Genomic DNA, 113,274 nt, shown 5'->3' on the forward strand with positions numbered 1-113,274 from the left:
GCCGCTCACTCGGCGTCCACCTCCTCCTCGCCTCACAACGCATCGACGACGGCCGCATGCACAAACTCGAAAGCCACCTGTCCTACCGCATCGGGCTACGCACCTTCTCCGCCATGGAAAGCCGGTCGGTGATCGGCGTACCCGACGCGTACCAGCTGCCCAACGCCCCCGGCAACGGCTACATGCGCTCCGACGTCGCCACCCTCATGCGGTTCAAGGCCGCGTACGTCTCCGGGCGCTACCGGCGGCGCACCGCCGAGCAGCGGCAGGAGGAGGTCCGCCGCCAGGTCGTGCCGTTCAGCGCCTCGCACGTGGCGGTGCCGGACATCGCGCTCGCGACCGAACCCGAGCCCGCCGTCACGGCGGCGATCACCGGAGGCGAGGACCAGGTCGAGACCCTGCTGCAGGTGGCGGTCGGGCGGCTGCGCGACGCCGGTCCGCCGGCGCACCAGGTGTGGCTCCCGCCGCTCGCCGACCCGCCCACACTGGACCAGGTGCTCCCGCCGCTCGTACCCGACCCCGTCCTCGGCCTGACGCCGGCGACCTGGCCGGGGCGCGGTCGCCTGATCGTGCCGGTCGCGGTGGTCGACAAGCCGTATCTGCAGGTACGCGACCTGATGATGGCCGACCTGTCCGGCGTCGGCGGCCACGTCGGCATCGCCGGCGGTACCCAGTCCGGCAAGAGCACGCTGCTGCGCACCCTCATCTCCGTGCTCACGCTCACGCACACGCCGGCCGAGGTGCAGTTCTACTGCGTCGACCTCGGCGGCGGCACCCTGGCGACGCTCGGCGAGCTGCCGCACGTCGGCGGGATCGCGGGCCGGATGGACGTCGAGCGGATCAGCCGGACGATCGCCGAGGTGCAGGCCGTGCTGAGCCGGCGCGAACGCCTCTTCGCCGAAGAGGGGATCGAGAACATGGCCGCGTACCGCGAGCTGCGGCGCGCGGGCCGGTTCCCCGACGACCCGCACGGCGACGTCTTCCTCGTCGTCGACGGCTGGGCCTCACTGCGCGCCGACTTCGAGGAGCACGACGCGCCGATCCGGCAGCTCGCCGCCCGCGGGCTGACGTACGGCGTGCACCTGATGCTCAGCTCGGGCCGCTGGTCCGACATCCCGAGCGCGCTGCGCGACCAGCTCGGCACGCGTCTGGAGCTCCGGCTCGGCGACTCGATCGACTCGGTGATCGACATGCGTGCGGCGGCGCGCGTGCCGCGTGCCCCGGGCAGCGGGCTCACGATGGACAAGATGAACTTCCTGGCCGCCATCCCGCGCATCGACGGCCGCTCCCGTACCGATGACCTGGCGACCGCGACGCGCACGATGGCCGAGAGCGTGGCCGACTGCTGGGACGGGCCGGTCGCCCCGCCCGTACGCATGCTGCCCGCGGTGCTCCCGGCCGAACGCCTGCCCGACCCGGGCGGGCGGATGCGCGTGGCGCTCGGCTGGGGCGAGGCCGACCTCGCGCCGGTCTGGCACGACTTCGACACCCAGCCCCACCTGACCGTGCTCGGCGACACCCAGAGCGGCAAGACCGGCGTGCTGCGCCTGATCGCCCAGGCGGTGCCGCGCGCGTACCAGCCGGGCGAGGCCGAGGTCGTCCTCATCGACTCGCGGCGCGCGCTGCTGGAGGTCGTGCCGGAGGAGTACCGCCTCGGGTTCGCGTTCTCCTCCACGGCGGCGACCGAGATCGTCAACGGCCTGGCGACCCGGCTGCGCGACCGGATGCCCGGCGCGGACGTGACGCCGGCGCAGCTCGCCCGGCGCGACTGGTGGTCCGGCCCGGACGTGTACATCTTCGTGGACGACTACGACCTGCTGACCGGCGCGATGGGCGGCCCGCTGAACGCCCTCATCGACCTGCTGCCGCAGGCCGCCGACATCGGGCTGCACGTGATCCTGGCCCGGAGCGCGGCCGGCTCGGGCCGCCTCTCGATGGACGCGGTCGTACGGCGGCTGCAGGAGTCCAACACGCCCGACCTGGCGCTGTCCTGCCCGCCGAACGAGATGCCGTTGCTCAACGGCATGCGCCCCCGGCAGTTCCCGCCCGGCCGCGGCCTCGTGGTCACCCGCCGAGGCGCTACCCAGCTCCAGGTCGGCTGGCTCCCCCCGGCCGACCCCGAGACCGGAGCCGGCCGATGAACCCCACGACGACCACCGGAGACCTGCGTGCGGACGGCGCGCCGCCCACGGCGGCCGTCACCGGCACCCGCCGGAGCCCGGCGGGCGCACCGCTCTCCGCACCTGGGAGCCATCGATGAGCGCCGTGCGACGGCTCGCGGCGATGCTCGCGGGGACCGCGCTGGCGGGTGCGCCGTTGCTCGGCGGGACACCGGCCTCGGCGGCGGGCGAGCAGAAGTGCGCCGCGCCGGCCAGGACCGTCGTACGGGACGCGCCCTGGGCGCAGCGGGCGCTCGGGCCGGACCGGGCCTGGGTGCTCACGCGGGGCGGTGGGCTCGTCGTCGGCGTGGTCGACACCGGCGTGAGCGCGGCGTCCCCCGCGTTGGCCGGGGCGGTGCTGCCCGGACGCGACGTCGCCACGAACCGCGCCGCGAACACCGACTGCCGCGGGCACGGCACGTTCGTCGCCGGGCTCCTGGCGGCGCGGCCGATGGACGGCCGCGGCCTGGTCGGGATCGCGCCCGCGGCTCGCGTGCTGCCGATCCGCGTCTCCCCCGATGAGAAGCAGGTCGACGCCGGCCGGCTCGCGGCCGGTATCCGGGCCGCCGTGGACGGCGGGGCGCGGGTCGTCGCGGTGGCCGTCGGCGTGGCGACCGCGCCGCCGGCCCTGCGGGCGGCGGTCACCCACGCCCACGACCGTGACGTGGTCGTCGTCGCCTCGACCGACGCGCCCGACGCGATCTCCTCCGACAGCGGCGGATCGGTCTTCCCTGCCGACCTGCCCGGTGTGATCGCGGTCGCCTCGATCCAGTCCGACGGGAGGCCGGCGTCGAGCGGCGCCGGCGCGTCGCCGGCGATCGCCGCGCCGGGCGCCGGTCTGGTGAGCGTCGCCCCGCAGGGGAACGGGAATGTCACCGCGTCCGGTGGCGGTGTGGCGGTCGCGTTCGTCGCCGGGGCGGCCGCGCTCGTACGCGACTACCGGCCCACGCTCAAGGCCGACGAGGTACTGCACCGCCTGGAGGCGACCGCCGACCATCCGACCGGGCGCCTCCCCGACCCGCAGCTCGGCTACGGCATGGTCGACCCGGTCGCGGCCGTGACGACCGCGCTGCCGGAGGAGTCCGGCGAGGCCGCGCCGAAGCCGCAGGCCAGGCCGGTGAAGATCGTCATTCCGGCGCCGAAGGACCGCAGCGGCGAGCACCTCGCGCTCGTCGCCTCGGCCGCGGTGGCCGGGGCCGCGGCCCTGGGCGGTCTGGTCGTCGCGACGGTCCGGCGCGGCCGGCAACGTGGCTGGCGGCCAGGGGGTGCCGAAGGCGGCTGAGCGGTCTTGGAGATACGGACCAGCTCTAACCGGAGTTAGAACCCGGCATCGAAGTACCGGTTTCGCCACAGGAGCCGGGCCACCCGCGAGCGGCGGGATCGGCCCGGCTCTTCGTTCTCGGCCGGAGGCGACGGCCGGCCGCCTCGCCCGTACGGTCGCGGTTTCCGCACGTCACGGCGGAGAAGAAGCGAATGCGTGCCCGTACTGAACCGGCCGGCCCACCGCAGCCGTACCAGCCGCTGGCGGGCCGGAGTCCGGCGATACGGGGGGCGCTTCGTGCTACCAATCTGTTACGACCGATAAAAGTTTGTCGCACAACATCGCTTGACTCACTAGTGCTCGCCCGTACTCTGTGTTGGAGTTCGGTATGAGATATTGGTAAAACCACATCGAACGGAGCGTCTCGTGACTGTCTCCTCTCCGTCCGGCTCCCCTATCGGCCGTGACGACGAACTGGACCGGCTCCGCCATCTGCTGCATGACGCGATGGACGGCGCGGGCCGTTCGGTGTGGATCGAGGGTGAGCCGGGCATCGGCAAGTCGGCGCTGCTGGAGTCGTTCCTGAACGAGGCCGCGGCCCTCGGCTGCCGGATCCGGGTCGCCACCGCGGAGGAGTTCGGCCGCCGGCTGCCCTTGCACGCGATGCTGGACTGTCTCGGCGCCGAGCCGGGATCCGGCGATCCGGAGCTGGGCGAGATCGCCGCCCTGCTGTCGTGCGACGGCGCCACCGGACGCCCGCCCGACCCGGTCGCGGTGGCGGCGGAGCGACTGCTCAGCCTGGTGGACCGGCTCAGCACCGACGAACCCCTGATCGTCGCCGTGGACGACCTGCAGTGGGCCGATGAGGCCAGCATCCTGCTGCTGCACCGGCTGAACCGGCTCGCCCAGCGCAGGCCGCTCCTGGTCATCGGCGCGTGCCGCCCCGTACCCCGGCGCTCGGACCTCGTCACGCTGAAGCGCGGCCTGGCCCACGCCGGCGCCGAGGTCATCACCCTCGCGCCGTTGCCGCCGTCCGCCGTGACCCGCCTGACCACCCAGCTCACCGCCGAACTCACCGGCGCCCACCTGCTCGGCGTACGGCTGCGCCGCGCCGCCGAGCTCGCCGGCGGCAACCCCGCGTACCTGCGGGAGATGGTCGACACCCTGATCCGCGAGGACCGCGTACGGCGGCAGGAGGACACCGCGGAGCTCACCGGCGAGGCCGGTACGGGACTCCCCCGCGCGCTGACCGACGCGATCTCCGACCGGCTCGGCTTCCTGTCCGCCGACACGACCGACCTGCTGCGGTCGGCGACCCTTCTGGGCTCGGCGTTCTCCGTCACCGACCTCGGCGCGATCGTCGGCCGGTCCGCGCTGGAGCTGACCGCGGCCCTCGAAGAGGCCACCGCAGCGGGCGTGCTCACCGAGTCGGAGGTGCTCCTGGCGTTCCGGCACACGCTGATCCGCCAGGCCCTGTACGAGCGGTCGCCCGCCGGGCTGAGGCTCGCGTTGCATCTGCAGGCCGCACGCGCACTCGCCGACGCGGGGCTGGCCGTCGAGCGGGTGGCCGAGCAGCTGCTCGCCGCGCTGCGCGGCCCCGACGCCGTACCCGTCGTGGACGGCTGGACCGTCGACTGGCTGCTCAGGGCGGGCCGGCGGCTGGTGACCCGCGCGCCGGAGGACGCCGCGGAGCTCCTGCGGCTGGCCGTCGCGTACCTGCCCTCGGACGATCCCCGCCGGGAGTCTCTCGAGGTCATCCTGGCCCCCGCACTCGTCCTGCTCGGCCAGCGCGGCGAGGCGATCCGGCTCGTCGAGAAGGTGCTGGCCGCCACCGTCGACCCGGCGCGGGCGGCCGAGATGAGCTGGACCGCCGGCTGGGCGATGACCGACGACCACCGCCACGAGGCGGCGCTGGCCGTGCTCGGCCGCGCGCTGCAGGTACCCGGCCTGGACGACGTCTGGTCCGCGCGCCTGCACGCGATGCTGGCACGTGCCGCCATCGCCGACGGCGACCTCACCCAGGCCGAGGCCGCCACCCGGCTCGCGCTGGCCGAGGCCGACCGGTCCGGCGACCGGCAGGCCGCCGCCGGAGCGCTGAACGCCGCCGGCATCCTCGCCACCCACCACGGCGACCTGGACGCCGCGGCCGTACGGTTCGGCCACGCGCTGGCCATCGCCGAGCAGTGCGACGATCCGGAGACCCACGAGCTGCGGCTACGGCTGCGGCAAAGCCGCGCGTACGTCCTGCTCGCCCAGGAGCGCCACGCCGACGCCGACCTCGCGGCACGCGAGCTCCTCGCCGAGGCCGAGCGCAGCGCGTCGCCGCCGCGGCTCGCCTGCGCCCGGATCCTCATCGCCGAGGTGCACTACCACGCCGGCCGGTGGACCGAGGCGGTCGCGCAGCTCGACGCCGCGGCCGCGTCGGACGACCTGATCCCCGCCGCCGACCGGCAGTGGCTGCACGGCCTGGCCGCGGTGATCGCGGTCCACCGCGACGACCAGGCGACCGCCGAGGCACACCTGAGCGCGGTACCGGCCGTGGCGACGGTCTACGCCGGCGCGCAGTACGTACCGCTGGCCCGCGCGCTGCTGGCCGAGCGGCGCGACCTGACCGACGAGGCGCTGTCCATCCTCACCGGCCTGCTCGACCGCACGGGCGTACGCCCCGCGTACCACCGGCACATCTGGCTGCCCACACTGCTGAGGCTGGCCCTGGGCGACGGGAACGCCGAGCTGGCGCGCGCGGTCGCCACGGCCGGCTCGGCGGTTTCGACGGACCGGCCGACCTCCAGCCTGGCCGCGGTGGCCCGGCACTGCGCGGGCCTTCTCGAGTCCGACCACGTCACGCTCACCCTGGCCGCCGACGCGTACCGCGCGGCGGGCCGCCCGCTGCACCTGGCGCAGACCCTTGAGGACACCGCGGTCGTGCTCGCCGAACGCGGCGACGCGCGCGCGGCGCGCGCCGCGCACGCCGAGGCGGCGGAGCTGTACACCGGCCTGGGCGCCACCTGGGACCTCCTGCGCGCCGACACCCGGCTCCGCCGGCACGGCGTACAGCGGAGACGCGGCCCACGCCGCCGCGCGGTCACGGGCTGGGACGCCCTGACGCCGGCCGAACTCACGGTCGCCCGCCTGGTCGCCGAGGGACGGCCGAACCCCGACATCGCCGCCAACCTGTTCGTCTCCCGGCGTACGGTCGAGGTGCACGTGTCCCACATCCTGGCCAAGCTGGGCGTACGGTCCCGCGTGGAGATCGCCCGCGAGGCGGCACGGAGATTCGCCGCCGCGATGGAGGAACACGCCCTCTCGGTACCCTCCGCCCGCGCCGGCTGAGTCACGGTCAGACGCGAAGAACGCGAGGGCCCCCGGGACCGGAGGACGGCGCGGGACGCGACCGGCCTGAGAGCGCGACGAGCCCAGGGCGTCGGAACGCGAGGTCCGCGGGGTCCGCGCCGGCCGGGCGTATCGTCCCCGGGGTGCGGATCAGCTGCGACGCCGCACGAAGGTTCGCCACCGAGGTGGCGGGGAACACCCCGCCCAACTGCCCCACCTGGGCCGACTTCGACGGGGCGCGTCAGGCGCGAAGGACGCGGGGGCCCGCCAGGCCGATCGCGGCGGCGGCGCCGTCGTCCAGGCCGGCATCGGTGACCAGCAGATCGACGTCGGCCAGCGACCCGAAACGGGCCAGGGAGTCGTTGCCGACCTTCGTGTGGTCGGCCAGCAGGATGGAGCGCCGGGCCGCGCCCATCATCGCGGCCTTCACCGAGGCCTCGCCGGGGTCGGGCGTGGTCAACCCGCGTTCCAGGGACAGCCCTCCGGCGCCCATGAAGGCCGCGTCGACGTACATCTGCGACAGCGGCTGCAGCAGCCAGTCGTCGACCGTGGCGAACGTGCTGCGGCGGATGCGGCCGCCCAGCAGGATCACGGTGAGATTCGCGCGGGGGGCCAGGAGCACGGCGAGCGGCAGGGAGTTCACGATGACGGTGAGCTCGCGGTCCGCGGGAAGGATCTCGGCGAGCCGTCCCGTGGTCGAGCCGGCGTCGACGATGATCGCGCCCTCGTTCGGGACCTCCGCCAGAGCGGTCTTGGCGATGCGCTCTTTCTCTGTGGTCATGAGGGAGTCGCGCGCCGAGAGCGCCGGGTCGACCGGAGGCCGGCCCACGGCGACGGCCCCGCCGTACACACGCCGTACGGTGCCCGCACGCTCGAGGACTGTCAGATCGCGCCGGATCGTCTCGCTGGTGACCGCGAACTCGTCGGCGAGGTTCATCACGTCGACGCGCCCGTCCGCACGAGCGCGTCTGAGGATCTCCTGCTGGCGCTCCTCCGCTTGCATGGTGTGGTTTCACCACCATTCACTGTTGAAACCATCATCCACGCCGAAGGGGGAAGCGGTCAAATCTCTGCCCGTCCTCCGGAGCGCGGGTAAGCGCTATCCACCCAGGTCAGACCGGTAGGTGGCCACCTGCAGCCACCGGCGCGCCGCACTCACCCATCCGCGCCGGCCGCCCCTTCCACGGTTGCACCCGGCGCAGAGGGAGCCGTGCGCGGCGTGGCCGGAGCCGGGCGTCCGGCCGGTGGACGCGTGCTCGCGCGCACCCCCACGACGTCCCCCGACACGACCGACCCGCCTCCGGCAACCGGCGCCGGCCGTACACGCGGCCTACCGGGCATCCGCGCCACCTGGCGTTCCCGGGCGCCCGTGCCCGTCAGCACGAGTTCGACGTCCGCCCCCTCCCCCGGTACGGCCGAGCCGGCGCGGACCGGGAAGTAGACGACGCTCTGGCCGCCGGGGTCCAGCGGGGGCACGACGACCGCGCGGCCGTACGTCTCCTGTCCGGTCGTCCGCAGCGCCGACGGCTCCCAGTCCTCCTCGACCACGACGCCGCCCCGCGCCAGCGCGTCACGGCTCGCGTCGGTGACGTCGAGGACCGTTTCGTAGCCGAAGGCGCGGTAGCCGGAGTTGCGTACGGGGACGGCCAGGTACCGCGCCCCGTCGTCGCGCAGGTTCTCGCCGACCAGGCACGGCGCGGCGGTCACCTCGAAGGTCGCTCCGACGAAGTCGAGCAGCAGCACCAGGTCGTTCGGGTGTGAGTCGCCCGGCCAGTAGTGGTCCTTGGACGCCACGATCCGCGACGCGCGGCCGTCGCGGTCCTTCACCGGGTCCGCGTGGACGTACTCGCTCGTCTGCCAGCCCCGCCCCCAGTCGTGCTCGACACCGAGGCTCCAGCGCTCGCCGCTCATCGTCTCCGAGGCTCCCACGACGCCGGGCACGATGCCCTGCGCCGCCCCCGTGACGACGACGCGCTGGGCCCAGTCGGAGTCCTTGCGGATGACCGTGACACGCCAGCTTCCCTGCAGGACGACGCTCCTGCTCATACCTATCTCACCCGCCTGGGAAAGGGCACACGTACGTACGGTCCGGCGGCCGCGCCATGTGGCACGCCCTGAATACGTGAGCTCACCGATGTAACAGATTCGCCGTCGGCGCATCGTGGAATGTGCTGCCGCTTCCCGGCTCCACACCGAAATCGGCGAGCGCGGCACCACTCGGCGTTGAAATGAACTAGGAGAGGCCCGGATATATGAGCTCCCTCGTGCTGGAACGTGAATTGCCCCGGGCCTCGTCGACCGCGCCCGGACGTGCCGCCCACGCGGTGTCGCGCCGTGGCGGCCGGGTCCGCGCCGGAAAGCCCGCCCGCCCGCTCCGTACGGCTCCGGCTCCCGCGCAGGACCCGCGCGCCCTGCTCAAGACGCTGTACGCCGACCACGCGCCCGCTCTGCGGGCCTACGTCACCCGGCTGCTGTCCGACCCCCACCACGCCGAGGACGTCGTCCAGGAGACCATGCTGCGCGCCTGGCGCAACGCGGAAATGCTGGTGCCCGAGCGAGGCTCGGTGAACGGCTGGCTGATGCGCGTCGCGCACAACATCGCGGTGGACAAGATCCGCGCCCGCAAGGCCCGGCCGGACGAGGTCGAGGAGAGCGCCGCCTTGCCGCGGTCTCTCGACGACCACGCCTCCGACGTGGTGGACTCGGTGTACGTCGCCCGCGCGCTGGCCCGCCTCAGCCCGGCACACCGCGAGGTGCTGCGCGTGGTCTATTTCGCCGACCGCACCGCCGTACAGGCCGCGGAAGAGCTCGGCCTGCCGGTCGGCACGGTCAAATCGCGCACTTATCACGCGCTCCGCCGGATGAAGGTCTGCCTCGAAGAGGAAATGGCCGGCTCCGAGGATCAGTGATTCGTGCCGGTCGCCCATAGCGCATTACCGTCGGCGCGATAGACGACCACGTTTCCGTCGTCCTGTACGGCGAGGAAGTTCCCTTCGTACCCGTGGGTCCCCGAGGCCCATTCCACGCCGCCGTCGGCGTTGTGGACCACGAGGTCGCCGTCGATCCGGAAGGTCGCGTGCACCCCGCGCCCGGCCGTCCCCGACGTCCAGCGGACGCGCGCGTCCTCGTCGTAGACGACCAGGTCCCCGTCGGCGCGGAACACCAGCCAGGCGCGCCGCGAACGTACGTGGTCGCCGGGGCGCAGCAGCAGGTGGCTCCAGTACGTGGAGGCGACGACGTCCGCGGCCATCGCCTCGGTGACGCGGGCTCGTCCGGCGGCGCTCGCCTCCCGGCCGACGCCGTCCGGTACGGGCGGTGTCACGATCTCCGCGTGCACGTCGCCGATCTCGGTCCAGTAGCGCCCGGACGCGCTGGTCACCTTGAGGCGTTCGCGCGGCGCCTCGAGCGCGGGCCAGATCTGCAGCAGGTAGTCGTCCATGACTCCGTCCTCGTCCGCGTCGCCCACCAGGTCCATGTGCCGCGCGTGGTAGCGCAGCCGGTACGAGCCCGGCCCCGCGAGCAGGTCGACGTCCCGGGCCCGCGGGTTGGCCGTGCCCCACTCGACCAGTGACATCACGCCGGTGGGCGAGGCGAAGCCCGCCTCCTCGACGTCCTCGTACCAGTCGAGCCGGGCGCCGGGGTCGTGGGCGGAGACCACGACGGTGCATCCGACGTGGCCGTACTGCGTGCCGGTGACCAGCACGACCTCGCACGGCCGTACCGTGACCAGGCCCGCCAGGCCGCCGAGCGACACGGTCGGCCGGTACGCGCGGTCCTGGAGGTAGAACCGCGCGTAGGCCACGTCGACGGTGCCGTGGAACACCACGCCGCCGAGCGCTCCGTAGGTGCCGATGCCGGGGCCTCCCTCCGGTTCGCCTCCCGGGACGGGCCAGGCCTCCTCAAGTACCAACGCGGGCCTCCGGCTCGGCGGGTGCGATCACGTCCTCGCGCAGCAGCAGGCACAGGTCCTGGACCGTGGGCGACTCCGTACGCCGCAGGCGCCTGGCGTGCCGCGTGACCGCCTCGTCGAGCACCTGGCGCGCGTAGCGGCCGTTGCCGAAGGACGCCCCCCGCGACACACCGGCGAAGTGCGCCCGCAGCGCCGCCACCGTCGCGCTGCCCAGCTCGTACCCGGCCGTCGCCGCGTGCTGGCTGACGATCGTGACCAGCTCGTCCGTCGAGTAGTCGGCGAACCGGACCCGGTGGGAGAACCGCGACGACAGCCCGGGGTTGGCGCCGAGGAACCTCTCCATCTCTCCCTCGTAGCCGGCCGCGATCACCACGACCTCGTCGCGATGGTCCTCCATGAGCTTGACCAGCGTGTCGATCGCCTCGCGCCCGAAGTCGGCGCCGGCGCCGGGCTGCGACGCGAGCGTGTAGGCCTCGTCGATGAACAGCACCCCGCCGCGCGCCCGGTCGAAGGCCGCCTTCGTACGCTGCGCGGTGTGGCCGACGTACTCCCCCACGAGGTCGCTGCGGCCCACCTCGATGACCTGGCCCCGCTGGAGCACGCCCATGGCCGCCAGGATCGAGCCGTACAGCCTGGCCACGGTCGTCTTGCCCGTACCCGGCGGCCCGGCGAAGATCAGATGCCGCGACAGCGGCGGCGCCGGCAGGCCGGCCGCGATCCGCTGCCGGGAGGACGCGAGCAGGTCGACCATGTTGCCGACCTCGCGCTTCACGTCGGCGAGGCCGACCATCTGCTGCAGCTCGGACAGCAGCGAGTCCACCCGGTCGGTGTCCGAGGCGCCGGCGTCGGCGCCGACTCCTCCGCTCGGCGGCGGCGCGAGGTCGGAGGGCAGCAGCCGGATCATCTCCACCGGCGTGATGTCGTCCACCTCGGCGAGGCGGTACGCCTGCCGGCCCACCATCTCCTCGAACACCTTGCGCGCGCTGCGGCCGTTGCCGAACGCGTCGTCGCGCGGCATGTTCTCGAAGCAGGTGACGAGTGCCGCGCGGGTCTCGAACTCCAGCTTGTAGTCGTGCGCCCGGCACTGCCCCTCGACGATCGTGACCAGGTCGGCGGGCGTGTAGTCGGCGAACTCGATGGTACGGGAGAAGCGCGAGGCCAGGCCGGGGTTGCTGGCCAGGAACTTGCGCATCTCGTGCGTGTAGCCGGCCACGATCACCACGATCTCGTCGCGGTGGTCCTCCATCAGCTTGACCAGTGTGTCGATCGCCTCGCGGCCGAAGTCGGGGCCGCCGGTGGCGCTCGCGGACAGGGTGTAGGCCTCGTCGATGAACAGGACGCCGCCCAGCGCCTCCTCGAACCGTTCGGCGGTCTTCATCGCGGTGCCGCCGACGACGCTCGCGACCAGGTCGGGCCGGCCCACCTCGACGAGCTGCCCGGTGGCGATGACGCCCAGCTCGGCCAGGATCCGCCCGTACAGCCGGGCCACGGTCGTCTTGCCCGTACCCGGAGAGCCGGTGAAGACGAGGTGCCGCGACAGCGGCGGCGCCGGCAGGCCGACCGACGCACGGCGCGCGGCCATCTGGTGGAGCCGTACGAGGGTCTCCACCTCGCGTTTGACCTCGGCGAGGCCGACGAGGGCGTCCAGCTCTTCGAGGAGTTCGCCCAGCGGGCCTCGTACGGCACGCGAGGGCTTCTTCTTCCTCGGCGCCGGCATCGGCTCCTCGCGCGGGACGCGGGGCGTCATCGGCCCGGCGGGCACGGTCTGCTCGGGCGCCTCCGTCTCGTCCCCGCGCAGGTCGGCGCCGTCCCACTCGGCGGTGTCCCCGCGTACGTCCGCGTAGGTGTCCTCCGCGCCGTTGTCCCGGCTGGTGACCCGGGTGACCTCCAGCCGGTCGGTGGGCGTCGTGATGCGCAGGCCCGCGCCGGTGTTGTCGTGGACGAGGCAGTCCCGCAGCAGGACCGGCTCGGTGGAGTGCACGAGGATGCCGTCGCCGCCGGAGGCGCTGACGTCGCACGCCGACGCCTCACCGGACGAGCCCGCGCTCCACTCGATCCCGGCGCGGCGTGAGGCGCGGATCCGGGTGCGCGCCAGCCGCGCCGTGGCGCGGCTCGCGACCAGGACTCCCTCGGCCTGGGGGTCGGAGATATCGCCCTCTTCCAGGTCGACCTCGCCGCCGGCGACGTGGACCGCGGCGGCGCCGCTGCGGACGAACGCGCAGCCGCGCACCTCCGGCCGGCCGCTGTGGGAGACGCGCAGGCCCGCGCCGGCCGACTCGGTCACGGTCGCGTCCTCGAACAGCCCGCGGCCCTGCTCGGTCACGAGGATCCCGTCACCGCCGGGCGAGGAGACGATCGCGCGGCGGAACCTCGGGTGCGCGCCGGACCGTACCTCCAGGCCGTTCCCTGCCGGGCGGTCGACGCGCAGCTCGTCGAAGGTGGGCGTGGCCGACTCGCTCACCGAGACGCCGGTGCCGCCGCCGCCCTCGACGCGCAGCCCCTCGAAGGAGCTGGTCGACGCGCCGGAGACCAGCACGCCGGTGTCGCCCGAGCCCGCCACGACGCAGTCGTTGAACGTCCCGGTGGAGGAGTCGAGGACGTGCACGCCGTACCCGCCCGACTCGCGTACCTCGACGCGCTGCAGGTCCGGCGCCGCGCCCTCCACCAGCGCGACGCCCTGGGCGCCGGCGCCGGACACCGCGCAGTCCTCCAGCAGCGGCGTCGAGCCGGACGCGATGAGCACGCCGACGCCTTCGCAGTCCTCGATGACGGTCGCGGTCAGGTGAGGCGCGCTGTCGCCCTCGATGGCGACGGCGGGGTTCCCGGCCCGTACGATCCGGCAGTCGCGTACGGTCCCGCGCGCCCGTTCGGCGGCGAGCAGGCCGCTGCCCTCGATGTCGGTGATCGTGCAGTCGGTGAGCTGGGGGTTCGCGCTGGTACGGATGACGACCGCGGAGGCCTTGACGTTGCGCAGCGTGCACTCGGTCAGGCTGCCCTCGGCGCCCTCCACGAAGATCACGCCGGCGCCGGCCGGGTTGGTGAACTCACAGCCGCGCGCGTTGACCTCGGCGGCGCCGTGGGCGTACAGCGCGGCGGCCGAGTCGGCCTCCACCGTGCACTCGTCCATCCGGAGCCGGCCGGTGGGCACGTCGATGGCGGAGGTCTGCTCACCGCTGTGCCGTACGACGACGCCGGAGAGCGTGGCCGACTCGCCCGCGATCCGGATCGTGGGGGCGTCGCGCGACTCGATGCGCACCCCGCCCGGCGCGCCCGCCGCCGAGAGCGTGATCTCCCGGTGCAGCACGACCGCCTCGATGTACGTGCCGGGCTGGATGGAGATCACGTCGCCGTGGCCGGCGGCGGCGACGGCGTCGCTGATCGTACGGTAGGAGTCCGCGGCGGTCGCCGACACGTTCAGGATCGACCGCGTCGGGGTCAGCCTGCCTGCCATACCGGCTCTCCTCCGGTCGGAGCGAACAAGGTCGTGAGCACTCGGTGCCGGGTGAGCCGGTTGAGCGGGCCCGGCGGTCCCTTCTGGGCCAGCGCGTGCGCGACCAGCTCCGGATCCGGCGCGAGGTGGTGGCGCTTCAGGTAGTACGCGACGGCGTCGGGCCAGACCCACCGGCCGTCGGAGCGGAACCCCGCCGGGACCGCGCCCAGCCGCCCCTGGTCCAGCACGTCGTCCAGGGCGCCGGGCGTGTTCAGGATCGGCTCACCGCCGCTCAGGTACGCGAGGACCCGCTCGCCGTCCGGCCCGCCGAGCCGCGGATGGTCGTCGTGGAAGTACGGCCCGCCGGCGGCGTCCGCGCCGTCGAAGACCCGCACCAGGTGTACAGGCGTGTCCTCGGCCGCCCAGACGAGGGTCGCGCCGCCGAGCGCGGCGTCGTGGTAGGCCGGAAGCGGCGTTCCCTCTTCGAAGACCTCGACCCGCGGGGTGTCCTCGCTCGCCTCGGTGAGCGCGTACTGCATCTCCGCGGTCGGCTCGGCCAGGTCCGCGCCGGTCCGCGCCTCGGCGAGGTACACGCGCCGCGCCGGGCCCTCGTGCGCGTGCCGGAACACCCGCCAGATCCCGATCAGCCCGCCGACGCGCTCACCCGCCTCCACGACGACCGCGTCCATCGCGTCCTTCTGGCTCTCCCAGCCATCGCCGTTCGGCATGGTGACCCCGTACTCGTCGCCGAAGCGGTACGGCAGGGGCAGCGGCGACCCGATCCGGGGCGCGTGGTCGGCCCGCGCGGTGCCGGCCTCCTGGTCGGTCAGCGCGAGCCGTCCGGTCTCGATCTCGGCCGCCAGCAGCGACGTGAGCTCGTCCAGCTCTCCGTCGGCCAGGCAGAGCCGCATCTCGGCCAGCCCTTCGTCCGGGATCCGGCCCGCCAGGCCCAGCAGCAACGCGTACAGGTCCTGCGTCTCGGTTCTCGGTACACCCTCCGCCTCCGCTGTGGTCACGGCATGCTCCTCGCGGGGTCGCCCGGCAGGGGCGAGAAACGGTCGTCGGGTTCGTCGAACTCACCGGACGGCGCGGCCCGGTTGGCGACCGCCTCCTCGAGGCGGGCCGTGATGCGGGCGGTCCAGTCGTCGTGGCCCGGCCCGGCCTTGGCCGCCGGAACCTCGGTGAGCAGAACCCTGCGCGCCCCCGGCGCCCCGGGCGCGAACGGCGGGCCGACGGAAAGGACGCGGAAGACCGTGCCGGGCAGGAAGACCACCTCCGGCGTGGTCCGCTTCTCGACGAACCCGTTGAGGCGGCGAGCGGTGGCCGACCAGATGATGATCTCGACCTTCCCGGGTACGGGGGCGTCGATGTCGTCGAGCGCGATCAGCGGGGCCGCCTCGATGAGGTCCTGCCCGGGCCGGTAGGCGTCCGCGGCGGCGGGGTCCACGGGCCCGCCGCGGACGACGACGCCTTGGAAGGAGGGCAGCCGCCGGAGCCCGGCGGCGGCACAGACGGCGAGCGCGGCGTCGTGTTCGCCTCCCCCGGACCTGATGGTCTCGACCAGCTCGGTCTCGCTCCGCCCGACGAACACCCGTACGGCGGCGAGCTCGGTCATCAACGCCTCATCCGTCTGCGCGCCCCGCAGCCCGGGGTGCTCGGCCAGGAGCCGGGCCACGGAACGCGCGGCGGCGTCGTACCGCCAGCCGAGCGAGGCCCGGAAGGCCTGCCGCTCTTCGGGCGTACTCATCCGATCGGCGAGCCAGAGCCGGTCGTAGTCCTGCGGGAGCGCGGGCGGAACCGGCGGGAGCACGGGCTCGTGCGCGGGGGGCCGGTCTCCGTCGTTCTGCGGCGGCGCCCACGAGCCCGCGACCGGTGACCCGGGCCGCATCCTGTGGTGATGCGGGCCGGCGGATGTCTCGTCGGACCTCGGCGTCGCGGCCCGGAGCCCGGCGTCCTGCGGCGGCCCCCAGGCGCTCGCGCCGGGCGCCTGGGGGTCGACCGGCCGCACCCACGAACCCGCGGGTGGAGACTGCGGCGGCATCGCGCGCTGACGCGGGCCAGGCGCCTCACCGGACCTGCGCACCGCGCCCGGCTGGCCGCCAGTCTGCGGCGGCGCCCAAGTGTTCGCGCCGGGCGCCTGGGGGTCGACCGGCTGCACCCACGAACCCGCGGGTGGAGACTGCGGCGGCATCGCGGGCTGGCGCGGGCCAGGTGCCTCGCCGGACCTGCGCACCGCGCCCTGCCCGCCGTCCTGCGGCGGAGCCCACGCGGAGCGGCCCGGGTTCTCGGGTGTCTCGGCGGGCGTCGACGGGCTCGGGGACCGTAGAGGCTCGGCGCGCATTCTCCCTGGCGGCGAGCCTGCGTCGGCCCGCGACGTGCCGGGGCGTGGAGCCGCAGGCTCGCGCGTGCCTTCGGCCGACGGCGACGGCCAGGAAGCCGGGTCCGCGCCGCCCGGCGACGCGTCGGACCGCCGGGTCCCGGCCTCCGGCGGAGGCCACGAACCGCCGGCGTTCCCCGCCTCGCCGGGTGGTACGACTCCGTCGCCCGGTGCGCCCTCGTTCTCCGGCGCCCGCGCCTCGCCGGGAGGCGGTGCGGCGGCTCCGTCGCGCGGCGCGTTCTCCGGTGCCGCACCGGCCTGCCGGAACTCCGCGCTCTGCGGCGACGGCCACGAACCGACGCTGCTCTCCGATACCTCCGTCTCGCCGGACGACGGCGGTACGGCTCCGTCGCGCGGCGCGCCTCCGGCCAGCGGCGACGGCCACGAACCGACCACGTTCTCCGGTATCCGCGCCTCGCCGGAAGGCGGTGCTGCCCCTTCGTCTCGCGACGCGTTCTCCGGCGAAGGCGACGGCCACGAACCGGGGTCCGCGCTGTCGGGCCGCCGGTCTGTGGCGTGCGGTTGGTCCTGGGATGAGGTTCCCGCTACTGGCGGGGGCGCCCACGAGGGGTGTTCCGCGCTCTCCGCCGCCCATCCGTCGGCGGCCGGGGCGGGCTCCAGCGTCGGAGGGCTCCAGGAGCCGGTGGTCTCCGACGCCGCACCGCGCGACGATCCGGACGGCCGGGTCTCCGGGATCGGTGGTGCCCAGCGCGTGTCGTCTCGGGGTGTCGTGCCGTCCGGGGCCGGGTTCTGTGCGGACTCCGCCGGTTCGGCCGGGCTCTGGGCTCTTCTCTCGGGCTGGGTGTCATGGTCGCGTGGGTCCCAGACCACCTGGTCGGGCGTGGCCCGTACCTCGTCCGGGACCTCGGATGCCGCCTCCTGCCGTGGCTCCTGCGGCGCGCGGTGGGCCGGCTCGCCCGGCGTCGCGGCGAACTCACCGGAGGTCCCGGCCGGCGGCGTCGCCGCATGAGGCGTGCCCGGCTCCGGCGGCCGGGACCGCATCGGTACCGCTCGCGCCGTCGGCCGTGTCTGCGGGAACACCGTGGACACCGTGGTCTGGAAGGCGCTCGGGGCCGTCGGCGCGTCCGTCACCGGACGTGCGGAGCCGGGCGGACCGTCCCCCTCGGCGGCGAACGCCGCCGGTACGTCACCGCGCGCCGGCGATGCCTCCGGCCCGGCCGTCTCTCCGGTCTCGGCGGCCTCGTCGGTACGCGCGTCCGCGGGAGCGGCCTCTGCCGGCCTCCGGGCCGCGGACGTCGCCGGTCCGGACTCGGTCACCGCCCTTCCCGCGACCGTCCCAGGCGTCGTCTCAGACGCGGGCCCGGCCTCAGGTGCGAACAGAGGCCCGGACTCGGTCACCGCCCTTCCCGCGACCGCCCCGGGCGTCGTCCCGGATACGGGCCCGGCCTCAGGCATGAGCGGCGGGCCGGACTCGGTCATCATCCCCGCCGCGGCGGCCCTCGGCGCCGCCTCGGGCCCGGGTCCGGTTTCGGGCGCGCCCCCTGCCGCCGCGTTCCCCCACGCCGTCTCAGAGGCGAGCGGCCCGGCCGTGAACGCCTCCGGCCCGGCCTCCGCCGCCGTCCCCGCCAACGTGGTCCCCGGCATCGCCGTGGGTCCCGTCCCGGGTACGAGCACCGCCGGCCCGGCGCCGGTGGCCGTCCCCGCCGCTCCGGGCATCCCCTCGGACATGAATTCCAGGGCCGCTGCCGCCGGTGCGGCCTCGGGGGCGAAGGCTCCCGGGATCGTGATCGGTGTGATGGACCACCGGCCGGCCGGGCGCAGGACTCCCCCGGCGTCGACCAGGACCACCGCGCCCTGGCCCGGCGGCTGTTCCGCCGGTGCGGCGAAGGCGCTGCCGTCCAAGGGCGCGATCGGCTGGGTCGGTGTGTCGATCGACGCCTCGAAGACGACCGGGTCGAAGTCGTCCGCCGCGTCGCCCGTGTCCGGGGCCGTGAACCGGCTCTCCGGCACCCGGCCCGCGACCGGCCCGCCGACATCAGGTCCACCGACATCAGATCCACCGAAATCGGGCCCACCGGCATCCGGCTCACCCACGACCGGCCCACCTGCGACCGGCCGGTCCATGACCGCCCCGCCGGACACCGGCCCCCGAGAGACCGGCCCGCGAGAAAGCGTGCCCTGCGCGGCCTCCGCCAGCGCCGGCTCGCGTACGCCCGTGTGCGACCTCGCCGTCGACGTCGCCCGGGCCGGCGCGTAGACGCTCTCAGGCGTCCGCGTCAGGCTCTCCGGCGCGCCCGTCGTGTTGAAGATGGCGAACCGGCACGTCCCGTCCGTCGCGTAGTGCGGCAGTGCGTGGTACGCGCGGATCGTGATGTCGAGGCGGTCGGCGAGGCCCTGGGCCAGCGCGGCGCACGTCGACGGAGACTGCCCGTACGGCACGAGGACGGCGTTCTCCCGTACCACCGGCGGCAGTGACTCGTAGAAGGCCACCAGCTCGCCGACGCCCGGCACCCGCTCGCCCGGCGCGCCCACCAGCACGAGAGGCCGCCCCGGCTCGACGGGGACGCCGAACCCGAGGTCGACCAGCGGCAGCGGAGCCGTGCCCGCCCCGCGTACCCACAGGCCCGCCGGGATCGCGGTCACCGTCACCGGTACCGTGGCGGCCCGGCGCTCGCGCGAACGAAACCGGGAGAACGGCCTCGGCTTGGCCGAGCGGAACTCACGCGGCAGCGCGGCCTGCCAGACCGGCGCCGGATACCGGGGGCCGGTCCATTCCGGAATCCCGCCGCGGCGGAAGCCGAGCCAGCCGGCCCCGGGCCCGGCGGAGAAGAGTTCGCCGCCGCGCAGCGCGATGAGTTCGCCGTCCGGTGCGACCACGCCGACGCCGAGCCGGTCGGCCAGCCTGGCGGCCAGCGGCGGCGCGCCGGACGGGTCGGGGCGCCCGGCGCGCGCGGCGACGAGCCGCATTCCCCAGCCCGGGGGCGCGTCGGCGTACAGCCGGCTCTTGAGCTGCTCCAGCAGCCGGTCGTCAAGGGCGTTCAACGCGCCCGCCGCGGAGGCGTCCACCACGACGGTGGTCCGCGAGGGCTCGGACGGGAGCGCCGCCGCGAAACCGATCGCCTTGGTATCGGCGTCCGACGCGCGGACCACGAGCGCCCTTTCGGCCCGTTCGATCACGATCGCGCCGGCATTTCCACCGATCGGCACCCGTGCCTCCTTCCGCCCGTGACGTCCTCACTGAATTCACGTCTGTGGGGCCGCCGGGAGTTCACCCCAATGATCGCCGGTCGAGCCCACGGCGAGCACGCGCTACGCTCCGAAGAGTCGGCGCCGCACGCGGTCACCGGCCCCTCCGGGAACCCCCGACGAGACCCTCGGCGAAACCCCGGACGGGCGGCCGGGGACCGCCGACCCCCCGGCGCGGCGAGAAGGAGGGTTTCGTGAGTCGAGATCGGCGCCGCGACCCGTTCGGAGACGGCGCGGCGGACGTGGGACCGGCGACATCGGTCATGCCGGTCAGGTCAGCACCCGAGCCGACGAGCGGCCGGTGGTCACGTGTCCTGTTCCTGGGCGAGGACGCGACGAGACGCGCCTTCGCGCACGCCGTGCTCGCCCGGCTCGCCGCGGCCCACCCCTCCGGCCGGCTCGTGATCGTGCTCCGCGTCGCGCCCCAGCGGCGAGCGGAGTGGGCCTGGACACGCTGGCTCCCCCACACAGGCCGCACGGACGAGACGTTCCAGAGCCGCCCCGCCTTCACGGCCGGCGTACGCCCCGATCCGGACGAGCCGCTCGCCGTCGTGGTGCTCGACGGCGCGGACCTGCCGCCGGGCGACCGCCTCGCCGCCGCCGGCTTCCGCAACACCGTCGTGCTCGACCTCGACGGCAGACGCCGCCGGCCGGGCCGTACGACGCTGCGCCTGGACGCCTCTCCCGACGGCGTACGCGCGCTGTGGGTCGACCAGGACCGTACGGAACGCTCCACGCCGGTCGCCGACCCGCGGGCCGCCGCCGCCCTGATCGCCCCGGAGACGGCCGAGGTGAGCGACGCCGGGCGACGGCTCGCCGCGGCGCTCGACGCCGCCGGGGCCGAGCATCCCGGCGGGTGGTCGCCGCCGCTGACCGCCGCGCCGACGATCGACCATCTTCTGCCGCCGCTCGTGCCCTCCCACGACCGTGGCCTGACCACCGCCGCGCCGCCCGAGGGCGGGTCGTTGATGGTCCCGCTCGGCATCGTCGACCGGCCCTTCGCGCGCCTTCCCGACGTCCTGCGGGTCGACCTGTCCGGGCACCTGCTCGTCTCCGGCGCCGCCGGCAGCGGCCGGAGCACCCTGCTGACGACCCTGGTCATCGCGCTCGCCCTCACCCACAGCCCGCGCGAGGCCCAGGTCTACTGCCTCGACCCCGACGGCTCGCTGGGGGCGCTGTCCGGCCTGCCGCACGTCGGCGCCGTGGCGGGCGACCCCGACACGGCCGGCGCGACGATCGCCAAGGTCACCGCGCTGCTCGACCACCGCGAACACCTCTTCGCCGAGCACGGTGTCGACGGGATGGACGCCTACCGCTCCCGCCGCGAGGAGTTCCCCGACGAGCGGTACGGCGACGTGTTCCTGCTGGTGGAGGGCGCGGTGCCGGACGCGTACGAGACCGACCTCGGCCGCCTCGCCGCCGGCGGCCCCGCCCACGGCATCCGCCTGGTCGTCACCGCCGGGCCCGGCCCCGAGCCGCCCGCGTTCCTGCGTTCCGGTACGGGCCTGGAGCTGCGCCTCGACGACCCCGCGGCGGCACCCGGACGCGGCATGATCGGGGAGTCGGCCTTCCTGACCGCGCTGCCGCGCGTCGACGGCGTCGAGAGCACCGACCGCCTGCCGATCGCCGTCGCCGCGCTGGTGGCCGAGATCGCCGAACACTGGGGTGAGCGTCCCGGGGCGCCCGGCGTACGCGCGCTCCCGTCGGTCGTGGCCGCCGGATCGCTCCCGGAGCCCGACGGCCGCCTGCGCGCGGTGATCGGGGTCAACGAGGGCGAGCTCGCGCCGGTCCAGCACGACTTCGCCACCGCGCCGCACCTGATCGTCATCGGTGACGCAGGCAGCGGCAGGACGAACCTCCTTCGCCTCGTCGCGGAGTCGATCACGCTGTCCCACAGCCCGCTCGAGGCCCGCATCCTCCTGGTCGACTACCGGGGCGGGCTGCTGCACGCGATGCCGGAGGAGTTCGTGCTGGGCCACGCCTTCTCGGCCGGAGTGCTCGGCGAGCTGGTCGAGGGCACCGCCCTCGCGATCGGCGAGCGGGTGGCGCCGGCGTCCGGCGGGCGGGCGGCGCGCGACTGGCAGGGGCCGCGGCTGTTCATCCTCATCGACGACTACGAACAAGTACGCGACCGGGGCCGCGGCCTGCTCGAACCCCTGGTGGAATACCTCCCGCTGGGGCATGAGCTGGGCGCGCACCTGATCGTCGCGTGTTCCTCGGCCGGCGCCGGGGCCGCGATGGACGACCCGCTGCTGCGCGGCATGCACGACGCGGGCGCGGGCACCCTGCTGCTGTCCTGCCCGCCCGAGGAGGGCGACGTGCTCGACGGCCTCGAACCCCGCGACCTGCCGCCGGGCCGCGCCCGCTACCGCGTGCGCGGCGAGACGATCCTGGTCCAGACCGGCCTGGCCGAGTGATCAGGCGCGGTTCTCCGGCTGCCGCAGGTGCGCGTCGACCAGCCCGGTCAGGGCCCGTACGGCGGCGGTCGGCTTGCGCTTGCGCGTCGTCGCCAGGTGCAGGGACCACTCCAGGGGCTCGTCCTTGACCTTCACGGTCCGTACGGCCTCGTCCCCGCGTACGGCGAACGGCGGCACGATCGCCACGCCGACGCCGTGCCGTACGAAGTCGGCGGCGTTCTCCACCCCGCCGACCTCGACGGCGATGCGGCGCTCGATCCGCGCGGCGGCGAACACCTGGTCGGTCACGGCGCGACTCGCGTAGCCGGGCGGGAAGTCGACGAAGTCCTCCTCGGCCAGGTCCGAGACGGCGACCGTACGCCGGCGGGCGAGCGGATGCCCGGCCGGCACCGCGAGGACCTGGGGCACGCGGAGCAGCTCACGGGTGCACAGGTCGCGGTTGACCGTGTCGGCGACGCCGAGGAAGCCGACGTCCACCTCGCCGTTCAGCAGAGCGGCCACGATCCCGGCGGAGCCCGTGGTCTCCACGCGCAGCCGCAGCTCGACGCCTGGATACCGGCGGCGGAAGTCGCCCGCCAGCGCCGGCAGGTCGACGAGGTCCAGCCCGGCGAGCGAGCCGACCCGCACCGAACCGCGGACGCCGCGGCCCAGTTCGTCCACCGCGTCACGGGCGCCCTGCGCGGCGTCCAGGACCGCCAGTGCCTCGGGCAGGAGTGCCGCACCGGCCTCGGTGAGCACGACTCTCTGCGCGTTCCGCTCGAAAAGCGTGACGCGCAAGTCGCGCTCGAGCGACGCGATCGCCGCCGATACGGCACTCTGCACAACATGCAGCCGTTTGGCGGCGAGAGTGAAGCTCTTCTCGTTCGCCACTGCCACGAAGTAGTTAAGCTGCCTCAACTCCACCTGAAAAGTGTGCCAGTACACCCCCGGGGGTGAGCAATGGCCCCCATCCTGAGAGAAATCGAGCGGGTGACAATATGCCGTTTCTCAAGGTAGTGAGGTTCTCCCCCCGCCCAGGCGGCGTACGGCGGACGTGCCGAGCCCGTTCGCGGTGCCCGCACCCGGCCGTTCAGGCCCCGTCTCAAGGTCGGAACCGGCATAGCGGCCCGTACGGGAGTACCAGGCGAGGTCTCCGCACATCCAGCGTTCGAGGCTCCGTACGAATGTGAGCACCTGGTCGCACGCCGTGACGTCGAGCCGAAGTTCTTCGAACAGGACCGGCAGATCCTCTTGGACGATGCGCTGGAACTCACGAAGGCTCGCGGTCATGATGTCGTTGGCGATTTCAACAGCGTGCTGCAGGCCGCAGTTGAGGAAATCCTGAATGACCAGGACGCCATTGTTGACATCGCCCTCGAATTCGATCTCCTTGCGATAGGAGAAGACATCGTTGCGAAAATCAACATTGTCGGCGAAAGCGATGACGAGTTGCCGCAGGGGTTCGGCCGCGAGCAACTCCGCCGAAATTCCGGTCCCCGACATGAGGAACCCCAGGCTCGTCGCCAGCTCGGTGCCGGCCGTCCGGCGGCGCATCTCGGTGTAGTCGACCGGGTCCGGGATGCGGTTCTGGACGGTGTTGCCCAGCTCCCAGAGGTTTCCCTCGGCGAACGCCAGCACGTGCCCGGGAAACCGCGTGCGCACGGTGGCGGGGAGGTTCGGCGCGGTCCTGGCCCACAGATCGGCCAGGCCGCGTTCGACGCAGTCGCGCGGCGGCGGTGTGGGCCCGCAGTCGGCCGGCATGAACTCCGGCAGGCCGGCGACGAACGCGCGGGCACCGGGGAGGTCCCGGTGGGCCTTGAAGGCGGCGAGGGCATAGTCGTCGAGCGCGAACATCCAGACGTCCCAGAGCGTGACCAGCCGCAGCTTGTCCGGCCCGGCGAGCGGATGGGTGAGGGCGGCGAACACCGCGAGCGCGAGGGAGTCGAACCGCGCGTCGGTCCAGACCCCGTCGCCGCGCGCCGCGACCGGGCCGATCATCCCCATCTCGTACGCCCAGGCCTTGGCGCCTCTGCGTGCGGCCTCCAGGTGCGGGTTGGTCGTCGCCCGCCACGGCATGAAGAACAGCGGCAGCCGGAAGGGGTGGCCGGGGGTGCACGGCGCACCGGGGGTGCCGGGCGGGCGCGGCGAGGCCGGCCGGGTGGCCGGGGCGCCCAGGCCAGGCGGCTCGTCCGGATAGCGGCTCGACCGCCGGTGCCACTCGTCCGCGCCGGCCTGCCAGTCGCGCAGGGCGCGGACGTGCGCGGCGATGACGGCCTGCTCGTCGGCGGAGACGGCGTGGTCGGTGTAGAGCATCGGCAGCTCGGTCAGCGCGGTGTCCTCGAACTGGTGCATCCGCGAGGTGATGAGGTCGTTGGTCGTGTCGGCGGCCTCCGACGGCGTCAGGCCGAGGAACTCCTCCAGCACGAGCACACCGTTGCTGACCTCGCCCTCCTCGGCCTCGCTCCGGTAGCTGAAGAGGTCATCGCGCAGGTGCACGCTGTCGGCGAAGGTGTCCTCCAGCACCCGCAGCGGCCGTTCGGTGGCGAGGTCCGCGGGCACCTCGGCGGCCAGCGCGTGCTCGACCAGGCGCGCGGCCCACGGTGCCCCGCCGTAACGGCGCCGCATCCGGACGTACTCCACCGGGTTCGGCACCCGTCCGGCCTCCAGGTTGCGCAGCTCCCACATGGCCCCGGCGAACAGGTCGTGGGTGCCGGCGGCGAAGCGCTCGCGCCAGGCGGGTGACATCGCGGGCAGCGTACGCGGCCAGAGGTCGGCGAGCCCCCGCTCGACCGGGCTCACCGGCTCCGGGGCGTCGTCGGCCAGGAACGCCGCCAGGCGGTCGAGGTGCGTCCGCGCGCCGTCGAGGTCGCCCGGCCGTTTGAAGGCGTGCCGGAAATGGTCGGCGAAATAGAAGACCCAGGCGTACCAGCCGGAGAGCAGGCCGAGCTCGACGGCGCCGCAGTCGGGATGGGTCGAGGCGGACAACAGCCCGTAGTCGTGCGCGTCCAGGTCGGCCTCGGTCCAGAGCGCGGGCTCGTCGAGCATGCCCATGCGCCGCGCCCACGACCGTACGCGGGTCCGGGCGGCGTCGACGTGGGGATTGAGGCGTGCGGGGTGCGGCAGGGAGAACCTCGGGAGCTCGAAGGGCCGATCAGCCATCGGGCGTACCGCGTCGTGACCTTGTGTGCTCGTCCACTGACTCAGTGTGCGTTCGGTTCGGCGGGCGGTCAACCGACTCTCCGGAGCCGTACTCCCAATTCCCGGAAACCCCGGCAATCACTTCATAAACCGAAGTCTCTGCTTAGACCTGCGTTAACGCCATGTTCTCGCGCCGTCTGACATCGGACCGCACAACGGGTCGAGGACGGATTGACGGTCGCACCAGATCAGCGGGATTCAGTGCGACGTCATGGGCGATGTCCGACGAATACGAAGAAACCTCATGATTAACCATTGATATTTCATAGGGCGTTGTATTTAGTAACGCTCCGTTTTGTCCGGCTGCTCCGTTCGCGCCCAGAAGCCCCCCACTGGCCGGAGCGACGGGCAGAAGGAGAAGCTCGTGAGACGAGTCTTCGCCGTGTTCTCCGCCGCCATCGCCCTCGCCGGCGGCCTCACGCTGGTCTCCCAGACGGCCGGCGCCACCCCGCCCAACATCCCCTCCGCGAGCACGGCCGCCACTCGGCTCGCCACCCTCACCGTCGCCACCGAGAGCCACCAGTCCACCTACGACCGCGATCTGTTCCCCCACTGGATCACGATCAGCGGATCCTGCAACACCCGCGAGGAGGTGCTCAAGCGCGATGGCACGGGCGTGGCCACCGACTCCAGTTGCGCCGCGACCTCCGGCACCTGGCGCAGCCCGTACGACGGCGCGACCTGGACCGCCGCGAGCGACGTCGACATCGACCACATGGTGCCGCTCGCCGAGGCCTGGCGCTCGGGCGCGTGGGCCTGGACCACCGCGCAGCGGCAGACGTACGCGAACGATCTCGGTGGCCCCGAGCTGTGGGCGGTGACCGACAACGTCAACCAGTCCAAGGGCGACCAGGACCCGACGACCTGGAAGCCGTCGCTGACCTCGTTCTGGTGCACCTACGCCCGCGCCTGGATCCAGGTCAAGTACTACTACGCCCTCACGCTCCAGAGCGCCGAGAAGACCCAGCTGACCTCGATGCTCGCGACCTGCTGACGCGCGGATGGCGCCCAGCGGCGGACCGCTGGGCGCCATCGGCGATGACCGTGGGGTCAGGGGGTGTTGTTGGCGAGCGCGAGGAGCCGGGCCGCCGAACCGTTGAACACGTCCTGGTCGCCGGGGAAGGTGCCCCCGTCGGCCCACTGCCAGAAGGTGTAGAAGCTCCAGCCCGCGGGGAGCGTGCCGACGCTGCTGGAGTAGCGCGCGATGTCCAGCGGGTCATTGCCGGCGTACGCGCTGGTGTTGCCCGTGCAGGTGGTCCACCAGTCGGTGGTGGTGTAGATCGTGGCCCAGCGAGTGGTCTTGGCGTGGTACTCGTTCAGGAAGGCCGTGATCCACGTGCGCATCGCCGACTGGCTGATGCCGTAGCAGGTGGAGCCGTTCGGGTTGTACTCGATGTCGAGCATGCCGGGCAGGGTCTGGTTGTCCTTCGACCACGCGCCACCGTGGGCGGCGAAGTAGTCGGCCTGCGCGGCGCCGCTGGAGCTCGCCGGCTGCGCGAAGTGGTACGCGCCGCGCACCAGGCCCGCGTAGTAGGCGTTGGTGTAGTTGGCGCTGAAGTTCGGGTCACGGTAGGTCGTGCCCTCGGTCGCCTTGATGTAGGCGAACTTCGCGCCCTGGTTCTTGACGGTGGTCCAGTTGATCGTGCCCTGCCAGTGACTCACGTCGAGTCCGGGCAGCCCACCGGGGGCGAGCTTGGGCGTGATGGTCATCCGCTGGCCCTCATGGGCGGCGATGGTCGAGCCCATGTAGTCGCGCTCGGGGTGGGCCATCGGGTTGGGCGTGGCGGCGTGGGCGGGGACGGTGAGGCCGACGGTCGCGGCGCCGGCGACCGCGGCGAGCGTCGTGGTGGTCCTCAGCCAGCCGGCAAGCCGGCGGGGGGATGCGGCCATGGGGTTCTCCTTCAAGGGGGCGGGGTCCATGAGGACTGGCAGCACCTAGATTTCGACAGATTCTCACCTTGCTGGCAACGGTCCGGAAGGAATTTTTCTTACCGCGCCTTGACTGGGGCGGCATTTCGCCACGTAAACGGCATATGTCGCACACCGCGACCGGATGCGGCCAACGGTGACCCTGGACGCCTCTCCTGTCACGTGGGATGGCTCCGGGACACTCCACCTCAATCCGCCCACGTCTCTCTAAATACTTAAGTACCTGCTTGACTGTTGTGCGGCTCGTCGTTGATACTTAGGCACGTGCTTAACCATGAGCTGGACCGGATCTTCCAGGCGCTGGCGGACCCGACCCGTCGGGACATCGTCGAGCGGCTGACACGGGGACCCGCCTCGGTCAGCGCGCTCGCCGAGCCCCTGGCCATGTCGCTGCCGGCCGTCATGCAGCACCTGCAGGTGCTCGAGTCCTGCGGCCTGGTCCGCTCGGAGAAGGTCGGCCGGGTTCGTACGTGCCAGGTCGAACCGGCCGGCCTGCGGGCCGCCGAAGGCTGGCTCGGCCGGCAGCGCACCGCCTGGGAGGCCCGGCTGGACCGCCTCGGCGGCCACCTGAACGACGACGAACAGGAGGGCAGATCATGACCGACCGCTCCGTGACCCACGCCACCTTCGACCTCGAACGCCGCTACCCCGTCCCGGTCGAGCGCGTCTTCGCCGCGTGGGCGGACCCGGCCGCCAAGGCCCGCTGGTTCGCGGCCCCCGGAGGCGGCCACGAGCTCGACTTCCGCGTGGGCGGCCGTGAGGTCAACCGCGGCAGGCACGGCGACGGGCCGCCGCTGACGTTCGAGGCCCGCTACCACGAGATCCTCCCGGGCGAGCGGATCGTCTACTCCTCCACGCTGCACGCCCGCGACACGCTGACCACGGCGTCGCTGACGACCGTCACGTTCGCCCCGGACGGCGAAGGAGCGATCCTCGTCCTGACCGAGCAGGGCACCTACCTCGACGGCCACGAGGACCCGGCCTGGCGCGAGCAGGGCACGGCCGGCTGGCTCGACGCCCTGGGCACCCACCTCCGGGAAGGGCCGTCGTGAGGACCCGCCGCGGAGGGGTGCTCGTGCTGCTCGGCACCGCGTTCCTCATGACGATCCTGGACGGGACGAGCCTGCTCACCGCCCTTCCCTCGATCGGGCGCGACCTCCACCTCGGCGGCCCCGTCCTCCAGTGGACCGTGACCGCGTACGCGCTGGCGTTCAGCGGTCCGCTGCTCCTGTGCGGGCGGGCCACCGACCTGCTCGGCCGCCGGCGGATGTTCCTGACCGGGATGGTCCTGCGGGTGGTCGCCTCGCTGCTCTGCGGGCTCACGCCCTCCGCCGGGATCCTCGTCGCCGGGCGGGCGCTGCAGGGCCTGTCGGCGGCGATCATCGCCCCGGCCGCCCTGTCGATGGTGACGAACGCCTTCCCCGAGGGCCCCGAACGGAACCGGGCGCTGGGGATCTGGGGTGGCATCGGCGGGGTCGGCGCCACCGCCGGCCTGCTGCTCGGCGGCCTGATCACCGAGACGTTCGGCTGGCCCTGGGTGTTCTGGATCAACGTGCCGGTCGGCCTCGCCGTCCTCGCCCTCGCGCCGGCCGTGCTGGTGGAGAGCCGCGGGCCGGCGCGCGGCCGTCCGTTCGACCTGGCCGGCGCCGCGACGGTGACGCCGGCCATGACACTGCTGGTCCTGGCGATCATCGGGCTGCCGGCGGCGAGCCCGGCCCGAACGGCCGGCCTGCTCGCCGGCGCCGCGGGGTTCGCCGCGCTGTTCGCCCTCGTCGAGCGGCGTTCGGCCGCACCGCTGTTGCCGCTCGGCGCGCTGCGCTCACGGTCGCTCACCGGCGGGAACGTCGTCATGCTGCTCGCCGGCATGACCGTCGACGGCATGCTCGTCACCCTGACCGCGTACGGCCAGCGGGTCCTCGGCTGGTCACCGATCCGGTTCGGGCTCATGGCGGCGGTCATGACCGTGACGTCGGTGGCCGGCGCGCTGGTGAGCCAGCGGCGCGTCACGCGTACCGGCGTCCGGCGCGTGGCCGTCACGGGTACGGCCCTGCTCGCCTGCGCGTCGGCCCTGCTCGTACCGGCCGGCTCGCCGTTGCCGATCGCCGCCGCCCTGCTGGTCTTCGGCGCGGGCATGGGCGCCGCCGCGGTGGGCGCGCAGATCGCCGCGCTCTCCGGCGTCGCCGTGGAGCACTCGGGACTCGCCGCCGGGCTGGCCGACACGTCCTTCGCCGTCGGTACGGCGCTCGGTGTGGCCGTCTGCGGGAGCGTCGCGGTGGCCGGCGGACCGCGGGCCGCCTTCGTCGCGGCGGGCGTCTTCGCCTGCGCCGGAACGGCCGCCGCCCTGACCCTGCTCCCCCTACGGGCTCAGCCGGGCAGCGGGAACTCGGTCACCGTCCGCCACGATCCCGAGGACGCCGCCACGAGACGTGCGTGATCGACCCTCGCGGGAATGGGGAGTTCGGGCTGGATCGCGACGGCCGCACGTTTCAGGCTTTCGAGATTCGCGACCGCCACACTGCCGATCGTGAGGTGCGGGATCGAGTCCGAATGTTCGCCGCGATAAGGCGGGCAATCCGGAAATCTCCGCCAGACCGAACGCGTCAGTTCACGGAAATGGCGGTCCGGTTCCGGACTCAGCCAGACGACGTCGTCACCGAACCACTTGACCTGGGTGAACGCACAGTCGAAGGCGGGCACCTCCGCCAGGGCGGCACCGGCCTCGGCGAGGGTCTCGGCGTCGATCCGATCCGGCGCGACAAAAGGGTAAAGAACCGTCACATGCGCCGACATACCCCGAGCAGCGGATTGGTCTAATTTCTTCCTGAAACGCCCCACCGTACGCTCCGCGGCGCCCACCGGAATGATGATGGCGGTCTCCGTCGCTCCGGCCAGCCGGTCGATATCAGCCCGCATATTCCGAACAACTCCCCTCAAACAACTCCCATGTTCAATCGTTACACATGGTGAGATTCACTAACGGGTAGTCAACGGTTCGTCTGCCTCCGCTCACACCTCCCGAGGAGTCGTCATGGCATTCCCTCGTCGTGGTCGTGTACTCGCCGCGATCCCTCTTCTGCTCTCCGGACCGGCCCTCGCCCTCCCCGCCGCCGCCTCGCCCGGCGCCCAGCGGCTGTTCACCGCCAACCTCGTCAACCGGCACAGCAACCTGTGCCTGTCGGTCGACGGCGCCGCGTACGACAACGGCGCCCGCATGCTGCAGTGGGACTGCGGCCCGCGGGACAACCAGCAGTGGAACTTCGCCCCGACCACCGAGGGCTATTACCAGGTCCGCTCCGACGACAGCGGCAAGTGCCTGTCGGTGTCGAACGCCGCCACCCACAACGGAGCCCCGGTCCTGCAGTGGGACTGCGGCACGCGCGACAACCAGAAGTGGAGGCTCGTCCAGCGCGACGACGGATTCTTCGCCATCGTCGCCCGCAACAGCCAGAAGTGCCTGTCGATCCTCGACCGGTCGACCGACAACGGCGCGCCCGCCCTCCAGTGGGAGTGCGGTTCCCACCACGAGCAGCACTGGCGGCTGGCGTGAGCCGAATAATGGGGTCGTGACCGATCCTCTCCCCGGCGCGATCCGGCTGCCCGACGGATGCCGGGTGCGCGGCCGTGGCCTGCGCCGTCCGGCCCCCGGTGGACCGCCGCCCGGCTTCGGCCTCTACCTGGGTTCGGACCGGCTGCGCAGCCGCCACGAAGCCGCGCTCACGTGGCCCCACGCCTGGATCGACTGGCCCGACTTCCTCCTGCCGAAGGACCGGGACGAGGCCGTACGCCGGATCAACGCGCTGCACGACCGGGCGCGGGACGGTGACGCGGTCGAGGTCGCGTGCGGCGGTGGAATCGGCCGTACGGGCACGGTGATCGCCTGCCTCGCCGTCCTGTCCGGGGTGAACCCCGGCGAGGCGGTCTCCTGGACCCGGGCGAACTACCATCACCGCGCCGTCGAGACGCCCTGGCAGCGCCGCTGGGTCGCCCGCTTCCCCGTCAGGTGAGCTCCGGGCGGGTCAGCACTCCGGGTCGCTGAGGGCCTCGGCACAGGTCGTGCCGGTCGAGGCCAGCTGGAGCAGGGTGTAGAGCGTCTCGCGCTGCTCCTTGTCGAGCGCACTGAGCACGTGGTCCTCGACCGCCGCGAGGGCGAACTCGGCCTTCGCGAGGATGCGCACCCCGGCGTCGGTGAGCTCGACGATGTGCCGGCGGCGGTCTTCGGGTGAGCGCCGCCGCTCGATGAACTCGTTGGCCTCGAGCTCGTTGAGCAGGCCGACGATGTTGGTCCCGTCCATCTCCAGCGTGGCCGAGAGGGCTTGTTGCGAGCAGCCGCCGCGGTCGCGCAGCACCGTGAGCATGAGCAGGTGGCGCGGGCGCAGGCCGAGCGGCGTCAGCACCGACTCCCCGCGCTGCCGCATCCGGCGCGCCAGGTGGTCGAGCAGCGCACCCGAGCGGTGCAGCGGCTGGTTGATCACGGGGAGGGAGACCACGTCCCCAAGTCTATCCGAGGAGGCCTCCTATCCATGTGATACAAATGGTTTGTCTTACGCAAACGATCCATGAGAGGCCATCGATATGTCGCATCTCCTGCACATCGACTCGAGCATCCAGGGCGAGCGCTCCATCAGCCGGCGGCTCACCGCCCGCGCCGCCGCGGCGTGGCGCGCCGTACATCCCGAGGGCACCGTCACGTACCGCGACCTGGGCCGCGATCCGCTGCCGCACTTCGACGAGGCCACCGGGCTGGCCCGGATGGTGCCGGCCGACCAGCGCACGCCCGCCCAGTCCGCCTCGTGGGAGCTCAGCCGCGAGGTGATCGAGGAGATCAAGCGGGCCGACACGGTCCTGCTCGGCCTGCCGGTCTACAACTACGGCGCGCCCAGCAGCGTGAAGACCTGGGTCGACCACCTCATCGCGCCGGGCCTGTCGATCGACGCCGAGACCAACGCCGGCCTGCTCGGCGGCCGGGAGTTCCTGGTCCTGGCGAGCCGTGGCGGCGGCTACGGCGAGGGCGCGCCGCGCCAGGGCTGGGACCACGCGGAGGCCTGGCTCCCGCACGGCGTCTCGCTCACCGGCCTGGAGCCGCGCTTCATCACCGCCGAACTCACTCTCGCCCGTACGAACCCGGCCATGGCCGGCCTGATCCCGCTGGCCGACGAGAGCCTCGCCGCCGCCGAGGAGGCCATCGACCGTCTCTGGGCGCCCGTGAAGGTGTGAGACGCCGCGCGGCCCCGGCCCGCCACTTCGGCGACGCGGCGGGCGTGGCGTCCGTACCGACGCGCTCGCCGCGTGGTCGATCGTGCACGGGTTCGCCGGCCTGTGGCGGTCAGCGGCCGCCCCTTCACCCCCCGCTGACCGGGCGCCTTGCCGCGGGTTCCACGGTGTGACGTAATGGGCCCTCGCGCCACGGAAGGAACACCTGATGACGCCTGACGATGCCCGCGAAGCGGCGAGCGCCGCCCGCCCCGCCGCCGAACTGCTCGAACGCCTGGCCGACCGGCTCGGCGGCCGCGCGTCGGTGTCGGCCGTCTTCGGCGACCCGGTCGAACGCGGGGACGTCACGATCATCCCCGTCGCCACGGTCGGCTTCGGGTTCGGCGCCGGTGTGGGCGTCGGCCGCAAGAACAAGGAAGAGGACCAGGGCCAGGGCGGCGGCGGAGGCGGCAGCACCTGGGCCGTGCCACGGGGCTACATCCAGATCAAGGACGGCCAGGCCGTCTACCGGCCGATCCGCGACCAGCGGATGGACCTCCTGCTGGCCGCCCTCGTGACCGGCTCCGTCGCCGTGCGAGTCGCGCGAGCCCTGGTCAGGTCGCGCGGCCGCTGAGTCCCACGACGCGCCGTCGCGGCTCGTCACGTACCCCGTCCCTTCCGGCACGACTGCGACGCCTCCCCGCAGGTCCCGGCCATGGCGGTCGCCCGCCGCGCGCCGGCCGGCCGACGGGTCGTAGCCTGTCCGCATCCTCGGCGCTGCCGAACGGCATGGCCCGACCGATGAGCGAAGGAGCCGGATGAGACTGTCGATCAAGGCGAGGACCGCGCCCGGCCGGGTGACCACCGGTGCGTACATCCTGCATTCCGGGCTCGGCAAGTGGGGCGGCGGCGACGAGCAGGCGGCCGGGGTCCACAAGACGGCCGCCGCGGCGTTCCCGTTCCTCAACGCGGTCCCGCCGCGTACGTTCCTGCGACTGCTCGCCGGCGCGGAGATCGCGACCGGTACCGCGCTGCTGGCGCCCTTCGTGCCCGAGGCGATCGCCGGCGCCGCGCTCACCGGATTCTCCGGCAGCCTGATGGCGATGTACGCGCGGACGCCGGCCATGCGCAAGCCCGGCTCGATCTGGCCCAGCCCGGCCGGCCTCGGGGTCAGCAAGGACGTCTGGATGCTGGGCATCGGGCTGGGCCTGCTGGCCGACGCCGCGACCGACCGCCGGAAGGACTGATCCAGCGCGGGGCCCGCGCGTCAGCCGGGCCCTCGCGTCTCCATCCCGCCCAGTAGGAGGGCGAGCCCGCCGCGGAACTCCCGGTCGGCGTCGACCCCCGCCGCGTACCGCGCGGTCTCGGCCATGAACGGGAACTCCGGCAACCCGGCGATGACCGTCGTGCCCCGGCCCGAGAGCGGCCCGAGGTGTTCGAGCTGGATCGCGCCGATGACGTACGCGAGCAGGCCGCGCAGCGCGATGACCCGCCGCTCGCCCTCGATGCCCGCCCCGGTGAGGACGCCGAGCACGGTCTCGGACCAGCGCAGCACGCCGGGCGACCCCTGCCGGTGCGTGAGCGTCAGCGGCACGATCTCCGGATGCGCGCCCACGGTGTCGCGCAGCCGCAGGACCAGGACCTCCACCCGCTCGCGCCACGGCAGCTCCGGGGCCGGCGGCGTGGTGTCGACGGCGCCGAGGACGCGTTCGACGACGAGCCGCTCGAGTTCCTCGCGGTCGGCGACGTACCGGTAGAGCGCCATCGTGCTCACGCCGAGCTCGCCGGCGACGGCACGCATCGTCAGCCCGGTGAGCGCGTCCCGGTCGATGACGGCGAGCGCGGCCGAGGCGATCTGAGCGTGGGTGAGCGAGCGTGGACGTGGCATGGCCGTTGACAGCGTACGCAATACGCCTACGATCGTAGGCGTACGCCGTACACCTAAACGTGGAGGCCTGCATGAGCGCGGACCAGGTGCGTCCCGGCACCGTCATCCCGGCACGAGAACTCTCCACGGTCCCCGGCGGGACGGTGCCCGTTCCCGATCCCGGGCGGCTGACCCACCTGCAGCTGAGGAGGTTCGCGGGCTGCCCGGTCTGCAACCTGCACCTGCGGTCGGTGGTACGGCGGCACGAGGAGATCGAGGCGGCCGGCGTCCGCGAGGTCGTGGTCTTCCACTCCCCCGCCGAGGAACTGGCCGAGTACACCGACGGCCTTCCGTTCGCCGTGGTCGCCGATCCGGGCAAGCGGCTGTACGCCGAGTTCGGCGTGGAGTCGTCGGCCCGCGCGCTGCTCGACCCGCGCGCCTGGATCCCGATCGTCCGTGGCTCGTGGCGGGTCGTACGCGGGCGGGTACGCGGCCCGGCGCTCCATCAGGAGCGCGGCCGGCTGGGCCTCCCCGCCGACCTGCTCATCGCCGGGGACGGCCGGGTCGTCGCCGCCAAGTACGGCACGCACGCCTACGACCAGTGGTCGGTCGACGAGCTGCTGGCCCAGGCCGACGCGATGGCGCTCCGATGATCGACCGGGCCGCGGACGCCGAGCGGTACGAGGTGGTGTGCGGCGGTTTCGACGCGCCGCTGTTCGCCGCCGCCGCGATCGGCGAGCGGGATCGCGTGCTGGACATCGGCTGCGGGTACGGCGGCACGACGCGGTCGGCGGCCCGCCGGGCGCACCAGGGTCACGCGGTCGGCAACGACCTCGCGGCGCCCGTCCTGGAGCAGGCGCGGTCGCTGGCGGCCGACGAGGCGATCGGGAACGTGACGTTCGAGACCGGCGACGCGCAGACGTACCCGTTCGAAGCGGGCGGCTTCGACGTGGTCATCAGCCGGTTCGGGATGATGTTCTTCGCCGACCCCGTGGCCGCGTTCGCCAACGTCGGCACGGCCCTGCGGCCGGGCGGGCGGCTGGTCTTCGCCACGGTCGGCCCGCCGGAGGGCAACGACCTTCCTCGTCTGCTCGCGACGGCGATGGGCGGCGAGCCCGCCGCGGCCGTGCACTCGCTCGCGGACCCGGCCCACGTCGAGGACGTGGTCACCGGGGCGGGTTTCCGCGACCTCGCGCTCGCCCCGGCCGAGACGACCATCGCGCTCGGCGCGGACGCCGCCGAGGCCGCGGCGTTCATCCTCGCCTGGGGCGCCCTCTCGCCGGGCGACCTGGGTGCGGCCCTCACCGAGGCGGCACGACCGTACGAGACCTCCGAGGGCGTGCACCTGCGCAGCACCGCGTGGCTGGTGAGCGCCGTACGTCCCTAAGGCCTGTCTCGCCTCAAGGGCGCAGTCCGTCCAGCATGATCTCCACGGCCCGGCGCACGGCCTCGCGGTTCGACTGCTGGGGCGGCGGTCGCGCTCCTCGGCGACGCCGCCCTGGCCGGCGAGCTGGCCGCCGGCGGCGACGCCCTCCGGCGGTACGAGACGGGACACCGTCGGCTCGTCGACCCCCCGGCGGCGCAACGTCAGGTCCGCCGCCGCCCTGATCGTTCCGGCGAGCCGCCGCGGGATCGCCGTCCGTAACCTGGCGACTCGGCTGGCACCTCTGGTCGCGGCGGTCCGTCGCTGAGACCCTTTCCGGCCGCCGTGTTCCCAACGCCGGCGGACATGCGATGTCATGTGCGTACCTTCCTCATGATCCGGACGGAGAACGCATGGCACTGGCCAAGGAGACGATGACCGACGAGCAGCGAAAGTCGGTCGCCCTCGAATACCTGAAGGCGTTCGACAACGGCGGAGTCACCTCGACCGGAGACGGCATCCTCGACCTTTTCGCCGACGACGCCCAGGTGTACTTCCCCAAGTGGGGCCTTGCCACGGGAAAGGACGACATCGGCCGTCTCTTCACCGACGTCGGCACCACGATCAAGCAGATCGAGCACCATTACTCGCACTTCAACTGGGTCTTCTCGGGCGGCGACGTCGTCGTGTGCGAGGGCACCAGCCACGGAGAGCACCGCGACGGCCCGTGGCGCGCCGGCGTACCGGAGTGGGCCGCGGGCCGCTGGTGCGACGTGTTCGAGATCCGCGACTGGAAGATCCAGCGCGTCTTCATCTATCTCGACCCCGACTACGCGAGCAAGGACACGGAACGCTATCCGTGGCTGGCGCCTGAGTCCTAGCCCTCTCTGCTGAGGGCGGTGCCGGACAGGGTGTACGGGGTGGCGTCGCGGCCGTCCAGCGCCCACAGCTCGACCTGGCCGGCGGCGTTGACGTCGCCGGAGACGAGCGTGGGCACGGCGGTCGCGGCCCACGGGACGTCGATCTCGGTCCAGGTGCCGGGGGTGCCGATCGGCGTCGCGGCGCTCTGCGCCGGGTTGACGGACTCCCAGACCTGGCCGGTGGTCCTCTTCAGCGCGAAGAGCACGGCCTGCCCGCCGGGCTGGGCGGTGACGAGCGCGAAGTCCTTCCAGTCCCCGTCACCGTCGGGAGACTCGCCGGGCCCCGCGAGGGTCTGGGTGTAGCCGTAGCCGCCGACACCGCATCCCCCGCACGTGGTGTAGAGGTCGAGCTGGTAGTCGTTGTCCTCGTCCCCGGTGATGCCGATCAGGTCGGCGATGCCCGTACCGGCGAGGCTCGCGTCCCCGGCGGCGACCAGCTGCGCGGGGACGTCCCCGTCGCCGTTGAGCGAGTAGTCGGTGAACTGGTCCTCGGGCACGTTCTTCTGACCATCGATCTCGAGCGGAAGCGCGTCGCCGTTACCGGACGACAGGCTGCCCCGCCCGGGGACGCTTCCATCGGGGTAGTAGGCGAGGACGTCCTGGACGTGGTCTCCGGTGAAGTCGCCGTGGAGCACCTGAGCCCCGGTCCAATCCTCCGGTCCGCCGTTCTGCCCCGTACCGACAGTGCCGATGTTCGCGGGAGTGCCCAGTCCTCCCGCTCCGTCACCGCGGGCGAGCCAGAGGCCGGGATCGGCGTCCGTACCGGCGAACAGCAGGTCCGCGTGGCCGTCACCGTCGATGTCCCCGTCGGCGTACGGAGTGGCGGGTTCGCCGACGATGAACTCCGCCGAGGCCGGCTCGCCGGAGTTCCCGGCGGCCGAGTAGCCGTACACGGTCAGGGTGTTGAAATCCAGATGGTGCAGTGGGATCTGGACGGTCTGCACGCCGCCGGTCGCGGGCACGCTCTGCGGCGCACCGGAGTTGACCTGGTAGGTGTACCGGGCGGGGAACGTCCCGGCGCACGCGGCCGGGGGCGACTCCAGCGCTCCCGCGCACGGGGCGAGGGTGAGCGTCGCGCGCCCCCCGAGCGGCCCGGCCTCGGCCGCGATCGCGACACCCGGCGGGGACACCTCGTTCGGGGTCGCCGAGGCTGTTCCGGTGAGGCCGAGGACGCAGGCGGTGGCGATCGCCACCGGTGTGATCGTTCGGCGGCGTCTGGTTTTTCCGGTCGGTGTGACCACGAAGGCGCTTCCCTTTCCTGACGGCGAGACGCGAGGATGCGCGTGGGTTGGTGGTGATCGGGGACCGCCATCCAGGACACGGCGCAGGCGAATCACACGGTCTCCCGTGACCGGCGTCAAGATGACGCGGATCGTCCCCTTTAGGGCTCGATGTCGATATCGCTGGTCACCGGAGAGATCATGAGCGTGGGCAAAGTTTCCTTTACTCGCGGAGCGCCGCCGCAGCGGCCGTGACGCGACAAAACGGGGTATCTCCCCTCGGAGCTGCGCTAAGTTCTCCAGCAGTCAAGATCGGCTGGCGGGCGCGGGGCTCCTTCGCACACGAGCGCGATCGCTGTGCAAGGAGTGTGGTCGTGCGGATCCGCGTTGTCCTTCTCGTCGCCGCTGGAGCCTGTGGTGTGCTGACCGCCTGCTCGTCGGCGGATCCCGGCGTCCCCGCCGACCACGGCTCGCAGCCGCTGACGCAGCCCGAGGACGCGACCGTACGGTCCGCGGCCACGACCGCGGGGCTCGTTCCCGGCATCGATATCAGCGCCTACCAGCCGCACGTCAACTGGACCACCGTCAAGACGAGCGGCGCCAAGTTCGCCTACATCAAGGCGACCGAGGGCAAGACGTACACGAGCTCCACCTTCGCCTCGCAGTACGCGGGCGCGCTCAACGCGGGGCTGGCGCACGGCGCCTACCACTTCGCCACGCCCAACACCTCCAGCGGTGTCAGCCAGGCCGACTACTTCGTCGCGCACGGCGGGGGCGGCAAGGCCGACGGCCACACGCTGCCGGGCGTGCTCGACATCGAGAAGAACCCCTACGGCAAGGACCAGTGCTACGGCCTGACCCACGCCAAGATGAACGCCTGGATCACCGACTTCCTGCACGAGTACCGCGCCCGTACGGGCCGGCACGCGGTCATCAACACCTTCCGCGACTGGTGGATCAGTTGCACCGGCAACGCGGGCGCCAAGGCCGGAAGCGTCTTCGGCGCGACGTACCCGCTGTGGGTCAACGACCACAAGGCCTCCGCCGGAAGCGTCCCGGTCCCGGCGGCGTGGAAGTCCTACACGGTCTGGCAGTGGACCGACAAGGGCACGTACGGCGACGAGGACTACGTCAAGTCCTCCACCGTCTACAAGAGCCTTCTCGCCAAGTAGCCGGCGCTCAGGGGCGCCGCACGTTCCCGGTGATGAGGGCGGCCACGCCGAGGAGCACGGCGACCGCCGTCAGCCCGCGCAGCACGGTGAACCGCTGGCCGAGGAAGCCGATGAGCGGCGGCCCGCCGAGGAAGGCGCAGTAGCCCACCGAGGCGATCACGCTGACGCGCGACGCGGCTCTCGCCGGGTCGTCGGCCCCCGCGCTCATCCCGACCGGGAAGCCGAGCGAGATGCCGCCGCCCCACAGCACGGCCCCGGCGAACGCGACCGGCGCGGACGGGCCGAACACGAAGAGGATCAGGCCGACGAGGGCCAGGATCGACAGGACCCGGATCACGGCGACGCGCCCGTACCGGTCGAGCAGGGCGGGCCCGAACCACCGGCCGGTCGTCATCGCGGCGAGGAAGACCGCGAATCCCAGCGTGCCGATCGTGGCGGGGGCGCCGTACCCGTCGATGAGGGCCACGCTGATCCAGTCGTTGCCCGTTCCCTCCGCGAAGGCGAACGCGAGGACGAACACGCCGATCAGCAGCGTACGGGGCTCGAACCAGGCGCCGCCCGCCCCGGTGTCGCCGTCCGTGGACCCGTCGGGGACGAACCACCGGACCGCGACGGGCACCGCCACCGCCACGATGGCGGCCACCGCGAGCAGGTGCGCGGTGACGGGTACGCGCAGCGCGACCATCGCCGCGCCGATCAGCGCGCCGGCGACCGTGCCCACGCTGAAACCGGCGTGAAACCGGGACATGATCGAACGGCCGAGGTGCTGCTCGACGTGCGCGCCCTGGACGTTCATCGCCACGTCCCACGCTCCGTTGCCCAGACCGGCGAGGAACAGTCCGACGACGACCGGCACGACGCCGTAGAGGTAACCGAGGGCCGCGACGGCCATCCCGGCCGCGAGGACCACCGACATCACGGTCACGGTCCGTTGCGATCCGAGGCGGTTCAGCAACGGGCCCGACATCGGCAGCGCGATCACCGAGCCGGCCGCGATGCCGAGCAGTACGAGCCCGAGCTCCGAGGGCTGGAGATGCAGCCGGTCGCGTACCTGAGGGATGCGTGACGCCCAGCTCGCGAACGCGAACCCCGAACCGATGAAGGCGACGTACGTGGCACGGCCGGCGGCCCTGACCTGGACGGATGAGGGGACGGGGTCGGAAAGGATCACGGAACGACCTCGGGGAAGGGGGGTGAGCGTCCAGGCTATCCCGGGCGCCGGGCGCGTCCCGCGGCCGAGACGGCACGCCCGTCGTACGGCCACGACCCACGGTGAGATGCTTGACGGAGCGTGACGGAAACACCGCCACCCATGTGCGGAAGGTCACCTTGTCATGGGCATCGCCTCTCTCCTGCCCGGCCGGCTCGGCTTCGGTACCGCGCCGCTCGGCAACATGTTCCGCGCCGTCCCCGACGAGGAGGCAGCCGCCACCGTCGAGGCCGCCTGGGACGCGGGCGTCCGCTACTTCGACACCGCGCCTCTCTACGGCGCGGGCCTGGCGGAGATCCGGCTCGGCCGGGCGCTGGCCGCGCATCCGCGGGACGAGTTCGTCCTGAGCACCAAGGTCGGCCGGGTCATCCTCGACGAGACCGAGGACCCCGCGGCCCGCGATCTCGGCGAGAAGGGCGGGCTGTTCGAGCACGGGCGGCCGAACAAGATCGTCAATGACTACTCCAAGACCGCCACTCTCCGCTCGCTGGACGACAGCCTCAAGCGGCTCGGCATGGACCGCGTCGACATCGTGTGGGTGCACGACCCGGCCCAGGACTTCTGGCGCGACGAGTGGCTGGCCGCGTACGAGTCGGCCCGCACCGGTGCCTTCCGCGTCCTGCAGGAGCTCCGTCAGGAGGGCGTCATCAAGGCCTGGGGCGTGGGCGTCAACCGGATCGAGCCGCTGGAGCTGACGCTGGACCTGGAGGAGCCGCAGCCGGACGCCTTCCTGCCGGCCGGCCGCTACACCCTCCTCGATCACGAACACGCCCTGCGGCGCCTCTTCCCGGCGGCGGCCGAACAGGGCGTCGACATCGTGATCGGCGGACCGTACAACTCCGGCGTCCTCGTCGGCGGGGACCACTATGAATACCAGCAGGCGCCCGCCTCCATCCGCGCGAAGGCGGGGCGCATCACGGCCGTCTGCGAGCGGTACGGCGTCGGCGTGAAGGCGGCCGCCCTGCAGTTCTCCCTCGCCCACCCCGTCAGCCGCGCGGCCGTCCCCGGCGCCACGCGGCCCCGCCACGCGATCGAGGACTCCGCCGCGCTCGGCGAGGACGTCCCGCCGGCGTTCTGGGCGGCCCTGCGCGAGGAGAAGCTGATCGCCGAGGGCGCGCCCGTACCCCCGGGCTAGCTCAGGAAAGAGGCGACGGCCGCCACGAAACGGGCGGGGTCGTCGAGCCACGGATAGTGGCCCGCTCCCGGCTGGAGGACGAACCCGGCGGCAGGGAACAGCCCGGCGTACTCCTTCACGACGTCCGGAGTCGAGTTCAGGTCGACCTCTCCGGCCAGTACCAGCACCGGCGACCCGAACGCGGCCAGCGCCGCGCGCGTCGCCCCGGGCTCGAAGCCGCCTCCGTACGCGGCCGCGGCCTCGTCGTTCCGCCGGCCGGCCTGGGCCTTCTGATGGGCCTGGGCCGCCGCGTCCCAGCGGCCGTGGAAGAAGGGCTCGATGGCGTTCCAGCGATCTTCGGTGGCGTCGCCGGCCACGATCTCCTCCAGCGCCGCGAACGCCTGGGCGAACCAGGGCTCGTCCCGCCGGAGCAGCGCGACCGCGCGCCGGCCCTCCCCCGTCGCGTCGAGGCCGACCGCCCGGGTGCTCGGCGTGACCAGCGCGAGCCTGCCGACGCGTGCGGGATGCCGCTGCGCGTACAGCGCCGCGAGGTTCGCGCCGGCGCAGTGCGCGAGCAGGTCCAGCCGGTCGAGGCCGAGGTGCTCGCGCAGCGCCTCGACGTCGCCGACCTGCCGGTCGCACCGGTAGGAGGCGGCGTCCGCGGGCACGGCCGACTCTCCGGTGCCTCGCAGGTCCAGCATGATCAGCTTCCGCCGCGCCGACAGGCCGCCGAGCGAGCCGAGGTACGCGGTGTCCTGCGACGGGCCGCCCGGCAGGCAGATCACCGGGGCGCCCTCCCCGATGACGTGGTACGCGAGGCGGGTTCCGTCGTAGGTGGGGAAGGCGGGCATGGCGCGGATGATGTCAGGGGTCTTCCGGCCGGGCAACCGGTTATCCGGCGGGCCGTTTTAATGGGTGGCCCGGCCGCCGCCGCCGCGATTACCTTGCGCTCGTGGCAGACATCCATGGCACGTGTGAGGCACGTTTCGACGGGATACGCGAGGCGCTGGCCGCCTCCCTGGACGCCGACGACGTGGGCGCCTCGGCGGCGGTGTACGTGGACGGCGAGCCGATGGCCGACGTGTGGGGCGGGCACGTCGACGTGGCGCGTACGGTCCCGTGGGAGCGCGACACCATCACCAATGTCTTCTCCACCACCAAGACGATGACGGCGCTGTCCGCGCTCATCCTGGCCGACCGCGGCCACCTCGACCTGAACGCGCCCGTGGCCCGCTACTGGCCCGAGTTCGCCGCCAACGGCAAGGAGGGGGTGCTGGTCCGGCACCTGCTCGGCCACACCGCCGGCCTGCCCTCGTTCGAGGGCCCGACCGCCGTCGAGGACCTCTACGACTGGCCGGCCGTGACGGCGCGGCTGGCCGCGCAGACCCCCGAATGGGAGCCGGGCACCGCGGCCGGCTACCACTCGGCCACCCAGGGGTTCCTCGTCGGCGAGGTCGTCCGCCGCGTCACCGGGCGGAGCCTCGGGACCTTCTTCGCCGAGGAGGTGGCCGGGCCGCTGGGCGCCGACTTCCACATCGGGCTGCCCGCCGAGCACGACCACCGCGTCGCTCCGGGCATCCCGGCGCCGCAGGGCGACCGGCCGGACGGCTTCCTCCTGGGCGTGTCCGACTCCAACACCGAGGCCTGGCGGCGTGCGGAGATCCCGGCCCTCAACGGGTTCGGCAACGCGCGCTCGGTCGGCCTCGTGCAGTCGGTGCTGGCGTGCGGGGGCGAGGTCGGCGGCGTACGGCTGCTGTCGGAGGCGGGCTGCGAGCGCGCCCTCGAGGAGCAGTTCCACGGCACGGACCGGATCCTGGGCATGCCCGTGCGCTGGGGCATGGGCTACCGCCTGGAGGGCCGCACGTGCTCGTGGGGCGGCTGGGGCGGGTCGGTGCTGCTGGCCGACCTCGACCACCGGATGACGGTCGCGTACGTCATGAACCAGGTGCTGTGGGACGGCGACGGGTACGCCCGCGGCCTGTCCATCGTGATGGCGGCCTACGAGGCGATCGCTAAATAGAACGCGTTCTCATGCGCCCATGGCGCCGCGCAGCTCCGCGGTGACGGCATCCGCCGCCGCGACCAGCGCGGTGCCGCGGCGGGCGATGTCGGCGCCGGTGATGGAGCCGCCGACGTACAGCGTCAGCACGAGCTCCTGGCGGCCGTCGGCGTCGTACGTGGGCGCCGCGATGAGGTTGACCGGGTGCCTCTTGCGAGGGCCGAGCTCCGCGCCGAGATAGACGCGCTCGCCCAGGCTGGAGACCATCTCGCCCACCAGCGCGCGCACCTCCTGGGGCAGCTCGTACGCGGCGACGCCGGCCATCAGCGCGTGCAGCCGCATGCCGGCCGGCGTGAGGCTCTCCACGAGGTACCCCGACGCGCGGCACTGCTCGACGACGACGCGCAGCCGTCCGCGGTCCATCCGCACCGGCAGCGTCGGCTCCTTGGCCAGCCACCGCTCGAACTCCTCGTCCGGCCCCCACAGCACGTACATCAGCCCGGACGGCGGGGCGAAGGGGTACCGCTCGCCGACACGCACCCTCCCGGCCGGGCCGGCCGCGTCGAGCACCATGATCTCCTCGCCGACCACCCCCGACGCGACGCACGTCGTGGCGTACCGCTCGGCCAGCGGCGCCAGGTGCCGCCGCGCGACGTCGCCGGCGGCGAAACCCTGCTGCGCGACCCGGCCCGCCGCGATGAGGGCGGGTCCGAGGCCGTACGTCAGCGTCCGCGGGTCGCGTACGAGGTAGCCGGCCGCGGTCAGCCCGGCGACGATGCCGAGGCAGGTGGGCTTGCTGATGCCGAGCTCGCGGGCCAGGGCCGACAGGCCGATGCGGCGGCCGCGCGCCGCGACGAAGTGGTCGAGGACGGCGACCACGCGCTCGGTCGGGGGCGAGCGCCGCGCTGTCGCCATTGACCACTCCTTAGAACACGTTCTACTCTCGCCCGGGAAGCAACCTACCGCTTCGGTACATATTTGTACCGCGGACCGAGGGAGTCCTGTGGCCACCGAGTCATTCGCCCAGGCGATCGCCGAGGCCGAGCAGATCATCCGTTCCGCGCCGCACGTGCGGACCGAGCAGGACCTCGCCGAGGGCCTGGACTACCTCGCCGGCAGCATCAAGGCGTCGCTGCACATGGCCTGGGCCTACGACCGTGACTTCCCGTTCTTCGCCGCGGGGACGGGCCCGTACACCAAGCTCGGTCTCGACAACCCCGACACGCTGTACTTCAGCGCCAACATCCGCGACGACGCCGAGTACGTCGTCACCGGGCGCCGCGGCACCACCGCCGACCTGAGCTTCCAGGTGATGAACGGCGACTACACGCCGGCGCGGTCGCCCGACAGCCTCGCGGCGTTCGACGACCGCGACATCGAGATCGCGCCGGACGGCTCGTACGAGCTGCGCTTCGGCCCCGCCCGGCCCGATGCGGGCCCTGATCACTTCACGCTCGGCGAGGGCTCGGCGCTGCTGCTGGCACGCGAGGTCTACAGTGACTGGGAGACCGAGCGGCGCGGTGAGATCCGCATCCACCGCGCCGACACGCTCGGGTCCGCGCCCCCGCCACCGACGCCGGAGAAGATGGCCAGGCGCTACGACGTGGCCGGGCGGATGCTGCTCTCACGGCTGCGCACGTTCCTCGCCTTTCCCGAGTGGCACTACCTCAAGCTGCCGGTCAACACGATGACCGAGCCGAGGCCCACCCCCGGCGGCCTGGCGACGCAGTACTCCTCGGTCGGCCACTACGACCTCGACGACGACCAGGTCATGGTGGTCACGGTGCCGGCGGCGGCGCGGGCGGACGCCCCGTACCAGGGCTTCCAGCTCGGCAGCCTCTGGTACATCTCGCTGGACTACATCAACCACCAGACCAGCCTCACCGCCGACCAGGCGAACGTGGACCCCGACGGGAAGATCCGCCTCGTCATCAGCGAGCGCGACCCGGGGCTGGCCAACTGGATCGAGCGCACCGGGCACCGCCGCGGCTACCTGCAGATCCGCTGGCAGCGCCTCGCCCGCGCGCTCAAGCCGGACGACGGCCCGCAGGTCGAGGTGATGGCCTTCGACGAGCTGCCGGGGCTTCCCCACTACGAGACCCAGCGGGTGAGCCCGGAGGACTGGGCCGCCCGGATCGCCGCGCGCCAGGTCGCCGTCGCGCAAAGGATGCTCGGCTGATGTTGCTGGAAGACAAGGTCATCGTCGTCTCCGGGCTCGGGCCGGGCCTGGGCCGGGGCCTGGCGCTGCGGTGCGCCGCGGCCGGCGCCGACGTCGTCCTCGCGGCGCGGAACGCGGAGCGGCTCGCCGAGGTGGCCGGGGAGGTCGAGAAACTCGGCCGCCGCGCGGTGCCGGTGGTGACCGACATCGCCGACGAGGCGGCCTGCGAACGACTGCTCGACCGGGCGCTGGAGTCCTTCGGCCGGATCGACGGCCTGGTCAACAACGCCTTCGCGATGCCGCCGATGAGCGACCTGGTCAAGGTCGACATCGACGCCGTACGTACCGCCTTTGAGACCAACGTGTACGCGGCGCTGCGGCTGACCCGGCTCTTCACGCCGTCGCTCGCCGAGCACGGCGGCTCGGTCGTCATGGTCAACTCGGCCGTGCTGCGGCACTCTCGGCGCACCTTCGGCGCGTACAAGATGACCAAGAGCGCCCTGCTCTCCATCGCGCAGAGCCTGGCCACCGAGCTCGGCCCGCGGGGCGTACGGGTCAACACCATCGCGCCCGGCTACATCTGGGCGGACAACCTGAAGTGGTACTTCGACCACCTCGCGAAGAAGCGCGGCGTCACGACGCGGGAGATCTACGACGAGGCCGCGGCGAGCACCGACCTGCGCAAGCTCCCCGAACCCGATGAGGTCGCCGACGCCGTGGTGTTCATGCTCTCCCCCCTCGCGCGAGCGGTGACCGGGCAGTGTCTCGACGTCAACGGCGGCGAGTGGCACCACTGATGGCCACGGGACGCGAGACCGTCGGGACGGTCGAGGACCTGCACGCCTCGGCCACCAAGATCACCGGTCTGACCGACTTCGGCGACGACCCCTACCTCGACGGCCTCGAGGTCCTGCTCGACTCCTACGCCCGGGAGGCGGCGCTCACCCCGCTCGGCAACAAGGCCTCGCGCGCGCTCCTGCGCGGCGCGCTGGTCGCGCGGCTGCTGTCGGAGGCGGCGTGGCGTCGGTATCCCGAGCACGCCGGCGTACGCGTCGAGCGCCCGATCTTCGTCACCGGCCTGCCCCGTACCGGGACGACCGCGCTGCACCGCCTCCTCACGGCCGACCCGGGCCACCAAGGCCTGGAGGTCTGGCTGGCCGAGATGCCGCAGCCGCGCCCGCCCCGCGAGACGTGGCCGGAGAACCCGGCGTTCCAGGCGATCCAGTCCGGCTACGAGCGGCACCACGTCGACCATCCGGAGTTCATGGGCGTGCACTACATGTCGGCCGGCATGGTCGAGGAGTGCTGGCAGCTGCTGCGGCAGTCGATGCGGTCGATCTCCTTCGAGTGCCTCGCCCACCTGCCGACGTACTCCGCCTGGCTGGAGTCGCAGGACTGGACGCCGGCCTACCGCCGTCACCGGCGCAATCTCCAGCTCATCGGGCTTCCCGACGCCGGGCGCCGCTGGGTACTGAAGAACCCGAGCCACCTGTTCGCCCTGGACGCGCTGATGGAGGTCTACCCCGACGCGCTGGTCATCCAGACCCACCGCTCCCCGCGTACCGCGATGGCCTCGATGTGCAGCCTCGCCGCCCACGCGACGGGAGGCTGGTCGGAGGTGTTCACCGGCGCGGTGATCGGCCGGGACCAGAGCGACCTGTGGCGGCGCGGCCTCTCGCGGTTCCGCGCCGAGCGCACCAGGCACGACCCGGCGCAGTTCTTCGACGTGGGCTACGACGACTTCGTGCACGACCCCCTCGGCACGGTCGAGGCCGCGTACGCGCACTTCGGGCTGGTGTTCGACGACGCGGCGCGTACGGCCATGGCGCGGCTGCACGAGGAGAGCCGCGAGGGCGCGGGCCGGCCGGCGCACCGGTACACGCTGTCCGACTTCGGGCTGAGCGCCGAGGAGATCGACGAGCTGTTCCCCGCCTGATCGCCTACAGCAGCGCCTCGGCCAGATGCCGCCACTGCGGCATCGCCGACGTGCCGGGCTCGATACCGATGACCTGGACGGCGACGTGGTCGGCGCCGGCGTCGAGGTGGTGGTGCAACTTGCCGGCGATCGTGTCGAGGTCGCCCCACGCCACGAGGTCGTCGACGATCCGGTCGCTGCCACGGCCGCCGTCGATGTCCGCCTCGGTGTAGCCGAGGCGGAGGAACTTGGCGACGTTGAACTTCGAGGTGAGGTACGTGTGCAGGTGCTCGCGGGCGATCCGCCGCGCCGTGGCCGGGTCGCCCTCGAAGAGCACCGCCTGCTCGACGCCGAGGAACGGGCGCTCGCCCAGCGTCTCCCGCGCCTGCTCCGTGTGGCCGACGGTCACGTGGTAGGTGTGCGCGCCCGCGGACCGGTCACGGGCGAGTTCGAGCATCTTCGGCCCGTACCCCGCCAGCAGCCGGCGCATCGGCGCCTGCGGTTCCGGGTTGGCGCTCGTGACCGCGTCCATCGCGTCGAGGTAGTCCGTCATCGCCTGGAGCGGCTTGCTCCCGGGCCGGCCGCCCCCGACGCCGAGGCCGAGCACGTGGCGGTCCGGGTACGCGTCGGCGAGGAGCAGCGCGGCGCCCTGCGTCCACCGCGCCTCGCGCGACCAGATCCGCGCGATGCCGTTGACGATCTTCAGCCGCTGCGCGCCGGCCAGCAGGAACCCGGCGTGCGTCATCGCCTCGCGCCCGTCACGCTCGGGGATCCAGAACGCCTGCCAGCCGAGCCCTTCGAGCTCCTGGACGGAGTCGCGCATCAGCGCCGCCGGCTGGTCCTCGAAGTCGAACGTCCAGATCCCGAAGCGTCCCAGGTCCATTCCATCGATCGCGCCCACTGCGTCCTCCTAGGGTTGAAAGATATCGAAGTATCGCAGAAAGTCGATATGAGGCAAACCAAGAAGCGGCCTCGGGGCCGGGTGAGCTAGAGCGAGCGTCCGAGCAGGCCGACGATCTCGGCGATGCGTTCCTCGTCGCGCCGGTAGTGCGTCCACTTCCCGACGCGGGTGGAGCGGACCAGCCCGGCGCGCTGGAGGGACGCCATGTAGGCGGAGACCGTCGACTGCGCGAGCCCGAGCTTCTCCTGGATGTGACTGACGCACACGCCGACCTCGCGGGGGTCGGCGATCGCCCTCTCCACCGGGAAGTGCAGCTCGGGATCCCGCAGCCACTGCAGCACCTGCAGCCGTACGGGGTTCGCGAGCGCCTTGAACACGTCGAGCAGCTGCTCGGCGAGGTCCGGCGGGTCTTCGGTACGTGTGGTCATGACGTCGACACGAGTATAGATCCACCCCGACGATTCGGAAAACGTCGATAAGACCAGGTCGTCCCCTACGAGAGCCCCTACGAGAACCACACTTTGCATGATCATGCATCATCGTGCATACTTGTGCTCATGTCTAAGGTGCTCACGTCTCTGCCTGCCGGCGAACGCGTCGGGATCGCCTTCTCCGGCGGCCTCGACACCTCTGTAGCGGTCGCGTGGATGCGCGAGAAGGGCGCGGTGCCGTGCACCTACACCGCTGACATCGGGCAGTACGACGAGCCCGACATCGCCTCGGTGCCCGGCCGCGCCACCGCGTACGGCGCGGAGGTCGCCCGGCTGGTCGACTGCCGGGCGGCGCTCGTGGAGGAAGGGCTCGCGGCCCTGGCCTGCGGGGCGTTCCACATCCGCTCCGGCGGCCGTGCCTACTTCAACACGACGCCCCTCGGGCGGGCCGTCACCGGCACCCTGCTCGTACGGGCGATGCTCGAGGACGACGTGCAGATCTGGGGCGACGGCTCCACCTTCAAGGGCAACGACATCGAGCGGTTCTACCGCTACGGCCTGCTCGCCAACCCCTCCCTGCGGGTCTACAAGCCCTGGCTGGACGCCGACTTCGTCAGCGAGCTGGGCGGCCGTACGGAGATGTCCGAATGGCTGCTCGCCCGCACCCTGCCCTACCGCGACAGCACCGAGAAGGCCTACTCCACCGACGCGAACATCTGGGGCGCGACCCACGAGGCCAAGGCCCTCGAACACCTCGACGCGGGCATCGAGCTCGTCGAGCCGATCATGGGCGTACGGTTCTGGGACCCCGCCGTCGAGGTCGACGCCGAGGACGTCACCGTCGGCTTCGAGCAGGGCCGGCCGGTGACGATCAACGGCAAGGAGTTCGCCTCCGCCGTCGACCTGGTGCTGGAGGCCAACGCCATCGGCGGCCGGCACGGCCTGGGCATGTCCGACCAGATCGAGAACCGCGTCATCGAGGCCAAGAGCCGGGGCATCTACGAGGCGCCGGGCATGGCGCTGCTGCACGCGTCGTACGAGCGGCTGGTCAACGCGATCCACAACGAGGACACCATCGCCGCCTACCACAACGAGGGGCGGCGGCTGGGCCGGCTGCTGTACGAGGGCCGCTGGCTCGACCCGCAGGCGCTGATGCTGCGCGAGTCGCTCCAGCGCTGGGTCGGCACGGCGGTCACGGGCGAGGTGACGCTGCGGCTGCGGCGCGGCGAGGACCACTCCGTCCTCGACACCTCCGGGCCCGCGTTCAGTTACCACCCGGACAAGCTGTCCATGGAGCGGACCGAGGATTCCGCGTTCGGGCCGGTCGACCGGATCGGCCAGCTGACCATGCGCAACCTCGACATCGCCGACTCGCGCGCCAAGCTGGAGCAGTACGCCGGGCTCGGCATGGTCGGCAGCGCGCACCCGACGCTGATCGGCGCCGCGCAGGCGGCCTCGACCGGGCTGATCGGCGCGATGCCCCAGGGCGGTGCCGAGGCGATCGCCTCACGCGGGACCGTCACCGGCGACGACGAGCTGCTCGACCACGCAGCGATGGAGTCCGGCACCGACTGATCACTCCGACCGTACGCCGGGCGGCGCGAGGAGCCGTACGAGCCGGATCGCCGCGAGCGCCGCGAGGGGCAGCCCGACGAAGGGCAGCCGCGTCACCAGCGCGAGCGGCGTCCCGCCGAGGTGGCCGAGGGTGCCCAGCGCGTCGCCGGACGCGGCGTCGCTCACCAGTACCGTCGCGGCGGCGACCAGACCGGCGGCGGACCCGGCGAGCACGACCCGCGCGTGCCGGCTGACGAACGCCGTGGTCACCGCGGCGACGGCGACGGCCAGCAAGGTCATCTCGATCGCCCAGTGGAGCAGCCGCGGGCGCATGACGATCTCTCCCGGCGGTGCGCTGCCGGGAGAGACCTTCCAGGAGTACTCGAACCCGGGCGCGTGCGTACGGGAGCCGGAGGAGGTACGCACCCGGGGCGGCCGGACCGTCAGGGTGTATCCGGGGTAGCCGGCGGCCTTCAGCACCGGCCCGGCGCCGCCGGAGACCGCGAAGACGGGCCGCGGACCTCGCTCGTACGCGTGGGGTACCTCCGTACGGGCGAACGCGAAGCCCGTGCCCGGCTCGACGCTCGTCGGGTCCAGAGCCTGCCCGCGGAAGAGCGCGGCCGTCACCTGTTCGCCGAGATCCCGCAGCTCACGGTCCGAATGCACGCCGCCGCCGACCCAGAAGTCGACCCGGCCGCTGCCGTCCGAACGCAGGAGGAGGACGATGTGCGCGCCCGGGACCGGACGCGGTCCGCCGGCGGCGCACCCGACGGCGAGCAGGAACAGCACGGCCACCAGCGCGCCCCAGCGTTTCCGTCCCATGCCGCTCCCCCTGGTTCGGGTGTCCATAGCATGACCTGCCGGGATAGCGGTGAGATCTCGTTTTGGGCACCGGTCCGCCCGCCCGGGCGTCAGCTCGCGGTCCGGGAGATCCGGTGGACGACCAGGCCGGTGGGGACGGCGGTCGCGAGCAGGCCGTTCCGCAGCGGGGCGCAGCCGGCGACCTCGTGGTGGATCGGGATGGCGTGTTCGGGGCGGCCGGTCGCGGGATCCCAGAGGCGGACCGTACGGTCCTCCGCGCCGTGGGTGACCAGGAGAGGTCGGCCGTCCAGCGTCATCACGCCGGCCCACGCGAAGCCCGTGCCGGCGTCGCCGCGCAGAACGCACTGCTCCTCGGCGGTCATCAGGCTCCGGATCCGCAGGGTCTCCCGGACCTTGGCCGCCACCACGGGCCGGCCGTCGAGCATGAAGGCGAAGTCCGCGCCGGGCCCCGGGACGTCCTGCCAGGCGCGTCCGGCCGGATGCCAGACGCGCAGGCCGCCCTCTCGGCCGCCGGCGACCAGCGCGGGACGACCGCCGAGGGTCACGCCGCCGAGCCAGGTCAGGTCGCACTCCTCCTCGTACGCCAGCGCGCCGGTCGCCGGATCCCAGATCCGGACCACGTCGTCGTGGGCCGCCGCGAGCAGCGTCCGGTCCGCCCCGCGGAACGAACAGACCATCGCCGGGCCCTCGTCCCACCGCCGCTCCAGCCGCCTGAGCTGCCGCCCCGCCGCCGGGTCCCAGATCCGGATCCGCCCGTCCTCATAGGAGGCGAACGCCCCCGCGAGCAGTTCCCGGCCGTCCAGTGTGAAGGCGTGCACGTCCTCGGCGCGGTACATCCGTCCCCGGATCCGGCGGACGCGCGCTCCCGTCTCCGCGTCCCAGACGCGCAACGACTCGTCGGCGACGCTGACGACCTGGCCGTGGCAGGCCCAGACCCCGTGCACCTCTCCGGTGTGGCCCGCGGGACGAGGAGGCGTGCCGGGCCCCAGCGGATCCCACAGCCGTACGGTCCGCCGGTGGCCGTCGGCGCTCGCCAGCAGCGTCCGGCCGCCGAGCGTGAACGAACGCAGAGCCGTCATCGCCACCCGGCTCTTGTGCACGCGGTTCACCAGGTCGCCGGTGGTGGTGTCCCAGACGTACAGGGACTCGACGTACTTCGCCGGTACGGCGAGCAGCTCCCGGCCGTCGGCGCGGAAGAAGCACGCCTGCTCCACCCAGCTCTCGGGCGGGACGAAGACCTGGAGGCACGAACCGGTGTCCTGGTCCCAGATCCGGACCGTCTTCTGCCCGACGCTGACCAGCCGCTCCCGTCCACCCAGCTCGACGGCGCGTACGCGCTGGATCCGGTCGAGGGTGGCGGCGACGAGCGGCGTGTGCTCGACGGCCGCCACGACCTGGCCCGTGAGCGGATCCCACAGCCGGATCCGGCCGCCCTCCATCTCCGTGTCATGGCCCGCGCCGGCGAGGAGCCTTCGGCCGCCGGCGCCGATCGCGCAGAGGTCCACGGTCGTGCGGTCCCGGGGCCCGGCCACGCCGCGCGACTCCCCCGTGGCCAGGTCCCAGAGGCCGATCCCCTCTTCCGTGGCCGATGCCAGCACCGTGCCGCAGGCGACGACCCGCCCGGACGCGCCGGCGATGACGTGACGGGCCGCGCGCGTACCCGGATCCCACAGCCGTACGGAGTCCCCCACGGTGCTCGCGACCAGGGTCTCCCCGCCGGCCGGGACCGGGATCGCGCCGTCGTGGCCGGTCAGCCGCCCTCGCTCCGCGCCGGTGACGGGATCCCAGGTCCGTACGGTCCGGTCCCGTCCGGCGCTGACCAGCACGCCGCCGACGTCGAGCACGGTCTCGACCGCGCCCTCGTGCCCGCGCAGGACGCGGAGCTCCCGCCCGGCGGCGGGGTCCCAGATCCGCAGCGTCCCGTCCGCACCCGCGCTGACCGGCAGCGTCCGGCCCGCGACCCCGGCCATGCAGAGATCCGCCACCCGGCCCGTGTGCCCTTCGAGGACGGCCCGTTCCACACCCGGCGCGATCGACTCCCAAACCGCCTCAGAACGCATCGGCCGATCGTAGGCCCCGGCCGGGGCGCGGCCTTGTCAGGGCGCCGGGTCGATGAACAGGTCGCTGCTGAGGTAGGTGCCGCCCAGCTCGGCGGTGAGCGTGACCACCTGGAACTCATCCACCGGGTCGATCGTGACGGGGAAGGTCACCGACGAACTCCCCGCGGGCACGGTCACCTCCTCGGGCACGTGGAGAATCGGATTGTCGCCGCTCAGCCGGACGGTGAGCGGCTCGCTCGTCACGGTGCCCAGGTCGATCGTCCCCTCCACCGACTGACCGCCGTACAGCTGCCAGGGCGTTTCGATCTCCTTCAGCCCCGGCAGGACGCGCACGGTGAAGGAGCGGGTGCCCACGCCCTCGATGTGGGCGTCGACCGTGGCATGCCCGTCGATGTCGTACGGAACACTGAACTGGAAGTCCTTCGTCCCGCTCGTCCCCTCGACCAGGTTCGTCCTGCTCGGCAGGCCGATCCGCGGGTCGTCCGCTCCGAAGGTGACGTCGACTCCTCCGTGAGGGACGGGATTGGGCAGGTCGAGCGCCATGTCGTACAGGAAGCCGCCGCCGTGGACGGTCTGCGGCCCGGTCAGACTCCAGGCACCGGCGTCGTACGTCCACGCCTTCAGCGCGACCGTGGCGGTCTTGACCTGATCCGGCAGCTCGGCCGTGATCGTGACATCGGCGTCCTGCGGAACGCGGACGGTCGTGGCGTACGACCCGGCGACGCCAGAGGCCCCACTCGGGATCTTGATGGTGGCCGGAAGCCGTACGGCGGGGTCGTCGCTCTCCATCGTGACCACCGTCCCGCCGTCGGGGGCCGTACCGTTCAGCCCGATCTGCACGAAGACGCTGTCGCCGCTCGTCACCGGGGAGTTCACCACGAGATACTTCAGCCCGGGCTGCAGTTCGAGGGAACGGCCGACCTGCCGGTCCCCGAGGCTCGCCGTGAGCGCGACGCTGAAGTCGCCGGAGAGGAAGTCGGGCTGGTGGGTCTGGATGGGGACGTCCGCCTCGCTCCGCCCGGCCGGAACGACGACCTGCTGCGGCACGCTCACCCAACCGGCGTCGGCGGACGCCAGCTCCACCTCGGTGTCCTGGGAGGCCGGGCATCCGAGCCGGACCGTGCCGTGCACCGCCGCGCCGGAGTGCACCTTTCCAGGGGGAAGGTCCAGGCTCTCCAGCGAGCAGGCCGTGGACGTGTCGGCGTTCGCCGGCACCGCGAGGCCGAAGACGGCGACCAGGTACACCGCGACGGCGATCCGGACGAGCGTCATCCACGTGACTGTGCGGTTCACTCCGCTCCTCACTCATTCGTACGCGCCGATGCGTTGAGCGGCCGGAGAGCGGCCGAACCTCGCGAACGGGGCGGCCGGCACCCATCGGACCGGAGTCGCGCAGTAGGTCTACGACGAAGATCGTAGCTACGTGATCCCGACCATTGCCATACAAATTGGACGCGGCTGTCCGACCTGGATCTAAAACTCCCGCCGGGAGGTCAGGAGTGGGCGGAGGGCCGTCGCCTCGGCCTGTAGGCGTTCCTCGGGGACGGGGGGACCGTCGTGGGATCCGAGGGGGAACGGGCGCCCGGGGAAGGGGTCGTCGCGGTATCTCGGGACCAGGTGCGTGTGCAGATGGGGAAGGCTGTTGCCCAGCGTCTCGTAATTCATCTTCAGCGGTTCGTAGTGCGCTAAGAGCGCGCGTGCCACCGTCAGCACGTCATTCCCGTACGCGCGGGCCTCGGCCGCGTCGAGTTCCGTCGGCTCGGTGACGTGGCGGCCGCGCCAGATGACGATGGTGTACCCCCGCTGGACGCCGGCCCGCTGGAGGTACGCGTCGGTGCACTCGGACGCGTAGATCCTCAACCCGTGTTCGTCTGACTCGGGCCGCCCGGACCGGCACATGCCGCAGCCGATCCCCCGGGTGAGCCGATCCCAGTCGGCCGGCCACTCGCCGGTCGTACGCCTCCTGCCGAACATGCCGCCGACGATACGCGGTAGGGGTGCCCCGCCGCCCCGGGAAGCGGCGAGGCACCCCGCAGACGTCGGCCGAACGGCAGCGCGGCCGGGGGCTCCGGCCTGGTGTCGGCCCACTTCGCCGCGCGGCCGGCCCGTGCTTCCCGCCCAGGAGCCGCGTCACGGCCAGGGGTACGGGCGGGGCCTCATCTGCGAGCGCCACGGGCGCGGTCGCTCGCAGCCGAACGCCGGGTGGCACGTCCATTTGGGGCGGCGGCCGACGGTCGCGCGGCTGCTCGGAGTGTGCCGTGGTCTCGGCCGGGTCGTCGACCGGCTCGGGCGCTTCGGCTTCGCCGGGGAGGAAGTGCGGGTCGGGTCGGCGGTGGCCGGCTTCAGCGACGGGGCGTCGTCCGACGGCGTGGGCGTGGGCGTAGCCGTACGGCTCGGCCGCACGCTCTGGTGGACGACCACGCTGGACTGGCTCGCCCGATGGGAGTGCGGCCACGCCAGGGCCGTCACGGTCGCCGCCGCGACGCAGGCGACCAGGGCCGCGGCCGGGAGGAACCGGCGGACCGGCCTTCTCTGCCTGACGTGCGTGCCGTGGACGACGGGCGGCTGCTCTCCCGTGCCCGCGCTCGCGGACTCCAGGCCGACCGCTGCCAGGCCGGGGCCGTCCGGCCGTACGCCGGGCTCGACCGCGCGCAGCGGCGCCGTGGGCGGCTCGTCCGAGGAGATCACCGGGAACTGGTGGGTGGCGTCGTCGGCCTGGGCGGAGAACGCGTTCGGCGGGAGCGGCGTCCCATCCGGGGCGAACACCGGGGCGAACACCGGTGCGGACACCGCGGCGCCGCCGGCCGCGCCGAGGGCCGCCGCGCACGAGGACAGTACCCACTCCCGCTGCCGCGGGGACGGCTCGTAACCGAGCGTAACCATCCGGTGCAGTGCCGCCCCGCTCAGCGCGGAGAGCATGGCCGATCCGCCATCCGCGGCGGCCCGGTCCAGGCGCCTCCTCGCCTCCCGTACGAGGGTCTCGGCGGCGTCCCGCGTCACGCCGAGGACCTGGGCGGTCCCCTCCAGGTCGAGAGTGGTCGACAGCGCCAGGACCTCGCGGTTGCCGGGCCCCAGGAGGGCCAGCGCGTGCCGCAGGGGATCGGCCGTCTTGGGCGTCACGACGCCGCGTACGAAGGCGCCGCGCCGTATGCACTCGGCACGGGCGAGGGAGTGCAGCCACACCGGCAGTCCCGCGTCGCCGGCCGGGGCGGCGCCCGGGCGCTGGGCGACCGTGATGAAGACGTCGCGCAGCGCGTCGCCCGCCTCGTCGCCGACCATGACGTGGCAGAAGGCGTAGAGCGTCTCGGCGTACTCGTCGTAGAGCGCGCCGAGCGCCTCCGGAGCATTCGCCCGCAGGGCATCGGTCAGGGACACCGGCACCTCCCGTTAGACATCGTAAAAAATCTACGTATGGCGTCAGAAAATGGATACTATCTTGCAGAATCGCCTCGCGACAGCTCTGAGCAGGCAAAATGCCATTCGGTCAGTGGAGCGCGCACCGGCGAACGGCCTGCCATAGAACCTTTTCGCCGCCCGTTCCGTCCAGGGCGCGAGGAGGTACACATGATCCGAACAACCCGGGACCGTGAGTTCTCGGACTTCGTCGGGGTGAGCCGGGTGAATCTGCTCCGCACCGCCTGCATGCTGACGGCGGGCGACAGGTTCCTCGCCGAGGACATCGTCCAGACGGCGCTCGCGCGGGTGTACGTCGCGTGGCCGCGAATACGGGAGCGGGCCAGCGCCGAGGCGTACGCCCGCAAGGCCGTCGTCACGGCGTTCCTGGACGAGACCCGTCGGCCGTGGTGGCAGCGGGAGAAGGCGACCGGCGAGCTACCCGAGCCCGCGATGTCCGGCGACGCGTTCGGCGAGGTCGACGGGCAGCTCGACGGCGGGGCGGTACGCCTGGCCCTCGCGGAGCTGCCGCCGCGGATGCGCGCGGTGATCGTCCTACGCCACGAGCTCGACCTGAGCATCGAGGAGACCGCCTCGGCGCTGGGCTGCGCGAAGGGGACGGTGAAGAGCATGAACTCCAAGGCCCTGGAGAAGCTGCGGGCCGCCCTGGTCGCGGCGCCGTCCTGATCCGCTCCAACTCCACCGACCCAGACAAGGAATCTCGATGAACGACGTACGTTCGCTTCTCGCGGAGGCCGTCCCCCAGGACCTCCGTACCACCGACCACTGGCCGGACGCCGACTCCGACGTCGCTCGCGGCCGGGCCCTCCTGGTGCGGCGCCGCCGCCGCTTCGTCCTCGCCGGGGGAACCGCCGCCGGCGCCCTGGCGCTGGCGGGCGTCCTCGTTCCGACGGGACACGCGCCGGGCCGCGCTCCGGCCGCGTCCAGCGTCGCGCTGGTCGCGTACGAGGGGACGCAGCCGAAGGGCTACACCCTGAAGACCATCCCGAAGGGCTGGGAGGTCGCCACCGCCGACAACACCGCCCTCGTACTGCACCGGATCGGCACCCCGAAGAGCGGCGACTTCCAGGACAAGATCCTCGTGGAGGGCGACCTCAACGCGTTCCCGCGCTCCGGTGACCAGGCGGTCGCGGTCAACGGGCACAAGGGCTGGTTCTTCGGCCACAGGGACGCCGACCACTCGGTCACCCTGATCTTCCAGACCGATGAGCGCCGGCAGGTCGACGTCACGCCCGGGAAGGCGAACCCGCGCCACCCCAGGCTCGCCAGCACCTCGCTGAACATCATGGTGCAGCTGCCGCACTCGCTGAACTGGGACGTCACGACCACGGTGAGGTTCGCCTCGGGCATCACGATGGCGCCGGGCGCGGGCGGCGCCGTCGGCTGATGGCCCGGCCCATTCGGAGGGTGAAGGTAGATTTGACACCATGACCGCATCCCACCCCGCCGAGGAGCTGCGCGGCGCCGGCCTGCGCGTGACGGCCGCCCGGGTCGCGCTTCTCGACGCCGTGCGCGACGGTGACCACCTCGGCGTCGAGGCGATCACGTCCCGGGTGCGCGACCGTGTGGGCCGGATCTCCCACCAGGCCGTCTACGAGGCTCTGCACGCGCTCACCGCGGCGGGGCTCGTACGGCGGATCGAGCCGGCCGGCAGCCCGGCCCGGTTCGAGGGGCGGGTCGGCGACAACCACCATCATCTGGTGTGCCGGAGCTGCGGGGCGATCGCGGACGTCGACCGCGTGGTGGGGCGCGACGTCTGCCTGGGACCGCTGGACGACGCCGGCTACGTGGTCGACGAGGCCGACGTGACGTTCTGGGGACTCTGCCCGCGGTGCCGTCCGAAGACCGGCTGACACCGCGGGGCACAGCCGGGCCGGCCCCTGCGGGCCGGCCCGGACATCATTCTCAGACCAGGTCGTACCGGTCGAGGTTCATGACCTTGTCCCACGCCGCGACGAAGTCGCTCACGAACTTGTCCTTCGCGTCGTCGCTCGCGTAGACCTCCGCGACCGCGCGGAGCTCGGAGTTCGAGCCGAAGACGAGGTCGGCGCGGCTACCGGTCCACCTGACCTCGCCCGTGGTGCGGTCGCGGCCCTCGAAGCTCTCGGCGTCCTCGGACGTCGCCTTCCACTCGGTGTCCATGTCGAGCAGGTTGGCGAAGAAGTCGTTGGTCAGCGACCCGGGCGCCGAGGTCAGCACGCCCTGCGAGGATCCGCCGGTGTTGGCGCCCAGAACGCGCAGGCCGCCCACGAGGACGGTCAGCTCGGGCGCGCTCAGGGTCAGGAGGTTCGCGCGGTCGATCAGGAGGTACTCCGACGGCAGCCGGTTGCCCTTCCCGCGGTAGTTGCGGAACCCGTCGACGACCGGCTCGAGCGGAGCGAAGGACTCCGCGTCGGTCTGCTCCTGCGACGCGTCCGTACGGCCCGGGGTGAACGGCACCTCGATGTCGTGGCCGGCGGCCTTGGCGGCCTGCTCGACCGCGGCGGCCCCGCCGAGGACGATCAGGTCGGCGAGCGAGACCTTCTTCCCGCCGGTCTGGGAGCCGTTGAAGTCGGACTGGACGTTCTCCAGTGTGCGCAGCACCTGGGCCAGCGTGTCGGGGTCGTTGACCTCCCACCCGCTCTGCGGCTCGAGGCGGATGCGCGCGCCGTTCGCCCCGCCGCGCTTGTCACTGCCGCGGAACGTCGAGGCCGACGCCCACGCGGTGGAGACCAGCTGGGAGACCGACAGCCCCGAGTCGAGGATCTTGGCCTTGAGCGCGGCGACGTCCTCGGCCGAGACCAGCTCGTGGTCGACGGCGGGGACCGGGTCCTGCCAGATCAGCGTCTCCTGCGGCACCAGCGGGCCGAGGTAGCGCTGGATCGGGCCCATGTCGCGGTGCGTCAGCTTGAACCAGGCGCGGGCGAACGCGTCGGCGAACTCCGCGGGGTTCTCGTGGAAGCGCCGCGAGATCTGCTCGTAGATCGGGTCGAAGCGCAGCGAGAGGTCGGTCGTCAGCATCGTCGGCGGACGCGACAGCGAGCCGTCCTCGGGGTCGGGGATGGTGCCGGCCCCGGCGCCGTCCTTCGCCTGCCACTGGTTGGCTCCGGCGGGGCTCTTGGTCAGCTCCCACTCGTAGCCGAAGAGGTTGTCGAAGAAGCTGTTGCTCCACTGCGTCGGGGTGGCGGTCCAGGTGACCTCGAGGCCGCTGGTGATCGCGTCCCGGCCCTTGCCGCTGCCGAAGGTGTTCTTCCAGCCGAGGCCCTGCTCCTCGATCCCGGCGCCCTCGGGCTCGGCGCCGACGTACTCATCCGGGTCGGCCGCGCCGTGGGTCTTGCCGAACGTGTGGCCGCCGGCGATCAGCGCGACGGTCTCCTCGTCGTTCATCGCCATGCGCCCGAACGTCTCGCGGATGTCGCGGGCCGCGGCGAGCGGGTCCGGGTTGGCGTTGGGGCCCTCGGGGTTGACGTAGATGAGACCCATCTGGACGGCGGCCAGGGGGTTCTCCAGCTCGCGGTCACCGGTGTAACGCTCGTCGCCGAGCCAGGTGCGCTCGGGGCCCCAGTAGACGTCCTCGTCGGGCTCCCAGACGTCCGCGCGGCCGCCGGCGAAGCCGAAGGTCGTGAAGCCCATCGTCTCCAGGGCGCGGTTGCCCGTGAAGATCATCAGGTCGGCCCAGGAGATCTTGCGGCCGTACTTCTTCTTCACCGGCCAGAGGAGGCGGCGCGCCTTGTCGAGGTTCCCGTTGTCGGGCCAGCTGTTGAGCGGCGCGAAGCGCTGCATGCCGGCGCCGGCTCCACCGCGGCCGTCGTCGATCCGGTACGTCCCGGCGCTGTGCCAGGCCATCCGGATCATGAACGGGCCGTAGTGGCCGAAGTCGGCGGGCCACCAGTCCTTGGACGTCGTCAGCACCTCGTCGACGTCGCGCGCGAGGGCGTCGAGGTCGACGGTGTTGAACTCCGCGGCGTAGTCGAAGTCCTCGCCCATGGGGTTGGCCACGGCGGGGTGCTTCCGCAGAATCGTCAGGTTGAGCTGGTTCGGCCACCAGTCGCGGTTGCTGCCACCCTCGGTCGGGTGGTTGAAGCGTCCGGCCGAGACCGGGCACCCTCCCGCTTCTTCCTCATTCATGTCTCCAACGACGGCGTCAGGACTGTCGGCCACGGGACTTCCTTCCAAGATCAGAGGGTGTTACTCACGAACGGCTTGCGGTGGAGCAGCCGGGGCACAGGCCCCAGTAGATGACCTCGGCCTCGTCGATCGCGAAGCCGTGGTCGTGGGAGGCGGTCAGGCAGGGCGCCTCACCGACCGCGCAGTCGGCGTCTTCGACGACACCGCACGACCGGCACACGACGTGGTGATGGTTGTCCCCGACGCGCGACTCGTAGCGGGCCACGGACCCGGACGGCTGGATGCGACGCACCAGACCCGCCCCGGTGAGCGTGTGCAGCGAGTCGTACACGGCCTGATGGGACACATCGGCCAGATCCTGGCGTACGGCACGGATGATCGAGTCCGTGTCGGCGTGCGGATTCGCGTACACCGCGCGCAGCACCGCCACCCGAGGGCGGGTCACGCGCAAGGCGGCCCCGCGCAGCAGCTGCTGGAACTCCGAGGTCGTGGCCACGTCCCACAGGGTGGACCATTCTCTTGAATGAGTCAAGAAAAGCCGGGCGCGTTTCAGGCGGTGTTCGCCCACCGTTAACGATCTTGCTCGGGCGCCCGGATCGTCGCACCCAGAGAGAGGTAGCGTGAGCCTCCTATGACCGCAACCCTTGTCGCGAAGGAGCTCGCCGCCGGGCACGGCGACCGCGCTCTGTTCTCCGGCCTCGACCTGGTCGTCTCCACGGGAGACGTCATCGGGCTGGTCGGGGTCAACGGAGCGGGAAAATCCACCCTGCTGCGCACTCTCGGGGGCCTGCTCGCCCCCGAGAGCGGTTCGGTGACGCTCAGCCCGTCCTCGGCGGCCGTCGGCTACCTGCCACAGGAGCCGGAGCGGCGCGAGGGCGAGATGGTGATCGACTTCCTCGCCCGGCGTACGGGGGTGGCACGGGCGCAGCGCGACCTGGACGCCGCGACCGAGGGCCTGGTCGGCGGCCGCGAGGGGGCCGACGACGACTACTCCTCCGCGCTGGAGCGATGGCTCGCCCTGGGCGGCGCCGATCTGGAGGACCGGGCCGGGGAGGTGGCCGCCGAGCTCGGGCTGGCGACCGGTCTCGACCAGCCGATGACCGCGCTGTCCGGCGGGCAGGCGGCCCGCGTGGGCATGGCGTCGCTGCTGCTCAGCCGCTATGACGTCTTCCTGCTCGACGAGCCCACCAACGACCTCGACCTGGACGGGCTGGAGCGGCTGGAGCGGTTCGTGGGCGGGCTGCGGGCCGGCACCGTGGTGGTCAGCCACGACCGGGAGTTCCTGGACCGTACGGTCACGCGGGTGGTGGAGCTCGACCTGGCCCAGCAGCAGGTGAACGTCTACGGCGGCGGTTACGCCGCGTACCTCGCCGAGCGCGAGGTCGCCCGCAGGCACGCCCGCGCCGACTACGAGGAGTACGCGGGGAGGGTCGCCGCGCTGGAGGACCGCGGCCGGACCCAGCGGGACTGGGCCGCCAAGGGCGTCCGGAACGCCAGGAAGAAGGCCCGGGGCGCCAACGGCGGAGACAACGACAAGGTCGGCCGCAACTTCCGCGCCGACGCGAGCGAGAAGCAGGCCTCCAAGGTCCGCCAGACCGAACGCGCGATCGAACGCCTCGACGTGATCGACGAGCCCCGCAAGGAGTGGGAGCTCCGGATGGAGATCGCCGTCGCGCCGCGTGCCGGCGCCGTGGTGGCGACCCTGCGCGCCGCGGTGCTGCGGCGCGGGGACTTCACGCTGGGCCCGGTCGATCTGGAGATCGGCTGGGCCGAACGCGTCGCGATCACCGGGGCGAACGGGGCGGGCAAGTCGACGCTCCTGGCGGCGCTGCTGGGCCGCGCCGCCCTGACCGAGGGTTACGCGGCCCTCGGCCCGGGAGTGGTGATCGGCGAGGTCGACCAGGCGCGGGCCCTCTTCCTCGGCGAGAGCGCCCTGCTGGACGCCTTCGGCGCGGAGGTCCCCTCGCTGCCACCGGCCGAGGTCCGTACGCTGCTGGCCAAGTTCGGCCTGCGCGCGGACCACGTGACCCGCCCCGCGGCGACCCTGTCCCCGGGCGAACGCACCCGGGCGGCCCTGGCGCTGCTGCAGGCGAGAGGCGTGAACCTCCTCGTACTGGACGAGCCGACCAACCACCTCGACCTGCCGGCGATCGAGCAACTGGAGTCCGCGCTCGACTCTTATCCCGGCACCCTGCTGCTGGTGACCCACGACCGCCGCATGATCGACGCGGTCCACACCACCCGCCGCCTGAACGTCACGGACGGCCGGGTCACCGAGACGGCCTGACGCCGATGGATCTTCACGCCGTGTACCTCCAGGGGGAGGCCGCCTACTTCGCGGGCCTGCCGCGCAAGGCCGAGCCGCTCTTGCTGACGGCGGCCGAGGCGGGTCACCTGGACGCCGCCACCCGCCTCGGCCGGCTGTACGACGCCGCCGGCCGTACGGAGGAGGCGATCCGCTGGTACCGCTCGGCCGCCGATCGCGGCGACACGGGCGCGATGATCAATCTCGCGGTCGACATCGAGGACGATGACCGCGAGGCGGCGCTGGCCTGGATCCGGCGTGCCGTGGCCCTCGGCGCCGGGCGCACGGCCCGGTACGACCTCGGCATCTTCTGCGAGGAGGACGGCCTGCTGGACGAGGCGGAGGACTGTTACCGGAGAGCCGCCGACGTGGACTACCCCGCGGCCCGTAACCGCCTCGCCTGCCTGCTCATGGAGACCGGACGCCTGGAGGAGGCGGAAGCGTGGTTCCGCCGGGCGCTGGACGAGCGGGACGAGTCATGCGACGTCCCGGACGACGACGACTACGACGCCGGCACCGGACTCATGTACAACCTCGCGACCCTGCTGGAGGAGACCGCCCGCCCGCGCGAGGCCCTGTCCTTCTACCGCCAGGCCGCGAGACGAGGAGACACCGAGGCCGCACGGGAAGCCGCCCGGATCAAGAGAGCGCACCCCGGCTCACAGCCGTAAGGCCCCGTTCCCGCCTAGCTCAGCCAGATCACGATGCCCGTACGGCCGGTCAGCACGGCCGCGGTCCCCGCCCGGACGGCGCGCGCGGCACGTTCGGGGGTGAACGTCGCGGGATCGTACTTCGAGGACATGCCGAGGCCCTCGCCGCGGAACGACGCGCCCGTCCAGTCGGCGGCGGTGACGTTCGCCGTGGGCTCGGCCAGCTCCGCGCCGACCACGAGGAACTGCTGGCCGAGGTGGCTCGGGGTGACCATGGCCAGCGGGTCGATGAGGTCGTCCCCCACGCTGATGATGAGGTGGGGTGCCAGGCCGATCGCCCTGCCGATGCTCGGGACGTACTGGTCCGGCCGCGTGGCCGTGATGGTCCTGAGGCTGACGTGCTCCTCGCCGGCCCACTTCCTGACGGCGCTCACCAGCGTCCTGGTCTGGAGTCTGCTCCCCGCCGTCAGCAGCACCACACGATAGCCCTTCGACGGGCCGACCCGGTCCCAGGAGCCGGGTCGCGGCGTGACCGTCGCCTCCGGCGCGGGCGGTGCGGCCGGGTCGACGAACCCCGGGCCGAGGGTGCCCTCCGCACCGGCCCTGGGGCGCGGCTCCGACCAGTCGCCGCCGCCGCATCCGCCGGCCAGCACGGCCGCCGCGGCCAGCGTGCCGGCGAGCAGGAGCCGAGAGCGCATGAAGATCGTCCTCCGGGGGGTGACAGGGGGTGGTGGCGCCTACTTCCTATCCCATGACGTGCGGTCTTCGGCGCTCCGGCCGTCTCTGTCGGGCTCGGTTCGCCGCTCGTTCGCGTGCGGGACTCCGTTCATTCATCTGCGACCAGGAGATTCGGTCCCTCGACCGAAGAGGAGTCACATGTCCCACGCCGCCCGGCGTCGTGCCTGTGCCGTCGTCGCCGCCGTGGCCGTCGCCGTGCTGCTCAGTGCCGTGCCCGCTCTCGCCCACGGGTTCAGCTCGACCGTGTACCTCCACCTCACCTCGCCCGAGACCGGGCACGTACGCACCGAGCTCGGCCTGGAGTACGACCTGCTCGTCGTCTCGGCCGCCGACCACGAGAAGGACGACCCGCTCTTCCAGGCGGGCGACAGGGCGTTCAAGACCGGAGGAAGGGCGGAGCAGGCCGCCGCGCTCGAGGCCCACGCCGGCTCGGTCGTCGCGTACGTGACCCGGCGTCTCGGCGTCACGGCGAACGGCACGGCGTGCACCCCGGTACGGGACGGCGGCTTCACGATCGAACAGCACGAGAACGTCCCGTACGCGCTGCTGGTCCTCGACTACCGGTGCCCGGGCTCCGCCGGCGCGCACGAGGTGCGCAGCGGACTGTTCCCCGACTCCGAGGGTTACGTGCGCGGCGCCAAGACGATCGTCACCTACGACCTCGACCTGAAGTCCGGGAGCGCCGCCCTCGACGCCCGCCACTCGTCGTTCTCCACGCACCAGTCCACGCTCGAACGGTTCTGGGAGTTCTTCCGGCTCGGCGCCGAGCACCTGCTCACCGGGCTCGACCACATCCTGTTCCTGCTGGCGCTCATCGCGGGGTCGCGCCGCCTGCGCGAGATCGTGCTGGCCGCGACGACCTTCACGCTGGCCCACTCGGTGACCTTCGTCCTCGCCGCCCTCGGCCTCGTGAAGGTGCCCGCGTCGTTCGTCGAGCCGGTCATCGCCCTGTCGATCGCGGTCGTCGCGGGCTGGCATCTGTGGCGACTCTGGCGACGCCGTTCGCACGCCACGGATCTCGACACGGCCGGCCACGGCCACCTCAGCCTGGACGCCGCGGGCTGGACCCGGCTCGGCGTGGTCTTCTGCTTCGGCCTCGTGCACGGGCTCGGCTTCGCCTCGGCGCTGGGGATCAACCAGGCCTGGTCATGGACGCTTCTGTGGTCGCTGCTCGTCTTCAACGTGGGCCTCGAGGTCGTCCAGCTGACCCTCATCCTGCTGGTCTTCCCGCTGCTGGCCCTGCTGCGCCACCGCCGGCCCGCCGCCGGACTGTGGACGACCGGGGCGATCGCGACGGGCGTGACGGTGATGGGCCTGGTCTGGTTCGTGCAGCGCGTCTCCTAGGCGCCACCTCGCGGTTTCGATCACGGGCAACGGTTCGCACTCCTCCCGTTCACCCTCCCGACATCACGTTGCGAAAGCTTGACCAAGCTTTTAACCCCCCAAACGGGACGGAAATCCATGAAGTTCGAAAACTGGGCAGGAGTCCCCCGGCGCCGGGTGGCCATGGGCACCGCCGCGGCGGCCATCAGCGCCACCGCGGTGCTCGGCGGCGGTCTCACGACCGCGGCCGACGCCGGCGAGGGGTCCACTCCCACCGCGATCATCCTCGGCGTGGGCGCCTCTGAGTCGCAGCGCGTCGTGTCCTGGTACTCCTCGGCCCACGACCACCAGGTGGTCGAGGTCGCACCGACCTCCAAGCTCGACCGGGGCAGGTTCCCCAAGCACACCGTCACCTTCTCGGCCACGGTCGCCGCCAACGGCGTCAACGGCGGCTACAACGGCCACGCCACGATCGACAGCCTGAAGAAGAACACCGCGTACTCCTACCGCGTCGGTTCCGAGGGAAACTGGTCGCCGACGTACGCCTTCAAGACCCAGGACTTCAAGGGCGACTTCGACTTCCTGTTCTTCGGCGACCCGCAGATCGGCTCGTCCGGCGACGTGGCCAAGGACGGTGCCGGGTGGGCGGACACCCTCAAGGTCTCGCTCGCCGCCAATCCGAAGGCCGAGCTGCTGGTCTCCGGCGGCGACCAGGTCGAGAGCGCCAACACCGAGACACAGTGGGAGGCGTTCCTCGGCTCGGACAAGCTGCGGCAGTACCCCTGGGCCGCCACCATCGGCAACCACGACGTCGGCGGCAAGGCGTACGAGCAGCACTTCTGGACGCCGAACACCGACCGTTCCGCGCCGTTCTACCAGGGCGACGCCGCGACCCAGTCGGGTGGCGACTACTGGTACATCTACAAGGGCGTCCTGTTCATCGACCTGAACAGCAACGCCTACGCCAACGGCTCCGACGCCGCGCACCTGAGCTACGTCACCGACGTCATCAAGCGGCACGGCGCCAAGGCGAAGTACACGGCGCTCGTCTACCACCACTCGATCTACTCCCCGGCCGACCACGCCAACGACGCCGACAACCAGCAGCGCCGCCAGGACTTCCCGGCCGCCTTCTCCCGCCTCGGCGTCGACCTGGTCCTGCAGGGTCACGACCACAGCTACTCCCGCAGCTACGTGATCAAGAACGGCAAGAAGGCGAACCCCGCCGAGCAGCCGGGTGCCACCCAGGTGGCCCAGGGTCCGGGCGGCGTCGTCTACGTGACGGCGAACTCCTCGTCCGGCTCGAAGTACTACGACCTCACCGCTCCGGACACGACCAAGGACCCGAACTACGGTCCCGACCCGCTGAACCCCAGCCACCACTGGGCCAACTCGGTCGAGAACCAGGAGCACGTCCGCACGTACGTGAAGATCCAGGTGCGTGAGGACAAGCTCATCGTCCAGGACATCCGCAGCGGCACCTGCGCCGCTCCCAACGCCGCGGTGGAGCTGGGCAAGGTGCCGTGGTGCGGCCCGAACAGCGGCGCCAGCGCGGCCCAGCCGGTCGGCTCCCTGGTCGACAAGGTGCAGATCCACCCGTACCGCGACCATGGTCACCACTGGGCCGTGCCGGGCGGATCCGGCTGGCTCAAGTAAGCGATCGTGCGCGGGGCCGAGCCGGTCCCGCGCACCCGCCGTCCCGACTGCCTCGAGGATCATCAGATGAACCCGCGTACGACCGCGTTCGCCCAGGCCACCGTGGTGGTGCTGCTCACCGTGCTCGGCCTCCTCGGGGCGGGGGCCGGGCCCGCCGCGGCGGCGGACGCCCCCTGGACGGTGAGCACGGCCTCCAATGACTTCGGGTCCGGCCGGGCGAACTACGCCTACACCCTCGACCCGGGCGGCGAGCTCAAGGACGGCCTCGTCATCGCCAACCACGGCACGGCCCCGCTCCACCTGGCCGTGTACGCCGCCGACGGGTTCACCACGAAGGCGGGACGGCTCGACCTGGTCGCCGAAGGCGCGCGGTCGGCCAAGGTGGGCGCGTGGGTCCGCCCGGCCCGGCCCGACGTGACGGTCGAGCCCGGCGGGACGGCCGAGGTGCCGTTCACGGTCGCCCTCCCCGGCGACGCCGTGGCCGGTGAGTACATGGGCGGCATCGTCACCTCGCCGGTGCGGGCCGGCGAGGCGGGCGGGCGTCTCGGCATCCGGATCCGGCTGCGCGTCGGCGGAGACCTCAGGCCGGCCCTGTCGGTGACGGACCCGCGCGTACGCTACTCCGGCACGCCCAACCCGTTCGGGAAGGGCGACGCCACCGTCGCGTACACGATCCGCAACACCGGCAACGCCATCCTCACCGCCCGGCAGGCGGTGTCCGTATCCGGCCCCTTCGGGCGCCTCCGCCTCCGCGCGGGGAAGGTCGCCGACTCGCCCCCGCTGCTGCCCGGCGACACCTGGAAGGTCTCCGTGCCCGTACACGGGGTGACTCGCGCGGTGCGACTGACGGCGACGGTGACCCTCACCCCGCTGATCACCGACGCGGCGGGCTCGACCGCCCCGCTCACCGGCGTCACGGCCACGGCACACCACTGGACCGCCCCCTGGGCGCTCCTGCTCGTCCTCGTGGCCTTGTGCGCGACGGCCGTCGCGGTGCTGCGGCGCCGCCGGAGGACCGGAGAGCCTCAGCCCGAGGACGCGGAGAAGGAGCGGAACTCCGCCTCCGCGTCCTCGGTGTAGAACCCGACCGCGCCGGCGGCGTACGGCCGCTCACCGTCGGTCTGGACCGTGAGCGGCCGGCCGTTCACCCGGACGCTCAGCGTCGCGCCGCGCTGGTCGACGCTGACGGTGTACCACCGGCCGGGCGGGAACACCGGCTGCCCGGTGCCGAGGAACCGCTGGCCACCGGGATAGGCGGGGTCGCGTTTGCCCAGCTCCCAGCCGTTCGGCTTGAGCGTCAGGTAGTAGAAGTGCTGCTGGTCGGTGTAGCTCCACACCGCCCAGGCGACCTCCCACGTGTTGGGCGCAGGCCGCCGGAGCCGACCGGTCGTACGCATCCGGACGCGGTAGTTCACGTCGTGGTAGAAGTCGCGCGACACGACCAGGCCGGCGTGGGTCTCGCGCGCGCTCCCCGGCGCCCGGGGCCGCAGCAGGATCGAGCCGTTCCGGCTGCCGGTCTCGCCCTGGCCGTCGAAGACGGCCCGCCAGCGGCCGTGCGTCGTGCCGTCCCGCCATCGTTCGTAGTGGCCGGACCCGCCGCCCGGGATCAGGACGACCGCGAGCAGCGCGGCCAGGCCGACGACGACCGTTCCCATGGCTAAGGAGGCCTTCCGCGACGGACCGCGTCGACCCGGTACGGCCGTCTCATCAGTGGACGCCGTGCTCGAATCCGTCAATGGAGACCATCTCTTCGCCGGGTGGACGGGGTGACTCGATTATCGCGGCCGGTACCCCCGTTGGCCGCACACAGTCACGGGCGAGTTCGGACAGCACTCGCCCGGCGGCCCGGCCGTCGCCGAAGGGGTTGACCGCGCCGGCCATCCGCTGGTACTCCCCCGGGTCGTCGAGCAGCTCGGACGCGATCGTGAACAGGTCCTCGGCGTCCGTGCCGACCAGGCGCGCGACGCCGGCCTCGACGGCCTCGGGCCGCTCGGTGGTCGCGCGCAGGACGAGCACCGGCTTGCCGAGGGTCGGCGCCTCCTCCTGGACGCCTCCGGAGTCGGTGAGGACGAGGTCGCACTGGGCGAGGGTGGCCACGAAGTCGGCGTAGCCGAGGGGCTCGGTGATGGTGATGTGCTCATGGCCGCCGAGCTCGGGCAGCAGTGACTCCTGCACGGCCGGGCTCTTGTGGAGCGGTAAGACGACCTCGCTGTCGCCCCGGTCGGCGAGACGGCGGAGCGTACGGGCGATGCCGCGCATGTGGGAGCCCTGGCTCTCCCTGCGGTGGAGCGTCACGAGCAGCTTGCGCCGCCCGGTGCGGAACGCCGGCGAGCCCTTGCCCTGGGCGAGGATCCACAGCAGGTTGTCGATGACGGTGTTGCCGGTGACGGTCACCTGCCGGGCCGGCACGCCCTCGGCCTCCAGATGGGCCGCCGCGCGGGCGGTCGGCGCGAAGTGCCAGCGGGCGATCCGGCCGATGATCTGGCGGTTGATCTCTTCGGGGAACGGGTTGTCGAGGTTCCTGGTACGCAGACCGGCCTCGACGTGGGCGGTCGGCACCTTCTCGTACGACGCGGCGAGCGCCCCGCACAGCGCGGTGGTCGTGTCGCCCTGCACGATGACCAGCTCCGGCCGGTGGGTGCGGATGGCGCGATCGAGTCCGCTGACGAGCCTGCTGGTCAGCTCGGACAGGCGCTGGCGTTCGCGCATCACCGCCAGGTCGATCCGGACGTCCAGGCCGAGCATGTCGAGCATCTGCTCGAGCATCTCCCTGTGCTGGCCGCTGTTGACGACGATCGGCTCGAACGCGGCCGACTCCGCCATCGCGCGGACGACCGGTGCCAGCTTGATCGCCTCGGGCCGGGTGCCGAGCACGACCATGGCGCGTATCGGCTCGCCGGGAGGCGGCGCCGCGCGCTGCGTACGTACGTCGAAGGACATGGGTCTGCTCCTCGGTCGGTATGGGTGCCGTACGGCGCGCGGGGTCCAGGCGATCCGGCGCCGGACGGCTCAGGTACGAGCGGTCTTGAGCCAGGTCTGCCTGCCGCGGATGGTGCGGCCGAGGGCCCACCATCCGGAGACGAACCAGATGTAGCCGTAGATCACGTACAGGTGCCCGAGGAGCAGCGCCCGCAGGACGCCGATCTCCTCCCGTTTGCGGTAGACGTACGCGTAGGCGGCGGCGATGCCGAAGGTCAGTCCGTAGAACACCGGCAGCCACCAGGCGGAGAGCAGGAGGTGCCCGGTCTGTGCCGAGGCGATGCCGGTGCCGATGAGGGCGATCGCGAAGGACGGTGGCAGGAGGGACGCCAGGAGCAGCAGTACGGGGCTGGACAGGTGGTAGAGCAGGTCCGCGGCGGGCTTGGCGGGTATCCGGCGCAGGATCAGCGGGACCAGGCGCGCGGCCTGTATGTGCCCCTGGAACCAGCGGGACCGCTGCCGCAGCAGCCGGCCGAGCGTGAGCACGGCCTGCTGGTGCACCGCCGCCGTGGGGCAGTGCACGTTCGTCCAGCCGTGTGCGAGCAGCCGCACGCCGAGATCGAGATCTTCGGTGAGGCAGTCGCTCCAGGCGTTGCCGGACAGCGAGTCGAGAGCGGACAATCGCATAAATTGCCCATTTCCTCCCATGCCAACGCTGCCGATATGGCGGCGCGCCAATTGGAATATCTCGCCGTAGACCACGAATTCCATGTCCTGCATCCGAGGCAGCAGCCCCTGCTTTCGGTTGTACATGCGGACGCCCACTTGTACAGCGCCCGTAGCCGGGTCATCAAAATGAGGGTTGACTTCTTCGAGCACGTGTGAATCCAGCCGCCCGTCGGCGTCGACCACACAAATGATCACATCTTCGGGATCGTGGCCGTCCATCATTCCGGACTGACGCAGATGCCGCAGGCCCGCGTTGAGCGCGGCCCCCTTTCCTTTCCGCGCGTCCGGCGATGTACGCCGGTAGAGCATGACCTTCGGCGAGTCGATCTCCTGAATGATCTCCGCGGTGGCGTCGTCGGACGCGTCGTCGATCACGAGGACGACGTACGAGTCGCCCGGCAGCGCGGTGATGCGCGCCAGGCTCGTCGCGATGACCTTCTCCTCGTTCAGGCACGCGAGCATGAAGACGTAGAGCCGCCCGCGCCCCCTCGGGGCCGGTCGCCGCTGCGGCACGCGGGACAGCGCGAACATGCCGGTGTTGTAGACGATGGCCAGGCCGATGATCGCCACGCTGCCCATCAGGGCCACCTGGCCGATCACGCGCCCTCCGCGACGCCGCGCCGCCGGCCCGCGCGCTCCCGCCACCGGAGCCAGCATCCGGCGACGCAGAGCCCGGCCACGGCCGCGCAGTAGAGAATGAAACCCGATCCGGTGATCTCCAGCATGAGCCTGGCGACGCGCAATTCCGGTGAGGCCGTCGGCATGGCGGCCGCTCCGGCAATGGCGAGTAGACCCCCGACAGGGGGCTTGAGATACATATTAAAGATCCGCTCCCCAAACATCGACGAGCCAATCCGGATCGTCGCTTTCCGTTAGTTCCCCGTCGCAAAGTACCCCGGCGCACGGCTCACGCAACAGTGGACAAGTGAATTTATGTTCCGTTCACCCGCCGTCGGCGTCGGCCAAGATCCCTATTTCCATATTTTCGCTGTAACGCACAACGACGGGCACCCGATGATTCTCCATGACCCGACACGGCCGCCCCCCTTCCACGCGCATTTATTTCACGCGCGCGAAGCCGGATGACGTGTCGATCCGAGAGGCGGGAAAAGATCATGAAAAGCCAATGGATACGACGAAGAGCCGCCACGGCATTACTGGCGGCAGGTGCGCTGGTCGCGGCCTTCGCCGGCAGCGCCACCGGCGCCGCGCGCGGGCCGGGAGGCGATGACGCGGCCATGCCCCAGAACGGCACGGTGACCGAGGCGCTGGCCGGCTCGGCCGCGGCGCAGCGTTCGGCCGACCGGACGCGCCGCGAGGACCCCCAGCCGAGGTCACAGATAGTGCCGGTGCGGCCACATAAGGCCACCGGCTCGGCGCGGCCGGCCGTGAGCACCAAGCCGAGCGCGCTGGTCCTCTACGACACGAGCGGCCCGTACGGCTTCCTCGGCGAGCTCTACGCGATGCTGGCAGCCAACCTCGCCGGGCATTTCGGCACGGTCAAGACCGAGCCGGTCTCCTCCTACACGGCCGGGCAGGTCGAGCGGTACACCGCGACGGTCTACATCGGCTCGACCTACTACGGCGGGGACGTTCCCGACGCCATCCCCGACGCGTTCTACGGCGACGTCGCGACCACCGCCAAGCCGGTGGTCTGGATGAACGACAACATCTGGAACTTCGCCGGCGAGATCGGCGTCCCGGCGTTCGAGGCAAAGTACGGGTGGGACCCCACGACGTCCTACTTCGGACCGGCCGGGCAGGTCGCCCAGGTCGACTACAAGAGCGAGCCGCTGACCCGCACCGTTCCGCCCGCCGCGGACGGCGGCGTCCTGCGCCCGAACATCGTCACCGGCACCGGCCTGCCCGCCGTGACCACGCTGGCGCAGGCCGAGGACACGAGCACGTCACCGGCGACGGCGTTCCCGTGGGCGATCCGGTCCGGCAACCTGACCTACCTCGGTGAGATCCCGTTCTCCTACGTCAACGAGTCGGACCGGCTCATCGCCTTCGAGGACCTGCTGTTCGACGCGCTGGCGCCCACGACGCCCACCCGGCACCGGGCACTGCTGCGGCTCGAGGACATCAGCCCGGACAGCGACGCGACGGAGCTCATGGCCGTCGCCACGTACCTCCACGCCCAGCACATCCCGTACGGCTTCGAGGTCATCCCGGTCTACACCGACCCGAACGGGGCCCAGAACGACGGAGTCCCGCGAACACGCACCCTCGCGCAGGTGCCCCGGGTGCTGACGGCGCTCCGGTACATGCTCTCCCACGGCGGCACGATCATCGAGCACGGCTACACCCACCAGTACCGGAACGTCGCCAACCCCTACGACGGGGTGAGTGCGAACGACTTCGAGTTCTTCCGCTCCCACATCGACGGCGGCGACAACGTCGTCCTCGACGGCCCCGTGCCCGAGGACTCCGCACTCTGGGCGACGGGACGGGTCGTCGCGGGCAAGGCCGCCTTCCCCCTCGTCGGGCTGCCCGTACCGGCGCTGTGGACGACACCGCACTACGCCGCGTCGGCCGTCGACTACGGGGTCTTCAAGAACAACTACACCGCGCGGTACGAGCGGAGCCTGTACTACGCGGGCCAGCTGTCCGGGCAGCCGATCGACTCCCAGCGTTACGTCGGCCAGTTCTTCCCGTACGTCGTCCACGACGTGTACGGCACGACGGTGCTCCCGGAGGACCTCGGCAACTACGGGCCCGAGGCGTACAACAACCACCCGCCGCGGCTGCCGGCCGACATCGTGCGCTCGGCCAAGCTGAACCTGGCGGTCCGCGACGGCTTCGCCAGCTTCTTCTACCACCCGTACTATCCGGTGGCCCCGCTCCAGGAGATCGTCGAGGGCATCCGCGACCTGGGTTACACCTTCGTGTCCCCGGCGAGCGTCCTGCCGTAGACCCGCGGTGGGGCCGGTTCCCGCCCGGCCCCACCGGGTCATCTCCGCCACCAGCGGCGTACGACCTGCTCGGCCGGCTTGCCGTGCGGCGTGTAGGCGAGCCTCGCCGGCGTCTCGCCGCTGCCCGGCCAGTCGTCCCACATCCACCAGTGCACGCCGGCCCACCACGGGAAGCGGCCGAAGGTCTCCAGCAGCGCCTCGTACGCCGCCGCCTGCTCGTCGTCGCCGTTCGACCGGCTGATCGTCCAGGAGTACGGCGCGACGGTGGTTCCGCGCTGGCTGACGTACCCGGCCTCGGTGAACAGGATCCGGCGGTGCGTACGCGCGGCGAAGCCGGACAGCCGCTCGGCGATCGGCCGCCAGGACCGCCGGAGCGCGGCCACGTCCGTGGTCGGCCGGGCGGCCAGCGGCCAGTACGCGTCGATGCCGACCAGGTCGAGGGCGTCCCAGAAGGCCACCTTGGAGTACTCGTCGTAGTTGGCCGCGTAGACCAGCGGACCGTCGAAGTGGCGGCGTATCGCCGCGATGACCCCCAGCCAGCCGGCCCGGTCCCCGGAGACCCCGGCCAGCTCGGTGCCGACCGCCAACTCGGCGGCGTGCGCCTGCCGGGCCAGGTCCGCGTAGTGGACGATGAAGCCGGTGTACGCGGCGAACCAGTGACGCGAGTCGGAGGGGCGGATGTCCGCCCGATCCTGCGCGCCGGGGAGATCGACGTGCGGTTTGAGCAGGACCTTCAGCCCGGCGGCGCGGGCGAGCCCGATGATGTGGCGCACGCTGCCGTCACTCGCGGTCTCGCCGGTCGTGTGCGGGGAGTCGTCCCGCGTCGTCCTCTGGTACCAGGTCGGGTTGATCTGCACCCAGCGCGCGCCGGTCGCCGCGATCCGCCTGATGTACGCGGGCGCCTGGCGGCTGTCGTAGTCGCCGGCGTTCCACGACGGGAGCGCGAAGCCGCGCTCCTGACCCGGGTCCTCGGGACGGGCCGTCGCCTCGGAACCCGGGGAGCAGCTCGCCGCGGCCATGAGAGCCGCCAGCGGCATGGCCAGGTTCCACGGCTTCGATAACGGTACGTGCAGGATCATTCGTCCCCCGCCGGTCGGAACTCGCCGTCGTCCTCGTCGAAACCGTACGTCCCCGGGCGGTCCCGCGTGAGCCGCCTGGCTAGAAGAAGGCGAGCGGAGCGTCGTCCGTCGTCCAGTACCAGTTCTCCGGCCGCTGCTCCTTCTTGAGCCGTGACCGTTCCCTGCGGAACAGCGCGAGCGCGTCGGTCACGGTCCCCGGTAGGTCCGCCAGGTCCTCCGGTACGGGAACGGTCAGCATGACGTTCTGCTTCTCGTGGACGAGGACCAGGTGCCCGGCGGGGTCGAACTCCCGCAGCTGGAACCGCGCGAGCGGCTTGAACGCCGGGTCGTCCGTGGCCAGCCGTGCGGTCCTCGTCCCCTGGTCGTCGAACACGTACAGGCCGAAGGTGCTGAGATGAAAGATGCGTCTCCGCGCCTGGTCCACGACGACGTCGTACCGTACGCCCCGGGCCGCCGCGTCGCGGTGCCGGTCGAGGTCCAGCCGGCCCAGCAGCCTCCCCTCGGCGTCCACGAGGAGGAACACGAAGTCGCCGCCGCGCTTGTAGGCCCACTTCTTCCAGCCGACCGCCAGGACGACGAAGGTCGTGTCGTCCACCGGCACGGCGTCGTACAGCCATTCGGGCCGCGGCCCGCCCGGTCCCGGCCGCTCGGCCCGGAGCTGCTCGATCAGCTCGGTACGGGGTTCGCCCTCGCCCGACGCGCCGGTCGGCCGGCCGTACGCGAGCGGGTAGAGGAACCTCCGCGACCCGCGCGACAGCGCGGTCACCGCCGTCAGCGCGGGTAGCGTCGCCCCGACCGGCTCCGGCGAGAGCGCCACGACGTTCTCGCCGAGCAGGCACAGCGCACGGCCGGACGGGGTCAGCCGGGTACGGAACGCCCACTGCGACGCCCCGCCCGGTGCCGTGGCCTCCTCGGCCGAGCCGAGTCCCGCGTCGAGGACGAACGCCCGGTTGCCCTTCGTGGCGAACAGCGCCCTCCCGTCGGGGAGGATGCTCAGGGACACCGGAGGGTAGAGCGCGCCCGCGTTCGCGCGCCCCCACCCGAGGAAGGCCTGGGCGGCCGGTGCGCCGTCGGGGGCGTACCGGGTCAGGACGTGGCCGGCGAGCATCTCCCGGTCGCGGTCCGCGTCGTTGTACCGGTAGTAGTTGTAGGCGAGGTCGGACAGCACGTACCGGTCCCCGCCCGGTCCCGTGCACACCGAACGGTGCATCCACTCGAACTTGTTGGCCAGGTCGATCTCCCGCTCACGTACGAGCGGGCCGGGGAGCTGGATCGGGTACACGCGGCTCATCAACGGCTGTTCCTCGGTCTTCGGCGGATCGCGGAGACCTTAGAGGCTGCCGACGGGGCCGAGGTTCCCCGGCCGGGCCCCGCTAGGCCCGGCCGGGGACGCTAGCGGAGAACGGTGAGTGTCACGCTGCCGTACTTGTAGGACACCTTGAACCAGTGGCCGTCCGCGCGTACGACACCGCCCTCCGGCAGACCGCGGAAGGTGCCGCTGATCGACCGGCCGCTCACGATCGTCAGTACGGTGCCGCGGGTCAGGCCTCCCTGCGCGTCCAGGCGCAGGTTCCCGCGCAGCGCCACGTCGCCCGCCGCCCGTACGCTCGTGGCCTCGGCGCCGGAGACGGTCGCGGCCAGGCTTCCCTCCCGGCCGACGCGCACGTTCCCGCCGACGTTCAGGACGTTTCCGGGAGTGACGCCGGGGCTCGCGGCCTGGCCGGGCCGCAGTACGCCGCCGGCGACGTCGACGTTCCCGGCCACACTGCCGCTGCCACCGAGCGTCCCGCCGCGCACGTCGATCGGGGCGGCGTGCGAGCCGGCGATCGAGAGCCCGCCGCCGAGGACCCTGGTGTTCCCCTGCCAGGTGTCGTTCCCGGTGAGGATGAGGGTTCCCCCGCCGCGCTTGGTGAGGCGGCCCTCGTAGACGCGCGCCTCGCGTGCCTTCTCCCGCCGGGTGCCGATGGCGTAGTCGGACCTGTCGGCGTCACTCGCGCCGGCCGGCAGGCCGTGCGTCCACCCCTTAGCGATCTTGGTCGCCTTCCACGTGGCCGCCTCGGCGGCGTCCTCCTGCCGGCGCGCCTGGATGGCGACGTCGGAGATGTCGTTCGACCACACGTCGCTCTGGCCCCGCGTGTCGACGTCGAACGGCCCCAGCAGCTGACCGGGCCCGCGCAGGGCCTCCCGCAGGCTCGGCGTGTGCCAGCCGTTGCGCGCGTCGGGGACCTGCACGATCCGGCCCTGAGCGGGGTTCGGGACGGCGTTGCCCGCCGCGTCGTTGATCGTGCTGTTCTGCCGGCCCGTGGTGAACATCGTGTAGAGCGCCTGCGTGTTGGTCAGGTACGGGAAGCGCTGCATGACCAGCGCGAGCGCGGCCGCCGAGTGCGGCCCGGCCATCGACGTCCCCGACGCGCTCCCGTAGCGCGGCTGCGGTACTCCGTCGACGAGCTGCACGGTCGTGCTGTTGATCGCGTTGGCCGGAGCCGTCACGCACGACCACTTCGCGACACCGCACTGGTTGAAGCTCTGCTGGCCCGGCACCAGGACCGAGCCGTCGGGGTTGAACGTCCGCCCGATCGCGGGGTTGACCCCCGACGTGGTGAACCAGCGCCCCTCCAGGTCGGGCAGGAAGTACGGGGCGGCGCCGCGCGGCGTGGGGTTCGCGTAGCCGCTGTTGCCGGCGGTGAACTGCAGGATCGTGCCGGTCCGCGCGACCTGGATCGCGCCGTTGAGCCAGTGCGCGGTGTTGCCGTTCGGGTCGGCCACACCGTCGGGGGTCGACAGGTAACGCCACGCGGTGCTCAGGCCGAAGCCGGCCGGAGCGCCGGGCGGCGGGTCGTAGGTGTTGTAGTTCTCCGTCGGAGGCTGGCTGCCCCAGCTGCTGGTGATGAGCCGGATGGGCCGGCCGTTCACGGTCCTCGCCCGGTTCACGGCCCGGTAGACGTTGGCGAGATAGGCGTTGTCCGGCGTCTGCGCGGTGGTCGGGGCCGGCGGCAGCAGGCCGTAGAACACGCCGTCCGTCTTGTGGGTGTTGCCGAGGTAGACGTCGCTGTTGAACGCGACGCCGTGCATGTTGGCCTCGGTCCCGCCGGGCTGCGTCTCGCCGACCCCGTCGCGGCTCGCGCCCACCGTCCCGCTGACGTGCGTGCCGTGAGTGTCGTTGTACGCCGGGTCGTAGTAGCCCTCGGTGGGGCCGGTGTCGCCGCCCTGGGCCCGTACCGAGAAGTAACGGTCTCCCGTGGCGTAGCCCGTGGCGAGACTGCCGTGCTCCCGTACGTGCCCGGCGAAGAAGCCGGAGTCGACGATGCCGATGTTCATCCCGCCGCCCGCGTAACCGGCGGCGTAGGCGAACTCCGCGCCGATCGTCACGAGCCCGACGTCCCGGGTGAACTCGGGGGTCCGCCAGCTGGCGGGATCACCCAGGTGACCGGGATCCCCCGGATAGGACGTGATCGGCGGCGGCTGGGGCACCTGTGCCACCGCCGGCTGCGCGACGACGCCCAGCCCCACCACCATCGACGCCAGCGTTGCGATCAACGCTGTCCGCTCGTGCCTCGCGGTCGACACATCGGCCTCCAAGATCGATCCGCGCGAAACGTACCTTCGCCCATAAAACGGATCAACAGTGTTGGCCAATAGCGGTTAGGTGATGAGTCAGGGTGGGGCCGGTCTCCGCCCGGCCCCACCTGGTCAGAACTCGTTGTCGTCCTCGTCGAAGCCGAAGTTCCTCGGCTTCACCGGCATGAACCACTGCTGGTCGGAACGGAAGCTGCAGTTCTGCATGACCACCGGGGTGTTCGTGGCCGTGCTGCCGTTGAGCACGTTCGCACAGGTAAGGGATCCGGGGTTGCGGAGGACGAAGAGGCCGTCCGGAGCTCCGGAGGTCACCGCGACGAAGGTCCACTGCTGGTCCCCGGCCACGGGGCTGAGACAGTCGCGCAGCACGAGCGGGGTGCCGTTGGGCGTCGGGACGGGGTGGCCGGCGGCCATGCTGAAGCACTTGCCCGCGAAGCTGCGGACCGAGCGGTCGCGGCCGTCGCCGTGCCAGAACTGGTTGCAGTCCATCACCACCACGGGGGTGCCGTTGGCGGTCTCGTTGTTGCGCGGGCCGATGCACTTGGACACGGCCGACAGGTTGCTGCGGATCAGCGTCCCCGGGAAGTCGGCGGCATGGGCGGTCGCCGGGGTCAGCGCCGCCGACGTCACCAGCGTCAAGCCGGCGAGGCCGGTGAACAGTGGTCGGTACATTTTCACTCCTGTGAACCCCGTTGGGTGCGACACGTGAATCCGTGTCTTTCCCCTAGGGCGTTCCATCCGGTGACAGTCCGTGGAACGAGGAGCCGGCGGGCGTGTCCGCGGGACGGGCGAGGGCGGCGATCGCACCGGCCGTACGGACGAAGGCGGCGACCGCCGGGGAGCGCGACGCCTCCGGCCAGGCCAGGACGAGTTCGAGAGGCGGGAGGTCGCTGACCGTACGGTAGGCGATGCCCGGCCGCGGATGGCGCCCGGCGGTCGAGGCCGGGGGGAACAGGACGATGTCGCCCAGCTCGATCAGGTTGAAGATCTGGGCCAGGTCGAGCTGGCGGCCCGTCCAGGGCGTCGGAGCGGAATCCTCCTTGTCCGCGGGGCGTCCGCCGGGCAGGAACCTTCCCTTCAGATCGGCCAGCCGCAGGCGGGTGTGCGCGGCCAGCGGATCGGCCGCCGCCACGGCGAGGAGACGGGGCTCGGTCAGCAGCGGTTCGACGTCGAGGCCCTGTTCGTCGAACGGCCGGGCCAGCAGCGCGAGGTCGGCACGGCCGTCGCGCAGCGCCGGCTCCTGTTCGCCGCGTCCGCCGAGCACGAGCTCCACGGGGAGGGCGGCCGGCTCGTTCTGGTAGGCGGCGATGGTCCTCGGCAGCAGCCCGCCGTCGTAGTCGGCCTTCAGCGCCAGCCGCAGCGTGGGCTCGGGCCGCCCGGCCTGCCGGGCCCGGTGAGCGGCGGCCGTGACCGCGTCGAGCACGGTACGGGCGTCGCGCAGCAGGGTCTCGCCGGCGGGCGTCAGGGTGACCCGGCGCGTCGTCCGCTCCATCAGCGTCACGCCGAGCTGTCGCTCCATCTCGCGGATCGCCCGCGACAGGGGCGGCTGCGCCATGTCCAGGCGTTCCGCCGCCCGCCCGAAGTGGAGTTCCTCGGCGACGGCCACGAAGTAGCGGAGCTGCCTGATCTCCAGGTCATTCATACTCCCAGGGTATCAATATCGCCACGATCGGTCCTTCAGGTCCGCCGGTGACCCGGGTTCACTTACGAGCCGTACACCGTCTCTCCTCAGGGAAGTTTTCATGATCGTTCTCACCACTCCCACCGGCCAGATCGGCCGGGCGACGCTGGGCCGGCTGCTGGCCGCCGGAGCGCCGGTCCGGGTGATCGTGCGCGACGCCTCACGCCTCCCCTCCGGGGTGCGCGACGCCGTCGAGATCGTCGAAGGCTCACACGGCGACCCGGACGTGGTCGCCAAGGCCTTCGCCGGAGCGGACTCCCTCTTCTGGCTGGTCCCCCCGGATCCTCGCGCCCCGAGCCTCGACGCCGCGTACTCGGGCTTCAGCCGGCCCGCGAGCGAGGCCCTTCAGGCCCAGGGCGTCGAGCGGGTCGTCGCCGTGTCGGCGCTCGGGCGGGGCACCCCCATGGCCGACCACGCCGGACACGTCACCGCCTCCCTCGCGATGGACGACCTGCTGGCCGCCACGGGCGTGGGCTACCGAGCGCTGACGATGCCGTCTTTCATGGACAACCTGCTGCGCCAGACGGAGCTGATCAAGAGCCAGGGAGTGTTCACCTCGCCTGTGGCGGGAGCCCACGCGGCGCCGACCTGCGCCATCCGCGACATCGCCGCGGTCGCCGCGGACCTGCTGCTCGACGACACCTGGAGCGGCGTCGAGGAGGTCCCCGTACTGGGGCCCGAGGACCTCTCCTCCGATGACATGGCACGGATCATGACCGAGGTGCTCGGGCGCCCGATCCGCTTCCAGCAGGTCCCGGGCCCGGAGTTCAGGGCCCAGATGATGGGCTTCGGGATGTCCGAGGCCGTCGTCCAGGGCCTGCTGGACATGGCGGCGGCCAAGGACGCCGGCCTCGACAACGCCGCGCCCCGTACGCCCCGGTCGAGCACGCCCACCACCTTCCGCGAATGGTGCCGGGACGTACTCGGGCCGGCCGTCCTCGGCTGAGAGGAGGCGCTCGATGAACGAGGACCAGGACACGCTCCAGCGGTTCGCCGACGGGTTCAGCTTCCAGCGGCGTTCCCCGATCCTGCACTCTCCACGCGACCAGGGTCTTCCGTACGAGGAGGTCACGTTCCCCTCAGGGGACGGGGTGCCGCTGGAAGGCTGGTTCATCCCGGCGCCCGGGTCGGACAAGGTGGTCATCGCCAACCATCCGATGGGCTTCACCCGTTCCGGCCTGCCCACGCATCTGGAGCCGTGGCGGTCGGAGTGGGCGGCCAGCGGCAACGCCTTCGAGATCGACTTCACCCCGGACTACCGGATCCTCCACGAGGCGGGCTTCAACGTTCTCGCCTACGACCTGCGCAACCATGGCCACAGCGGCGCGGGCAACGGAGGCGTCAGTTCCAGTGGGATCTATGAGGCCCGTGACGTCGTCGGCTCGCTGAACTACGTCCGCGGCCGCCCGGACACCCGCGACATGGCCATCGGTCTCTTCAGCCGGTGCCTCGGCGCCGGCTCCACCTTCGCCGCGATGGCGAGGTTCCCCGAGGCGTTCCGTACAGTGCGGTGCCTGGTCGCACCGCAGCCGGTGACCACGCGCACGATCGTCGAGCGTCGTCTGGCGATGGCGGGGCTCGCCGACCGCCTCGACGAGTTCGAACGGCTCCTCGTCCTGCGTACGAGCATCGGTTTCGCGCCGCGGAACCCCCGGCTCTGGGCGAAGAGCGTCAGCGTGCCCACGTTCCTCTACCAGGTACGCGACGACGTCCTCACCCAGACCGGCGACGTGCAGGCGATGTACGACAACATCCCCGTGGCACAGAAGAAGCTGGCCTGGATCGAGGGCACGACCGCCCGGTTCGACGGCTATCTGGAGTTCCAGCGCCACCCGGACCCGGCGCTCGGCTGGTTCGGGACGTACCTGGCCTGAGGGGCCGCCCGGTCACCAGGGGACCACACCCGCGTCCTCGAAGAACGCGCCCGTCGGGCCGTCGTCGGGCAGGGTCGCGAGACGGATCGCGGTCGCCGCGCCCTGCTCCGGCGTACGGACGCCGCGGAAGCCGTTGAGGTCCGTCGCGCAGAAGCCGGGGCAGGCGAGGTTGATCAGGATGTTCGTGTCGCTCAGCTCCTTGGCGTACTGGACGGTGACGGCGTTGAGGAACGACTTGGACGGCGCGTACGCGACGGACAGCGGTCCCATCGCCTGCCCGGGGCCCGCGCCGCTCTGCCGGGTGAGGGAGCCGACGGAGCTGGAGACGTTCACGATCCGCGGCGACGGCGAGCGCCTCAGCAGCGACAGCATGGTGTTGGTGACCCGGATGACGCCGATCACGTTGGTCTCGACCGCCGCCCGTACGGTGTCCAGGTCGGCCCGGGTGGGCTCCTGCGGCGTGCCACCGGTCACCCCGGCGTTGTTCACGAGCACGTCGAGGCGGCCGGCGCGCTCCTCGAACAGCCGGGCGGCGGCGGTCACGCTCGCGTCGTCGGTCACGTCGAGCGGCACGCCGAACGCGTCGGCGCCGGCCGCGCGCAGCTTCTCCACGGCGGCCTCCCGGCGCCCCTCGTCCCGGGCGCCGACGCCGACGCTCCAGCCGAGAGCGCCCAGGCCGGCCGCGATCTCGTATCCGATCCCCTTGTTCGCGCCGGTGACCAGCGCGATCGTCTTCTCGGTCATGCGTTTCATCCTGGTCGCGCTCCGGCGGGATCTCCAACACCGCTTGGGTGGCCGGTGATACCTCAGCGGTATCGCCGGTAATGTGACGGCATGGAGACGCGAGAGCTGCGCTACTTCGTCGCCGTCGCCGAGGAGCTGCACTTCCGGCGGGCGGCGCAGCGGCTCGGGATCGCCCAGCCGCCGCTGTCGCGGGCGATCCGGCAGCTCGAACGCCGGCTCGGGGTCACACTGCTGGAGCGCGACAGCCGTACGGTCACGCTGACCGAGGCCGGATCGGTGCTGCTGCGGGAGGGCCGGGCGGCCCTCGACGCGGTCGAGGCCGCCGACCGGCGCACCCGCCGCGCCGCGACCGGCCGCCCCGGCCTGGTCCTCGTGACGAAGGCCGGGGCGTCCAACGAACTGCTGTCGAAGCTGCTCGACGCGTACGCCGCCGAGCCGGACGCGGTCACCGTCGACGTGCTCCTGTGCGGGATCGCCGAGCAGGAGCGGCTGCTGCGCGACGGGCGGGCCGACGTGGCGCTGCTGCACCGGCCGTTCGACTCGACGGCCGGACTCGACACCGAGGAGCTGCACACCGAGGGGCAGATCGTCATCCTGCCCGCCGGGCATCCGCTCACCTCCCGCTCCCACCTGCGGATGGCCGACGTCACGGCGCTGCCCGGCCTGCCGCTGCCACGCTGGCCCCGCCGCGACGGCACGTACCCCGACGGCCCCGGCCCCGAGCTCCGGAACAGCACGCAGCTGTACCAGCTGGTCGAACTCGGCCGGGCCGCGGCGATCCTGCCGGAGTCGAGCCGGTTCCACCTGCGCGGCGGCCTCACCGCCGTACCGGTGCTGGACGCGCCGCTGGTGACGACGGTGATCGCATGGCCGCCGCACAGCCGGTCACAGGCCCTCGCCGGGCTCATACGGGCCGCGACCCGCGCCTCGTCTACCAGTGCGGCACCTCACGTTGCGTCCAGCACAGGGTCTTCTCGTCGCCCTTATGCTCGGCCTTGATTTCGAGGACGGCGGGAGGCAGGAACTTCTGCCAGTCGTACGTCGCGTCGGCCTGGGAGTACTGCCACTGCGGGTTCTCATATCGCCAGTCAATCCAGAAGCGATCATTGAGGTTCGTGGGCGGTCCAGGCGGTGTCGTCGACCGTCAGCCATGGTTCGTGAGCCACGTTCGCCGGGGTCACCCCGGTGAAGGTCATGACGTCCCGGTTCAGATGGGACTGGTCGGTGTAGCCGCTCTCGGCCGCGACCCGGGCGGCGCCTTCGCCCGCGACCAGCCGGTGGGCGGCGTGGTCGAAGCGGACCAGCTTCGCCGCGCGCTTCGGTGACAGGCCGACCTGCGAAAGGAAGCGGGACCACAACCGCTTGCGGCTCCAACCCACCTCCGCCGCCAGCCCCTCCACCCGTACCGAACCGTGCCCGGCGACGATCCGGCTCCAGACCCAGGCCACCTCCCGGTCCACCAAGGACCGGTCCGCGCGCCGGCGGGCGAGCAGCGCCTCCGTCAACGCGAAACGGTCCTCCCAGGAGGGCACATCGCTCAACCGCTCCCGCAGCCGTACCGCCTCCCGGTCCCACACGTCGTCGAGGGACACCGCGCCGTCCAGCTCGGCCGGGGAGACGCCCAGGTACGCGTGCGCGACCACCGGGGACAGGCGTACCTGCACGCAGTCCACGCGCTCGCCCCACGCCCGGACCGCGCCTCCGTACCCGAACCCCGGTCCGGCGACGAGGCTCCCCCGCTGCCGTCCCCCGGTGGCGCTGTCCACGGTCGGCGAGCCGGCGCCGAACTCCAGGACCAGCATCACGGCCGGGTGCGGGACCACCCTGAGGTCGGCGCCGCGGACACCGAACCCGGCCATGCCGACACCGGCCGGCAGGTCGAGCAGTGCCGGGCGTGCGACGTCCCAGGTGGCCGTCATGTCACGTCCGTCCGGAGGGGGCCGCATCGTCGAATTTTACGCATTCCGCGGTGAAGGCCTCGATGCCGTTGATGACGGCCTCGAAGCGCAGTGAGTGGAACAGGTCGAAGCCGTGCTGTCCGCCGGGCAGTTCGACGTAGACGACCGGCTGGGCCGACACGGAGCGCAGGCGTTCGGCGAAGGTGCGGGCGCGCTCGACCGGCACGAGGCTGTCGTGGTCGCCGTGGACGATGAGGAACGGCGGCGCGTCCGCCCGTACGTGGGCGAGGGGCGAGCTTCCCGGGTCCGCGTCGTACTGACCGTAGTAACCCCCGAGCCCGATCACCGCCGCGATCGGCGGGGCGTCCGGGCCCAGCGCGGTCAGCGCCGACAGGTGCGCCCCGGCCGAGCTGCCCGCCAGGAAGATCCGGTCCGGGTCGGCGCCGTACTCGTGCGCGTGGTCCCGTACCCAGGCGATCACCCTCTTGGCGTCCTCCAGGTGGTCGCCGAGACCCGCCTCCGGCTGCAGGCGGTAGTTCGCGCTGATGCAGATCCACCCTTTGCCGGCCAGACGGTGGAGAAGCGGCAGCGAGTGCCTGCTCTTCCTCCCCATCTTGTACGCGCCGCCGTGGAAGTGGATCAGCACCGGGGCGTCCGTGGGCCGGGAGCGGTGACGGTAGAGGTCCAGCCGGTTGCGCCGGCCGGCCGGGCCGTACGTGAGATCGGCGATCCGCTCCACGGCGCGGTTCCCGCGGAAGAAGGGCCGGAACAGGATGCGCCCGTACGGCAGGCGCCGCGAGGCCGTGCCGATGGCACTCCGTACGGCGACCGGCGCCAGGTGACCACGCCAGGCCACGACGGACAGGCCCGCCAGGGTCACGGCCGCCCCGCACAGGATCGGCACCGGAAGGTCGCCTTGGGAGAAACCCAGGGCGGTGGCCGCCAGGAGGTAGGCGAACGCCACGAAGGGGAGCTCGTTGATCGCCACGCTGAGGTAGAAGGCGAGCATGCCCAGCCACCGAGGCCGGCCCGGCGCGACCAGGGCGAAGAAGGTGCAGACCGTGAGATATACCAGCGTGACCAGGTATCCGTAGGGCAGGTTCATCGCCGCACCAGCCCGAGGAGGAGTACGGCGCCGACGACCAGGTGGAGCAGGACCAGCACCAGTGCCGCGCCGATGCCGACGGCGCTGCCGATCGGGCCGGCGAGAGACAGGGCGAGCACCGGCAGGGCGATGATCGTCCAGACGCGGCGGGGGCGGGGGGCCGACCGCTCCAGGATGATCAGGAGCACCCAGCCCGCGAGCACGGCCAGCAGGCTCACGACCACGACCGGCACCGGCCCGACGGTACGCGTGCCGTCGCCCGACCGTACGGCCAGAGTGGTTCCGGCCAGGGGCACCGCCAGGGCCCACACGGCGAGGGCGGCGGCGGGTGCGGCGGCCAGGGGGAGGAGAAGTCTGTTCATGCCGCTCAGCATCGCCCGGCCGTACGGGCCGCCACATCGGGCGCACGGTCGCGGACGATCCTGCTCCGGTCGGGGGCGTCTCCTACTTTCGTAGGTGACGGTCTCGCCGCACCCGTGATTAGCCTGGTCACGTGAACGACATCCCCTCCCCACGTCCTGGTGCCGTGGCCGCCGTCGTCCTCGCGGTCGGTGCGCTGACCGCGGTGTCGGTGTGGGGCCAAGGCGACGGTTCCCTGCTGTGGCTCGACCTCGCGGTCGCGGCGGTGAGCCTGGTCGCGGCGCCCGCGCAGCTCTGGTGGCCGGTCCCGGGCGCGATCGCCGCCACGCTCCTCGCCGCGATCTCCCCGGCGGCCACGCCCGCGGCCACGATGGGCGCGCTGCAGGTGGCCCAGCGGAGGCGGTTCCCCGTCGCGGCGGCCGTGGCGGTCGCCGGCGTCGCGGTCCACCTGGTCCGGGCGCTGTGGCGACCGAGCTCCGGCATCTCCCTCGCCTGGTGGTCGCTCCTGGTCGCCGCGGCGTACGGTGCGCTGCTCGGCTGGGGCGCGCTCGCCCGCTCCCGCCGGGCACTGCTCATCGCGCTGCGCGAACGCGCCCTCCGCGCCGAGGCCGAGCAGGGCCGGCGCGTCGCCGAGGCCCGCATGGCCGAGCGGCGCACGCTCGCCTGGGAGATGCACGACGTGCTCGCCCACCGGTTGTCCCTGGTGGCCACGCACGCGGGAGCGCTCGAATACCGCCCGGACTCCTCCCCCGAACAGCTCGCCCGCGCCGCCGGGGTGGTCCGCGGCGGTGTGCACCAGGCGCTGGAAGAGCTCCGCCAGGTGATCGGCCTGCTGCGCGAGGACGATGAGCGCCACGACGAGAGACAGCCCCAGCCCACGCTCGCCGACCTGCCCCGCCTGTTCGCCGAGGCACGCCAGGCCGGCCAGCACGTACGGCCGCGCGACGAGGTCACCGATGTCGAGGCCCTCCCGTCGACGGTGACCCGGGCCGCCTTCCGCGTCGTCCAGGAGGGGCTGACCAACGCGCGCAAGCACGCCCCCGGCGAGACGGTCGAAGTCCACCTCCGCGGCGGGCCGGGCGCCCGCCTGCTGGTCGACGTGAGCAACCCGCTGCCCGCGACGGATTCGGCCCCGCTCGTGCCGGGCAGCGGCGTCGGCCTCGTCGGCCTGACCGAGCGCGTACGCCTGGCTGGAGGACAACTCGACCACCAGCGCACGAAAGGGGAATTCCGGCTCTGGGCCTGGCTACCATGGCCCGCGTGATCCGCGTGCTGCTCGTCGACGACGACGCCATGGTCCGGGCCGGTCTGTCCATGATGCTGGACGGCGCCTCGGGCATCACCGTGGTCGGCGAGGCGGCCGACGGCCAGGAGGCCATCACCGCCACCGACGCCCACGCGCCCGACGTCGTGCTGATGGACCTGCGCATGCCGCGCGTGGACGGCATCACCGCCACCCGGCGGCTGCGCGCCCGCGCCCGCCCTCCGGAGGTGATCGTCCTGACCACCTTCGACACCGACGAGAACATCCTGCACGCGCTCCGCGCCGGCGCGAGCGGGTTCCTGCTCAAGGACGCCTCGCCCCCGCAGATCGTCGAGGCGGTCACCCGGGTCACCACGGGAGAGCCCATCCTGTCCCCGCGCATCACCCGGCGGCTCATGGACCGCACCGTCACCCAGGCCGGCGCGTACGAGAAGGCCCGCGCCACGCTGGCCCGCCTCACCCCGCGCGAACACGAGGTGGCCGTCGCGATCGCCCACGGCCGTACGAACGCCGACATCTCCGCCGAACTCGCCATGGGCGTCACGACGGTCAAGGCCCACGTCTCCAGCATCCTTACCAAGCTGGGGCTGGACAACCGCACTCAGATCGCCCTTCTCGCCCACGACGCGGACCTGGCCTGAGCAACGGCGGGCGAGGCCGGGAGGACGGCGCCGGCCTCCTCGTCGACCGGGACGATCGCCGCGTCGCGCACGACGCGGCGGCGGCGCCCGCGGACTACGAGAAGGCCGCCGGTCTCGCCCGGCCCACCAGTGGCGCCACCTGCCTGGCGGCGCTTTCGGGCTCAGCCGAAGACCGCGCGCTCCGCCTTCTCGAGCAGGGCGACCAGTTCGTCGGCCTCGCTCTTGCCGAGGGAGGCGAAGGCGGGGGCCATCAGCTCGTCGGTGAGCCGTTCGGCGTCCTCGCGCCGACTCCGTACCTCCTCTGTCAGCTCGGGATACGGCCGCGGCCAGCCGAAGTACTCGGCGTTCGGCTCGCCGTGGTGGTACGGGGCCAGCGTGCCGCTCAGGATCGCCTCCAGCGGGTTCAGCCCCTTCGCCAGGACCGCGACGATGTGCAGGCCGCCGCGCAGCTCGCGTACGACGTGGGCGAGCTGGATCGCACGGGCCCGGTCGTCCTCGGGCAACGGCACCGCCCGCCAGCCCGCGAAGAGCGGCGCGGCGATCGTGTCCCCGCTGTCCACGACGATCTGGAGCAGCTCGGCGAGGCGCGCCGACTCCTCGAAGCCGGCCAGCTTGCGACGGGCGAAGTCATGGACCACGACGGTGTACCGGGCGGTGGCGGTCGCCGGGGAAAGACCGGCGCCCGCCTCCCATGCCTCCCGTACGGTCTCGGCCGGGAAGAAGCCGGCGGCGGCCGCGACGACATCCGCGTCGACGTCTCCGAGGACTCCGCAGCGACCGCGGAAGTACGGTGCCCAGCCGGCCAGCCCCACCTCTTCCGCGAAGGTCTTCGCCTCCCGAGAGATCATGAAGGCCCCGCCCAACCGCCCGATCGGCTCCGCCACCGCTGCTGCGATCTCCTGCATCCCAAACCGTCCTCTCCTAGAACCGAACCACTTTCTATAGTTCTGCACCGGAGTGTTCCAGCGCCACCTCTTCCGGCCGGGCGGGGAACGCCACGGCGACCGGACGCGTCGGTGTGGGGACGGTTCCGGTCGTTCGGAGAGGTGTTCTCGTATGAGCCATGTCCCCTATCCATCCGCCGCGGTCGAGCTGCACGAGGATGCCCTGGCGGCGCAGCGTGAGGAGCGGTGGGACGCGGCCGAAGTGCTGTTCCGGCAGGCGTTCGAGGCGGGACACCCCGTCGCCGCGTACGACCTGGGCACCGCCCTGCTCGACCGCGGTGACCGGAACGGCGCGAAGACGTGGTACCGGCGCGCCGCCGAGCAGGGCGTGCCCGCCGCCGCCTTCGAGGTCGGTTACCTGGAGGAACGCGGGGGCGACCTGGACGAGGCCGAGCGCTGGTACCGGCGAGCCGCCGAAGGCGGTCACCGCAGTGGGACCCTCAACCTCGGGGTGCTCGTGGAGGATCGGGGAGACGTGCCCGCCGCCCTGGAGCTCTACCAGCGCGCCTGGGAGCTGGGCGACTCCATGGCCGCGTTCAACATCGGCAAGATCCACGACGACGACGGCAGGGGCGACCTGGCCAAAGCCGCGGAGTGGTACGGACGCGCGGCGGAGCGCGGCAACGGCGGGGCGGCGTACAACCTCGGGCACGTCCGGCAGGACCAAGGGGACACCGCCGCCCAGGCGGCGGCCTGGCGGCGGGCCGCGGACCTGGGGCACCCCAAGGCCGCCTGCAGCCTCGGGATCATGTTCCAGCGGCAGGGCGACCAGGACGAGGCCGCCGCCTGGTTACGCAGATCGGTGGAGGAATTCGGAAACCAGCGGGCCGCCGGTCTGCTCGCCGACATCTGCGAGCGGCGCGGCGACCGGGGTGAGGCCCGGTTCTGGCGGGACCTCCCGTACGGGCTGGGTGCGTACAGCCCGAGGTTCGAGGCGTTCGCGAGTGAGGGTGCGGCGGCGGCCATCCACCGGCAGGACGTGCTGAACAAGGCCCTCGGCGACGGTCATGTCCGCTTCGACATCGGCGAGCGGACCATGACCGTGGACGGCGAGACCTACGGCGGCGTCACCCTGCTCGGCAGCTTCGCCCACGAGAGCCGGTCGTGGCTTTGGGCCTGGGCCAACGAGCACTACCGCGACGACGACCCCGCGGTCGCCCCGCTGCGCGCCATCCGCGCGTACGGCCGGGAGCACGACATCCCCGAGCTGACGGTCGGATACCTGGACCTGTCCGGCTTCCCGAACCCGCACCAGGCGGCGACCACGATGGCGATCGCGGCGGCGGCGCTGCTCGGCGGCAACGGCGTCCACAGCTGCCGGATCAACGACGGGCGCGGATCGGCGTACCTTCACCTCGACGACCCGCGGCTGCCCACCGACGCCTATGACCCGATCTCCGCGCCGCGCCTCGTGATGACCGCGGTCGAGGTCTTCCCGGCCGACCACCGCCGCGTCGTGCGGGGTCTCATCGCGCACTACGGCACCGGGCTCGCGGAGAGCCCGGACGTGATCCAGGGCCGCTTCCCGGACGGGAGGAGCCTCACGGTCGGCTTCACCGAGCAGGGCCTCGTCAAGGCCATCACCTCGGAGAACGTCCATTCGACGGCGCAAGGGTCATGAGCCGGCCGCGGCCGCGAACGCCGTGAGCTCGCCGGGAACGTCCGGGCCGGCCGGGACGTACACGACCTCGGTCACCCCGGCGGCGCCGGCCTCGCCGAACCGGGCGGCGACGGACGCGGCGTCACCGGTCCAGCCGGGTTCCAGGATCGCCGGCCCGGCGGCGGCCACCATGGCGCGGTCGCGCCCGGTAAGCCGGGAGAGATGGCCCTGGTGGACGACGAGATGCCGTTGTCCCTCGGGACGTTCGGCCTCGACCGAGGTACGCCACGCCTTGCCGCCCGGCAGGGCGTCGACCGCGGTGCCGGCGTTCTGCCACACGGCGTGGACGACGCTCGCGTAACCCGGACCGGCCGCCTCGACCACACGGGAGGCGGTGTGGTCCTCCCCCGCCCGCAGGACCGTGCCGAACCTGAGCAGCGCGCACTCGGTCCACGTGCCGCCTTCCGGTGGAACGCCGGTCGTCACGACGCCCGGCACGCCGAGTTCTCGCGCCACCCTGTCCCCTTTGGGGCCCGAGGCGGCCACCCACAGCGGCACGTCGATCGGAGGGCGCGGTCCCGTGCCCGGCAGCTGCATCATCTGACACGGCCGGCCGCCGATGTCGACGACCGCCCCGTGCAGCAGCGCCCGTACCCGCCGGACGTGGCGGGCGAGGTCGGCCCAGGCGACGGGCTTGTCGCCCAGCGCGTGCCGGGCCGTGAAGCCGGTCCCGAAGGCGACGGTCAGCCGGCCGGGCGCGAGCTCGTCGACGGAACCGATCGCCGACGCGGTCACCATCGGATGACGCAGACCGGGTACGGCCACCCCGGTGGCGAGCCCGATCCGGCCGGTCCCGGCCGCGACGCGCGCCAGCGCGATCCACATGTCGCCGTGGAGGGCCGGCGAGTCGAACAGCCAGACGCGGTGGTAGCCGAGCCGCTCGGCGAGCGCGGCCCGCTCGACCACGTCGACCGTCGGTGGCAGCGCACACGAGTAACGAGGGCGGGACGTCATGCGGAGGGCTCCCACAGGGCGACCGTGGCGCCCGCCGGGTCCTCGATGACGGTCACGGAGCCGACGGGGAGGTCCACCCGCGGCCGTACGACGCGCGCGCCGAGGTCCGTCGCGCGCTTCGCCGCGTCCTCCAGGTCGGTCACCGAGACGTACGGAACCCACTGCGGCCGCCGGTCGTCGTCTGCGGCGAGCCGCGTGAGACCGCCCCACGCGCCGTCCGCGTCGACGAACATCGGGACCGGCTCGGCCCCGGCCGGGACGTCGGCGACCCTCCAGCCGAACAGGTCCGTGTAGAAGCGCCGGGACACGTCGGCGTCGGCGGTCCGCAGATCCATGAAGACGAAGGGCGGGGTCACGGTCGGCTCTCCTCTGGCGATCAGGACATGTGTCCTGAAGATTAGGACACGTGTCCTAATCGTGCAACGGCCGAGTAGGCTCCTCCCTCATGGGGTCATCCACGGAGAGGCGGCGGTCGCCGAACCAGCAGGCCAAACAGGAGCAGATCATCGAGGCCGCCAAGGAGGTCCTCGCCCGCGACGGCCTGGCCGCGTGCACGGCGCGCGCGGTGGCCGACGCCAGCCCCCTGACGAAGAGCGCGATCCACTACTACTTCGATGACATGGACGAGATCATCGACGGCGCGATGGAACGTCACATGGCCGGATGCCTCGACCGCATCCGCGAGGCCGCGGACCGGCACGAACGCCCGGTCGACCGCTTCTGGGCCGCGACCCGGACGTACCTGGAGATCTTCGCGGAGCAGCCGAAGGCGGCGCTCCTGTGGTTCAGCTACTGGGTGGACGTGGGGCAGAAGGCCCGGCCCGAGCCGATCGACCGGATGCACCAGATGATGATCGCCGTCCTCCGCGACCTGCTGGCCGACATCCCGGTCGACGATCCACCCGCGCGAGCCCATGCGTTCTTCTCGTACCTGCTCGGCACCCTCATGCAGCAGGCCGTACGCCCATTGCCGTTCTCCGAGCTGAAGCCGGAGATCGCCACCGTGTGCCGGCTGGACCCGGGCCTGTCCTAGACTCCGATGACCTCCGCCTCGTGGAGGATGAGCATGTCGGTGACGAAGCAGGCGCGCCGGCGGCGACGGTGATGGTGAAGGGTTCGTGGCGGGAAGCCCCTCCCCGTGGGCGACCGATGTGTCGCGGAGGACGACCTCGAGACCCGTGAACAGCGCCGTGAAGCGTCTCCAGTCGCCGAACTCGGGCGCCTCGTGCCAGCGGTCCTCCGCGGAGATCCGCTGAACCTTCAGGCCGCCCTTCGAGCCCTCCGGCCGATCTCGGACCTCCAGCCGGCCGCCCGGCGTCATGCGCGTCTCGCGCGTGACGGCCTCGTCGTCGAACTCGGTCTGCGCGTCGCCGGCGTAGGTCCATCGGCAGTCGCGGGTCAGGAAGAGGCCGACGAGAGCGGGCCGACGGCCTGTCGCGCCTTCGGGGTCCCAGCCCTCGCAGTAGGAGAACCGCAGCTCGTCCACGACATCACCGATTCCGTCGACGCCTTCTCAACGGGGCCGACGCTGGCCACCACCGCCGACGCTGGGGAACGAGACGGTGCCGTGCCCCCGGAGAGGCACGGCACCGTCCGGCTCAGCGGTGGGTGAACACCGGAACCCACGAGCCGAGCTTGTCGGAGCGGTGGTACCCCGTGAGCGGCGTGATCTTGCCCTGGAGGTTCACCAGGAGGAGCCGGTTGTGGAACTCCCCGGTTTCCCGGCACTTCTTCACCGCGCAGCCGACCGCGAACAGTTGCCGGTCATCCGCCCAGGCCCTGGCCTGTTCGATCGGGAGGACCGCGGCGGCCCTGCCCGTCTTCAGGTTCGTGATCGTGACGGCGGGGCCCGGCTTCGGCCCGAACTTCGGCAGGAGAGTGCCGTCCGGGGAGAGTCCGGCCTCCTCCATGTCGTCGGCCTCGTACGCCGGTGCGGGCCGGGACCGTCCGTTCAGGTCGTAGAAGACCTTCGCGGGGGCGGTCTCGGTCGGGGCCCAGATCAGCGTGCCACTCCTGCTCCAGCCGAGGTCCTGGCGAGTGCCGGGGGCGCCCGGGTAGGGGGCCAGCGCGTGGAAGGCGCCGTGTCCCGTCGTCGTGTCGACGACGGCGAAGCCGGTCCGCGAGCCCGCGGGCCCGTTGAAACTCATGGAGGTGTCGGCCACGTCGGGGTCCGTCCCGTACGCGGTCAGCAGCAGCCGCCGCCCGTCCGGCGCCCATGCCACACCGCCGACCTTGTGCCCGATCGAGATCCAGCGGGTGACCTTCCGCGTGGCCATGTCGAGGATGCCGACCCGCGGCGCCGGCAGCGGGCCCTCGAGCACCGCCGCCTGGTGCATGCCGGGCGCGACGTCGAGGTAGGCCCACGAGGTCTTCTCGTACGTTCCGGGGCCCGGGTCGTACAGGTACCACGTGCGCTGGACACCGCCGGACGCCCCCTTGTGCGCCGTGTAGTACGCGGCGACGGCGGTGTGCCCGGCCGCGACGAGGTGGCGCGGGAACGTACTGCCGAGGTCGGTGCGCAGGGACGTGTCCGAGGACAGCGTCACCGGCTGGATCGTCCGCGTCGGCGCCTTCGACGCCGGTCCCCCGGTCACCGCCACTCCCACTCCCACGAGGAGCGCCATCGCACCGGCCGCGAGCGCGTACGTCAGCGGCCGCCGTACCCGCACCTTCCGGTCGTCCGTGGAAAGGACCCGTTCGGTCAGGTCGTCGGGCACGCGAGCCTGGAAGGACAGATCTCTGCAGGCGTCCTTGATGTGCGTCTCGGTGTTCACTGCAGGACCTCCTTGACACGACGCGCGTCGCCCAGTTCGGGGGCGAGCTCGCGCAGCCGGGCGAGCGAACGGTGGGTGGTGCTGCGCACCGTGCCGACACTGCAGCCGAGCAGCCGCGCGACCTCCTTTTCGGGCAGGTCCTCGAAGAACCGCAGGGCGAGTACGGCCCGCTGCCGGGGCGTGATCCGCGTCAGCGCCTCGCGTACGGTGATCCGCAGGTCCGAGGCGGGCGCGTCGTCGTGGTGCACCTCGTCCGGGGGCACCGCGACGTGGGTCTCGCGCCGTCTCCACGGGCGTTGCCAGAAGTCGACCTGCTGGCGGTACATCACCTGGCGGACGTACGCCTCAGGGCTCTTCGCACTGGCCCATCGCGTGACCGTCTTGGTGAGCGCCGTCTGCAACAGATCCTCGGCCGCGTGCTGGTCACCCCCGCTCAGGAGGTACGCCAGCCGCATCAACGCGGCGGACCTCTCCACCATGAACTCACGGAACTCCCGCTCCGTCGCGGTATCCATCGCCACCTCCGAATTGCCGTCACCCCTGAGACCCTTGGGGGTGGCTACCGCTATGCCGCGGTGTGCCCGCTTTCTCCTACTCTCGAGAAGGAGCCAAGGTGATCCGCCCCACCCGCCTCATCGCGATCGGCGCGGCCGTAGTCGCCGTGCTGGCGCCCGCGAGCCCCGCGTCCGCCCGCCACCACCACCAGCCGCCGCCGGCCGCCACACCCCCGATGGGCTGGAACGACTGGTACACATTCTCCTGCGATGTCAACGAGCAGCTCGTCGAGCAGACCGCGGACGCGATGGTCGCGTCGGGGATGCGCGAGGCCGGCTACCGCTACGTCAACCTCGACGACTGCTGGGCCGCCTCCACGCGCGACGCGGACGGGCGGCTGCGGGCCGACCCCGCTAAGTTCCCCCACGGTATGAAGGCCCTGGCCGACTACGTCCACGCCCGGGGGCTGAAGCTCGGCATCTACGAGGACGTCGGCACGAAGACCTGCGCCGGTTACCCGGGGAGCTACGGCCACGTCCAGGACGACGCGGACTCCTTCGCGTCCTGGGGCGTCGACTTCGTCAAGGTCGACTGGTGCAACGTGCCGTTCGGTGACTTCCCCGGCCTGTCGCAGCAGCAGGTCGCGGTGAAGCTGTACACCGCCTACGGCCAGGCGCTGAAGGCCACCGGCCGGCCCATGGTGTTCAGCATCTGCGAGTGGGACCCCAGGCTGCAGCCGTGGACCTGGGCGCCGGCCATCGGCAACCTGTGGCGTACCGACAACGACTACGGCTCCCAGTGGAGCCAGACCCTCGCCAACCTCGACCAGGAGGCGCCGCTCGCGCCGTACGCCGGGCCCGGGCACTGGAACGACCCGGACATCCTCATGGTCGGCAAGATGGCGAGCGACACCGAGAGCCGGGCGCACTTCAGTGCGTGGGCGATGCTGGCCGCCCCGCTGCTCGCCGGCAACGACCTGCGGAACATGTCCGCGGCCACGAAGGCGATCCTCACCGACCGCGAGGTGATCGCGATCGACCAGGACCCGCGGGGCGCCCAGGCGACGCGCCTGTCCCACACCGCCACCGCCGACGTCTGGACCCGTACCCTCGCGAACGGCGACCGCGCGGTCATGCTCCTCAACCGGAGCGACACCACGACGAGGATCTCCACCGGCCTGCCTTCCGGCGCGTACGCCGTCCGCGACCTGTGGGCGCACCGGACCGCCTCGTCGGCCGGTGTGATCGCCGCCTCGGTGCCCCCGCACGGCGCCGCGCTGTACCGCGTCTCGCCGCTGAGGGGCGGAGCCGGCCGATACCCGCCGCTCACCGAGGTCTCCGTCGACCCGCAGGTGCCGCCCGCCTACCCCGGCTCCGACCTGCACGTCGCCGAGGCCGGAGAGAAGATCACCACGGCGGCGGCCTTCGGCGACGACGGGAACACGCCGGTCACGAACGCGACGCTGAGGCTGAGCGGCCCGTCCGGCTGGAAGATCGACGGCCGGCCCGTACGCGCGCCCGCCGTGCCCACGGGCGGGCGGCTGTCCGGCACCTGGCAGGTGACGGTGCCCGCGGACGTCAAGCCCGGCTCGTACGCCCTGACGGGAACGGCGACCTACAAGTGGCGTGCCCACACGGCGACGGTAAGGAGCGAGACCGCCGTACGGGTCCTCGCCGGGCCGGCCGGGTCGCCGTACCTGAGCGACCTGTCCTGGCTGTCGGCGGCGAACGGCTACGGGCCCGTGCTCGTCGACAAGAGCTACTTCGGCGGTCCGCTGACCATCCACGGGACGACGTACCAGCACGGGCTCTGGACCAACGCGGTCGCCTCGATCGAGTACTACCTCGGCGGGCGATGTTCGCGGCTCACCGCGGACCTCGGGCTGGACGACTCGGTCAAGGGCCAGGGCTCGGTCACGTACCGCATCAGCGCCGACGGCCGGCCGGTCTACGACAGCGGCGTCGTCACCAACGCCACCCCGACCGCACACGTGGACGTGCCACTGACCGGCGCACACGTGCTCCGGATCGACGTCGGCGACGGCGGTGACGGCATCAGCTACGACAACGCCGACATCGCCCAGCCCCACCTCACCTGCGCGGACTAATGGCATCCTGGCCCTGGCGAGCTCCCGTCAGGGCCGGGACGGTGGTCAGATGCGCAGTGCGCCGCGCGGCTGGCCGTGTTCGCGGCCGCAGGAGGTCAGGGCGAGGACGCCGTGGCCCTCGACCCGGGTGTGGGCGCCGAAGGAGGACGGATCGGTCGACGCCCGTCCGGCGACCACGGTCGCGTAACAGAGGTCGGGCTCTTCCTCGTCGAGCGATTCCTCCGAAAGGTCGTCTTCCTCGAAAAGCAGGTATCCCTCTTCGGCAGAGTGACGCGGGCCGATCTGCTCGTCAGGGTCGTCGTTCTCATAGAACCGGACGACCTCCCCGTCCTCGGCGAGGCACCATCCTGTCCAGCCGTCGCCGCAGCTCATGCCGTACCAGTGCGCTCCGCCGAACCGGCGGCTCAACGCCCGGCAGCGATCGCGTACGGCGTCCCACTGATCGCCGCCGTCGTCGTGGGCCGCGCCGAACACCAGGGTCCAGCCGTCGAGCCGCGGGCTCACGTAGGCGCGTGAGCAGCGCGAATGGTCATCCCCCAGGCCGTGCTGGTCGTGGTTCCACGCCGACTCGCCGAGCCGCATCGTGACCGGCTCGGGGCCGGACAGATCGAAGGCGTCGAGCACCGCCGCCTGGTCGCCGGTGGGGATCGCGAACCACGAACCGCACAGATGCATCGGCTCGGGAACCTCGGTCGCGATCTTGATCCTGACCAGCCGCCGGACCAGGTCGCGGTCCCGTTGGTCCAGTGCGGCCGGCCCGCCGACGGCGGCGAGCGCCTCCAGCGCGGGCCTGCGCAGCCGGCCACCGGATCGGCGGACCTCCCGCAGCAGCGGCACCACTCCCGGTCCGATGCCCTTCAACGCCCACAGAGCGCCCTGCCTGACCTCGGCGTCGGGATCGACCAGCAGCTCGATCAGCTCGGCGGCGTACGGCAGCGCCGCCTCGCCCCTGCCCTTGAGCACGTGGACGCTGTTGTCCCGGACCTGCGGACTCGGGTGCCGGAGGTGGGCGGCGAACGCGGACAGGTCATCGATCTTCAGCCCGACGTAGGCCCATCCCGCCCGTCGGGCCGCCTCCGGGGTCGGGGCCGAGGCGATCGCGTCGGCCAGCGGCTCCAGCGCGGGCCGGCCGATCTCGCGCAGCAACACCCCGGTCACCGACCAGTCCACGGCCGAACTCTCGTCGCAGAGAACGGCGACGAGCGGGGCCACGGCGGGTGCGCCGAGTGCCGCCAGCTCCTTGCCCGCGGCCAGTTGCGCCTGCCGGTCACCCGCGCCGGTGAACCCGTCGACCAACGTCTGGAGCTCCATGGGGACAGACGGTAGCGGTGTCCGCCGACATTCGGCTCCGGCGCCGTGCGACCGCGCTACGGTGCCTCGGTGGACCTCTTCTCAAGCTCGTGGGCGGCGTTGCGCACGGCGGTCGCCGCGACCCCGGACGAGGACTTCGAGCGGCCGTCCGGATGCAGCGGCTGGCTCGTTCGTGACCTGGTGTGCCATCTGGTCATCGACGCGCAGGACGTCCTGATCACCCTGGTCACGCCCGCCGGGGCCGAGCCGACCGTGGACGCGTTCACCTACTGGAGGCTCGTCGAGCCCCCGACCGGCGAGGACCCCCTCGACGCGCTGATCCCCCGGCTGGCCGCCGCGTACGTCGAGCCGCGGCTGCTGAAGTTCCACCTCGACGACGTCGGTTCCGCGGCGGGCCGCGCCGCCGTGCTCGCCGATCCCGCCGCCCGCGTGAGCACGCAGGGCGAGGTGCTGACCGCAGGCGACTACCTGTCCGCGTACGTGCTCGAGTGGACCCTGCACCACCTCGACCTGGTCGCGCACCGGCCCGGAGCCGCCGGACCGCCCGCCGAAACCCTCGCGGCGGCACGCGCCGCGCTGGAGGCGATCACAGGAGAGGCGTTTCCCGCCTCGCTCGCCGACACGGACGCGCTGCGGATCGGCACCGGACGCCGCCCCCCTGCCGACGCGGAACGAGCCGCGCTGGGCGGCCTCGCCGGGAGGCTTCCGTTCGTCCTCGGCTAGCCGAGGCGCGAGACCTGGTAGTGGCCGATGCGCCAGCCGTCCTGCGTGCGTGTCAGCAGGACGCCGAGCTTGACGCTCAGCGTGGGCCGGTCGGTGAAGGCGAAGTCGACGTCGAGGTAGCCGAGCACCAGCCCGTCGGCGGGTTCCCTCGTCTGGAGGACGCGGTACGCGGCCGTCATCCCGCGAGGCTGGGACTCGTAGTAGTCGGCGACCCCCTGCCGTCCGACGGTGTACGGGTGCAGCCCCTGGAAGATCGCGTCCTCGGTGAACAGCGCGGCGACTCTCTGCGGTTCGTGCCCGTCGACCGCCGCCTTCCACCGGTCGAGGACATCGCGCAGGATCTCGGTCGTCATCGGTGACCGGCGCTCATGCCGCCGTCGACGTGAAGGATCTCGCCGGTGACGAACGGCGCGGTCTCCAGGTAGATCACCGCGTCGATGATGTCGCTCACCTCGCCCATCCGGCCCACCGGGTGCAGAGCGGCGAGGGCCTCGTGGGTCGCCTCGGGGTGCATCGGGGTCTTGATCGTGCCCGGTGACACGGCGTTCGCCCGGATGCCGCGCGTGGCGTACTCGATCGCCAGGGACTTGGTCGCGGACTGCACGCCGCCCTTGGTCAGCGAGGCCAGTACGGACGGGACGTTGGCGTCGGCGTTGTCGACCAGGCTGGTGGTGATGCTGACGACATGGCCGCCGCCCTGAGCGAGCATGGCCCGTACGGCGCGCTGGGTGATGTGGAAGAACCCCGCCGTGTTCACCCCGATCACGGCGGCGAAATCGTCCTCGGTGTAGTCCGTGAACGGCTTGGCCACGAACACGCCCGCGTTGTTGATCAGGGTGTCGATCCGGCCGAACCGCTCGATGCCCGCGGCGATGACGCGTTCGGCGGCGGCCGGGTCCGCGATGTCGCCCTGAACGGTCACGACGCCGGCGTCGCTGGAAGGGGTGATCGTCCGTGACGTGGCGACGACGGCGTAGCCGAGCTTGCGATACGCCTCGACCAGGCCGGCGCCGATCCCCTGCGACGCGCCGGTGATGACCGCGACCTTCTGGCTTCCGCTCATGATGAACCTCCCTGGTATCCGACCTTCTACGATCGAAACTAGGCCGTGAACAGGGAGAACACTACGACCGCCTGCCTCGCTGGTGAGAGGCGCAGGCTCGCAGGGTGAAGACTGCCGGCATGGAGTTCTTCTGCTACCACCGTGATCGGCCCGGCTCGATGGCGCTGCGCGGCGAACTGGTCGAAGAGCACTGGTCGTACATGGACCGGTTCGCGGCGGAGCTGATCGCTCGCGGCCCGACCCTCGCGGGCGACGGCGACACGCCCACCGGCAGCGTGCACATCATCGACCTGCCGGACCCCGCCACCGCCCGCGCGTTCGCCTTCGAGGAGCCCAACTACCAGGCCGGTGTGTACCGGGACGTGCTCCTGCGCCGCTGGCGCAACCTGCTGGGGCGCACGATGTGGGATTTCCCGGGCGGCCGGACCGGCGGCGACCGGTACCTGGTGCTCGGCCTCGGCGCGGGCCCGGCCGCCGACCTCGCCGTACCGCCCGGCCGGGAACTCATCGCGTACGGGCCCCTGCTGTCCGACGACGGCACCGCCTGGCTGGGCACGGCGGCGCTGCTCCGGGCCTCGGACCCGGACGCGGCCCGCGCCGTCCTGACCGCGGACCGGTACGCCGGCATCGAGGTCCACGGCTGGCAGTTCGGCGGCCGGGCGTGATCTGCCCGCCGATCAGGCGAAACGGTACGGCGTGAGGTACTCCGGGAGCACGACCTTGGTGCGCGGGCTGATCTTTCCCACCGCCGCGACGAAGGCGTCGAGGTGCGGTTTGACCGACGGATCGGGCTTCGGCGGGTTCGTCAGCGCGGTCTCGAAGTTGTCCCAGTGAACCGGGACGACGACCGGCGGCCGGCCCAGGGCCGTGATGATCCGCTCGGCGTACGCGTAGGTCGAGTCGCTGGCCTGCATCGCGATCATCGCGACGTCCGGGGACAGGCCGGCCACGTTGCGTTCGACGAAGTCGCTGCCGCCCATGAAGAACACCGAGGGGCCGTCCTTGACGGTCACCTGGTAGGCGAGGGTGTCACCTTCGGGCAGGTCGGCCACGGTGTGCGGCTTTTCCGGCTGGGTGAGGCGTACGCCCGGCAGCGCGACCGAGTACGCGGCGTTGCGGCTGTGCAGGGAGGCGACGACCTCGACGGTGTAGGCGCCGAAGTCGAGCACCTCACCGCCCTTGACCAGCCCGAGCTGACCGGACGGGACGTCGGAGGCCCGCGCCAGGTTGTAGGCCGTCATCGTGCCGATGACCCGCGCGCCGGTCTTCTGGGCGATGTAGGGCACGTCGTTGAAGTGGTCCCAGTGCGAGTGGGTCACCAGGACCGTCTCCGGCCGGCCGACGTGCCGGTCGACGGTGCCCGTGGCCACCGTCAGCTCGGTCGCCGGATCGAACGACCCGGTGAACATGCCGGTGTCGTACCGGCTGAGGTACGGGTCGACGAGCAGGGTCCGCGACCCGATGTCGATCCTCCACCCCGCCGTCCCGAACCACTGGAACGTCGCGCTTGTGCTCTTGCCCCTCGCCTTGGGCGCCGCCTGCGCCTCACCGGTCGACGACGCCGCGTACGCTCCCGCCACCGACACGACGGCCGTGCTCCGCAGGAAACGCCGCCGGTCGACTCGCTGTCCGGACACGCTGAATCTCCCCCTTGTGATGGACGATCAGGCCGCATTCGACCATCGGGGCACCGGCCGCGTCCAAGATCACAGAGGCGTAAGGCGCATAGGCGTATGGATATGAGAGCAGGTCATCGCAGGGCCTCGACGGCGGCGCGGGCGGCCTCCCCCATCGCCAGATCCACGTCGATGCGGCGCGGGTCGAGCCGTTCGGCCCGCGCGAAGATCGCGATGGCGTACCGGCGGCCGTCGGGGTACTCCGCGACCCCCGCCTCGTTGTGCAGGCCGGGCAGGGTGCCGGTCTTCGCGGCGACGCGCACCGCCGGCGGGAAGCCGCTGGGGATACGGGTCCAGAAGACCTGGTGACTCATCAGCTCCCGGACCATGGCGCACGCCGCCTGCGGACCGGCCTCGTCGCGCCAGATGAGGCTCAGCAGACGGGTGATGTCCCGCGGGGTGCTCGACGTGGTGCGTTCCGGGTCGAACACGCGCAACGCCCGTACGCGATCCTCCGGCAGGGTGGGGAAGATTCCGGCGAACTCCGCCTCGGTCCGGGCACCGACGTCCGCGAACACCGACTCCAGGAGCTCCCGCGGCCCGCCGGTGACCCGGGTGCGCGTCAGGCCGAGCTCGCCCGCCAGCAACGGGAGGGTGTCCGGGCCGATACGGCGCATGAGCAGGTCGGCGGCCGTGTTGTCGCTGATCGACATCGTGAAGTACGCGAGGTCGCGGAGCGAGGCCTCGACGTCGTCGGCGCACCCCGCCATCCCCCAGCCGCCGAGCCGGTCCTCGGCCCGTACGAGGAGGCGCTCGGCCGGGTCGAGCTGACCCGCGGCGACCTGCCGGGCGAACTCCAGGACGAGAAGGATCTTGAACACCGACGCGAGGACGACCTGCCCGTCGGGGTCGAGGCCGACCTCCCGGCCGTCGTCGACGTCGACCACGTGAAGCCCGGCGCTGACGCCCACCGAGGTGAACGTCCGGGCGATGAGATCCTCCGTCCGCACCCGGTCACGCTATCGGCCTCACGGCTCCCATACGCGATCACGTATCGTGTCGGCGTGGATCTTTCCCGTCATCTGCGGTACTTCGTCGTCACCGCCGAGGAGCTCCACTTCGGCCGGGCCGCGGAGATCATCGGCATCGCCCAGCCACCGCTCAGCCAGTCGATCCAGCGGCTCGAGCGGGAGCTCGGCGTCGCGCTGTTCGACCGTTCCCGCCGCCAGGTCGCGCTGACGACGGCGGGCCGCCTCCTCCTCGACGAGGCACGGGACCTGCTGGCCCGGGAGCAACGGCTGCGCCTGCTGATGCGGAAGGCCGCGGACGGCGCCCTCGGCACACTGCGCGCGGGCGTCCCGCCGGAGACGCCGGCGGTGTCGCTACAGGCGCTGTCCCGCCGGCTCGGCGAGGAGGTCCCCGAACTCGACGTCGACCTGCAGGAGCTGACGACGGCCGAGCAACTGCGCCTGCTCGCGTCGGGCCACCTGGACGTCGGCCTGGTGCACCATCCGGTGGAGGCGGCCGACCTGCGGTTCGGCCCGTCGGTCGACGTACCGCTGGGAGTCGTCCTGCCCCGTACGTCCCCGCTGGCGCGGCTTCGCGAGGTGGGGCTCGGCGACCTGGCCGGCCACGGCCTCATCCTGGCCCCGCGTACGACGGCACCCGGCTGGTACGACCACGTACTGGAGGTCTGCCGGGAACACGGCTTCACCCCATCTTTGCTGCGGCACGCTCGCAATCCGGAGTTCCTGCTCGGCCTGGTCCTCGGCGGCCACGGCGTCGCCTTCGAACAGGAGACCCTGGCCCGCAGGGAGCCGCGGGTGGCCTGGCGCGCCCTGACGGACGGCCCCCTGCTGAGAACCGTGTCGGCCGCCTGGCCCGCCGACATGACCCACCCGGCGGTCCTCCGGTTCGCGACGACGGCGGCGGAGGTCATCGCCGGAGACCAGGCCCCGCCTCCGCCCGCCGCCCCGGTCGGCTCACGCCCGTGGTCGGTGGTCTACACGGCGGGCGGGTGAGCCGGTCAGCCCTGAGACACGGGGTCTCAGGGCCGTTCCTGCGGGTGGTTCAGCCGATGGTCACCACGGCGTGCATGCCGCCGAAGGCGTGCGGCAGACCCGACGTGGTGTCCGGGATGTAGTCGAGCACCGCGTATGTGCCGTTCGGCAGCGTGTTGTCGACCACGGCGGCCCGGCCCGGCGTCTGAGTGCCGAAGTTCAGCACCGAGCCGCCGGTCACCGTCGGGTTCGTGCCGCCGGCGAACCAGGCGGTGAGGTCCGCGTCGGTCGTACCGGGCTGGACCTGTACGAGCTGCGCGAAGTGCAGCTCACCCGAGTTGTTGGAGATCCGCAGCGGACCGCGGTGCAGCTTGCCGCCGGGGCCGCTCACCACGAACTGATCGGGCTCCGTCATCGAGACCGACTGGTTGGCCGCCGGCAGCGTGGCGTGCGTCGTGCCGACCACCCGGAACGGCTGGGCCGTCGCCGCCGGGTTGTTGACCTGTGCCGCGTAGTAGGAGCCACCCGGCAGAACCGTCTTGTACGACACCTGCCCGACGGCGCTGAGACCGCCGTAGAAGGTGGTGTTGTCCACGAACCACCGCATCGCCGCCGCGGCCGTGGCGGCGTCGGCCTGCCAGTTGCCGGCCTCGGTGATCTTGACGTCCATCTGCGCGAGCGTCGCACCGTTCCGAAGCTGGAAGGTCTCGGGGTCGGCGGCGGTGTACGCGCTCGCGATATTGACATTGACGAGCCCGGCGCGCAGCGTCGAACCCTGTTGAATCGCCACCTGCCCGGCGGAATCCTGGCTGACGCGCAGGGTGCCATCGGCCGATGCCGACGCGGGGGCCGCCGTAAAACCGAGCGTGGCGACGGTCACCATCGCCGCCAGAGCGCTCACGATCGTGGATCTCACAAAGGCTCCTCTCGAGGCCATTTCTTGACCTCGCCGAAGATGTCCAGGCGCCGTTGGGCCGCCATCGCCTGAATCATGGTGCACACAGGCGTGCCTCCGGTTGTGGATCAAGAAAATCGCCGACGGCGCCTGGCCTCCTGGACGCTCCGCCGCCCGGCGCGGCGCCGCCGTACCGCCCGCGTCAGGACATCGGCTCGACCCATTGGGAGCGCCAGGCGGGCGCGTCGAACGGGTCCGCGAAGTACTGCGTCTCGTGGACGACCTTCCCGTCGCGGAACTCCATGATGCTGGTGGTGAAAGCCGGTTTCCCGTCGTAGTCGATGACATATTCGGTAATCCACAGGTCCCCACCGCCGAGAATCCTCCGAATGGTGAACCGCAGCCTGGCGGGATGGTTCGAACGCAGCGCCTGCAGGTTGCCGCGGCCACGGATACGCTCGCCCGACTGGGGATAATCGACCAACACGTCGTCGTGATAGATCTCGTGCTCGACGTCCTGATCCCCTGAGGCGGACGCCGCCCAGTGACGGTCCAGCGCAGCCCGGATCTCCTGGTCTCCCACCACGTCATCTCCGATCGCCCGGCCGTCGGGCGAACCGCCGCCCCTGCTGATCACCTTAACCATCGCCATAGGATCAGAGATCTCCGTGCCAGTACCGGGAACCGTGTCATGACCAGTGGGACCAAGTACCTTCTCACCAGCGACGACACCGGGGATGTCCGGGCACACGTCCAGGAGGCCGTCGGTCTGCTCAGCTCTGATGGAGACGGCGAACGGCGGGTCCGCCTGCTGGGATGCGCCCTTCAGGCCGGACTGCTGACCTGCCTCGACCACATCGGCGGCACGAGAGCACGGGCAGGCAACGCCGACCTCACGCTTCTCGCTCCCTCCGGAGCGGAGATCGGCGGCTACTTCGTCGCCGATTGAGGGTAGAAGAGGCCTCGGTGCGCGGGTCAGGCCTGGTCGATCTGACCGTACGCCTGTGGTGCGACGATCTGCTCCCCTCTGCACCACCACGCCTCCCCGTCGCGGCCCCGATGATCCGCCCGGCGCCGAATACGAGCTCGACGGGCGCGACGTGGTGGACGAGGACAGCTTCTACTGCGCCCTCGGTGAGGCCGTGAACGGTCCGGGCGGCTGTTTCGGCTGGAACCTCGACGCACTCGCCGACTGCCTACGTGGCGGCTGGGGGGCGAGACCCCCGTTCACCCTGTACTGGCGTCAGCCTCACAATGCCCGGCCGGCCCTCGCCTCCGTCAGCGCCCCGCTTCTGGAGGTTCTCCGCGAAGGCGGCGTGAGCGTGCGCTGAGGTCCACCACCGGAAACAGACCCCCGGCGTACCGCACGGGTCAACCGATCGGTTGATCGGCTCGGCCGTACGGCCCAGCCGGGGTCTCAGTCCGCGGGCCGCGGGATTTCGCCGGGCGGTCGATACCGCGTACGGGCGGGTTTCGGAAGGCTCAGTGGTACATGACCGCGACGGACGGGAACCCCATGCCGGCAATGATCGAGGTGCAGAACCTGCACAAACGCTACGGAGAGACCGTGGCGGTGGACGATGTCTCCTTCACCGTCCAGGAGGGGGAGATCTTCGGGATCCTCGGCCCCAACGGCGCGGGCAAGACCACGACGGTGGAGTGCGTCGAGGGGCTGCGAAGGCCCGACCGGGGTGAGATCAGTGTGCTCGGGCTCGACCCGCAGCGGGACCACGCCGCGCTGACGCAGAGCCTCGGTGTGCAGCTCCAGGACGGCGAGCTGCCCGACCGGCTGAAGGTCGGTGAGGCGCTCGAGCTCTACAGCTCCTTCTACGAGGCACCGGCGGACTGGCGCGGGCTGATGGAACAGCTCGGGCTCGGAGGCAAGCGCTCGACCAGGTACGGGAAGCTGTCCGGCGGCCAGAAACAGCGGCTCTCGATCGCGCTGGCGCTGGTCGGGAACCCGCGGGTGGCGGTGCTCGACGAGCTGACCACCGGCCTGGACCCGCAGGCCAGGCGCGACACCTGGCAGCTGATCGAGGACGTGCGCGAACGCGGCGTCACGATCGTGCTCGTCACCCACTTCATGGAGGAGGCCGAGCGGCTGTGTGACCGGATCGCGCTGATCGACACGGGCCGTGTCGTCGTGGTGGACACCCCGGCAGGGCTGACCGAGCGTGTCCAGACCGAACAGCGGATCCGGTTCCGGCCGTCCGTGCCGTTCGACGACACGCTGCTGACCGGCCTGCCCGACGTGACCAGCGTCGTCCACCGGGGCGAGGTCGTGGTGGTCACGGGCAACGACAACGCGCTGAACGCCGTCACCTCCGTGCTGGCGCGCAACAACGTCGTGGCGCAGCAGCTCCGCGTCGAGCAGGCGAGCCTGGAGGACGCCTTCGTCGCGTTGACCGGCCGGCACACCGAGCAGAGCCAGAACTGAAAGTGGGAGTCATCATGTCCGTCACCACCGCAGCACCGCCGGCCGCAGCGTCGCGGTCCGGGCTCGGGCGGCTCACCGTCACCGAGCTGAAACTGTTCGTCCGCGAACGGGTCGGGCCCATCTGGGGCGTCGGTTTCCCGATGCTGCTGCTGATCATCTTCGGCAGCATCCACTCCTTCAAGGAGCCGCAGAAGGACTTCGGCGGCGCCACGACGCTCGACATCTACGTGCCCGTCCTCATCGCGTTCACGATCGCGATCCTCGCGCTCAGCGCGCTGCCGATGGTGCTGGCCGGCTACCGGGAGAAGGGCATCCTGCGCCGGCTCCAGACGACGCCGATGGGCCCGGTCCGGCTGCTCACCGCCCAGCTCGCGGTCAACTTCGCCGTCACCGTGGTCACGGTGGTCGCGATCCTCGTGGTGGCCAGGCTCGCGTACGGCGTGGGCCTGCCGAAGCAGCCTGTGGGGTTCGTCGTCGCCGCGCTCCTCGCCGCCGCCGCGCTCATGGCCGTCGGCCTGTTCGTCGCAGCGACGGCCGGGGGCGGGCGCACCGCCCAGGCGATCGGTACGATCCTGTTCTTCCCGATGATGTTCTTCGCCGGCCTGTGGGTGCCCATCGCCCAGATGCCCGACATTCTGCGCCACATCAGTCACGGCACCCCGCTCGGCCCGGCGGTGCAGGCGTTGCAGCGGGCGTCCGAGGGGCACTGGCCGCACCCGCAGCAGCTGCTGGTCATGGCGGCGTACGCGGTGGTGTTCGGGCTGACCAGCGCTAAGTTGTTCCGCTGGGAGTAGGTTGCGGCGGGAAGGACTCAGATGAACGATCCGATGCCGCGCACCAGACGGGATCCGTTCGGCGGGCGGCTGCTTCCGATCGTGTCCGTCGGGCCGTACGTCCTGCTGGCGGTCCTGACCGTCATCACGGTGCCGATCAGGCGGTCCAGCGGTGATCCCTACGTCGTCGACCTCGCGCTGTGCGCGCTGACGGCGGCATGGATGCTGTGGATGTTCACGCTGCATCCGGCCTGGCACGACCGGCCGCGGGTCATGGCGCTGTTCGTGACCGTACTGATCGTGCTCATGGCGGTCCTGGTGAGCAGGGATCCCTGGTTCGGGCTCTTCACGCCCGCCGGCTACATCTACTCCTTCCGGCTCCTGTCGTGGCCTTCGGAGCTGGCCGCCATCAGCGGGGTGTCGATCGTGGCGGGCACCGCACAGGCGACCGACGTCCCCAAGACGAACGTCTACGGCGTCCTCGCCTACCTCGCGATCGTCGCCGTGAACGTCGTTCCCTTCTGCGGTGTCGCCTGGCTCGGCCGCAAGGGCCAGGAGCACGACGATCTCCGTGAGCAGGCCCTCGCGGAGGTGAGCGAGGCGAACCGCAGGCTCGAGGCGAGCATGGCCGAGAACGCCGGTCTGCAGCAGCAGCTGCTGACCCAGGCGAGGGAGGCCGGGGTCTCCGACGAGCGGCAGCGGATGGCCCGCGAGATCCACGACACGCTGGCGCAGGGGCTCACCGGGATCGTCACCCAGTTGCAGGCGGCCGAGCAGTCCGCCGACGATCAGGCGCTGTGGCACCGGCACGTCCAGGCGGCGACCCGGCTGGCCAGGGAGAGCCTGTCGGAGGCCCGGCGTTCGGTCCACGCGCTGCGGCCCGAGGCGCTGGAGACCGTACGGCTGGGCGAGGCGCTGGCCGGCGTCGCCGAACGCTGGTCGGCGCTGCACGGCACCGGGGTCCAGGTCATCACGACCGGTACGGCACGGCCGATGCCGCCGGCGGTGGACGTCGCGCTGCTCCGTACGGCCCAGGAGGCACTCGCGAACGTCGCCAAGCACGCGCGGGCCACCAAGGTCGGGCTGACACTGTCTTATATGGAGAACGAGGTCGCGTTGGACGTACGTGACGACGGCAGGGGCTTCGAACCGGCCCGGCTCGGCGAACACCCGGACGCGCGGGACGGCGGGTTCGGCCTGGTCGCGATGCGGCAGCGCGTCGAGAGCCTGTCCGGGACACTCCAGGTCGAATCCGAACCCGGCGCCGGTACGGCCATCTCGGCCTGCATCCCGGCCGCGGGAGCCGGCGCATGACCGGCACCCCGATCAGGCTGCTGATCGCGGACGACCACCCCGTGGTCAGGGACGGCCTGAGCGGCATGTTCGCCCGCGACCCGGGCTTCGAGGTACTCGGCGAGGCCGGCGACGGCGCCGAGGCGATCCGCCTCGCCCGGGCGCTACGGCCGGACGTGATCCTCATGGACCTGCGGATGCCGGGCATGGACGGCCTGACCGCGATCACCGAACTGACCCGGCAGAGCATCACCGCGCGCGTACTCGTGCTGACCACGTACGACACCGACAGCTACGTCCTGCCGGCGATCGAGGCGGGCGCCACCGGCTACCTGCTGAAGGACGCCCCGCGAGACGAACTGCTGCGTGCGGTACGCGCGGCGGCCCTGGGCCAGGCCGTGCTCTCGCCGTCGGTGGCGACCCGGCTGATGACCCGCGTCCGCGAACCGGAGACCAAGCCGCTGAGCCGGCGGGAGCTCGAGGTGTTGTCGCTGGTCGCGGCCGGAACGACGAACCGGGACGCGGCGGCCAGGCTGCTCATCGGCGAGGCCACGGTCAAGACCCACCTGCTGAACATCTACGTGAAGCTGGGCGTCAGCGACCGCGCCGCGGCGGTCGCCGAGGCGTACAACCGCGGCCTGCTCACCCCGCCCGAACCGGAAGATCCCTGACGCCGGCTCGCTGAAAGGCCGGTCGCCCCTGGCAAAATCGGCCGGGTGCAGATCGGGATGCTTGGGTCATTCGAGGTACGCACCGACGACGGCGCCCTTGCCGACGTACCGGGCGCGCGGCTTCGTGGATTGCTGGTCGCCCTCGCGCTCCGGCCAGGGCACGTGGTCCCGAAGGCGACGCTCGTCGACTGGATCTGGGGTGAGCATCCGCCGGCCGACGCGACGAACGCCCTCCACCGCCTGGTCTCCCGTCTGCGGAAGGCGCTGCCGGACCGGTCGGTCGAGGGGCGGACGAACGGCTACCGGTTGACGGTCGAGCCCGACGCCGTCGACGCGGTGCGGTTCGAGCGTCTCGTCGGCCAGGCCCGCGACGACGATGATCCACGACGCGTACGGCTGCTGCGCGAGGCCCTCGCGCTGTGGCGCGGCGCGGCCATGCAGGACGTCGGCCTGCCCGACAGCGCGGCGTTCGACGCGGCGGTCACCCGGCTCGAAGGGCTGCGCCTGACCGCCATGGAGGACCGGTACGACGCGGAGGTCGGCCTCGGCCACGGCGGCGAGCTGGTCACCGAACTGACCGACCTGGTGGCCGCGCACCCGGTGCGCGAACGGCTCGTCGCCGCCCTGATGCGTGCCCTCGTCGCGATCGGCCGCGACACCGACGCACTGCTCGTCTACCAGCGTATGAGAGAGGCCCTGGCCGACGCGCTGGGCGTCGACCCCTCGCCGGAGCTGGCCGCACTGCACGTCGCTCTGCTGCGGGGCGAGCTCGGAGGCCGCGAGGAGAACCAGAGGACCAACCTGCGCGCCGAGCTGACCAGCTTCGTCGGCAAGGACGCCGACGTCGCCGCGGTCCGCGAGCTCGTCGCCGGGCACCGGCTCACCACCCTGGTCGGGACGGGCGGCTCGGGCAAGACCAGGCTGGCCACCGAGACCGCGCGTACGCTGCTCGGCGACCTCCCGTACGGAGTCTGGCTGGTCGAGCTCGCGGCCATCGGCGCAGGCGGTGACGTGGCGCAGGCGGCGCTCGCCGGGCTCGGCCTCCGGGACACTCTGCTCGGCGGGGCGCCGAGCGCGGAGCTCACGGACCGGCTCATCGCCGCGGTCCGCGAGCGGGAGGCGCTGCTGATCCTGGACAACTGCGAGCACGTGATCGAGTCCGCGGCGGCGTTCGCCCACCGGGTGCTCGGGGAGTGCCGGCGGCTGCGGATCCTGGCGACGAGCAGGGAACCGCTCGGTATCACCGGTGAGGCGCTGTGGCTGGTCGAGCCGCTGGCCCTGCCGGAGGGGGACGCCGGCCCCGAGGAGATCGAGTCCTCTCCGGCCGTACGGCTGCTGCGCGACCGGGCGGCCGCGGTGCGCAAGGACCTCGCGGCCGACCCCCGTACGTTGTCACGCGTCTGCCGTGCGCTCGACGGGATGCCGCTCGCGATCGAACTCGCCGCGGCCGGGTTGCGCACCATGTCCGTCGACCAGCTCGCCCACCGCCTCGACGACCGGTTCCGCCTGCTGACCAGCGGCAGCCGTACGGCACTGCCGCGGCACAAGACGCTCCGCGCGGTGGTCGACTGGAGCTGGGAGCTCCTCACCGACGCCGAACGAAGGGTCCTGCGTCGGCTGTCGGTGTTCGCGGACGGGGCGAACCTGGAGGCGGCCGAGCGGGTCTGCGCCGGCGACGGTGTCGATCGGGGTCAGGTGCTGGAGCTGCTCACCGCGCTGGCCGAGAAGTCGCTGCTGGTCACCGAGGATGACGGTGCACCGCGCTACCGGCTGATCGGCACGATCAAGGAGTACGCCGGGCAGCGGCTCGCGGAGGCGGACGAATCAGGCCGTACACGCCAGGCGCATGTCGCCTACTTCACCGAACTCACCGCGACCGCGGAGCCGCACCTTCGCCGCGCCGAGCAGCTGGAGTGGCTCGCCGTACTCGAGGCCGAGCACGACAACATCGGCTCCGCGCTGCGGGGTGCGCTCGCGGCAGGGGAGGCGCAGGCCGCGATGCGGCTCGCGGCGGGCGCCGGCTGGTACTGGTGGCTCGCCGGGCACCGGGCCGAAGGCATCGAACTGCTCATCGCGGCCACCGAGACGCCGGGTGAGGTGACCGACGAGGTACGGGCGACGGCGTACGCGCTCGTCGTGCTGTTCGTGAGCTCCGGGCGGGGGGACGAACGCCAGGCGGCGAAGTGGATCCACGAGGCGTACCGGCTGGGCCGGCGCAGCGGGTCCCGCGCCCCGTGGCAGGCGCTGGTCACCCCGCTGGAACACCTGTTGCGGGCGCCGGATGACTTCCTGTCCGCGTGGGAACCGGCGCTGGGCGACGAGGATCCCTGGGTCCGCGCCCTGGCCCGGCTCCAGCTCGGCAAGATGCGGATCAATCTGGGCCGGGACGAGCAGGACGCGGACGCGTGCCTCGAGACGGCGCTCGCCGAGTTCCAGGCGATCGGCGAACGGTTCGGGATCTCGTTCGCGCTGACCGAGCTGGCGGACAGGATGGCGACGCGCGGCGATCTCGCCGGCGCATGCGAGCGCTACGAGCAGGCGATCGCCGTCGTCACCGAGGTCGGTGCCGTCGAGGACGTCATCCGGATGCGGTCGCGACAGGCGCAGCTCTACTGGCTGCTGGGCGACGAGGACTCCAGCGCGGCCGCCATGACCGAGGCGCAACGGTGCGCGGAACGGGTCACCTGGCCCGACGCGCTGGCCGAGCTGGCCTTCGCGAAGGCGGGACTCGCCCGTTGGAGCGGCGACACGGAGGAGGCGCACCGGCAGCTCCGCGTCGCGACGACGATGCTGGGCGACGAGGCGGAGCGCGACTACATCCGTGCGATGGCCCACGACCTGCTCGGCTACCTTGCCGACGATCTCGCCGAGGCCCGTACGCACCGTGTGGCGGCTTTCCGGGCGGCGTCGGAGGCGGGATACCCCCTCATGATCGCGCACGTGCTCGTCGGGGTCGCCGACCTGGCGCTGCGCCGCGAGGAGTACGGGCAGGCCGCGCGGCTGCTCGCGGCGAGCGCCGGCGTACGAGGACTGCAGGATCGCTCCCATCCGGATGCGGCCCGGATCGAGCAGGCCGTACGGCACCGCCTCGGCGACGTCGGGTTCGCCGAGGCGGTTCGGGAGGGGACGGGTACGAGCTGGTCTCAGCTGGTCACGGTCACGCTCGCTTGTTGAACGTGGAACGCGCCCACACGTATCCGACGACCGCGATGCCGGCGCACCAGGCGACGGCCGTGATCGCGTCGCCGGAGGACGGCGCGCCGTTGAGCAACCCGCGCAGGGTCTCGATGATCGGCGTGAAGGGCTGGTACTCCGCGAACTGCCGGAGCCCCTGCCCCATCTTGTCCGCCGGTACGATCGCGCTGCTGAAGAACGGCAGCAGCACCAGCGGCACGGCGGCCATACCCGCCGTCTCCGGAGACTTCGCCGCCAGTCCCAGGGCGACCGTGAGCCAGCCGGCCGCGAACGCGAGCAGCACGATCAT

104 protein-coding genes (1 of these 104 only partly in view) are annotated in these 113,274 nt (G+C 72.2%); 52 read left to right on the forward strand and 52 right to left on the reverse strand.

Annotated features, from left to right (window positions below; translation table 11 throughout):
* The 3 genes from eccCb (QWU11_RS34105) to QWU11_RS34115 form a co-directional block, all read left to right on the forward strand.
* On the forward strand, window positions 1-2,141 hold a 2,141-nt coding region (gene eccCb / locus QWU11_RS34105), incomplete at its 5' end, for a type VII secretion protein EccCb (protein ID WP_290118616.1).
* 115 nt (window positions 2,142-2,256) lie between these two features.
* Window positions 2,257-3,441, forward strand: coding sequence for a S8 family serine peptidase (locus tag QWU11_RS34110; protein WP_290118617.1), 1,185 nt, complete (start codon window positions 2,257-2,259; stop codon window positions 3,439-3,441).
* 405 nt (window positions 3,442-3,846) lie between these two features.
* Complete coding sequence (locus tag QWU11_RS34115) at window positions 3,847-6,753, forward strand: LuxR family transcriptional regulator (protein ID WP_290118618.1); 2,907 nt, start codon at window positions 3,847-3,849, stop codon at window positions 6,751-6,753.
* Window positions 6,754-6,994: 241 nt separating this feature from the next.
* Here the strand turns inward: QWU11_RS34115 and QWU11_RS34120 are convergent, their stop codons facing one another.
* Window positions 6,995-7,756, reverse strand: coding sequence for a DeoR/GlpR family DNA-binding transcription regulator (locus QWU11_RS34120; RefSeq protein WP_290118619.1), 762 nt, complete (start codon window positions 7,754-7,756; stop codon window positions 6,995-6,997).
* Window positions 7,757-7,908: 152 nt separating this feature from the next.
* Window positions 7,909-8,799, reverse strand: coding sequence for a hypothetical protein (locus tag QWU11_RS34125; protein ID WP_290118620.1), 891 nt, complete (start codon window positions 8,797-8,799; stop codon window positions 7,909-7,911).
* Window positions 8,800-9,005: 206 nt separating this feature from the next.
* On the opposite strand from QWU11_RS34125, the gene QWU11_RS34130 reads away from it, so the two are divergent.
* Entirely contained in the window at window positions 9,006-9,662 is a 657-nt protein-coding gene (locus QWU11_RS34130; protein ID WP_290118621.1) for a sigma-70 family RNA polymerase sigma factor, read from the forward strand.
* Here the strand turns inward: QWU11_RS34130 and QWU11_RS34135 are convergent.
* Genes QWU11_RS34135 through QWU11_RS34150 form a run of 4 tightly spaced genes read right to left on the reverse strand, consistent with a single transcriptional unit; the run spans window position 9,656 to window position 19,638 of the window.
* Window positions 9,656-10,663, reverse strand: a complete 1,008-nt coding sequence (locus tag QWU11_RS34135) for a hypothetical protein (RefSeq protein ID WP_290118622.1) — start codon at window positions 10,661-10,663, stop codon at window positions 9,656-9,658. The two genes, QWU11_RS34130 and QWU11_RS34135, sit on opposite strands and share 7 nt — an antisense overlap.
* Window positions 10,653-14,114 (reverse strand): right-handed parallel beta-helix repeat-containing protein, encoded by a 3,462-nt coding sequence (locus tag QWU11_RS34140; RefSeq protein ID WP_290118623.1) that lies wholly within the window; start codon window positions 14,112-14,114, stop codon window positions 10,653-10,655. Before QWU11_RS34140 ends, QWU11_RS34135 begins: the two co-directional genes overlap by 11 nt.
* The gene (locus QWU11_RS34145; protein WP_290118624.1) at window positions 14,099-15,109 is read right to left on the reverse strand and encodes a hypothetical protein; all 1,011 of its coding nucleotides are present in this window, start codon (window positions 15,107-15,109) and stop codon (window positions 14,099-14,101) included. The genes QWU11_RS34140 and QWU11_RS34145 overlap by 16 nt, the downstream gene beginning before the upstream one ends.
* Window positions 15,106-19,638 carry a hypothetical protein gene (locus QWU11_RS34150; RefSeq protein ID WP_290118625.1) on the reverse strand — a complete coding sequence of 1,511 codons (4,533 nt, stop codon included), beginning with the start codon at window positions 19,636-19,638 and terminating at the stop codon, window positions 15,106-15,108. Before QWU11_RS34150 ends, QWU11_RS34145 begins: the two co-directional genes overlap by 4 nt.
* 233 nt (window positions 19,639-19,871) lie before the next feature.
* Here QWU11_RS34150 and eccCb (QWU11_RS34155) point away from each other — a divergent pair, with 233 nt between their 5' ends.
* On the forward strand, window positions 19,872-22,094 hold the full coding sequence (gene eccCb, locus QWU11_RS34155; protein ID WP_290118626.1) for a type VII secretion protein EccCb: 2,223 nt from the start codon (window positions 19,872-19,874) through the stop codon (window positions 22,092-22,094).
* On the opposite strand, the gene QWU11_RS34160 is transcribed toward eccCb (QWU11_RS34155), so the two are convergent.
* Both QWU11_RS34160 and QWU11_RS34165 read right to left on the reverse strand, forming a co-directional pair.
* A complete protein-coding gene (locus tag QWU11_RS34160) occupies window positions 22,095-22,997 on the reverse strand; it encodes a LysR family transcriptional regulator (RefSeq protein WP_290118627.1) in 903 nt (300 codons plus the stop codon).
* 84 nt (window positions 22,998-23,081) lie between these two features.
* Complete coding sequence (locus tag QWU11_RS34165; RefSeq protein ID WP_290118628.1) at window positions 23,082-25,232, reverse strand: germacradienol/geosmin synthase; 2,151 nt, start codon at window positions 25,230-25,232, stop codon at window positions 23,082-23,084.
* Between the two features lie 403 nt (window positions 25,233-25,635).
* On the opposite strand from QWU11_RS34165, the gene QWU11_RS34170 reads away from it, so the two are divergent.
* Window positions 25,636-26,265, forward strand: a complete 630-nt coding sequence (locus tag QWU11_RS34170; protein ID WP_290118629.1) for a DUF1524 domain-containing protein — start codon at window positions 25,636-25,638, stop codon at window positions 26,263-26,265.
* 56 nt (window positions 26,266-26,321) lie between these two features.
* Here the strand turns inward: QWU11_RS34170 and QWU11_RS34175 are convergent, their stop codons facing one another.
* Window positions 26,322-27,161, reverse strand: a complete 840-nt coding sequence (locus QWU11_RS34175) for a GH25 family lysozyme (RefSeq protein WP_290118630.1) — start codon at window positions 27,159-27,161, stop codon at window positions 26,322-26,324.
* A 303-nt stretch (window positions 27,162-27,464) separates the two neighbouring features.
* Here QWU11_RS34175 and QWU11_RS34180 point away from each other — a divergent pair, with 303 nt between their 5' ends.
* The 3 genes from QWU11_RS34180 to QWU11_RS34190 are packed head-to-tail and all read left to right on the forward strand — an operon-like array spanning window position 27,465 to window position 29,634.
* Entirely contained in the window at window positions 27,465-27,800 is a 336-nt protein-coding gene (locus QWU11_RS34180) for a metalloregulator ArsR/SmtB family transcription factor (RefSeq protein WP_290118631.1), read from the forward strand.
* Window positions 27,797-28,252, forward strand: coding sequence for an SRPBCC family protein (locus tag QWU11_RS34185; protein WP_290118632.1), 456 nt, complete (start codon window positions 27,797-27,799; stop codon window positions 28,250-28,252). The genes QWU11_RS34180 and QWU11_RS34185 overlap by 4 nt, the downstream gene beginning before the upstream one ends.
* Entirely contained in the window at window positions 28,249-29,634 is a 1,386-nt protein-coding gene (locus QWU11_RS34190; RefSeq protein ID WP_290118633.1) for an MFS transporter, read from the forward strand. The genes QWU11_RS34185 and QWU11_RS34190 overlap by 4 nt, the downstream gene beginning before the upstream one ends.
* On the opposite strand, the gene QWU11_RS34195 is transcribed toward QWU11_RS34190, so the two are convergent.
* Window positions 29,565-30,113, reverse strand: a complete 549-nt coding sequence (locus QWU11_RS34195) for a 2'-5' RNA ligase family protein (protein ID WP_290118634.1) — start codon at window positions 30,111-30,113, stop codon at window positions 29,565-29,567. The two genes, QWU11_RS34190 and QWU11_RS34195, sit on opposite strands and share 70 nt — an antisense overlap.
* 115 nt (window positions 30,114-30,228) lie before the next feature.
* On the opposite strand from QWU11_RS34195, the gene QWU11_RS34200 reads away from it, so the two are divergent.
* Window positions 30,229-30,747: an RICIN domain-containing protein gene (locus QWU11_RS34200; RefSeq protein WP_290118635.1), complete on the forward strand. Its 519-nt coding sequence runs from the start codon at window positions 30,229-30,231 to the stop codon at window positions 30,745-30,747.
* A gap of 16 nt (window positions 30,748-30,763) precedes the next feature.
* Entirely contained in the window at window positions 30,764-31,204 is a 441-nt protein-coding gene (locus tag QWU11_RS34205; RefSeq protein ID WP_290118636.1) for a protein-tyrosine phosphatase family protein, read from the forward strand.
* Between the two features lie 12 nt (window positions 31,205-31,216).
* Here the strand turns inward: QWU11_RS34205 and QWU11_RS34210 are convergent, their stop codons facing one another.
* Window positions 31,217-31,687, reverse strand: a complete 471-nt coding sequence (locus QWU11_RS34210; RefSeq protein ID WP_290118637.1) for a MarR family winged helix-turn-helix transcriptional regulator — start codon at window positions 31,685-31,687, stop codon at window positions 31,217-31,219.
* A gap of 85 nt (window positions 31,688-31,772) precedes the next feature.
* Between QWU11_RS34210 and QWU11_RS34215 the strand changes: the two genes are divergently transcribed.
* The 3 genes from QWU11_RS34215 to QWU11_RS34225 all read left to right on the forward strand — a co-directional run bounded on the left by QWU11_RS34215 (window position 31,773) and on the right by QWU11_RS34225 (window position 33,637).
* Window positions 31,773-32,414: an NAD(P)H-dependent oxidoreductase gene (locus QWU11_RS34215; protein ID WP_290118638.1), complete on the forward strand. Its 642-nt coding sequence runs from the start codon at window positions 31,773-31,775 to the stop codon at window positions 32,412-32,414.
* 205 nt (window positions 32,415-32,619) lie between these two features.
* Window positions 32,620-33,024, forward strand: a complete 405-nt coding sequence (locus QWU11_RS34220; RefSeq protein WP_290118639.1) for a spore germination protein GerW family protein — start codon at window positions 32,620-32,622, stop codon at window positions 33,022-33,024.
* Window positions 33,025-33,208: 184 nt separating this feature from the next.
* Window positions 33,209-33,637: a hypothetical protein gene (locus tag QWU11_RS34225; RefSeq protein ID WP_290118640.1), complete on the forward strand. Its 429-nt coding sequence runs from the start codon at window positions 33,209-33,211 to the stop codon at window positions 33,635-33,637.
* 20 nt (window positions 33,638-33,657) lie between these two features.
* Here the strand turns inward: QWU11_RS34225 and QWU11_RS34230 are convergent, their stop codons facing one another.
* The gene (locus QWU11_RS34230) at window positions 33,658-34,278 is read right to left on the reverse strand and encodes a TetR/AcrR family transcriptional regulator (protein WP_290118641.1); all 621 of its coding nucleotides are present in this window, start codon (window positions 34,276-34,278) and stop codon (window positions 33,658-33,660) included.
* A gap of 71 nt (window positions 34,279-34,349) precedes the next feature.
* Here QWU11_RS34230 and QWU11_RS34235 point away from each other — a divergent pair, with 71 nt between their 5' ends.
* The 3 genes from QWU11_RS34235 (at window position 34,350) to QWU11_RS34245 (ending at window position 36,501) form a co-directional block, all read left to right on the forward strand.
* Window positions 34,350-34,910: a peroxiredoxin-like family protein gene (locus tag QWU11_RS34235; protein ID WP_290118642.1), complete on the forward strand. Its 561-nt coding sequence runs from the start codon at window positions 34,350-34,352 to the stop codon at window positions 34,908-34,910.
* Window positions 34,907-35,644: a class I SAM-dependent methyltransferase gene (locus tag QWU11_RS34240; protein ID WP_290118643.1), complete on the forward strand. Its 738-nt coding sequence runs from the start codon at window positions 34,907-34,909 to the stop codon at window positions 35,642-35,644. The genes QWU11_RS34235 and QWU11_RS34240 overlap by 4 nt, the downstream gene beginning before the upstream one ends.
* 389 nt (window positions 35,645-36,033) lie before the next feature.
* Window positions 36,034-36,501 (forward strand): nuclear transport factor 2 family protein, encoded by a 468-nt coding sequence (locus QWU11_RS34245; RefSeq protein WP_290118644.1) that lies wholly within the window; start codon window positions 36,034-36,036, stop codon window positions 36,499-36,501.
* Here QWU11_RS34245 and QWU11_RS34250 read toward each other — a convergent pair.
* On the reverse strand, window positions 36,498-37,733 hold the full coding sequence (locus tag QWU11_RS34250; RefSeq protein WP_290118645.1) for a VCBS repeat-containing protein: 1,236 nt from the start codon (window positions 37,731-37,733) through the stop codon (window positions 36,498-36,500). The two genes, QWU11_RS34245 and QWU11_RS34250, sit on opposite strands and share 4 nt — an antisense overlap.
* A gap of 401 nt (window positions 37,734-38,134) precedes the next feature.
* Between QWU11_RS34250 and QWU11_RS34255 the strand changes: the two genes are divergently transcribed.
* Window positions 38,135-38,932 (forward strand): GH25 family lysozyme, encoded by a 798-nt coding sequence (locus tag QWU11_RS34255; RefSeq protein ID WP_290118646.1) that lies wholly within the window; start codon window positions 38,135-38,137, stop codon window positions 38,930-38,932.
* 7 nt (window positions 38,933-38,939) lie between these two features.
* Here the strand turns inward: QWU11_RS34255 and QWU11_RS34260 are convergent, their stop codons facing one another.
* Window positions 38,940-40,103 (reverse strand): MFS transporter, encoded by a 1,164-nt coding sequence (locus QWU11_RS34260; RefSeq protein ID WP_290118647.1) that lies wholly within the window; start codon window positions 40,101-40,103, stop codon window positions 38,940-38,942.
* 163 nt (window positions 40,104-40,266) lie between these two features.
* Between QWU11_RS34260 and QWU11_RS34265 the strand changes: the two genes are divergently transcribed.
* Window positions 40,267-41,277, forward strand: coding sequence for an aldo/keto reductase (locus QWU11_RS34265; RefSeq protein ID WP_290118648.1), 1,011 nt, complete (start codon window positions 40,267-40,269; stop codon window positions 41,275-41,277).
* Here QWU11_RS34265 and QWU11_RS34270 read toward each other — a convergent pair.
* Window positions 41,274-42,107, reverse strand: a complete 834-nt coding sequence (locus tag QWU11_RS34270) for an alpha/beta hydrolase (protein WP_290118649.1) — start codon at window positions 42,105-42,107, stop codon at window positions 41,274-41,276. The two genes, QWU11_RS34265 and QWU11_RS34270, sit on opposite strands and share 4 nt — an antisense overlap.
* Window positions 42,108-42,208: 101 nt before the next feature.
* Between QWU11_RS34270 and QWU11_RS34275 the strand changes: the two genes are divergently transcribed.
* Window positions 42,209-43,276: a serine hydrolase domain-containing protein gene (locus QWU11_RS34275; RefSeq protein ID WP_290118650.1), complete on the forward strand. Its 1,068-nt coding sequence runs from the start codon at window positions 42,209-42,211 to the stop codon at window positions 43,274-43,276.
* Between the two features lie 9 nt (window positions 43,277-43,285).
* Here QWU11_RS34275 and QWU11_RS34280 read toward each other — a convergent pair whose 3' ends face one another.
* On the reverse strand, window positions 43,286-44,170 hold the full coding sequence (locus QWU11_RS34280; RefSeq protein WP_290118651.1) for a helix-turn-helix domain-containing protein: 885 nt from the start codon (window positions 44,168-44,170) through the stop codon (window positions 43,286-43,288).
* 88 nt (window positions 44,171-44,258) lie between these two features.
* On the opposite strand from QWU11_RS34280, the gene QWU11_RS34285 reads away from it, so the two are divergent.
* The 3 genes from QWU11_RS34285 to QWU11_RS34295 are packed head-to-tail and all read left to right on the forward strand — an operon-like array spanning window position 44,259 to window position 47,349.
* Window positions 44,259-45,434 (forward strand): hypothetical protein, encoded by a 1,176-nt coding sequence (locus QWU11_RS34285; protein ID WP_290118652.1) that lies wholly within the window; start codon window positions 44,259-44,261, stop codon window positions 45,432-45,434.
* Window positions 45,434-46,210 carry an SDR family oxidoreductase gene (locus tag QWU11_RS34290; RefSeq protein WP_290118653.1) on the forward strand — a complete coding sequence of 259 codons (777 nt, stop codon included), beginning with the start codon at window positions 45,434-45,436 and terminating at the stop codon, window positions 46,208-46,210. Before QWU11_RS34285 ends, QWU11_RS34290 begins: the two co-directional genes overlap by 1 nt.
* Window positions 46,198-47,349 carry a sulfotransferase gene (locus QWU11_RS34295; RefSeq protein ID WP_290118654.1) on the forward strand — a complete coding sequence of 384 codons (1,152 nt, stop codon included), beginning with the start codon at window positions 46,198-46,200 and terminating at the stop codon, window positions 47,347-47,349. The genes QWU11_RS34290 and QWU11_RS34295 overlap by 13 nt, the downstream gene beginning before the upstream one ends.
* A gap of 4 nt (window positions 47,350-47,353) precedes the next feature.
* On the opposite strand, the gene QWU11_RS34300 is transcribed toward QWU11_RS34295, so the two are convergent.
* Entirely contained in the window at window positions 47,354-48,229 is an 876-nt protein-coding gene (locus tag QWU11_RS34300; protein ID WP_290118655.1) for a TIGR03620 family F420-dependent LLM class oxidoreductase, read from the reverse strand.
* Window positions 48,230-48,315: 86 nt separating this feature from the next.
* Window positions 48,316-48,657, reverse strand: coding sequence for a metalloregulator ArsR/SmtB family transcription factor (locus QWU11_RS34305; protein WP_290118656.1), 342 nt, complete (start codon window positions 48,655-48,657; stop codon window positions 48,316-48,318).
* A 129-nt stretch (window positions 48,658-48,786) separates the two neighbouring features.
* Between QWU11_RS34305 and argG the strand changes: the two genes are divergently transcribed.
* Window positions 48,787-50,235: an argininosuccinate synthase gene (argG, locus tag QWU11_RS34310; RefSeq protein WP_290118657.1), complete on the forward strand. Its 1,449-nt coding sequence runs from the start codon at window positions 48,787-48,789 to the stop codon at window positions 50,233-50,235.
* Here argG and QWU11_RS34315 read toward each other — a convergent pair whose 3' ends face one another.
* From QWU11_RS34315 to QWU11_RS34335, 5 genes are all read right to left on the reverse strand, one after another.
* Window positions 50,236-51,036, reverse strand: coding sequence for a hypothetical protein (locus tag QWU11_RS34315; protein WP_290118658.1), 801 nt, complete (start codon window positions 51,034-51,036; stop codon window positions 50,236-50,238).
* Window positions 51,037-51,125: 89 nt separating this feature from the next.
* Window positions 51,126-53,096 carry a WD40 repeat domain-containing protein gene (locus QWU11_RS34320; RefSeq protein WP_290118659.1) on the reverse strand — a complete coding sequence of 657 codons (1,971 nt, stop codon included), beginning with the start codon at window positions 53,094-53,096 and terminating at the stop codon, window positions 51,126-51,128.
* A 36-nt stretch (window positions 53,097-53,132) separates the two neighbouring features.
* Window positions 53,133-54,389, reverse strand: a complete 1,257-nt coding sequence (locus QWU11_RS34325) for a hypothetical protein (protein WP_290118660.1) — start codon at window positions 54,387-54,389, stop codon at window positions 53,133-53,135.
* Between the two features lie 180 nt (window positions 54,390-54,569).
* Complete coding sequence (locus QWU11_RS34330; protein ID WP_290118661.1) at window positions 54,570-55,070, reverse strand: HIT family protein; 501 nt, start codon at window positions 55,068-55,070, stop codon at window positions 54,570-54,572.
* Between the two features lie 156 nt (window positions 55,071-55,226).
* Entirely contained in the window at window positions 55,227-56,471 is a 1,245-nt protein-coding gene (locus tag QWU11_RS34335) for a hypothetical protein (RefSeq protein WP_290118662.1), read from the reverse strand.
* Window positions 56,472-56,660: 189 nt separating this feature from the next.
* On the opposite strand from QWU11_RS34335, the gene QWU11_RS34340 reads away from it, so the two are divergent.
* Genes QWU11_RS34340 through QWU11_RS34350 form a run of 3 tightly spaced genes read left to right on the forward strand, consistent with a single transcriptional unit; the run spans window position 56,661 to window position 58,363 of the window.
* A complete protein-coding gene (locus QWU11_RS34340) occupies window positions 56,661-57,176 on the forward strand; it encodes a SigE family RNA polymerase sigma factor (protein WP_290118663.1) in 516 nt (171 codons plus the stop codon).
* Between the two features lie 37 nt (window positions 57,177-57,213).
* Window positions 57,214-57,897 (forward strand): hypothetical protein, encoded by a 684-nt coding sequence (locus QWU11_RS34345; protein WP_290118664.1) that lies wholly within the window; start codon window positions 57,214-57,216, stop codon window positions 57,895-57,897.
* Window positions 57,898-57,937: 40 nt separating this feature from the next.
* Window positions 57,938-58,363 (forward strand): Fur family transcriptional regulator, encoded by a 426-nt coding sequence (locus QWU11_RS34350; RefSeq protein ID WP_290118665.1) that lies wholly within the window; start codon window positions 57,938-57,940, stop codon window positions 58,361-58,363.
* Between the two features lie 52 nt (window positions 58,364-58,415).
* Here the strand turns inward: QWU11_RS34350 and katG are convergent, their stop codons facing one another.
* Window positions 58,416-60,617: a catalase/peroxidase HPI gene (gene katG / locus QWU11_RS34355; protein WP_290118666.1), complete on the reverse strand. Its 2,202-nt coding sequence runs from the start codon at window positions 60,615-60,617 to the stop codon at window positions 58,416-58,418.
* A 64-nt stretch (window positions 60,618-60,681) separates the two neighbouring features.
* Window positions 60,682-61,113 (reverse strand): Fur family transcriptional regulator, encoded by a 432-nt coding sequence (locus tag QWU11_RS34360; RefSeq protein WP_290118667.1) that lies wholly within the window; start codon window positions 61,111-61,113, stop codon window positions 60,682-60,684.
* 135 nt (window positions 61,114-61,248) lie between these two features.
* Between QWU11_RS34360 and QWU11_RS34365 the strand changes: the two genes are divergently transcribed.
* Both QWU11_RS34365 and QWU11_RS34370 read left to right on the forward strand, forming a co-directional pair.
* Entirely contained in the window at window positions 61,249-62,904 is a 1,656-nt protein-coding gene (locus QWU11_RS34365) for an ABC-F family ATP-binding cassette domain-containing protein (protein ID WP_290118668.1), read from the forward strand.
* Between the two features lie 5 nt (window positions 62,905-62,909).
* Window positions 62,910-63,593 (forward strand): tetratricopeptide repeat protein, encoded by a 684-nt coding sequence (locus QWU11_RS34370; protein WP_290118669.1) that lies wholly within the window; start codon window positions 62,910-62,912, stop codon window positions 63,591-63,593.
* A 14-nt stretch (window positions 63,594-63,607) separates the two neighbouring features.
* Here QWU11_RS34370 and QWU11_RS34375 read toward each other — a convergent pair whose 3' ends face one another.
* The gene (locus tag QWU11_RS34375) at window positions 63,608-64,270 is read right to left on the reverse strand and encodes a hypothetical protein (RefSeq protein ID WP_290118670.1); all 663 of its coding nucleotides are present in this window, start codon (window positions 64,268-64,270) and stop codon (window positions 63,608-63,610) included.
* Between the two features lie 178 nt (window positions 64,271-64,448).
* On the opposite strand from QWU11_RS34375, the gene QWU11_RS34380 reads away from it, so the two are divergent.
* From QWU11_RS34380 to QWU11_RS34390, 3 genes are all read left to right on the forward strand, one after another.
* Complete coding sequence (locus QWU11_RS34380; RefSeq protein WP_290118671.1) at window positions 64,449-65,654, forward strand: HupE/UreJ family protein; 1,206 nt, start codon at window positions 64,449-64,451, stop codon at window positions 65,652-65,654.
* 117 nt (window positions 65,655-65,771) lie between these two features.
* Window positions 65,772-67,289 (forward strand): metallophosphoesterase family protein, encoded by a 1,518-nt coding sequence (locus QWU11_RS34385; protein ID WP_290118672.1) that lies wholly within the window; start codon window positions 65,772-65,774, stop codon window positions 67,287-67,289.
* Between the two features lie 66 nt (window positions 67,290-67,355).
* A complete protein-coding gene (locus QWU11_RS34390; RefSeq protein ID WP_290118673.1) occupies window positions 67,356-68,369 on the forward strand; it encodes a hypothetical protein in 1,014 nt (337 codons plus the stop codon).
* Here the strand turns inward: QWU11_RS34390 and QWU11_RS34395 are convergent.
* From QWU11_RS34395 to QWU11_RS34410, 4 genes are all read right to left on the reverse strand, one after another.
* A complete protein-coding gene (locus QWU11_RS34395; protein WP_290118674.1) occupies window positions 68,315-68,944 on the reverse strand; it encodes a family 16 glycoside hydrolase in 630 nt (209 codons plus the stop codon). The two genes, QWU11_RS34390 and QWU11_RS34395, sit on opposite strands and share 55 nt — an antisense overlap.
* 52 nt (window positions 68,945-68,996) lie before the next feature.
* Entirely contained in the window at window positions 68,997-70,229 is a 1,233-nt protein-coding gene (gene wecB / locus QWU11_RS34400; RefSeq protein WP_290118675.1) for a UDP-N-acetylglucosamine 2-epimerase (non-hydrolyzing), read from the reverse strand.
* Between the two features lie 69 nt (window positions 70,230-70,298).
* Window positions 70,299-71,537, reverse strand: coding sequence for a glycosyltransferase family 2 protein (locus tag QWU11_RS34405; protein ID WP_290118676.1), 1,239 nt, complete (start codon window positions 71,535-71,537; stop codon window positions 70,299-70,301).
* Complete coding sequence (locus QWU11_RS34410) at window positions 71,534-71,701, reverse strand: hypothetical protein (protein WP_290118677.1); 168 nt, start codon at window positions 71,699-71,701, stop codon at window positions 71,534-71,536. The genes QWU11_RS34405 and QWU11_RS34410 overlap by 4 nt, the downstream gene beginning before the upstream one ends.
* A 351-nt stretch (window positions 71,702-72,052) precedes the next feature.
* On the opposite strand from QWU11_RS34410, the gene QWU11_RS34415 reads away from it, so the two are divergent.
* A complete protein-coding gene (locus QWU11_RS34415) occupies window positions 72,053-73,852 on the forward strand; it encodes a polysaccharide deacetylase family protein (RefSeq protein WP_290118678.1) in 1,800 nt (599 codons plus the stop codon).
* A 38-nt stretch (window positions 73,853-73,890) separates the two neighbouring features.
* On the opposite strand, the gene QWU11_RS34420 is transcribed toward QWU11_RS34415, so the two are convergent.
* From QWU11_RS34420 to QWU11_RS34440, 5 genes are all read right to left on the reverse strand, one after another.
* Window positions 73,891-74,889, reverse strand: a complete 999-nt coding sequence (locus tag QWU11_RS34420; RefSeq protein WP_290118679.1) for a hypothetical protein — start codon at window positions 74,887-74,889, stop codon at window positions 73,891-73,893.
* Window positions 74,890-75,010: 121 nt separating this feature from the next.
* Window positions 75,011-76,222, reverse strand: coding sequence for a hypothetical protein (locus QWU11_RS34425; protein ID WP_290118680.1), 1,212 nt, complete (start codon window positions 76,220-76,222; stop codon window positions 75,011-75,013).
* Between the two features lie 101 nt (window positions 76,223-76,323).
* The gene (locus QWU11_RS34430; RefSeq protein WP_290118681.1) at window positions 76,324-78,468 is read right to left on the reverse strand and encodes a S8 family serine peptidase; all 2,145 of its coding nucleotides are present in this window, start codon (window positions 78,466-78,468) and stop codon (window positions 76,324-76,326) included.
* A 153-nt stretch (window positions 78,469-78,621) separates the two neighbouring features.
* Window positions 78,622-79,179 carry a ricin-type beta-trefoil lectin domain protein gene (locus QWU11_RS34435; RefSeq protein WP_290118682.1) on the reverse strand — a complete coding sequence of 186 codons (558 nt, stop codon included), beginning with the start codon at window positions 79,177-79,179 and terminating at the stop codon, window positions 78,622-78,624.
* Window positions 79,180-79,231: 52 nt separating this feature from the next.
* Complete coding sequence (locus tag QWU11_RS34440; protein WP_290118683.1) at window positions 79,232-80,149, reverse strand: LysR family transcriptional regulator; 918 nt, start codon at window positions 80,147-80,149, stop codon at window positions 79,232-79,234.
* 100 nt (window positions 80,150-80,249) lie between these two features.
* Here QWU11_RS34440 and QWU11_RS34445 point away from each other — a divergent pair, with 100 nt between their 5' ends.
* Window positions 80,250-81,134 carry an NAD(P)H-binding protein gene (locus tag QWU11_RS34445; RefSeq protein ID WP_290118684.1) on the forward strand — a complete coding sequence of 295 codons (885 nt, stop codon included), beginning with the start codon at window positions 80,250-80,252 and terminating at the stop codon, window positions 81,132-81,134.
* A gap of 13 nt (window positions 81,135-81,147) precedes the next feature.
* Window positions 81,148-82,062 carry an alpha/beta hydrolase gene (locus QWU11_RS34450; RefSeq protein WP_290118685.1) on the forward strand — a complete coding sequence of 305 codons (915 nt, stop codon included), beginning with the start codon at window positions 81,148-81,150 and terminating at the stop codon, window positions 82,060-82,062.
* Window positions 82,063-82,074: 12 nt separating this feature from the next.
* Here QWU11_RS34450 and QWU11_RS34455 read toward each other — a convergent pair whose 3' ends face one another.
* The gene (locus tag QWU11_RS34455) at window positions 82,075-82,806 is read right to left on the reverse strand and encodes an SDR family oxidoreductase (RefSeq protein WP_290118686.1); all 732 of its coding nucleotides are present in this window, start codon (window positions 82,804-82,806) and stop codon (window positions 82,075-82,077) included.
* A 90-nt stretch (window positions 82,807-82,896) separates the two neighbouring features.
* Here QWU11_RS34455 and QWU11_RS34460 point away from each other — a divergent pair, with 90 nt between their 5' ends.
* Complete coding sequence (locus tag QWU11_RS34460) at window positions 82,897-83,805, forward strand: LysR family transcriptional regulator (protein WP_290118687.1); 909 nt, start codon at window positions 82,897-82,899, stop codon at window positions 83,803-83,805.
* A 104-nt stretch (window positions 83,806-83,909) separates the two neighbouring features.
* Here the strand turns inward: QWU11_RS34460 and QWU11_RS34465 are convergent, their stop codons facing one another.
* The 3 genes from QWU11_RS34465 to QWU11_RS34475 are packed head-to-tail and all read right to left on the reverse strand — an operon-like array spanning window position 83,910 to window position 86,171.
* The gene (locus QWU11_RS34465; RefSeq protein ID WP_290118688.1) at window positions 83,910-84,725 is read right to left on the reverse strand and encodes a helix-turn-helix domain-containing protein; all 816 of its coding nucleotides are present in this window, start codon (window positions 84,723-84,725) and stop codon (window positions 83,910-83,912) included.
* Between the two features lies 1 nt (window position 84,726).
* Window positions 84,727-85,809, reverse strand: a complete 1,083-nt coding sequence (locus QWU11_RS34470; RefSeq protein ID WP_290118689.1) for an alpha/beta hydrolase — start codon at window positions 85,807-85,809, stop codon at window positions 84,727-84,729.
* On the reverse strand, window positions 85,806-86,171 hold the full coding sequence (locus QWU11_RS34475; RefSeq protein WP_290118690.1) for a DUF6069 family protein: 366 nt from the start codon (window positions 86,169-86,171) through the stop codon (window positions 85,806-85,808). The genes QWU11_RS34470 and QWU11_RS34475 overlap by 4 nt, the downstream gene beginning before the upstream one ends.
* Window positions 86,172-86,302: 131 nt before the next feature.
* Here QWU11_RS34475 and QWU11_RS34480 point away from each other — a divergent pair, with 131 nt between their 5' ends.
* Together QWU11_RS34480 and QWU11_RS34485 are read left to right on the forward strand one after the other, a co-directional pair.
* Window positions 86,303-87,433, forward strand: a complete 1,131-nt coding sequence (locus tag QWU11_RS34480) for a histidine kinase (RefSeq protein ID WP_290118691.1) — start codon at window positions 86,303-86,305, stop codon at window positions 87,431-87,433.
* Window positions 87,421-88,074, forward strand: a complete 654-nt coding sequence (locus tag QWU11_RS34485; protein ID WP_290118692.1) for a response regulator transcription factor — start codon at window positions 87,421-87,423, stop codon at window positions 88,072-88,074. Before QWU11_RS34480 ends, QWU11_RS34485 begins: the two co-directional genes overlap by 13 nt.
* A 161-nt stretch (window positions 88,075-88,235) precedes the next feature.
* Here QWU11_RS34485 and QWU11_RS34490 read toward each other — a convergent pair whose 3' ends face one another.
* A complete protein-coding gene (locus QWU11_RS34490) occupies window positions 88,236-88,922 on the reverse strand; it encodes a hypothetical protein (RefSeq protein WP_290118693.1) in 687 nt (228 codons plus the stop codon).
* 208 nt (window positions 88,923-89,130) lie between these two features.
* Here QWU11_RS34490 and QWU11_RS34495 point away from each other — a divergent pair, with 208 nt between their 5' ends.
* On the forward strand, window positions 89,131-90,639 hold the full coding sequence (locus tag QWU11_RS34495) for a tetratricopeptide repeat protein (RefSeq protein ID WP_290118694.1): 1,509 nt from the start codon (window positions 89,131-89,133) through the stop codon (window positions 90,637-90,639).
* On the opposite strand, the gene QWU11_RS34500 is transcribed toward QWU11_RS34495, so the two are convergent.
* Window positions 90,634-91,632 (reverse strand): LLM class flavin-dependent oxidoreductase, encoded by a 999-nt coding sequence (locus QWU11_RS34500; protein ID WP_290118695.1) that lies wholly within the window; start codon window positions 91,630-91,632, stop codon window positions 90,634-90,636. The two genes, QWU11_RS34495 and QWU11_RS34500, sit on opposite strands and share 6 nt — an antisense overlap.
* Window positions 91,629-91,988, reverse strand: coding sequence for a VOC family protein (locus QWU11_RS34505; protein ID WP_290118696.1), 360 nt, complete (start codon window positions 91,986-91,988; stop codon window positions 91,629-91,631). The genes QWU11_RS34500 and QWU11_RS34505 overlap by 4 nt, the downstream gene beginning before the upstream one ends.
* Before the next feature lie 89 nt (window positions 91,989-92,077).
* Here QWU11_RS34505 and QWU11_RS34510 point away from each other — a divergent pair, with 89 nt between their 5' ends.
* On the forward strand, window positions 92,078-92,665 hold the full coding sequence (locus tag QWU11_RS34510; protein ID WP_290118697.1) for a TetR family transcriptional regulator: 588 nt from the start codon (window positions 92,078-92,080) through the stop codon (window positions 92,663-92,665).
* A gap of 105 nt (window positions 92,666-92,770) precedes the next feature.
* Window positions 92,771-93,244 (forward strand): hypothetical protein, encoded by a 474-nt coding sequence (locus tag QWU11_RS34515; RefSeq protein ID WP_290118698.1) that lies wholly within the window; start codon window positions 92,771-92,773, stop codon window positions 93,242-93,244.
* On the opposite strand, the gene QWU11_RS34520 is transcribed toward QWU11_RS34515, so the two are convergent.
* Both QWU11_RS34520 and QWU11_RS34525 read right to left on the reverse strand, forming a co-directional pair.
* Window positions 93,231-94,406 (reverse strand): hypothetical protein, encoded by a 1,176-nt coding sequence (locus tag QWU11_RS34520; protein ID WP_290118699.1) that lies wholly within the window; start codon window positions 94,404-94,406, stop codon window positions 93,231-93,233. The genes QWU11_RS34515 and QWU11_RS34520 overlap by 14 nt on opposite strands.
* Window positions 94,403-94,921: a SigE family RNA polymerase sigma factor gene (locus tag QWU11_RS34525; RefSeq protein ID WP_290118700.1), complete on the reverse strand. Its 519-nt coding sequence runs from the start codon at window positions 94,919-94,921 to the stop codon at window positions 94,403-94,405. Before QWU11_RS34525 ends, QWU11_RS34520 begins: the two co-directional genes overlap by 4 nt.
* Before the next feature lie 98 nt (window positions 94,922-95,019).
* Between QWU11_RS34525 and QWU11_RS34530 the strand changes: the two genes are divergently transcribed.
* The gene (locus QWU11_RS34530; RefSeq protein WP_290118701.1) at window positions 95,020-97,008 is read left to right on the forward strand and encodes an NPCBM/NEW2 domain-containing protein; all 1,989 of its coding nucleotides are present in this window, start codon (window positions 95,020-95,022) and stop codon (window positions 97,006-97,008) included.
* A 45-nt stretch (window positions 97,009-97,053) separates the two neighbouring features.
* Here QWU11_RS34530 and QWU11_RS34535 read toward each other — a convergent pair whose 3' ends face one another.
* Entirely contained in the window at window positions 97,054-98,319 is a 1,266-nt protein-coding gene (locus QWU11_RS34535) for a HEAT repeat domain-containing protein (RefSeq protein WP_290118702.1), read from the reverse strand.
* 69 nt (window positions 98,320-98,388) lie between these two features.
* On the opposite strand from QWU11_RS34535, the gene QWU11_RS34540 reads away from it, so the two are divergent.
* Window positions 98,389-99,042 carry a maleylpyruvate isomerase N-terminal domain-containing protein gene (locus QWU11_RS34540; RefSeq protein WP_290118703.1) on the forward strand — a complete coding sequence of 218 codons (654 nt, stop codon included), beginning with the start codon at window positions 98,389-98,391 and terminating at the stop codon, window positions 99,040-99,042.
* Here QWU11_RS34540 and QWU11_RS34545 read toward each other — a convergent pair.
* Together QWU11_RS34545 and QWU11_RS34550 are read right to left on the reverse strand one after the other, a co-directional pair.
* Complete coding sequence (locus tag QWU11_RS34545; RefSeq protein ID WP_290118704.1) at window positions 99,039-99,395, reverse strand: nuclear transport factor 2 family protein; 357 nt, start codon at window positions 99,393-99,395, stop codon at window positions 99,039-99,041. The two genes, QWU11_RS34540 and QWU11_RS34545, sit on opposite strands and share 4 nt — an antisense overlap.
* Window positions 99,392-100,105, reverse strand: a complete 714-nt coding sequence (locus tag QWU11_RS34550; RefSeq protein ID WP_290118705.1) for an SDR family oxidoreductase — start codon at window positions 100,103-100,105, stop codon at window positions 99,392-99,394. The genes QWU11_RS34545 and QWU11_RS34550 overlap by 4 nt, the downstream gene beginning before the upstream one ends.
* A gap of 104 nt (window positions 100,106-100,209) precedes the next feature.
* Here QWU11_RS34550 and QWU11_RS34555 point away from each other — a divergent pair, with 104 nt between their 5' ends.
* Entirely contained in the window at window positions 100,210-100,770 is a 561-nt protein-coding gene (locus QWU11_RS34555) for a YciI family protein (RefSeq protein ID WP_290118706.1), read from the forward strand.
* 12 nt (window positions 100,771-100,782) lie between these two features.
* On the opposite strand, the gene QWU11_RS34560 is transcribed toward QWU11_RS34555, so the two are convergent.
* Both QWU11_RS34560 and QWU11_RS34565 read right to left on the reverse strand, forming a co-directional pair.
* Entirely contained in the window at window positions 100,783-101,742 is a 960-nt protein-coding gene (locus tag QWU11_RS34560; protein ID WP_290118707.1) for an MBL fold metallo-hydrolase, read from the reverse strand.
* A gap of 113 nt (window positions 101,743-101,855) precedes the next feature.
* Entirely contained in the window at window positions 101,856-102,731 is an 876-nt protein-coding gene (locus QWU11_RS34565) for a serine hydrolase (protein ID WP_290118708.1), read from the reverse strand.
* Between the two features lie 54 nt (window positions 102,732-102,785).
* Between QWU11_RS34565 and QWU11_RS34570 the strand changes: the two genes are divergently transcribed.
* Complete coding sequence (locus QWU11_RS34570) at window positions 102,786-103,742, forward strand: LysR substrate-binding domain-containing protein (protein WP_290118709.1); 957 nt, start codon at window positions 102,786-102,788, stop codon at window positions 103,740-103,742.
* A 49-nt stretch (window positions 103,743-103,791) separates the two neighbouring features.
* On the opposite strand, the gene QWU11_RS34575 is transcribed toward QWU11_RS34570, so the two are convergent.
* Complete coding sequence (locus QWU11_RS34575) at window positions 103,792-104,637, reverse strand: hypothetical protein (RefSeq protein ID WP_290118710.1); 846 nt, start codon at window positions 104,635-104,637, stop codon at window positions 103,792-103,794.
* 181 nt (window positions 104,638-104,818) lie between these two features.
* Window positions 104,819-105,262, reverse strand: a complete 444-nt coding sequence (locus QWU11_RS34580) for a nuclear transport factor 2 family protein (protein ID WP_290118711.1) — start codon at window positions 105,260-105,262, stop codon at window positions 104,819-104,821.
* A gap of 45 nt (window positions 105,263-105,307) precedes the next feature.
* Between QWU11_RS34580 and QWU11_RS34585 the strand changes: the two genes are divergently transcribed.
* From QWU11_RS34585 to QWU11_RS34615, 7 genes are all read left to right on the forward strand, one after another.
* On the forward strand, window positions 105,308-105,565 hold the full coding sequence (locus tag QWU11_RS34585) for a hypothetical protein (RefSeq protein ID WP_290118712.1): 258 nt from the start codon (window positions 105,308-105,310) through the stop codon (window positions 105,563-105,565).
* Window positions 105,566-105,620: 55 nt separating this feature from the next.
* Window positions 105,621-105,947 carry a barstar family protein gene (locus QWU11_RS34590; protein ID WP_290118713.1) on the forward strand — a complete coding sequence of 109 codons (327 nt, stop codon included), beginning with the start codon at window positions 105,621-105,623 and terminating at the stop codon, window positions 105,945-105,947.
* A gap of 185 nt (window positions 105,948-106,132) precedes the next feature.
* Complete coding sequence (locus QWU11_RS34595) at window positions 106,133-107,053, forward strand: ABC transporter ATP-binding protein (protein ID WP_290118768.1); 921 nt, start codon at window positions 106,133-106,135, stop codon at window positions 107,051-107,053.
* Between the two features lie 14 nt (window positions 107,054-107,067).
* Window positions 107,068-107,847 carry an ABC transporter permease gene (locus QWU11_RS34600; RefSeq protein WP_290118714.1) on the forward strand — a complete coding sequence of 260 codons (780 nt, stop codon included), beginning with the start codon at window positions 107,068-107,070 and terminating at the stop codon, window positions 107,845-107,847.
* Between the two features lie 21 nt (window positions 107,848-107,868).
* Entirely contained in the window at window positions 107,869-109,140 is a 1,272-nt protein-coding gene (locus QWU11_RS34605) for a sensor histidine kinase (protein WP_290118715.1), read from the forward strand.
* On the forward strand, window positions 109,137-109,790 hold the full coding sequence (locus tag QWU11_RS34610; RefSeq protein WP_290118716.1) for a response regulator transcription factor: 654 nt from the start codon (window positions 109,137-109,139) through the stop codon (window positions 109,788-109,790). The genes QWU11_RS34605 and QWU11_RS34610 overlap by 4 nt, the downstream gene beginning before the upstream one ends.
* A 45-nt stretch (window positions 109,791-109,835) precedes the next feature.
* Window positions 109,836-112,964: a BTAD domain-containing putative transcriptional regulator gene (locus QWU11_RS34615; RefSeq protein WP_290118717.1), complete on the forward strand. Its 3,129-nt coding sequence runs from the start codon at window positions 109,836-109,838 to the stop codon at window positions 112,962-112,964.
* Here the strand turns inward: QWU11_RS34615 and QWU11_RS34620 are convergent.
* Window positions 112,948-113,274, reverse strand: the 3' portion of a protein-coding gene (locus QWU11_RS34620) for an ABC transporter permease (protein ID WP_290118718.1). 423 nt of this gene lie beyond the right edge of the window; the window shows 327 of its 750 coding nt (coding positions 424-750); its start codon lies off the right edge, out of view; it ends in the stop codon at window positions 112,948-112,950. The two genes, QWU11_RS34615 and QWU11_RS34620, sit on opposite strands and share 17 nt — an antisense overlap.

This window comes from Actinomadura sp. DC4 (genome assembly GCF_030406325.1).
GTDB lineage: Bacteria > Actinomycetota > Actinomycetes > Streptosporangiales > Streptosporangiaceae > Actinoallomurus.

What these genes read in the sequence shown, in the direction of transcription:
- QWU11_RS34380 (WP_290118671.1), top strand. Translation starts at nt 64,449, where the DNA reads ATGTCCCACGCCGCCCGGCGTCGTGCCTGTGCCGTCGTCGCCGCCGTG.
- QWU11_RS34595 (WP_290118768.1), top strand. Translation starts at nt 106,133, where the DNA reads ATGCCGGCAATGATCGAGGTGCAGAACCTGCACAAACGCTACGGAGAG.
- QWU11_RS34495 (WP_290118694.1), top strand. Translation starts at nt 89,131, where the DNA reads ATGAGCCATGTCCCCTATCCATCCGCCGCGGTCGAGCTGCACGAGGAT.
- QWU11_RS34375 (WP_290118670.1), bottom strand. Translation starts at nt 64,270, where the DNA reads ATGCGCTCTCGGCTCCTGCTCGCCGGCACGCTGGCCGCGGCGGCCGTG.
- QWU11_RS34425 (WP_290118680.1), bottom strand. Translation starts at nt 76,222, where the DNA reads ATGAGCCGCGTGTACCCGATCCAGCTCCCCGGCCCGCTCGTACGTGAG.
- QWU11_RS34490 (WP_290118693.1), bottom strand. Translation starts at nt 88,922, where the DNA reads ATGATCTCTCGGGAGGCGAAGACCTTCGCGGAAGAGGTGGGGCTGGCC.
- QWU11_RS34235 (WP_290118642.1), top strand. Translation starts at nt 34,350, where the DNA reads ATGAGCGCGGACCAGGTGCGTCCCGGCACCGTCATCCCGGCACGAGAA.
- QWU11_RS34340 (WP_290118663.1), top strand. Translation starts at nt 56,661, where the DNA reads ATGATCCGAACAACCCGGGACCGTGAGTTCTCGGACTTCGTCGGGGTG.
- QWU11_RS34435 (WP_290118682.1), bottom strand. Translation starts at nt 79,179, where the DNA reads ATGTACCGACCACTGTTCACCGGCCTCGCCGGCTTGACGCTGGTGACG.
- QWU11_RS34525 (WP_290118700.1), bottom strand. Translation starts at nt 94,921, where the DNA reads ATGGATACCGCGACGGAGCGGGAGTTCCGTGAGTTCATGGTGGAGAGG.
- QWU11_RS34245 (WP_290118644.1), top strand. Translation starts at nt 36,034, where the DNA reads ATGGCACTGGCCAAGGAGACGATGACCGACGAGCAGCGAAAGTCGGTC.
- QWU11_RS34385 (WP_290118672.1), top strand. Translation starts at nt 65,772, where the DNA reads ATGAAGTTCGAAAACTGGGCAGGAGTCCCCCGGCGCCGGGTGGCCATG.
- QWU11_RS34465 (WP_290118688.1), bottom strand. Translation starts at nt 84,725, where the DNA reads ATGACGGCCACCTGGGACGTCGCACGCCCGGCACTGCTCGACCTGCCG.
- QWU11_RS34330 (WP_290118661.1), bottom strand. Translation starts at nt 55,070, where the DNA reads ATGTTCGGCAGGAGGCGTACGACCGGCGAGTGGCCGGCCGACTGGGAT.
- QWU11_RS34550 (WP_290118705.1), bottom strand. Translation starts at nt 100,105, where the DNA reads ATGAGCGGAAGCCAGAAGGTCGCGGTCATCACCGGCGCGTCGCAGGGG.
- QWU11_RS34455 (WP_290118686.1), bottom strand. Translation starts at nt 82,806, where the DNA reads ATGACCGAGAAGACGATCGCGCTGGTCACCGGCGCGAACAAGGGGATC.
- QWU11_RS34220 (WP_290118639.1), top strand. Translation starts at nt 32,620, where the DNA reads ATGACGCCTGACGATGCCCGCGAAGCGGCGAGCGCCGCCCGCCCCGCC.
- QWU11_RS34395 (WP_290118674.1), bottom strand. Translation starts at nt 68,944, where the DNA reads ATGGGAACGGTCGTCGTCGGCCTGGCCGCGCTGCTCGCGGTCGTCCTG.
- QWU11_RS34185 (WP_290118632.1), top strand. Translation starts at nt 27,797, where the DNA reads ATGACCGACCGCTCCGTGACCCACGCCACCTTCGACCTCGAACGCCGC.
- QWU11_RS34120 (WP_290118619.1), bottom strand. Translation starts at nt 7,756, where the DNA reads ATGCAAGCGGAGGAGCGCCAGCAGGAGATCCTCAGACGCGCTCGTGCG.
- QWU11_RS34600 (WP_290118714.1), top strand. Translation starts at nt 107,068, where the DNA reads ATGTCCGTCACCACCGCAGCACCGCCGGCCGCAGCGTCGCGGTCCGGG.
- wecB (WP_290118675.1), bottom strand. Translation starts at nt 70,229, where the DNA reads ATGTCCTTCGACGTACGTACGCAGCGCGCGGCGCCGCCTCCCGGCGAG.
- QWU11_RS34225 (WP_290118640.1), top strand. Translation starts at nt 33,209, where the DNA reads ATGAGACTGTCGATCAAGGCGAGGACCGCGCCCGGCCGGGTGACCACC.
- QWU11_RS34345 (WP_290118664.1), top strand. Translation starts at nt 57,214, where the DNA reads ATGAACGACGTACGTTCGCTTCTCGCGGAGGCCGTCCCCCAGGACCTC.
- QWU11_RS34370 (WP_290118669.1), top strand. Translation starts at nt 62,910, where the DNA reads ATGGATCTTCACGCCGTGTACCTCCAGGGGGAGGCCGCCTACTTCGCG.
- QWU11_RS34200 (WP_290118635.1), top strand. Translation starts at nt 30,229, where the DNA reads ATGGCATTCCCTCGTCGTGGTCGTGTACTCGCCGCGATCCCTCTTCTG.
- QWU11_RS34140 (WP_290118623.1), bottom strand. Translation starts at nt 14,114, where the DNA reads ATGGCAGGCAGGCTGACCCCGACGCGGTCGATCCTGAACGTGTCGGCG.
- QWU11_RS34175 (WP_290118630.1), bottom strand. Translation starts at nt 27,161, where the DNA reads ATGGCCGCATCCCCCCGCCGGCTTGCCGGCTGGCTGAGGACCACCACG.
- QWU11_RS34605 (WP_290118715.1), top strand. Translation starts at nt 107,869, where the DNA reads ATGAACGATCCGATGCCGCGCACCAGACGGGATCCGTTCGGCGGGCGG.
- QWU11_RS34280 (WP_290118651.1), bottom strand. Translation starts at nt 44,170, where the DNA reads ATGGCGACAGCGCGGCGCTCGCCCCCGACCGAGCGCGTGGTCGCCGTC.
- QWU11_RS34475 (WP_290118690.1), bottom strand. Translation starts at nt 86,171, where the DNA reads ATGAACAGACTTCTCCTCCCCCTGGCCGCCGCACCCGCCGCCGCCCTC.
- QWU11_RS34445 (WP_290118684.1), top strand. Translation starts at nt 80,250, where the DNA reads ATGATCGTTCTCACCACTCCCACCGGCCAGATCGGCCGGGCGACGCTG.
- QWU11_RS34365 (WP_290118668.1), top strand. Translation starts at nt 61,249, where the DNA reads ATGACCGCAACCCTTGTCGCGAAGGAGCTCGCCGCCGGGCACGGCGAC.
- QWU11_RS34485 (WP_290118692.1), top strand. Translation starts at nt 87,421, where the DNA reads ATGGCCCGCGTGATCCGCGTGCTGCTCGTCGACGACGACGCCATGGTC.
- QWU11_RS34215 (WP_290118638.1), top strand. Translation starts at nt 31,773, where the DNA reads ATGTCGCATCTCCTGCACATCGACTCGAGCATCCAGGGCGAGCGCTCC.
- QWU11_RS34410 (WP_290118677.1), bottom strand. Translation starts at nt 71,701, where the DNA reads ATGCCGACGGCCTCACCGGAATTGCGCGTCGCCAGGCTCATGCTGGAG.
- QWU11_RS34545 (WP_290118704.1), bottom strand. Translation starts at nt 99,395, where the DNA reads ATGACGACCGAGATCCTGCGCGATGTCCTCGACCGGTGGAAGGCGGCG.
- QWU11_RS34320 (WP_290118659.1), bottom strand. Translation starts at nt 53,096, where the DNA reads ATGCGTTCTGAGGCGGTTTGGGAGTCGATCGCGCCGGGTGTGGAACGG.
- QWU11_RS34130 (WP_290118621.1), top strand. Translation starts at nt 9,006, where the DNA reads ATGAGCTCCCTCGTGCTGGAACGTGAATTGCCCCGGGCCTCGTCGACC.
- QWU11_RS34270 (WP_290118649.1), bottom strand. Translation starts at nt 42,107, where the DNA reads ATGCCCGCCTTCCCCACCTACGACGGAACCCGCCTCGCGTACCACGTC.
- QWU11_RS34510 (WP_290118697.1), top strand. Translation starts at nt 92,078, where the DNA reads ATGGGGTCATCCACGGAGAGGCGGCGGTCGCCGAACCAGCAGGCCAAA.
- QWU11_RS34390 (WP_290118673.1), top strand. Translation starts at nt 67,356, where the DNA reads ATGAACCCGCGTACGACCGCGTTCGCCCAGGCCACCGTGGTGGTGCTG.
- QWU11_RS34500 (WP_290118695.1), bottom strand. Translation starts at nt 91,632, where the DNA reads ATGACGTCCCGCCCTCGTTACTCGTGTGCGCTGCCACCGACGGTCGAC.
- QWU11_RS34165 (WP_290118628.1), bottom strand. Translation starts at nt 25,232, where the DNA reads ATGGCTGATCGGCCCTTCGAGCTCCCGAGGTTCTCCCTGCCGCACCCC.
- QWU11_RS34350 (WP_290118665.1), top strand. Translation starts at nt 57,938, where the DNA reads ATGACCGCATCCCACCCCGCCGAGGAGCTGCGCGGCGCCGGCCTGCGC.
- QWU11_RS34450 (WP_290118685.1), top strand. Translation starts at nt 81,148, where the DNA reads ATGAACGAGGACCAGGACACGCTCCAGCGGTTCGCCGACGGGTTCAGC.
- QWU11_RS34195 (WP_290118634.1), bottom strand. Translation starts at nt 30,113, where the DNA reads ATGCGGGCTGATATCGACCGGCTGGCCGGAGCGACGGAGACCGCCATC.
- QWU11_RS34420 (WP_290118679.1), bottom strand. Translation starts at nt 74,889, where the DNA reads ATGCCGCTGGCGGCTCTCATGGCCGCGGCGAGCTGCTCCCCGGGTTCC.
- QWU11_RS34610 (WP_290118716.1), top strand. Translation starts at nt 109,137, where the DNA reads ATGACCGGCACCCCGATCAGGCTGCTGATCGCGGACGACCACCCCGTG.
- argG (WP_290118657.1), top strand. Translation starts at nt 48,787, where the DNA reads ATGTCTAAGGTGCTCACGTCTCTGCCTGCCGGCGAACGCGTCGGGATC.
- QWU11_RS34110 (WP_290118617.1), top strand. Translation starts at nt 2,257, where the DNA reads ATGAGCGCCGTGCGACGGCTCGCGGCGATGCTCGCGGGGACCGCGCTG.
- QWU11_RS34440 (WP_290118683.1), bottom strand. Translation starts at nt 80,149, where the DNA reads ATGAATGACCTGGAGATCAGGCAGCTCCGCTACTTCGTGGCCGTCGCC.
- QWU11_RS34535 (WP_290118702.1), bottom strand. Translation starts at nt 98,319, where the DNA reads ATGGAGCTCCAGACGTTGGTCGACGGGTTCACCGGCGCGGGTGACCGG.
- QWU11_RS34240 (WP_290118643.1), top strand. Translation starts at nt 34,907, where the DNA reads ATGATCGACCGGGCCGCGGACGCCGAGCGGTACGAGGTGGTGTGCGGC.
- QWU11_RS34585 (WP_290118712.1), top strand. Translation starts at nt 105,308, where the DNA reads ATGACCAGTGGGACCAAGTACCTTCTCACCAGCGACGACACCGGGGAT.
- QWU11_RS34470 (WP_290118689.1), bottom strand. Translation starts at nt 85,809, where the DNA reads ATGAACCTGCCCTACGGATACCTGGTCACGCTGGTATATCTCACGGTC.
- QWU11_RS34290 (WP_290118653.1), top strand. Translation starts at nt 45,434, where the DNA reads ATGTTGCTGGAAGACAAGGTCATCGTCGTCTCCGGGCTCGGGCCGGGC.
- QWU11_RS34460 (WP_290118687.1), top strand. Translation starts at nt 82,897, where the DNA reads ATGGAGACGCGAGAGCTGCGCTACTTCGTCGCCGTCGCCGAGGAGCTG.
- QWU11_RS34125 (WP_290118620.1), bottom strand. Translation starts at nt 8,799, where the DNA reads ATGAGCAGGAGCGTCGTCCTGCAGGGAAGCTGGCGTGTCACGGTCATC.
- QWU11_RS34315 (WP_290118658.1), bottom strand. Translation starts at nt 51,036, where the DNA reads ATGGGACGGAAACGCTGGGGCGCGCTGGTGGCCGTGCTGTTCCTGCTC.
- QWU11_RS34265 (WP_290118648.1), top strand. Translation starts at nt 40,267, where the DNA reads ATGGGCATCGCCTCTCTCCTGCCCGGCCGGCTCGGCTTCGGTACCGCG.
- QWU11_RS34305 (WP_290118656.1), bottom strand. Translation starts at nt 48,657, where the DNA reads ATGACCACACGTACCGAAGACCCGCCGGACCTCGCCGAGCAGCTGCTC.
- QWU11_RS34230 (WP_290118641.1), bottom strand. Translation starts at nt 34,278, where the DNA reads ATGCCACGTCCACGCTCGCTCACCCACGCTCAGATCGCCTCGGCCGCG.
- QWU11_RS34415 (WP_290118678.1), top strand. Translation starts at nt 72,053, where the DNA reads ATGAAAAGCCAATGGATACGACGAAGAGCCGCCACGGCATTACTGGCG.
- QWU11_RS34580 (WP_290118711.1), bottom strand. Translation starts at nt 105,262, where the DNA reads ATGGTTAAGGTGATCAGCAGGGGCGGCGGTTCGCCCGACGGCCGGGCG.
- katG (WP_290118666.1), bottom strand. Translation starts at nt 60,617, where the DNA reads ATGAATGAGGAAGAAGCGGGAGGGTGCCCGGTCTCGGCCGGACGCTTC.